The sequence below is a fragment of the Streptomyces sp. NPDC093018 genome, assembly GCF_040684035.1.
In the GTDB taxonomy this organism is placed as follows: Bacteria; Actinomycetota; Actinomycetes; order Streptomycetales; family Streptomycetaceae; genus Streptomyces; species Streptomyces murinus.
Genome location: NZ_JBFBFF010000011.1, coordinates 115,344 through 220,443 on the forward strand (window position 1 = coordinate 115,344; position 105,100 = coordinate 220,443).

Below are 105,100 nucleotides of genomic sequence, written 5' to 3' on the forward strand. Positions count from 1 at the left end.
AGGCCCTGGTAGCCGAGTTCCTCGCGCAGCAGCTCGGTGAGGATGCGGCGGGAGAGGGTGCCGGGGCGGTCGGGGTCCAGGGCCGGGACGAGGATGTGCGCGCTCATGATGGCCCGGGTGCCGGCGGCGATCGCCGCGCGGAACGGGGGCAGTTCGCGCGCGAAGAGGGTCTCGGCGTCGACGTCGATACGGGGTACGGCGTGGTGGGAGTCGATGTTGGTGTCGCCGTGGCCCGGGAAGTGCTTGGTGCAGGCGGCGACGCCGGTGGACTGCAGGCCCTCGACCCAGGCGGCGGTGTGCCGGGCGACGAGGTCGGTGGCGGCGCCGAAGGAGCGGACGCCGATGACCGGGTTGTCGGCGTTGGCGTTGACGTCGGCGGACGGCGCCCAGTCGAAGTTGACGCCGCAGGCGGCCAGGCGGCGGCCCAGCTCGCGGGAGACGGCGCGGGTGAGATCGGGGTCGTCGACGGCGCCGAGGGCGTGGTTGCCGGGGAAGGACGAGCCGGTGCGCACATCGAGGCGGGTGACGTCGCCGCTCTCCTCGTCGATGGCGACCAGGAGGTCGTCCCGCTCGGCGTGCAACTGGGCGGTCAGGGAGGTGACTTGGTCCTCGGTGACGACGTTGCGGCCGAAGAGGGCGACGGAGGCGAGGCCCTCACCGAGGCGGCGGCGCACCCAGTCGGGGGCGGTGGTGCCGTCGAAGCCGGGTTGCAGCACCGTGAGGGCGTCGCGGGTCAGGGTGTCTGGGCCGGTGGCGAGTGTGGTCATCGGACGTCATCCCTTCACGGCGCCGTCGGTCAGACCGCTGACAGCCTTGCGTTGCAGGAAGATGAAGAGGATCAGGATGGGCAGCGCGAACAGGGACGAGGCGGCCATGGTGGCGCCCCAGTCGTCGCCGAACGCGGTCTGGAACTGCGACAGCCACAGCGGCAGGGTCTGCTTCTCGATGTCCTTGTTGAGGATCAGGACCAGCGGGAACTCGTTCCAGGCGGTGATGAACCCGAACAGCGAGGTGGCCATGAGGCCGGGCGCGAGCAGCGGGAAGATCACCTTGCGGAAGGCCTGGAGGCGGGTGCAGCCGTCGACCATCGCCGACTCCTCCAGCTCCTTCGGCACGGCGGCGATGTAGCCGCGCAGCGTCAGGACGGTGAGGGGCAGCACCATCATCGCGTAGAAGACGGTGAGCGGGACCAGGCTGTTCAGCATGTCGCCGTCGCGCACGATCATGTAGATGGCGATGATCATGACCTCCCAGGGGGCCATCTGCGCCAGCATGAAGGTGACGATGAACCCGCGCCGCCCCTTGAACCGCATCCGGGCGAGCGCGAAGGCGGCGAACAGGGCGATGAGCAGCGACAGCAGCACCGAACAGAGGGTCACGGTCACGGAGTTGGCGACCAGGGTCCAGAAGTGGTCGGCGTGCACCGCGCGGTCGAAGTGGCTGAAGGTGAAGTGCCTCGGGAACCACACCGGGTTGTCGGTGATGATGTCGCCGGTCGGCTTGAAGGCCGTGGCGAACATCCAGTAGACGGGGAACACGAAGCCGACGAAGAGGACGACGGCGGTCGCGTTGGGCCAGATACGGCCGAAGACCGAGCGCTTCACAGCTCGTCCTCCTCTTGCTTGAGCACCATGCGCAGGTAGTACGAGGTGATGACGAGCAGGACCAGGATGGTGAGGAAGGAGATCGCCGCGCCGACCCCGAAGTGCTGGTTTCCGACGCCCTCGACGTAGGCGTAGATCGGCAGGGTCTCGGTGAGGCGGTCGGGGCCGCCCTCGTTCATGGCGAAGACCTGCGGGAACGCCTTGAAGACCCAGATGACTTCGAGGAAGGTCGTGGAGTAGAGGAAGGGCCGCAGGAAGGGCAGGGTCACGGAGGTGAAGCTCTGCCAGGCGCCGGCGCCGTCCAGGGAGGCGGCCTCGTACAGCTCCTTGGGGATGGTGGTCGTCGCGGCGTAGAGGTTGATCGCGACGAACGGGATCGACTGCCACACGATGAGCAGGACGATCACCGAGAAGGTGGAGAACTGGCTGCCCATCCAGTTGTAGTCGGCCATCGAGTGCCAGCCCAGCTTGTCCAGGACCCAGTTGACGACGCCGAAGCGCTGGGCGAACAGCCACTGGTAGACGGTGGTGGCGGCGATGACGGGCATGGCCCAGGCGAGGACGAGGCCCACCAGCAGGGTGAGGCGCATCTTCTTGCCGAGGCGGGCCAGCAGCAGTCCGATCAGGGTGCCGATCAGCATGATCAGGACGACGTTGACGGCGGTGAACAGGACCGAGCGTTCGACGACCTTCCAGAAGTCCGAACCGGTCAGGACCTGCTGGTAGTTGTGGAAGCCGTTCCACTCGGTGAGGTGCTGGATGAGCTGCCGCGGGTTGAGGTTCTGGAACGACAGCATGCCGTTCTTGACCAGCGGCCAGCCCAGCAGGACCAGTGTGGCCACCAGCGCGGGCAGCAGGAGGAGATAGGGGGCGGCGGCAAGGCGGGCCGCCGGGGACCGGGAGGCCCGGTCCGCACCGCGCGGCGGCGCCGGCGCCCGGCCCTTGCGGACAGCGGGCCCCCCGGCCGTGTCCGTGCCTTCGGTCTGCACTGACATGAGTCGTCGTCTCTTCCGTGGCCGTACGAAATCGTGTGCCCCGCCGGCGCCGAGGGGCGCGGGCGGCGCAGGTGTGCCGGGGGCGTCACCGGGACGCCCCCGGCGCGGGTCAGTTCTGCTGGGCCAGACGCTGGTTGATCTCGCCCTCGACGTCCTTGGCGGCGGCGGCCGGAGCCTTGCCGTTCAGCACGGCGGTCATGTACGACTTGATGGGGTTCGGGGTGTTCTCCACCGCGGCCCACTCGGGGATCAGCGGGGTGGTGCCGCCCACCGCGGCGCCCGGCGCCGCGGCCTCGGCGGCGGCGTTGCCCTTGAGGTTGCTCTCCAGGGACGTCTTGTTCGGGATGACGCCGCTGAGCTTGGCCAGTTCGCCCTCGTACTGGTCGGACAGGGCGATCTTCAGGAACTCCTTGGCCAGGGACTGCTTCTTGCTGTTCTGGGCGACCGCGAGGTTGGAGCCGCCGAGGAAGACGCCCTCGGGCTTGTCGGCGGTGGCACCGGGGATGGTGAAGTAGCCGAGGTCCTTCTCGATGGACTTGTTGGCCGCGATGGCGGTGGCCGCCTCCCAGCCCATGCCGATGAAGGCGCCGGTCTTGCCCTTGGCGAAGACGGTGGCCTGCTGCGGGGTGGCCTCGTCCTTGTCCTTGGGGGCCTTGGAGTAGGCGGCGTACTTCTTGTAGATCTCCATGGCCGCGGCGACCTTCGGGTCACCGAGGTTGGAGACGTACTTGTCGCCCTGCTTCTTCACCAGGTCGCCGCCCTGGCCGACGATCAGGCCGTCCAGGAAGTACCAGTTCTGGCCGGGCAGGTAGATCGGCTCGGCGTCCGTCTTCTTGCCGATGGTGTCGAGGTCCTTGAGGAACTCGTCACGGGTCTTCGGCGTGGAGGTGATGCCGGCCTTCGCCCAGATCTTCTTGTTGTAGATGACGACGCGGTTGGCGAAGTACCAGGGGGCCGCGTACTGCTTGCCGTCGTAGACCGACGACTTGGAGACCGAGGCGGTCCAGTCGCTGCCGATGGACTGCTTGAGGTCGCCGAGGTCCGCGAGGCCGCCGGTGGACGCGTAGGCCGGGGTCTGGGTGTTGCCGACCTCCAGGACGTCCGGCGGGGTGTCCTCCGAGAGAGCGGTGGTGATCTTCTGCTGGATCCCGTCCCACTTCTGGGTCTCGAACTTCAGCTTGGCGCCGGTCTTCTTCTCGAAGGCGGCCTGCACGTCCTTGGACCACTGCGGCGGCGCGGAGCCGTCCATGGTCCACACCGTCAGGGTCTGGCCCTTCCAGCTGCTGGGACCCGCGTCCTTGCTGTCATTGCCGTCGTTTCCGCCACACGCCGCAACGGAGACCATCATGCCCGCGATCACGATCGCGGAAGCGAGCTTGCGCTTCACGCCACCCTCCTCAGGGATGCCACTCAACCCCCCACGCCCTCGGCGGTGACCTGCGTACGACGCTGTTGCACGTAGGGCTCGGGACCTGGCCACTAATGGTGTAGACCAGTACGGTGGAGCTTGGCCTAGACCTTTCGGGGTGTCAAGGGTGGTCCGGGAGCCGGGTTGAGGCCGTTACGAGAAAGTCACCGGAGCGCTTTCGTCCGCTTCGGGTCCGCGCCCGCGACCGGGTCCGTCCCTTTCGCCCGGTCCGTTCAGTTGGACTAGACCATAGGGCACTTGGTCGCTATAACGGGAGCCCATCGACACAGCCGGAAGGCAGGCATGACCACCGACGTCAGCGGCGCGCGCGTGCCGAAGTACTACCGCATCAAGCAGCGGCTGCTCGCCATGACCGAGGCGCTCCAGCCCGGTGCGGCGGTGCCGGCGGAACGGTTGCTCGCCGAGCAGTTCGACACGTCGCGGACCACCGTGCGGCAGGCGCTCCAGGAACTGGTCGGGGAGGGGCGGCTGGACCGGATCCAGGGCAAGGGCACGTTCGTCGCGCAGCCCAAGCTGTACCGGACGCTGCAACTCACCTCGCACACCGAGGACATGCGGGCGCAGGGGCTGTCGCCGGCCTCGCAGGTGCTCGATGTCGGGGAGGTTCCGGCGGACGAGCGGCTGGCCGCGCTGCTGGGGGTCGCCGCGGGGGAAAAGGTGCTGCGGATCGAGCGGCTGCGGCTCGCCAGCGGGGAGCCGATGGCGATCGAGACCACGCATCTGTCGGCACGGCGGTTCCCGGGGCTGCGGGGGGTGCTGGCGTCGTGTCCTTCGCTGTACACCGCGCTGGCGGAGGTGTACGGGGTGCGGCTGTCGTCGGCGGACGAGACGATCGAGACATCGCTGTCGACACCGCGGGAGGCCGCGCTGCTGGCGACGGACGTGGGCCTGCCGATGCTGCTGATGTCCCGGCACTCGCGGGACGCGCAGGGGGCGCCGGTGGAGTGGGTGCGGTCCGTGTACCGGGGGTCGCGGTACAAGTTCGTGGCGACGCTGCGGCGGCCGGCGGTCTGGGGGGCGTAGGGGGGCCGGGGTCGGCGGCGCCCTCAGTCCAGGAACGCCGTCTCTATCCAGCGGCGGACCGCCGAAGGGCGCATCCGGTGGAGGCGGTCCACCGTGTCGGCGACCTCGTGGGGGCCGCCCACCGAGAGGAACTTCTCGCGGACCAGGTCGGCGTGGGAGTGGCGGGTCTCGGGGCCCGCGGCGCCGATGGGGATCAGGCGGGTGCGGGAGATCGTACGGCCGTCGGTCAGGCGGACGGTGACGCGGGCGCCGGTCGCCTTGGTGGAGCGGGAGAAGTCGCGGTCGTCGGCACGGACCGCGCCGACCAGGTCCACGAGTTCCTCGCCGCCGAAGCCGCGCAGCCAGGGCACCGCCAGCTCCCCCGCCTCCCGTACCGCCTCGCCGAACGGGGCGTCGGACAGGAAGAGTTCGCGGGTCATCTCGGTGTCGTGCTCAAGGCGGATCCGCTTGGCCAGCGCCCAGCGGTCGAGGTCGTCGACGGCGGGCGAGGAGAAGTCGTCGACGGAGAACTCGCCGGTGAGGAGCGTGGTCGCGACGGGGTAGGGCACGTCAAGGACCAGCGCGCCGAGCGGGGAGCCGGGGCCGGTGACGTAAGCGGCGGCGCGCTGTCCCGCGAACAGGGTGTACAGGGACGCCTCCACGACGACCTCGGCCACGTCCTGCGGTCGCAGCGGGCCCAGTTCGCGGTGGATCTCCTGCGCGCAGTCCACGGCCGCGTCGATGCCGGGTCCGCCGGGATGCATCTTGAAGGAGAGCGTGTCGGTGTGCCAGCGCCGGCCGAGGCCCTTGGCCACCGCCTGCGGCAGCGGCACCGTCGCGAAGCGGGCGAGGAAGCCGTCGCTGTGCTCCATGATGTCGGGCGCGCCGCGCAGTCCGGCGTACGCGGCGTCGCACGCGTCCATCGCGGTGCGCACCGGGGTGAAGGTGTTGAACAGCCGGGCGTCGCTGGCCAGGAAGGCGCGCATCAGGGGCCAGTTGGGCATGGCGAAGGCCAGTCCGAAGGCGTTCTCGTACAGGCTCGCGGAGGCCCGGTCGGCGTGCAGCCGCCCGGCGACCGCGCCGGCCAGATGGGTGTGCACGGCGCTCTGGCCGCGCAGCGGTCCGAGGGTCGCGGAGGCGGTGATGCGGGCCGCGCACTCGTTGGCCACGACCACCGAGGTGAGCAGGGAGAGGCCGTCCAGGCGGCGGGCGTAGGCGAAGGCGAGGGGGACGGCGACCGTGGAGTTCGACAGATGGCCGGCGTACGCGGTGTCGTCCAGGTTGAGCCAGGAGCCGAGGGCCGCGAAGACTCCGGCGGCCTGGCGGGGGTCGCGCTGCATGGGGTGTCCGAAGGCGGCCACCAGCTTGCGGCCCAGGGGGTGCTGGAGCCCGGCCCGGATGGAGGCGATCTGCGAGAGCACCTGGCTCGCGGCGAGTTTGAGCACCCGGCACGGCACGGCCTGCGGGCGCAGGGTGGCGGCCCAGTGCGAGAGTTCGCGCAGCGGGGTGTCCGTGCCGGCGGGGTGGCGGGCGGCCGACGGCGACGAGGCCTCGGCCTGCTCGGCCCAGTCGTCGCACAGCGCCCGGGCGACGCTCTCCGCGAGGACGGCGGTCATGGCGGGTACCTTCCGTGCGTGCGTCGAGGGGGAGGACATCGGTCCTCAACACGGGTGCGGGAGCACCGGATGGACCCGGTGCTCCCGCGACACGTGCCGGTGTTACGCGGCCGGGACCTTGTCCAGGAAGCCGTAGACGGCCTTGATCTTGCCGGCCTCGTCGGCGACGAGGACGTCGAAGCCGATGGCGATCGGCTCGGCGCCGGCCTCGGTCACCAGGCCCCACTGGAAGCGGGCCTGGTTGTGGTGGGCGTCGACGGTGCCGTGCAGCTCGAAGGAGAGACCCTTGAACTGGTCGCGGGCGCCGGCCACCACAGCCGCGAAGCCCTCGCGACCCTCGACCGCGGCCAGCGGGTCGATGTACGGGGCGTCGGCGGTGAACAGCTCGGCAATGGCCGCGGCACGCTTGTCGGCGTCCGCCTCGTTCCAGATGTCGAGGTAGCGGGTGACGGTGGTGGTCAGGTCGCTCATGCGGGCGATCTCCTTTTTGGTGGTGCTTCTTCGGTTCTTCGGACGGTTGGTTCAGGGGGTGGCAGGCGCCCACACGGGGAGGGCTCCGGGGAGCACCTCGAAGGTGGCCGCGGCGCCGATGCCGTGTTGGTACTCACCGTCGTGCTCCAGCGGGAGGCGGCGGCCGTCGGTGCGTTCCACGGTGATCCGGCGGCCTCGTGCGTAGACGGTCGCCGGATGGGTCATATGGGCGGCGTTCAGGGTCAGTTCGGGGACCTGGGCCGCGGTGATGTCGCCGCCGATGACGCAGACGTCGAGCAGTCCGTCGTCGAGCAGCGAGTCGGGCAGTACATGGAAGCGGCCGCCGCGGTAGGGGCCGCCGCCGACGTTGGCGAGGACGGTGGGGCCCTCGTGCACGATCCGGCCGTCGACCGTGACCCGGCCGGGGTACGGCTCGTACCCGTCGGCGGTGTCGGCGAAGGCGCGGACGTAGCGTTCGCGGCCGCTCAGCGGTACCTGCTTCGCGGTGATCAGGGCGTCCGCGATGACGCCCGAACAGGCGCCCAGGTACACGTAGTTGCGGGTCTCGGTGAGGCGGGCCAGGTCGAGCCTGCGCAGCCGGGCGCTGCCGCCGATGCCGTGGTCGGAGAGGACCGCCTTGAGCGCCTCGCTCCAGGGCCGCTCGCCCCACAGCATCTTGTAGCCGGAGTTGCCGGTGCCACCGGGGATCACCGCGAGGCTCGCCCCGTGGTCGGCCGGCACCAGGCCCTGGACGGCCTCGCGGACGGTGCCGTCGCCGCCGATGGCGACGATCAGGTCGGGGGCGTCGTCGGTGCGCTCCAGGGCGCGGCGTACGGCGACGGTCGCGTCCCCCGGTCCGCTGGTCCGGTGGACCTCGGCCCGCTCCAGGTAGGAGGCGCACAGATCCCGTACCTGGGCCACGAGTTCGGGACTGTGGCTACCGGAGGCCGGGTTGGCCAGGATCAGGGCCCGGGTGGGTCCGGGGGCTGCGGTGTCTGCCATGACGGGCGCTCTCCTCACATCGGACGCACCGGCGGTGGACGGAACACGGATGACTCTGCCAAGCGGTCCTGACCTGGCACTGACGCGCTGCTGACGTTTCGTCATGAACCTGCCGGGCTGCCCCTCGACAGCAGGTCCCGCGCCCGACGATCACCCCCGGGCGCGGGAACCGAACCGGACGACCGCCCCGGGGGCGGGACCCGCACCGGGCCCCGCCCCCGACGCACTCCGGCATCACCAGGTGACCGGCAACTCCTGGAGCCCGTACACGATCGTGTTCTCCCGGAAGCGGACGTCCTCCGGCGCCACCGCCAGGCGCAGGCCCGGGAAGCGGGCGAACAGGGCCTTGAGGCAGACCTCCAGCTCCATCCGGGCCAGGGAGGCGCCCGGGCACAGATGGGCGCCGAAGCCGAAGGCGAGGTGTCCGGCGGCGTTGCGGTGGATGTCGACCGTGTCGGCGCCGGGGTAGACGGACTCGTCGTGGTTGGCCGCGGGAATGGCGACGATCACGCCGTCCCCCTTGCGGATGGTCGCGCCGCCCAGTTCGACCTCGGCCACGGCGGCCCGTACCTGGTTGTCCTGGGAGATGGACCAGTACCGCAGCAGCTCCTCCACGGCGGGCTTGAACAGGCTCTCGTCCGCGCGGAGTTCGGCGAGCTGGGCGGGGTCGCGCAGCAGGCTGAGGACGCTGAGGCTGATCTGGTGGGCCGTGGTCTCGTGCCCGGCGACGAGGATGAACCGGGCCATGGCCACCAGTTCCTCGTGGGTCAGCTCGCCCGCGCTCACGTACCGGGTGGCGAGCCGGCTGATCAGATCGTCCCGGGGCTCGGCGGTGCGCTGGGCGACGAGTTTGTCGAGGAACCTGGTCATCGCGACGAACGCCGCGTACGTCTCCTCGGGGCCGGCCTCCTGGGAGAGGATGACCTGGCTCTGCTCGGTGAAGTCCGCCTCGTCCTGCTCGGGCACCCCGAGCATGCGGGCGATGACCAGCGAGGGCAGCCGGATGGCGAAGTTCGCCACCAGGTCCACCGGCTTCGGTCCGGCCTCCAGCTCGTCCAGCAGCTGCCCGACGAGGAGTTCCACCTCGGGGCGCAGGGCGCGGGTGCGGCGGGCGGTGAACTCGGTCAGGGCCATCCGGCGCAGCCGGCCGTGCTCCGGGTCGTCCATGCGGCTGAAGGACATCACGCCCGGCTCCGGCGGCAGCTGGATGCGGATCGGGAAGCCCGGCTGCTGGTCGTCGGCGCTGAACCGGTTGTCGTTGAGCACCTGGCGTACGTCCGCGTGCCGGGTGACCAGCCAGGCCTCGCCGCCTCTTATGCGCACTCTGGACGGCGCTTCGTCGCGGAGCGGTGCGTAGGCGTCCGGCGGCCCGTAGGGGCACGACCGGGGCATGGGCCAATCTGGCAGTCTTCGCTGCTCACAGGCGGACATGGGGTTCCCTCCGTTGGCTGAATCTCAGCGTTGGAGCACATCCTGGTGAGCTGCACTGACGGAAATCTGACGGGTTACTGACTCGTTATATACTGGTAAACATATACTTTTATGACGGTAAAGAGGGTGGCGGACGGATAGTTCGGGCCCCGGTGGAGAGCAACGAGAAGGGGGCCGGCGCGGTCGGCGCCGGCCCCCTTCGGGGCGAAGGTGCGGGGCGGGTCAGGCGGTCGCGGCCGCCGCGCCCGGGTCCGCCGCCTTCGGTCGCGGCAGCAGCTGCACCAGGCAGGCCACCAGGACGCAGATCCCCGCCTGGACCAGCAGTCCGACGCTGAAGGCGTGGGCGTAGGAGTGCGCGGTGACCTGCGATCCCGCGACGCCGAAGAAGACCACGCCGAGCACGGCGATGCCGATCGCGTTGCCCATCTCCTGGGCCGTGGAGAACACACCGGACGCGGCGGCCGCGTGCTGCGGGGCGACCCCGGCCAGGACCAGCGAGGCCAGCGGGGCGATCACGAAGCCCATGCCGAGGCCGGCGACGACCATGGCCGGGATGCACCAGGCCACGTTCCCGGTGCTGTCCAGGTGCCATGCGGTTTCGGCCAGGCCCAGGTTGCCGACCGCCTGGAGCACCGCGCCGAGCGCGAGCACCTGCTTGCCCAGCTTGGCGGCGACCTTCGGCGACTGCGCGGAGCCGAGGAAGAAGCCGAGGCCGAGCGGCATGAACAGCAGACCCGACTTGAGCGCGGAGACGCCGCGGCCCTCCTGGAGGTACAGCGCGAGGACCAGGAAGAAGGAGGCCATCGCGGCGAAGAACACCAGCAGGGAGACGACGCCGATGCCGAACGAGCGGTCCGCGAAGAGGCTCGGGTGGACCAGCGGAGAGCCGTCACGGGCCGCCTTGCGGCGCTGCGTCCACCAGAACGCGGCCAGCAGCGGCACGGCCGCCACCAGGCACTCCCAGGTCCAGGTCGGCCAGCCCTGCTCGCGGCCCTGGACCAGCGGCAGCACGATGGCCGTGAGACCGGCGGTCACCAGCACCACACCGGTCCAGTCGAGTCCCGTACGGCCCTCCGCGCGGGACTCGGGGACCAGCTTCGGGGTGAGCAGCAGCACGACGGCGCCGATCGGGGCGTTGATCAGGAAGATGGTCCGCCAGTCCCAGCCGAAGAGGTCGGCCTTGATCAGCAGACCGCCGATCAGCTGGCCGAACACGGCGGAGGCGCCCATCGTGATGCCGTACGCGTTGAACGCGGCGACCCTGGCCTTGCCCGTGTAGGCGGTGGTCAGGATGCCGAGGACCTGCGGGATGACCAGCGCGGCCGCGGCGCCCTGCACGGCGCGTGCCGCGATCAGTTCGGGCATGTTCGGCGCGATGCCGCAGGCCAGCGAGGCCACCGCGAACAGGGCCAGGCCGATCGCGAACACCTTGCGGCGGCCGTACAGGTCGCCGAGCCGGCCGCCGGTGATCAGCATGGCGGACAGGCCGATGTTGAAGGTCGCCGCCACCAGCTGGATCTCGGCGCTGGTGGCGTGCATGTCCCGCTGGAGCGAGGGGATGGCCACATTGACGATGAAGAAGTCGATGTTGGCGATGAACAGGCCGAGCAACACCACGAGGAGAGCGCCCCAGGCGGGCTTGCCGCCGGTTTCCCCGTGGTCCGTTGCCGGCACGGACTCGGCATCTGTGCCGGTCAGTTCCGCTTCGGTGGTCATGGACGAGACTCCTCTGTGGTGCGCTGACGGCGTGTCCGTCGGCGGACACGCGGATCGGGGCCGTGCGGCGGACCCGTGAACGGGTCCGCCGCTCGGCTCAGGACGTGGGCGCCTTCTTGGGCGGGCGCGGGAACAGCTGGACCAGGGCGGCCACGCCGAGCGCGAACGGCACCAGCAGATAGACGCTGGCCCGGAAGGCGTCGGCGTAGGCGTCGGGTCCGGTGCCATGGCCGAGGACGTGGTAGAAGACCACGCCCACCAGCGCGACGCCGATCGCGCCGCCGACCTGGTTGGCGGTGGACAGCACACCGGAGGCCGCGCCCGCGTAGCGCGGGTCGGTGCCCGCGAGGGCCACGGTCGCCAGCGGTGCCATCACCATGGCCATGCCGGCGCCGCCGACCAGCAGTCCGGGCACCAGCCAGGCGACCTCGCCGTGGGTGCCGATGTGCTCCACGGCGGCGTACAGCCCGATCAGACTGGCCGTCAGCACCAGCGCGCCGACGGCGAGGGTCTGCCGGCCGAGCACCGCGGCGATCTGCTTGGCGGTCAGCGAGACCCCGAGGAAGCCCACGCCCAGCGGCAGGAAGACCAGGCCGGAGTCGAGCGCGCTGAGGCCGCAGCCCTGCTGGAGGTAGAGGGCGAGCACCAGGAAGAAGGACGCCATGCCGGAGTAGTAGACGAGGGCCGTGCTCACCCCGACGGTGAAGGAACGCTGGCGGAACAGCGCCGGGTTGACGAGCGGGCCGCGGTCGGCCGCCGCCAGCCGCCGCTGGTAGAGCGCGAACAGGGCGAGCAGCACCGGGGAGACGGCCAGGCACACCCAGGTCCACTCCGGCCAGCCCTTCTGCTGGCCCTCGGCGAGCGGCAGTACGACGGCGACCAGACCCGCGGAGACCAGCAGCATGCCGAGCGGGTCGAGGCGGGACTTGCCCTGCGCCTTGGACTCGGGGACCACCCGCGGGGCGAAGACCAGCGCGGCGATGCCGATCGGCACATTGACCAGGAAGCAGGTGCGCCAGCTGAGCCCGGCGATGTCCAGGTGGATCAGCACACCGCCGATGAGCTGGCCGAACACACCGGCGAGCCCCATCGTCAGACCGAACGCGTTGAAGGCGCGGATGCGGGCGGGCCCGCTGTAGACGGTGCCGATGATGGCGAGGACCTGGGGGCCCATCAGGGCGGAGGCGAGGCCCTGGGCGACGCGGGCCGCGACCAGCTGCCCGGCGGTGGGCGCGCTGCCGGCCCAGGCCGAGGAGAGGGTGAACAGGGCCACGCCGATCAGGAACATCCGGCGGCGGCCGTAGAGGTCGCCGAGCCGGCCGCCGGTGATCAGTCCGGCCGCGTACGCGAGCGCGTACCCGGCGACGATGAACTCCACGGCGGACGAACCGGCGTGCAGATCACGCTGGGTGGCGGGGATCGCCACATTGACGATGAACACGTCGAGGGTGATGACGAAGGTGCCGATCAGGATGATCGGCAGCATCGCCCAGTGCGGGGCCGGGGGCTCCTGCGGCGGGGCGGTGGCCACCGGGGTGTTCGATCCGGTGGTGCCGGGCTGGTTCCCGTTCTGGCCCGGGGCGGCTTCCCGGGGTTCTTGTAGGGCCATGACGGCCGTTCCTCTCATCGTTCGGTGGGGGTGGACTGGGGAGCCGCCCCTCCCGTCACCAGGACGGGGTGTGCAGGATCTCCAGTACGGCTGCGGAGAAGCTGAAGCCCGCGCCGGCCGCGACGACGAGGACGAGGTCGCCCGGTCCGACGGCGCGTTCCAGGACGAGGTGTTCGATGCCGAGGAACTGGTCGCCGGGGCCGACATGCCCGTACCTGCGGCCGACCTCCCAGGTGCTCTGCTTCTCCGTGAAGCCCAGCAGGTCGAAGTTCTCGGGGGTCTTGTTGCGGTGGACGTGCGGGGTGACGACGCGGGCGATGTCCTCGGTCGACACACCCGCCTCGGCCATCACACGCCCGGTGGTGGACATCAGGGCGGCCTCGTAGCGCTCCCAGGAGCCCTCGGCCTCCGGGGTGGCCGCGTGCTGGCGGCCGCGTTCGATCAGCCGTACCTCGGCGCCGGGCTGGAGGGCGAAGGGTTCGAGGCCGCGGTTCCAGCGCTCCAGCGAGTTGTCGGCGCCCAGGGTGGCGGCGACCACCCGGGCGAAGCCGGTACGCCCGGACACCAGCAGGGCGCTGCCGCCGTCCGCGAAGATGAGGTTCATCTGGATGTTCCAGCGGTCCACCCAGGGCGCGGCGAACCGGTCGCCGGTGGTGAGCAGCACCTCGGTGGCGAGGCCGGAGTTGATGTATCCGGCGGCCAGGCTCAGCGAGCCGACGGCCGCGTTGCAGCGCTGCTGGAGGTCGAATCCGGGGACGCCGGAGCCGACGGTCTCGTTGGCGACGTAGGCCGCGGTGGGCCACATGTCGTGGCCCTGGTAGCTGCCGGAGGAGTGCAGGACGAGGCCGACGTCCGCGGGCGCGATGCCGGAGCGTTCGACGGCGAGGCGGCCCGCGCGTACGGCCATCTCGGGGCCGGAGAGTTCGTCGGAGACGGCGATGTTCTCGAAGCCGAGGTCGCGGTGCTCCTCGTCGACCAGGCCCTCGGCGGTGGCCTGTGCCACGGTGATCGTGTCCGGTATCCATGACCCGGCCGACGCGATGAAGAGGTCTTTGTCGAATCTCATGCTGCTGCTTCTCTCTCGGATGGGTGGCCTCGGCAGTACGTCGGGGAGAGACCGACGAGCGCCGTGTCGGCGGGCCGTCTGTCACCTTCTCGCGACCCGCTGACACGGCGCTGACGCGCGCCGTTTCCCCCGGTCAGCTCACGGCGGTGGCCACGGTCCGCTGGAGCCGGTGTGCGAAGTGGGCGGTGACGGCCTGGGCGTGGGTGTCGATGTAGAAGTGGCCGCCCTCGTACTCGTTGTGTCCCAGGTACGACGGGGTGCGCCCGGCCCAGTGGGTCATGGCGTCCGGGGCCTCCTGGAGCGGGTCGCTGCGGCCGCCGTAGGAGGCGAGCGGGCAGCTGACGCCGGCGCCGTCGTCGTCGTAGTCCCCGGCGACCCGCAGGTCGGAGCGCAGGGCGGGCACGACCAGGGCGAGCATCTCGGGGTTGTCGTAGACCTCGGCCGGGAAGGAGCCCAACTTCTTGATCCACTCGACCAGTTCGGGCTCCGGCATCCGGCTCTGCTCCTCGGTCGGCTTGAAGAAGCCGACCGGTGACCAGCCGGACATGCCGACCATCGCGGGGAGCGGGCCGCCCTCCTCCTCCATGCGGATGGCGAGGCGGAAGGCCAGCTGGGCGCCGAGGCAGTGGCCGAAGAAGGCGAACGGACGGTCGTCCAGGTCGTTCAGCACGGCCTCGTGCAGGGCTTCGAGCAGCGGCCAGAAGTTCTCGTACGTCTCCTCCTCGCGGCGGTTGTGCCGGCCGGGGAGGGTGACGGCCTGCGGGGAGATGTCCGGCGGCAGCAGGCGTTCCCAGTCGCGGTAGATGATGGCGCCGCTGCCCGCGTGGGGCAGCAGGAACAGCCGGATGGAGGCGTCGGGCGAGGGCTCCACGGGGTGGAACCAGTGTCCCTCGCTGGACATCTGGCTGCCGATGGTGCCGATGGCGGTGGTCACGACTGCGTACTCCCTACGGTGGGTGCGAAACCGAGGGCGCGTACCGCGGGCAGCAGCACCTCGGCGATCTCCTTCAACTGGGGTTCCGGGTCCAGGGATCCGATGCGGATCACCAGGTGCCGGGCGCCGGCGCGGACGTATCCGCCGAGCCATTCGGCGCACTTCTCGGCGCTGCCCCAGGCGTATGCCTGGATGGTGCTCATCTGCTCCAGGGAGCGGCCGTAGTAGTGGCTGATGTAGTGCTCCAACTCGGCCTCGGCGGCGGCCTCGTCGCGGTTCACGGTGACCGTGGCGTACAGCCCGGGGACCACCGTGCGCCCCGCCTCGGTGGCGAGTTCGCCGAGCCGGGCGGCGGCGCGGCCGTACGCGTCGACGTCGGGGAGGAAGGGGAGCCAGCCGTCGTAGCGGGTGGCGGCGCGGGCGAGCACCTTGGGGGTGTCGCTGCCGGCCAGCCACAGCGGCGGGCCGCCGGGCACGGCGGGCGAGGGCAGCCGGTCCAGGTTCTCCGCCTGCCAGAACCTGCCCTCGAACTCGCTGGGTTCGCCGTCCTCCCCGGCGCGCCAGGCGGTGCGCCACAGCGCGGCGATCTCGTCCAGGCGGCCGACGCGGCCCTGGAAGGAGGCGCCGACGGACTCGAACTCCGCCTCGGTCTCGGGCATCGGGAAGCCCGAACCCAGGCCCAGGATCAGCCGGTCGGCGGCCACATGGCTGAGGCTCGCGATCATGTTGGCGCCGATGAGGGGGTGGCGCAGGGCGGGGGTGAGGGCTGCGGTGCCGACGGTGATGCGCCGGGTCGCGGCGGCGGCGGCCGACAGTACGACCAGGGGGTCGAGGCGGGGGCGGGCGGTGAGGGAGTCGCCGGCCCACAGCGAGTCGAAGCCGAGCGCTTCCGCGTTCCGGGCGAAGTCCAGCAACGGGGCCGCGGCGTAGGTGCCGTTGATGGCCTGCTCGCGGGTGGGCAGGAGGATGCCGATCCGCAGCGGTTCGGTACTCATGGGCGTGTCACTCTCCGCGGAGACGTCGGGGAACGTGGTCATACGGCACTCCCGGCGGCGGCCCTGGTCTGCGCCGTCAGCTGCTCGCGCACCGCGCGGCGCAGGATCTTGCCCGAGGGGTTGCGGGGCAGGGAGTCGGCGAAGTGGTAGGTGCCGGGGATCTTGTAGTCGGCGATCCGGCCGCGCAGCGACAGCAGGAGTTCACGGGGGGTCGCCCTGGCGCCGGGGCGCAGGACCACCACCGCGTGCACGCTCTCGCCCCAGCGGTCGTCGTGCAGTCCGACCACGGCCGCGTCGGCGACCGCCGGATGCGCGGCGAGGGCCTTCTCGACCTCGGCCGGGTAGATGTTCTGCCCGGCCACGATGATCGTGTCGTTGATGCGGTCGCACAGATGGAGATAGCCGTCCTCGTCGAGGAATCCGGCGTCGCCCATGTGCAGCCACTCCCCCACCAGGGTGCGGGCGGTGGCCTCGGGCAGGTTCCAGTAGCCGAGCATCCGGGAGGGGGCCCGCACACAGACCTGGCCGATGGCGCCGGGCGGCAGGATCGCGCCGTCGGGGCCGACCACCTTGATCTCGTTGCCGGGGCAGGGCAGGCCCACCGAGATGAGCCGGGTGCTGCCCGCGTGGTGGTCGCCGGGCGGCAGGCAGACCGCGACGCTGCCGGTCTCGGTGCTGGCGTAGATCTGCGCGAACTCGCAGCGGTAGGTCTCCAGGCACTGCTTGAGCAGCGTCTCGGACATGGGCGCCGCGCCATAGGCGATCTTGCGCAGAGAGGTGAACGCCTCGGGTCCCGCGCCGCGTTCGGCGGCCATCGCCTGGAGCATCGCGGGTGCGGCGAAGGTGGTGGTGACGCCGTGCTCGCGGATGAGGCGGACCGCTTCCTGCGGGTCGAACTGCGGCATGATCACATTGGTGCCGCCGGCGTTGAAGGTGTGCAGGAACCAGCCGATGCCGGCGACGCCGAAGCCCGGCAGGGAGATCAGGGCGACGTCCTCGGGCAGCCAGTCGATCCAGTCCACGCCCCGCTCGCGGCTGGCGTGCGGCAGGGTGAAGAAGCTGCGGTGGGCGAGGATGGCGCCCTTGGGCAGCCCGGTGGTGCCGCTGGTGTAGATCTGGATGACGGCGTCGTCGGGTCCGGTGCCGGGCGCCGGGTCGGTCTCGGGCTGGTCCGCGGCCCAGGCGAGCAGCCCGGCGCCGCGGGCGGGTTCGCCGTCGGCGTCGGTGCCGTCGACCCGGATCACCCGGCGCAGTCCGCGCAGTTGGGGCCGTACGGCGGCGACGGTGTCCCAGAACTCGTCGTCCACGAAGATCAGCGTGGCGCCGGAGTCGCGCAGGATGTGGTCGACCTCGTTCGGGGTGAGCCGCCAGTTGACCGGCACCAGGACGGCACCCGCCTTGGCGCAGGCGATCATCACGAGGTAGTAGTTCGCGGACTCGCGGCCGAGGTAGGCGACCCGGTCGCCGTGCCGTACCCCGCTGGTGTGCAGGGCGTGCGCGGCGCGGTTGCTGTCGCGGTGCAGCTTGTCGTAGGTGGTGACGTGCCCCTCGCAGATGATCGCCGGGTGGTCGGGGCGGGTGCCGGCGTGGGCACGGGCGGAGTGGTGGAGCGTCCAGCGCTCCCTCGGTATGTCGCTCATGGTGATGTGCCGTCTCTGTCGAACTGTCCGACCGTCACGCCGTCGGCGCCGGGGCGAGCTGCCCGTCGACGAACTGGGCCAGCGCGCGGACCGTGGGGTGGTCGTGGGTGAGGGAGGCCGGCAGGGGCAGCCGGAACGACTGCTCCAGTGCGGCCTTGACCTGCTGGGCCATCAGGGAGTCCAGGCCCAGCGACACGAACTCGCTGTTCAGGTCCAGCTCGTCGCCCTCCTCCAGGTGCAGGACGGCGCCGACCTTCTCGCTCACCACCCCGGTGACGGCGGCGAGCCGTTCGGCGGCGGGGAGCGCGGTGAGGGCGGTGAGGTCGAGACCGGTGCCCTCCTCGCCGCCCTGGCGGGCGAGCCGGTCGTAGAAGAGGTCGCCGTTGACGCTGCCGGAGACGTAGCGGTCCCAGTCGAACTCGCCGACGATCCGCTGGGTGCGGGGCCGGCCCCAGAGCCGGGCCAGGGTGTCCAGGGCGCGGGTCGGGGAGAAGAAGCGGACGCCGCTGCGTTCGATCTCCTGGCTGAGGTGCTCCTCCAGGCGGGCGGACATGCCGACCCGGGCCCAGGCGCCCCAGTTGACCGACAGGCCCGGCACCCCGCGCCGGCCGCGCCATTCGGCGAGCGCGTCGAGCCCGGCGCTGGCGGCGGCGTAGTGGCCCTGGGTGGCGCCGCCGAGGACGGAGGCGATGGAGGAGTAGGTGACGAAGAACTCCAGCTCGGGGAAGGAGTCCTCGGCGGCCTCGTGCAGCAGCCAGCCGCCGTACGCCTTCGCGGCGAGCTGGGCGTCGATGGACTCCCAGGTCAGCTCGGAGATCAGCTTCTTGTCGTAGGAACCGGCGGCGTGCACGATCCCGCCGAGCGGGCGCGAGCCCGACCGGAGGTGCCGGACCAGCCGCTCGACGTCCCCGGGCCGGGAGATGTCGGCGCGTACGACGTCGATCTCGGTGTCGGCCGCGAGGTCGGCGAGGACCGGTGCGGCCTCCTCGGTGGCCTTGCCGCTGCGGCTGACCAGGGTGAGGTGGCGGGCGCCGAGCGCGGCCAGCTTGCGGGCGGTGACCAGACCGAGGCCGCCGAGACCGCCGGTGACCAGGTAGGTGCGGTCGGCGCGCAGCCCCGCGGGCATCTCGTCGGCCGGCTCGGGCCGCTCCTGGAGGTCCTCGGGGAGGGTCACCCAGGCGGGTCCGGCCGGGTCGGACAGGGCGGTGCGCAGGGCCTCGCCGGTCTCGTCCAGGGCGAAGCGCAGATCCGAGCCGTCGTCGCCGGTGGCGGCCACGGCGGCGACCGCGGGCACGGTGAGCGTGGCGCGGAAGGTCCCGTCATGGCGTACGAGGACCTCGTCGCCCGGCGCGAAGCCGGTGCCCTCGGCCGCCGCGAGGACCGAGCCCCGGGCCAACTGGCCGAGCAGCGGCGGAAGTTCGACCTCCCCCGTCTCCTCGGCGCGTTCGGCGCGCCCGGTGTCCAGGGCGGCGCGGGCGTCCTCGGCGGTCAGGCCGACGGCGCTCACCCGGACCTGGATCTCGTCCGTCCCCGGGGCCCGGTCGGCGACCGGTGCGAGCACCAGGTCGGACAGGTCGCCGGAGTCGGGGGCGCGCAGCTCGAAGCCGCCGGTCCAGGTGAGGCTGGTGTCACCGGCGAGCAGCCGGCGCACATAGCGGCGCCCTGGACGGTGGGCGACCTGGTACTCACCGGCCGGTTCGGTCCGCCATTCCTCGGCCAGCGGGGCGAGGCCGCTGCCGGGGGCGAGGTCGACCAGGGTGGCCCGGTACTGGGCGTACTCGGTGAGCAGCACCCGGCCGAAGCCCCACAGGGTGGCGGCCGCCAGATGGCCGCCGTCTCCGGCCGGGTCGCCGGGCAGCCACTGGGCGCCCTCGGTGACCAGCCACAGCCTGGGCGGCCGGTTCGCGGTCTCCAACGCGCTGATGAGGGTGAGGAGTTCGCGGTAGTTGTCCTCGCACTCGGCGCGCAGCCGCTCGGTGGACATCGGTCCGGAGCGCTGGTGCCACAGCCGGCAGATGTCGGTGACGGTGGGGTCCTCCAGGGCGGCCTTGAGATCGGTGAGATCGGGCAGCCAGGTGACCTTGAGGCCGGGTTCGGCGGCCAGTTCGGCGGCGCGGGCGGCCGAGGGGTCGAGGAGGACGACATGCCGGGCGGCGGGGGCGCCGCCGCGGGCGGGCAGGGCGCGCCGCACCCACTCGGGGCGGTGCAGGAACTGACGGCGGCCGCCGCGGCCCTCGGGCCGGGCCATGCGCACCCCGAGGAGTTCGGCGACCGGATCGCCGTTCTCCAGCAGCAGCACATCCGCCAGGCGCCGGTCCTGTTCGCCGCGGACCCGGGCGAGGACACGCAGCTGCTCGCCGCGCGGCTTGCGGAAGTGCCGTACGGAGGCGATCTCGCGGGGCACGAACACCGGGCCCTCGGGGTCGAGGACGACCAGCGCCTGTACGGCGGCCTCCAGCAGCTCGGCCGGGACGTGCTCGACGGCGCTGGCGTCGCGGCCGGTGAGCTCGCCGGTCACCAGTCCATCGCCGTGCCGGGCGGCCTTGACCAGCAGGCGCATGCGGGGGCCTTGAGGGCGGCCGACGGAGGCGAGGTCGGTGTAGATGTCCTCGTCGTCGATGTGCTGGGCGGCCGGGGCGAGCCCCGCGTCCAGCTCGGCCAACTCCGAGACGGGGACGAGGGGTTCGGGGTCAGCGGCGACCGTGGCGGTGGCGTGCAGGTTCTCCTCGCCGCCGACCAGCGTGTACACCTCGATCTCGGCGCCGCCGCCGGGGCGGGGCCGCCAGCGGGTGGTCAGCGCGGTGACCGTCTCGGCGGACAGCTCAAGCGGGGCGAGCAGCTTGAGGTCGCGGACGGCGTGGCGGGCGTGGCCCTGCACCGCGTCCTGCACCGCGAGCAGCAGGTCGACGTAGGCTCCGGCGGGCAGCACGGTGCGGTCGTCGGCGGCCAGGTCGGCGAGCGCGCCCAGCTCCTCGGGCATGAACTCGGCGGTGAACTCCCGTACCCCGCTCGCGAATCGCTCCTCGGTGCCGAGCAGCGGGTGGCGGGCGGTGCCGTTCGCGGCGGAGCGGCGGGGGGTGACGGAGGGCAGCCAGTAGCGCTTGCGCTGGAAGGCGTACGTCGGCAGGTCCACCCGGGCGGGGGCGGGGTGCCCGGCGTGGTAGCCGTCCCAGGCGACGGTGAGCCCGGCCGCGTAGTAGTCGGCGAGGGCGGTCAGCGTGGTCGCGGTGGTGGTGTCGCGGCGGCGCAGGCTGGCCAGCCAGACATGGTCCTCGACGGTGACCGAGCGGCGGGCGAGCGCGGTGAGCCCGGCCTGCGGGCCGACCTCGATCAGGGCGTGCCGGCCGCGCTTGGCGACGGCGCGGATGCCGTCGAGGAAGCGCACGGGCTCGCCGATGTGCCGCACCCAGTAGCCGGGGTTGCCGATCTCCCGGAAGCGGGCGAGCCGTCCGGTGACGTTGGAGATGAGGCTGATCTTCGGCTCGTGGAACTCGATGCCGTCGAGGGCGGTGCGGAAGTCGTCGTAGACCTCGGCCATCAGCGGGGAGTGGAAGGCGTGCGAGACCTTGAGCCGCTCGACGCGCACGCCCCGCTCGGCGAGGGCGGCGCTCACCTCGTCCAGGGCCGCGGTGGCGCCCGAGATCACCGTCTGGTCGGGGGCGTTGACCCCGGCGACGGCCAGGTCCTCGTGGCCCTCCAGGAGCGGGGCGACGTCCTCCAGCGGCGCGGAGACGGCGGCCATGCCGCCCTCGGCGGTGACGGCCTGCATCAGCCGGGCGCGGGCGGCGACCAGCTTGACGGCGTCCGGGAGGCTGAACAGCCCGGCCACGGCGGCGGCGACGACCTCGCCGATGCTGTGCCCGATGAGCACGTTGGGCTTCACGCCCCAGGCCATCCACTGCTGGGCGAGCGCGTACTCCAGGGTGAACAGGGCGGGCTGGGTGTACTCGGTGCGGTCGATGGCCTCGGGGTCGGCGGCGGTGCCGAGCAGCAGCTCGCGCATCGAGCGGCCGAGGTGGGCGGCGAACAGCTCGTCGCAGGCGTCGACCTGGGCGCGGAAGACGGGCAGCGCCTCATAGAGGGCGGCGCCCATACCGGCGTACTGGGAGCCCTGGCCGGTGAACATGAACGCGGTCTTGCGGATGCCGGTCGGGCCCTCGTGCTCGTGCTCGGCGGCCTTGTCGAGGAGCTTGACGAGGGCGGCGCGGTCGGCGACAGGGGCGGCGACCCGGTAGGGGTGGTGGGCGCGGGTGGTGTTGGCGCTGTGGCTGAGCACGGCCACGGAGATCTCGGGCCGCTCCTCCAGCAACGCCCGGTAGTCCGCGGCGAGTTCGCGCAGGGCGGTCGCGTTCTTCGCGGAGAGGGTGAACAGCGGGGCGGCGCCCGCCTGTTCGGTCTCCTCGGCGGGCTGCTCCGGCGCCTCTTCCAGGACCACCGCGCCGATGGTCCCGGCGAAGCCGAAGCTGTTGACGACGGCGCGCTTGACCTCGGCCTTCCAGGGCTCTGGGGCGGTGGGCACGCGCAGCGGGTACAGGTCCCAGGGGATGCGCCCGGAGGGGTTGTCGAGGTTGATGTGCGGGTAGATGGTGCCCGCGCGCAGCATGAGCACCGTCTTGATGACGCCGACGATGCCCGAGGCCGGTTCCATGTGCCCCAGGTTCGTCTTCACCGAACCGACCACCACCGGGTGGTCCTTGGTGTGCGAGTCCACGAACACATCGCCGATGGCGCCGAATTCGATGGGGTCGCCGAGCGGGGTGCCGGTGCCGTGCGCCTCGACATAGCTGATGTCCTCGGGCGCGAGGTGGGCCGCGCTCAGCGCGCTGCGGATGACCTTCTCCTGGGCGGGCCCGTTGGGCACGGTCAGGCCGGCGCTGTCGCCGTCCTGGCCGACGGCGGTGCCGCGCACCAGGGCGAGGACGCGGTCGCCGTCGCGCTCGGCGTCGGAGAGCCGCTTGAGGACGATGATGCCGCAGCCCTCGGCGCGCGCGTACCCGTCGGCCGACTCGTCGAAGGTCTTGCACTGGCCGTCCGGGGACAGCATCTGCGCGTTGGAGAACATCACCGGGATGCGCGGGTGGTGCAGGGCGTTGACGCCGCCGCACAGCGCGATGTCCGTCTCGCCGCCGCGCAGCGCCTGCACGGCCAGGTGCAGGGCGACCAGCGAGGAGGAGCAGGCGGTGTCCACGCTCATGCTCGGGCCGCGCCAGCCCAGGAAGTAGGAGAGCCGCCCGGACAGCGGGAACATGGTGATGCCGGAGGCGAGATGGCCGTCCAGCTCCTCGTACGGCAGCGAGTCCAGCTCCAGCGCGTAGTCGATGGAGCTGGCGCCGATGTACACACCGCCGTTGCCGCGGCGCAGCGGCGCCGGGTCGATGCCGGCGTGCTCCAGCGCCTGCCAGGCCGTCTCCAGCAGCAGCCGCTGCTGGGGGTCCATGTAACGGGCTTCCTTCGGCGAGATGTTGAAGAAGCCCGCGTCGAACAGGTCGATGCGGTCGAGGAACCCGCCCGCCGAGGCGCGGATCTTGCCCTTGTCGTCGGGCCCCTCGGGGGTGAACGCCTCGACGTCCCAGCGGTCGGTGGGGATGGGGCGGATTCCACTGCGGCCCTCGCGCAGAAAGGCGTCGAACTCGTCGGGCGAGCCGCTGCCGCCGGGGAACCGCAGACCGATTCCGACGATCGCTACCGGCTCGGGCGCCTGCGCTGATTCCGTACGCGGCATGGAACGACTCCTCAAGCTTCCTGGACGGCCTGGGTCAGGTGGTCGACGAGGTGGGTGATGGTCGGCTCGTTGAAGAGCACATTGACGTTGATCGACAGATCCAGGAGCTGTTCCAGGCTCTGGCGTATCTCGGTCAGGCGCAGCGAGGTGAGCCCGAGGTCGAAGTAGGAGACGTCGACGGGGAGGTCCTCGGAATCGTCCATGAGAAGAACGACCTTGAATTTCTTGAGGACGATTGTCTCGATTTCCTCGGTCAGTTCACTGCGCGGCAGATCACGTAGCCGCTGGATGGTGCTGTCGACGGGTGACATGCGCCTCATGCAAGCAGCGGCGGCTGACGCCCCACTGACGGCCGGGGTGGGGCGGGTTGGCTGGATCAGTCGGGTGTCAGCGCCGGATCAGATTCCGCTGTCACGCTCGCATTGCTTCAAGAAATCCACACGCCATATCCGAAAGGCTGAAGATGCTTCGCGAAGCCGCGCAGGAGGAGAGTGCTGAGGCACCTTCCGGATTGAAGAGTTACGACCTCTACATCGCGGGCAAGGACGTCGCCGGCGACGGCTGGGTGTACACCGTCAGCGGGCGTTCGCTGCTGGAAGACGTGTTCACCAGCGTGAGCCTGAAGCGCTCCCTCGAACAGGACCCGGAGTCCGAGGCGGCCAAGCACCCCTATGTCGTGGGGCGTTGTGCGATCGCGGACGACGCCTCCATTGACCTCGCCACCCAGGCCGCCGCGGCGGCCGCCGCCGAGTGGCAAGCCGTTCCGCTGGAGCGGCGGATGAAGCTCGGCACCCGGTTCCGCGAGGAACTGATCAAGCACGAGGACGAGTTCCTGCGGATGCTGGTCGCCGAGTCCCACCCCGTCAAGCTCGCTCGCTGGGAGCTGAGCTGCCTGCTCCAGATCTACGCGCCCGGTTCGCTGCGCTGGTACGACAAGCAGATGCGGGTCGAGAAGGAGTACAACGGCCGCCGGCTGATCCTCCACCGCCAGCCCGACGGAGTGGTCGCCTTCAACCCGCCGCAGAACGCCCCGCTGCCCAGTGCCGCGCTGTGCGTGCTGGCGCTGATGGCCGGCAACGCGGTGGTCGTGCGGGCCCCCCGCAGCATCGCGCTCTCCACCATGTGGCTGCTGCGCGACATCGTCGCCCCGCTGCTGGAGGAGTTCGACGCCCCGCCCGGCGTGCTCAACGCGGTCTGCTCCAACCCGAAGCAGACCATGGACCGCTGGATCGCGGACCCGCTGATCAACGACATCTTCTACATCGGCGGCAGCCAGGAGGGCCTGCGCTTCGAGCAGCAGTGCGTCGCCCACGGCAAGAAGCCGATCCTCGAACTCGCCGGCAACGACGGCATCGTGGTGTGGAAGGACGCCGACGTGAAGTGGGCGGCCGAGGCGATCACGGAGGCCTTCTACGGCTCCGGGCAGATCTGCATGGTCCCCAACTACGTGCTGGCCCATCCGGATGTCGCCGAGGCGCTGATCGCCGAGGTCAAGGAGCAGGTCAAGGGCATCAAGCCGGGCCTGCCCGAGGAGGAGGACGTGCTGCTGTCGCCGGTGCGGCGCAGCGAGCGCTTCTTCCGGCTGCTGCGGCAGGCGCTGGACAACGGTGCCGAGCTGGTCACCGGCGGCCATCGCACCGAGGTGGACGGCACGGTCTCGGAGACGGGCGTGTTCCTCCAGCCGACGGTGGTGCGGGTGGACGGCCTGGACCGGGCACGGACGTACGACGTGGTCCGCGAGGAGACCTTCTTCCCGCTGGTCCCGATCGTGGTCGCCGAGCGCGATCATGACGACGCCCTGCTCGAATCGTTCCTTCAGTTCGTCAACAGCAATGACTACGGGCTGCGCAACTCGCTGTGGTCGCGCTCCGACCACGTGGTCGAGACGTTCGTGCGCCGCACCGTCAACGGCGGTCTGCTGAAGGTCAACGACTCGCACATCGGCTTCCTGCCCTATCTGCCGAGCCACGGCGGCACCGGCCGCACCGGCGGAGCGTTCGGCGAGGCCAACTACCCGATGCTCAAGACCTCCCACGTCCAGGGGGTCAGCATCGCCCGCGACGTCAGCCCGTACGACGCGGTCTTCGGCGCCTGAACCCACCCCGTCCTCGGAGGTCTTCCCGTGCGTTCCCTCGATGTCGCCCGGACCGTGTGCGAGCGGTTCCACCCCGGACTGCTCAAGGAACTGGAGCAACTCCCTTACGAGCAGCGGGAGAAACCCGGCAGTCCGGTGATCGACCTGTTCCGCATCCACGGCGGTGTGGGCCTGCTGATACCCGAGTCGTACGGCGGCCACGGCGCGGCCCCGCTGGAGGCGCTGCGGGTGCAGCTGGCCCTCGGCGCGGTCTCGCCCTCGCTGGTCGCGGCCGTCTCCATGCACCACTTCACCGCCGCGATGCTGTACTCGCTCGCCGTCAAGTCGGGCCGGCTCACCCCCGCCCAGACCCAGCTGCTGCACCAGATCGTGCCCGACCAGCAGGTGCTGGGCTCCGGCTGGTCGGAGGGCCGTACCGCCGCGAACATCCTCAAGCCGGCCGTGACCGCGCGCCCGGTGGAGGGCGGCTTCCTGCTCTCCGGCTCCAAGAAGCCGTGCAGCCTGTCGCGTTCGATGAGCCTGCTCACGGCGTCCACGGCGATCCACGGCGAGGACGGCGGCGAGCCCGAGCTGGCGCTCGCGCTGGTCCCGTCCGACGCGCCCGGCCTCACCGTGCACCGGTTCTGGGGCAACGACCTGCTGGCCGGCGCCGAGAGCGACGAGGTGCGCCTGGAGGACGTGTTCGTGCCCAGCGAGATGGTGGTGCGGGCCGGCGCGGACGATCCCACGCGCCTGGACGACCTCCAGTCCGCCGGGTTCGTCTGGTTCGAGATGCTGATCTCCGCGGGGTACGCGGGCGCCGCGGCGGCGCTGGTCGAGCAGGTGCTGACCCGCAAGCGGGGCAGCGCGGACGAGCGGGCCGCGCTCGCCGTCGACATGGAGGCCGCGCTGGCCCTCCTCGAAGGCGTGGCCCGGGGCACCGGGCGCGAGCCGGGCGACGAGGAGTCGGTGGCGCGGGTGCTGGTCGCCCGGTACGCGGTGCAGAACGCGTTGCCGGGGATCGTGGCGCGGGCGCTGGAGCTGCTGGGCGGGATGGACTTCATCACGAACTCCGCCTCCGCGCAGGCCGCTGCCGCGACGAGGGCGCTGGCCTTCCATCCGCCGTCGCGGATCGCCGCGTCGGAGCCGCTGCTGACGTACTTCGACGGAGGGCCGCTGGTTCTCGCGTAGTCGGTCGGCTGCGGGTCCGTTGTGGCTTGTCGCGCCCACGCGGCGGAGCCGCACATCGAACACAGCCCCGCGCCCCTGAAGAGGCGCTCTCATCAACGGCATTGAAAAGTCCCCTCTCATGGAGTGAGTGACACGTGACCGTCTTGCACGATTCCCCCCACGCGCCCGTCGTCGACGACGAGGCCGAGATCCTCAACCTCTACCGGGCCCATCTGAGCAAGGGCCGCGCCACGCTCGCCGAGCTGTTCGGCAGTCATATGGAGGTGGCGTCCGAGGGCGCCTGGCTCACCACCAGTGACGGTGAGCGCTTCCTGAACGCGGGCGGCTACGGCGTGTTCATCATGGGCGCCCGGCACCCGATCGTCATGGAGGAGGTGGAGCGCCAGCTGCGCACCCACCCCACCGCGACCCGCATCCTGCTGGAGCCGACGGTGGCCCGCGCCGCCGAGTCCCTGGTGTCGGTGCTGCCCACCGGCCTGGACCGGGTGCACTTCGCGCTGTCCGGCGCCGAGGCGGTGGAGACCGGTCTGAAGCTGGCCCGCGCGGGTGGCTTCAAGCGGACCGTCTCGATGCGCGGCGGCTACCACGGCAAGACGCTGGGCGCCCTGTCGGCGACCGCGAAGGAGGTCTACCAGGCGCCGTTCCGGCCGCTGATCCCCGACTTCCAGCACCTGCCGTTCGGTGACGCGGACGCCCTGGAGGCCGAGCTGAAGGCCCACCCGGGCGAGGTCTGCGTGATCCTGGAGCCGGTCCAGGGCGAGGGCGGCGTGATCATCCCGCCCAAGGGCTACCTCAAGCGGGTCGAGGAACTGGTCCGCGAGTACGAGGGCTTCCTCATCCTCGACGAGGTGCAGTCCGGGTTCGGGCGGCTCGGCGAGTGGTGGGGCGCCGACCTCGAAGGCGTCGTACCGGACGTGCTGCTGGCCGGCAAGGCACTGGGCGGCGGTGTGATGCCGGTGTCCGCGGCCATCGCCACCCGCAAGGCGTTCCGCCCCTTCGACAAGGACCCCTACGTCCACACCGCCACCTTCTCCGGGCAGCCGGTGCTGATGGCCGCGGTGATGGGCGCGGTCCGCGCCGTCAAGGAGGAGCGCCTGGTCACCCGCTCCATGGACCTCGGTGCCCGGCTGCTGCCGCGGATCGCGGAGGTCGCCCACCGCAACATCCCCGAGCTGGTCGTGGACGTCCGCGGCCAGGGTCTGCTCATCGGCGTGGAGCTGGTCGAGGCGGGCCTCGCCGGCGAGCTGCTGATCGAGCTGTTCAACCACGGCGTCGTCGCCAACCACTCCATGAACGGCAGCTCGGTGGTCCGGTTCACCCCGCCCGCCGTGCTCAGCGACACCGACCTCGACTACCTCGTCAACTCCTTCGACCTGGCCACCCGGGACCTCATCAAGGGCGCGGCCACTATGCCGGAAGGCGGTAACTGATCGTGCGGCACGTCGAACTCGAATCCCTGATTCCCGCGGAGCAGGCCGAGGAGGTCCTGCACGCCGTACGGCGCTTTGAGAAGTACCCGGATCTCGCGCCGCACGTGAACGCGACCACCGTGCACTCCGCGTACCCCGAGCCCAAGCCCTCCTCCAGCTGGGAGCTGCACTTCCGCAGCGGCCTGCTGCGCTGGACCGAGGACGACACGGTGCTGCCGGAGGCGGGCGAGATCCGCTTCGAGCAGTCCGACGGCGACTTCGACTCCTTCACCGGGGTCTGGTCGGTCAAGCAGAACGGCGCGGACGTCGTCGTCCGCTTCGACGCCGACTTCGACTTCGGCATCCCGAGCCTGGAGGGCATCCTCGACCCGATCGCCGAGCGGGTCATCAAGGAGACGGTCGCCTGGGCCCTGACCGGTCTGTACCCGGCCGTGCGCATCCAGGGCGGCATCGAGCTGAACACGCCCGCCACGGTCGGCGCCTGACACAGGCCGAAGGAGCTGACCATGGACCAGGCGAACCCCTTCGAGACCCCACGCACCTACTCGCTGCACCGCGCCGAGTACCTGGTGGGTCTCGCCGTCACCACCGGGATGATCATCTACCACTTCGGTGACATCCGCTGGCTGCCGGCGCTCGGACTGTTCCTGTACATCGACCTGATCGGCTACATCCCCGGCGCCATCGCCTTCCGCAAGAGCGGCGGGCAGCCGATCCACAAGGCGTACTACGTCCTCTACAACGTCATGCACAGCCTCATCACCCAGGGCGCGGTCGCCGCGCTGTGGTGCCTGCTGGTCAAGCCGGAGTGGGCGCTGCTGGTGCTGCCGTTCCATCTCTTCGGCGACCGGGGCCTGTTCGGCAACTTCATGAAGTCCTTCGCGCTGCCCTTCGAGCCGGTGCGCCAGGAGGGATACCTCCACCTCCTGGACGACCTGGGGCTGCCGCACCCCAAGCCGGTCGGGCACGAGATGGACCCGGTGCCGGTCGGGCACGTCCCCGCGCGTCCCGTCGTCCGCGAGACGGAGGCCGTACGATGACCACCGCCGCGACCCCGGTGCGCCGGGCGGTGCGCCAGGACCCGGCCGAGCGCCGGCGGGCCCTGTACCACCTGGCCTCCGCGGTGTCCGTGCTCACCACGGGCCCCGAGGAACGGATGCACGGCACCACCGCGAGCACCGTCACCCTGGTCTCGCGCTCGCCCCTGCTGGTCGGGGTGGTGCTGCGGGCGGGCTCGTCCTTCGCCCGGCTCGCCGCCGCCGAGGGCCGGTTCGCGATCAATGTGCTCGGCGGCGAACAGGCCGACGTGGCACGGCGGTTCGCGGACAGCTCGCGGCCCGACGGCAGCGCGTCCTTCGCCGGTCTCGCCTGGACCGCCGACCGCTACGCCCAGGCCCCGCTGATCGCGGGCGCCCTCGCCCACTATGTCTGCCGGTTCCACTCCGCGCACGCCGCGGGCGACAGCGAGCTGCTGCTCGGCCATGTCGTCCGGGCCACCGCGGACGAGGGCCTGCCGCTGCTGAGCTACACCGGCGGGCTGTTCGCCGGTTCCCTGCGTCCGGCGAAGGAGACCGCCGCATCATGACCGCACCCGTAGCCCCCGAGGCCGACTGGGAGAAGGCCCCCGGCCTGCTGGACGGCGCGAAGGAACTCACCCTCGGCCCCGAGGAGTGCGACCTCGCCTACTGGTTCACCTCCGTCGCCCAGGGCACCCTGCGCGACCGGGGTGCCACCGGCCACCACGCGAACGCCCTGACCCCCGACTTCCTGAAGGCGCCCGGCCCGCTGCGCGAGGCGCTGATCCTGGAGTTCGGCTTCCGGGCCCTCTCTGAGGAGCTGGCCACCCGGCTGCTCGGCCACTACGTGACCATCGCGCCCGCCATCCCCGAGATGGAGTTCTACGCCACCCAGCTGATCGACGAGGCCCGGCACGCCCGCGTCTTCCGTCAGCACCTGGTGGACCTCGGCGTCCCGCAGAGCACCCTGCTGCAGGAGATCGAGGACATGACCCAGGACTACCGCAAGCGGGTCCTGAACCCGGTGGTGGACTTCACCCTGGACATCGTCCGCGACAAGGCCGACTTCCCCGGCGGCGTCGGTGTGTTCGCCATCATCATCGAGGGTGTCCTCGCCCCCGCCGCCGAGCTCAGCGAGCGCAAGTGGACCCCGCTGTCCCCGGCGACCGGCGAGATCTCCCGCGGCACCGCCATCGACGAGATCCGCCACCTCACCGTGGCCAGCACCATCCTGCGCGACCACCTCATCGAGCACCCCGAGTACACCCCCCGGCTCCTGGAGATCCTGCGCTCGGGCGTCAAGCTGTGGGACGAGCTGCCGGACCGGGAGTTCGTGATCCACCGCGAAGAGCTGTTCCAGGAAGGCATGTTCAAGCATGCCGACCTGATCGGCGACTACGAGGTCTGGCCGGGCGTCCGGCTTCTCGACACCACCGCCGACCAGCGCTACGACATGGCCGAGCAGTGGACCGACGAGATGGCCGACGTCCGTATGAAGTACATGGGCCTGCCCGTCGAGGTCCTCGCCTCGGAGGCCGGCGCATGAGTACCGGGCGGGCGGCGGTCGTCACCGGGATCGGCTCGTACGTCCCGCCCAACATCGTCACCAACGAGGACCTCTCGCAGCGCCTCGACACCTCCGACGAGTGGATCCGCACCCGTACCGGCATCGCCGAGCGGTTCTACATCACCCCCGGCACCTCCACCGGCGACCTCGCGGTGGAGGCGGGCCTGAGGGCCCTGAAGTCGGCGGGCGACGAGCAGGTCGGCGCGGTGGTGCTCGCCACCACCACCCCGGACCAGCCCTGCCCCGCGACCGCCCCCCAGGTGGCCGCGCGGCTCGGGCTCGGCCAGGTGCCCGCCTTCGACGTGGCGGCCGTCTGCTCCGGCTTCCTGTACGGCCTCGCGTCCGCCGCCGGGCTGATCGCCTCCGGGGTCGCCGACAGCGTGCTGCTGATCGCCGCCGACGCCTTCACCACGATCATCAACCCGGAGGACCGCACCACCGCCGTGATCTTCGCGGACGGCGCGGGCGCGGTGGTGCTGCGGGCCGGCTCGCCGGACGAACCCGGCGCGCTCGGGCCGCTGGTGCTCGGCAGCGACGGGGAACTGAGCCATCTGATCGAGGTCCCGGCGGGCGGCTCCAAGCAGCGCTCCGCGGGCCGCCCGGCCGCCCCGGAGGACCACTACTTCCGGATGCTCGGGCGGGAGACCTACCGGCACGCGGTGGAGCGGATGACCAGCGCGTCCACCGAGGCCGTCGAGCGGGCCGGCTGGCGTCTGGACGACGTCGACCGGTTCGCGGCGCACCAGGCCAACGCCCGGATCCTGGCGGCCGTCTCGGACCGGCTCGACATTCCCGGGGAGCGGCGGCTCAGCAATATCGCCCGGGTCGGCAACACCGGTGCCGCCTCGATCCCGCTGCTGCTCGCGGAGGCCACCGCCGACGGGCGGCTGACCGCGGGGAACCGGGTGCTGCTCACCGCGTTCGGCGGCGGGCTCTCCTGGGGCGCGGCCACGGTCGTCTGGCCCGAACTCCAGACCATCTGACCGATCGTCAGAGAAGACCTTCGAAAGGAATCGTCATGCTGGAGCAGCTCAAGGAAATCCTGTCCAACAAGCTCAAGGTGTCCCCCGAGGCCATCACCCCCGAGGCCACCCGGGAGGACATCGAGCTGGACTCGCTGGCCGTCGTGGAGCTGTCGCTGCTGCTGAAGTCCGAGCTGGACCTGGACGTCAGCGACGACGACCTCCTGGAAGCCGAGACCGTGGCCGACATGGTCCGGCTGATGGAGGAGCGGAGCGCGAAGGTCTGATGGCCGCGATGGACATCGCCGTCACCGGGCTCGGTCTGATCACCCCCGGAGGGATCGGGGTCGGACCGAGCTGGGCGGCGGTCTGCGACGGCAGGCCGGCCGCGGCCCTCGATCCGGTGCTGGCCGACAATCCCGTACAACTCTCCTGCCGGGTGCCCGGCTTCGATCCCGAGAGTCTGCTGAGCGCGCGCCGGGCCCACCGGCTCGACAGGTTCGTGCAGTTCGCGCTTGTCGCCGCGCACGAGGCGGTGGCCGACGCGGGCCTGGACCCGCAGACCTGGGACGGCGCCCGGGTGGGCGTGGTCCTCGGCTGCGCCGACGGCGGCCCGGGCACGGTCGAGGAACAGCACCATGTGCTGCGCGAGCAGGGCGCGGACCGGGTGTCGCCGCTGCTGCTGCCGATGCAGCTGCCGAACATGCTGGCCGGTCAGACGGCCATCGAGTTCGGGGCGACCGGTCCCAACCTGGTGGTGGCCACCGCGTGCGCGTCCGGCGCGACGGCCATCGGCACCGCCCGGGACCTGCTGGCGCTCGGCCGCTGCGACATCGTGCTGGCCGGCGGCAGCGAGGCCATGATCACCCCGCTGGTCATGGCCGGGTTCGCCCAGATGGGCGCGCTGTCCAAGCGGCACGACGACCCGTCGTCCGCGTCCCGCCCCTTCGACGCCGACCGCGACGGGTTCGTGGCCGGTGAGGGGGCCGGGATCCTGGTGATGGAGCGCGTCGCCGACGCGCGGGCCCGTGGTGCGCACATCCACGGGCGGATCATCGGGTACGGCGCCACGGCCGACGCCCACCACATGACGTCGCCGCATCCCGACGGCGCCGGCATCGAGGCGGCGGTCCGCGCGGCGCTCGCCGACGCGGGGGCCGACCCCGACGACGTCCAGCACGTCAACGCGCACGGTACGTCGACGCCGCTGAACGACCTGTCCGAGGCACGGATGATCCAGCGGACGCTGCGCGGCGATCCGGTGGTGACGTCCACGAAGGGTGTCACCGGGCATCTGCTGGGTGCGGCGGGAGCGGTCGAGGCCGCGTTCACCGTGCTCAGTGTCGAGCACGAAATCATCCCGCCCACGGCCAACTTGGTCATGCCGGACGCCCGGATGGAGATCAAGCTGGCGCAGACCCTGACCGAGATGCCGATCGATCTGGCGCTGAGCAATTCCCTCGGGTTCGGCGGGCAGAACACCGCTCTGGCGATCGCGCCCGCCTGAGCGTCCGCCCCGAGTCACAACAGCCGTCCGCTGAGCACGTTCCGCGGGCGGCTGTTGGCCTTGACGTCACCCCCCACGTCCCCACCCCACTCCCCATATCTGGAGCACCCATGTCCACCACCAGTGGTTCGCCGCCCGCGTCGGGGCGGCTCGGTACCGCGCACATCCTGTTTCTCATCGTCGCCGCCGCGGCCCCGCTCTCCGCGATGGTCGGCACCGTCCCGCTCGCGTTCGCGTTCGGCGACGGGGCCGGGGTACCGGCGGCGTTCCTGTTCGCCGGGGTGACGCTGCTCTGCTTCTCGGCCGGGTACGCGGTCAGCGCGCGGCGCACCGGCGGGTCCGGCGGGTTCTACGCCTCCGTCGCCGACGGGCTCGGCCGGCCCCCGGCGGTCGCGGCCGGATACATGGCGCTGCTGGCGTACAACTGCGCGACCATCGGACTGGCCGGAGCCCTCGGCTATTTCACCCAACTGGTGCTGGCCGCCCATGGGTTGACGGTGTCCTGGGAGTGGTGCGCGGCGGTCGGGCTGGTGCTGACCGCGGTGCTCGGCTACCGGGAGATCGCGCTGAGCGCCCGGGTGCTGGCCCTGCTGATGCTGGGCGAGATCGGGGTGCTGGCGGCGCTGGACGTGGCGATCCTGGTCCGGCACGGGGTGCACGCGCTGCCCGCCGCCTCCTTCTCCCCGCACACCGCCGCGGGCCCCGGCGTCGGTGTCTCGCTGATGTTCGCGTTCGTGTCCTTCATCGGGTTCGAGTCGGCGGCGCTGTACGGCAAGGAGGCGCGCGACCCGGCGCGCAGCGTGCCCCGGGCGACGTACGCGGCCGCCGCGCTGATCGCCGGGTTCTACGCGCTGACCAGCTGGCTGGCGGTGGGCGCGATCGGCCCGGACCGGGTGCGCGAGGTCGCGGGCAAGCAGATGGGTGATCTGTTCTTCGGGCTCGGCGACGACTTCCTCGGCACGACGGGCAGCACCATGCTCCAAGTGCTGCTGTGCACCAGCCTGTTCGCGGCGACGCTGGCCCTGCACAGCGCCGCCAACCGCTACGCCCAGGTCCTCGCCCAGGACGGGCTGCTCCCCCGCACGCTGGCCGCCGAGCACAAGCGGCACGGCTCCCCGCACCGGGCGAGCGTCTGGCAGAGCGTGGTGACCGCGGTGGTGCTGGCCGGGTTCGCGGTGGCGGGCCTGGACCCGTACGCCGACCTGACCACCAGCATGCTCGGCCTCGGCACCCTCGGCATCGTCACCCTCCAGGCGCTGGCCGCGCTGTCGGTGCTCGGGCTGCGGCTGCGCGCCGGGCACGGGCACTGGTGGAAGGAGACCCTCGCCCCGCTGCTGGGCTTCGCCGGGCTCGCCACCTCCGTATGGCTGGTGGTCGGCAACTTCGACATGCTCACCGGCTCGCCCTCGAAGGTGATCGCCGCGCTGCCCTGGCTGCTGCCGCTGGTCGCGCTCGGCGGGCTCCTCTACGCGGCCCGGCTGCGCAGCGCCCATCCGCTGCGCTACCGGCGGCTCGGCACCCGGCACACCGCCGCCCCCGCGACCCCCGACCTCTCCCCCACCCCGTCAGGAGACCGCCATGCACGATCCCAATGAGCTGATCGAGGCCGGCGAGGACGCCAAGCGCCGCCTGGCCCGCCGCCGTTACGACCTCGATCTGGAGGCCGTGGGCGGTGCGCTGCGCGCCCGTTCGGCCGCCAACGCCGAGGTGACCCGGCTGCGCACCGAGCTGAACAGGACGGCCAAGGCGCGCCGTTCGGGTCCGCCGAGCGAGGCCGAGAAGGAGGCCGCGCGGGCGCTGCGCGCCGAGGTGCAGCAGGCGGAGGGCCTCGCCCGGGTGGCCGCGGGGGACCTGACCGAGCTGCTGCTCGGCATCCCCAACCTGCCGCTGGACAGCGTCCCGGACGGCGACTCCGAGAAGGAGGCCGTGGAGGTGCGGCGGGGCGGCCCCGCGCCGCGTCCGGCGGAGGGTGCCCGGCACCACGCGGAGATCGGCGAGACCCTCGGCATCCTCGACCCGCCGGCCGCGGCCAAGCTGTCCGGTGCCCGGTTCAGCGTGGCGCACGGCGCCGGGGCCCGCCTGGAGCGGGCCCTCGCCGACTTCTTCCTCGATCTGCACACCCGCGAGCACGGCTACACCGAGCAGTCGGTGCCGTTCCTGGTCTCCCGGGACACCATGACCGGTACCGGGCAGCTCCCCAAGTTCGAGGAGGACCTGTTCCGCACCCAGGTCGGCGAGCGGGAGCTGTTCCTGATCCCGACCGCGGAGGTGCCGCTGACCAATCTGGTCTCCGGCGAGCTGCTGGACGCGCGGGCGCTGCCGTACGCCTACACCGCCCGCACCCCCTGCTTCCGCGCGGAGGCGGGCGCGTACGGCCGGGACACCCGCGGGGTGCTGCGGCTGCACCAGTTCGAGAAGGTGGAGCTGGTGCGGATCTGCGCGCCGGAAGAAGCCCAGGAGCAGCTGGAGTTGATGGTCGGGCACGCCGAGGAGTGTCTGCGCCGACTCGAACTGTCCTTCCGTACCGTGCTGTTGCCCGCGGGCGACATGGGCTTCTCGGCGCGGATGACGTACGACATCGAGGTGTGGCTGCCGGGCGGTGACGCCTTCCGGGAGATCTCCTCGGTGTCCGACTGCGGCACCTTCCAGGCGCGACGCGCGGACATCCGGGTCAAGCGGGCCGACGGCCGCAAGTCGCCGGCCGCCACGCTGAACGGCTCGGCGCTGCCGATCGGCCGGACGGTGGCCGCGCTGCTCGAACAGGGCGTGCAGGACGACGGTTCGGTGCTGCTGCCCAAGGCGCTGCGGCCGTACACCGGGTTCCGGCGGATCCTGCCGGGCGGCACGACCGAGTGACACCACGGGAAGGGGGCGGGTGCCGGTTCCGGCACCCGCCCCCTTCCCGTGTCCGCGCCGTCAGGCGCCCATCATGTGCACCCCGCCGTCCACATGGACGATCTCGCCGGTGGTGCGCGGGAAGAAGTCCGAGAGCAGGGCGACGACGCCGCGCGCGGCCGGCTCCGGGTCGGTGAGGTCCCAGCCGGCCGGGGCCCGCCCGGTGGTCCAGACGTCGGCCAGTTCGCCGAAGCCCGGGATGGACTTGGCGGCCATGGAGCGCAGCGGGCCCGCCGCCACCAGGTTGCTGCGGATGCCGAACTCGCCCAGGTCGCGGGCGAGATAGCGGCTGGTGGACTCCAGGGCGGCCTTGGCGACGCCCATCCAGTCGTAGTGCGGCCAGGCCACGGCCGCGTCGAAGGTGAGCCCGACGACCGAGCCGCCGCGCTGCTTGAGCAGCGGAAGGCAGGCGGTGGTCAGGGACTTGAGGGAGTACGCCGAGACGTGCACGGCGGTCGAGACGTCGTCCCAGGTGCCGTCGAGGAAGTTGAAGGCGCCCTGGGGGCCGAAGGCGATGGAGTGCACCACGCCGTCGAGGCCGTCGGTGTGCGCGCCGAGCCGCTCGGCCAGGGTGTCCAGGTGGTCCTGGTCGGTGACGTCCAGCTCGATGACGGGGGCGGGCTTCGGCAGCTTCGCCGCGAACCGCTCGATGAGGGAGAGCCGCCCGAACCCGGTGAGCAGCACCTCGGCGCCCTCCTCCTGGGCGATCCTGGCCACATGGAAGGCGATGGAGGCGTCCGTGACCACGCCGGTCACCAGGATGCGCTTGCCCGCGAGGATGCCGCTCATGCCGACACCTTCTTCGGCAGGGCGCTCACCAGCGGGGAGTCATGGTCCTGGGGGCCGACCGCGCTGCCGCCGCCGGGCGAGCCGAGGGCGGTGAAGAAGTCGGCGTTGGAGGCGGCGTGGTCGTCGCCCCACTCCTCGGGCAGGTCGTCCGCGAAGTAGATGGCGTCGACCGGGCACACCGGTTCGCAGGCTCCGCAGTCCACGCATTCCTCCGGATGGATGTACAGGGCGCGGCGGCCCTCGTAGATGCAGTCCACGGGGCATTCGTCGATGCAGGAGCGGTCCTTGATGTCGACGCAGGGCAGTCCTATGACGTAGGCCATGCTCAACTCCTTGATCAATAGGGGTTGTTCACTTCAGGGACACACCGGTGGTGCGCTCGCCGAGAGACAGCACGGTGACGGCGAGGACGGCCATGGCGGCGGCGATGACGGCGAACAGCGCGCCGGGACCGTGCGCGTCGAGGACCGGCAGCAGCGCGAACGGCAGGGCGCCGGCGCTGAGTTTGGACAGCGAGTACGCGGCGCCCGCGGCGGTGGCCCGGATCTCGGTCGGGTACTGCTCGGAGAGATAGACGTGCGAGACGCTGGAGAAGACGTTGCTGAACAGGGTGTAGGCGAAGCCGCACAGCACGATGAGTTCCGCGGACCCGGCGTAGGCGAAGCCGAGTCCTGCGACCACCATCGCACCGGCCGACAGGGCGACGAGAGTGCGGCGCTCCATGCGGTCCACGATCGGCAGGACGAGCGCGGAGCCCACCGGGTAGCCGAGGAAGGACAGCGCGGTGAAGCCGAGCCCGGCGACGACGCCGTAGCCCTTGGCGGCGACGATCTGCGGGGCGAGGGTGCCGAAGCCGTAGTAGCCGACGACGGACAGGACGCAGAACACCCACAGCACGAGGGTGCGGCGCAGCAGTCCGGGCCGGAAGATGTCGCGCAGCCGGGTCTCCCGCGCGGGGGCCTCGGTGTCCTGCTGCGGGGCGGGCGGCTCCAGGGGCAGGCCCGCTCCGGCCGCCTCGGCCTCCAGGCGGGCGACCAGCCGGTCGGCCTCCTCGGTGCGGCCGGCGGCGGCGAGCCAGCGCGGGGACTCGATCAGCTGCCTGCGCAGCACCCAGACGGCGGCGGAGCCGAGGGCGCCGAGCACGAACAGCCAGCGCCAGCCGGCCACCCCGAGCGGGGACAGCGGCACCAGCCACAGGGCGGCGAAGCCGACCGCGGGCACCCCGCAGAAGGCGAGGGTGTAGGCCCAGGCGATGAACCGGCCGCGCTTGGAGGCGGGCAGCACATCCGCCAGATAGCAGTCGGACAGGGCCTGTTCGGCGCCGATGCCGAGACCGGCGAGGAAGCGGGTGACGATCAGCCAGGCCGCGTTGGGCGCGAAGGCGCCGAGCAGCGAACAGGCCGAGTAGATCGCCAGGTTGATCAGGAAGGCCCGACGCCGGCCGAACCGGTCCGCGATCCGACCGAGCGTCAGGGATCCGATGAACTGGCCGACGAACGCGGAGGCCAGGACGAGTTTGAGCGAGGTCGTGCCGAAGCCGAAGTCGCTCTGCAGCACCTTGCCGATGGTGCCGGAGAGATTGTTCTCGAAGGTGTCGAAGAACAGTCCGACACCGATGACCGCGGTGAGTCTTCGATGCAGGGGAGTGATCGGCATGCGGTCCAGGCGGGCGCCGATCGGGACGGGAGCGGTGCGACCGCCGGCCGCGGCGGTGGTCTGGGACATGGGGCTGGCTCCTTGAAAACTGCTGTCGCACGCTTTCGCTGTGCTTCTGGGGAAGGAACCGCCCGGGTCACCGGCGGACCCGGGCGTGCGGCCCGGGGGCCAGGTGTGGGGGTAAGTCGGGGATGGTCAAGGAGGGTTGGACGATCAGGCCGCTTCCACGGCCTGGCGGCGGATCTGCTCGTCGACGTCACCGCGCCGCACCGGCGCGCTGACCTTGTGGAGGAAGGAGGCGACCTCGCGGTACGAGCGCCAGAAGCCGACCTCGTGGTACGGCACGCCGCGTTCGGCGCAGTACTCCATGGTCAGTTCGCGGGCGCGGGGCAGGCTCTTCTGCGGCATGGCCGGGAACAGATGGTGCTCGACCTGGTAGTTGAGGCCGCCGTACAGGAAGTCGATGAACAGGCTGGGGCGGATGTTGCGGGAGGTGAGCACCTGGCGCTGCAGCCAGTCCAGGGTCTCCTCCTCGCCGTCGCGGACCTGCATGCCCTTGTGGTTCGGGGCGAAGATCATGCCGAAGTACACGCCCAGGGCGGCGTGCTGGACGACGATGAAGGCGACCGCGAGGCCCGGGGACAGGAAGGTGAAGACGCAGGTGAGGTAGACGGCGGCGCGCAGCAGGATGAGGGAGGTCTCCAGCAGGGGGCGCTTGGTCTTGCCACCGGTGATGGACACCACCGCGGTCTTCAGCATCTTGAAGCCCTCAAGGACCAGCAGCACGAAGAACATCACGCTCTGATAGCGCACCACGAGCTTCTGGGTGCCCTTGCGGGTGGGGTACTGCTTGATGTCGAAGATGGCGGTACGCCGGCCGATGTCCGGGTCCATGTCGAGGTGGTTCGGGTTGGAGTGGTGCCGGTTGTGGTGGTTGACCCACCAGCCGTAGCTGACTCCGTTGACCAGGTTGGCGTGCACGTAACCGACGGCGGAGGCGGCCTTCTTGCTGCGGAACATGGCCTTGTGGCCGGCGTCGTGCCACATGAACGCCGACTGGCCGCCGCACAGGCCCATCCACACCGCGGTGAGCAACTGCCACCAGGTGTTGCCCAGTTCGAAGAACGCGACGAACCCGACGGCCAGCAGGGCGGTGTTGAGGGCGAGCTTGCCCACGTAGTAGCGCGGGTCCAGATCGAGGAGACCCTCGGCCTTGACCCGCTTGAGCAGTTCGGCGAAGGTGGCCGACGCGCCGGTGCGTTCGCCGCCCGGTGCGGCCGCGGCCACGGCTTCCTGTATGTGCGGACGCTGCATGCGTTGCTCTCCTTGGGAGAAAGTGCCCGATAGCGGGCGGCGGCGCCGGGGCCCCGCGGACCTGCGGACCTACGGGCGCCGCGAGTCGACTTCAGCTCCCGCGTGGCGTCACCGCCGCGGGCTGTGGCCCGCCCGGCGGACCCGGGCGACGGGAGTGCAGTGCGGCACTCCCGGACCCGGACCACCGGGCGAACGTACGTCCAGCGTTCCGTGCACCACTGATGTGGCACTGATACCGGTCTGATCGGGCCAAGGTCGCCCCGACGGCCGGTACCCGGGCCGCCCGTGCGGCCACTCAGGCGGTCGCCTCGGCGCGCAGGCGGTCGTCCAGGGCGCGCACCGCGGCGTCCGCGGTCTCGGCGACCTGGGCGTCGTCGGGGGCGCCGATGACGGCCATCAGCTGCTCGACCACGGCATGCGAGAGGTCCTCGGTGGACTGGCTCATTTCATCGTCTCCTGTCGCTGCGGGATGGGGCGGGGCGGGTGTCAGAACGCCTTGCAGGCGCGGAAGATGTGCGCGAAGCCGGGCAGCGAGGCCTGGGGTCCGTCGAAGGCGACGTACTCGGGGATCAGCAGGTCGGGCGCCCACTTCTGCTTGTACGACAGCTGGGTCTGCGCCGGGTACAGCGCCGCGCCCTCGGCCCACAGGGCGTGCATCAGCCACTGGAACCCCGGGCTGTGGCCCTCCAGTTCGTTTCCGGCGTCGAGCCCGGTGAACGGCGTGAAGCCGAAGTGCAGCCACTCGACGCCCTCGGCGCGGAAGATCTCGATGGCGTGCGCGTTGATGGCCTCCATCAGGCCGGGCGAGCCCTCGGGGATGCGCCGGCTGAGGTCGTGCATCCAGCCGGCCCGGCTGCCGTAGACCGGCGAGTACGAGATGTAGGCGACCGGCTCGCCGTCGATGGTGCCGCTGAACAGCCGGCGCTGGGCCTGGGCGGGCCCGCCGATCTGGCCGACCAGGAACTCCAGCTGCTGCGCGCCGCCCTTGGAGCCGAGCCACGCCTTGTCGATCACGGCGATGTGGTCGGCGACCTCGGCCGCGTCGACCTCCTGGATCTGGAGGCCGTTGCGCAGCGCGCGGGAGATCTTGTTGCGCAGCTGCATGAACTTGGTGCCGCGCAGCGTGAAGTCCGCCAGGCTGACCGCCCAGGAGGCGCCGATCTGGTTGACGACGCAGCCGCGCGCCGCGTACCGCTCGGCGTCGGCCCGCTGGAGCTGCACCCCGACCAGGCTCAGACCCTCGTCCCGGACGTAGGTCCGGAAGGCGTCCAGCAGCGTGTCGTAGTCGCCCTCGGCCGCGAACGGCCCGCCGAACTGCACGGCCCAGCGGCCGGTGCGGCGGTAGACGACGACACCGTCCACGCCCGGGACGGTGAAGACACTGTTTCCGCTGTTGAGCGCGAGGAAGGAACTCGGGTTCTCGCTCGTGGTGTGGGCTCGTATCGCGTCGAGAATCAGACTGTCTGTACCGGTCTCGGTGGTGATCGCGGTCATTCCCTTACCCCTTTCGGGAGCGTTTTCCGTCAAAGGGAGTACAGCACCGTAACGTTGCCCTGGAAAAGAGCAGTTGGGCATTCATTTACCTGTGTCAGAACCGCGTCAGCATTCCGTCAGCCGTTACTGCCAATGTGGTTGACGTGAACGGCGCCGGAATCCGGAGCCGCAAGTTCGCATCCTGGCCTCTACGCCACGGCCGGAACCATGGCTGGACGCGCTTCCCGCCCCGGGCGGCGGGAAATATCAGGCGTCTGCCCATGCATTCGGCACCACCCAGAAGCCGCCGGCCGCCCCCCGTCCCGGCGGAAATAATGCCCCGGCGGGCCGCGGTACAGGTCGAGGCCCGCCGGGGCATGGCGCGTTCGGCCATTCTTTCTTTCACGGCAGCACCACTCCGGAAACACCGTCGGCGAGGAATTGTCATCTAGGGGGAAAGATATGCTGAGGTTCTCCGTTCTCGGAGCGCTGGAGATACGCACCGCCGCCGGTGAGGCGGATGTGTGCGGCGATCTCCAGCGCACTCTGGTGCAGACCCTGCTGGTCAGCGAGGGCCGGCCGGTGTCCGGGGAGAGCCTGGCGGAGGAGATGTGGGGCGAGAGCCTGCCCGACCACCGGGCCAACGCCCTCCAGGCGCACATCAGCCGACTGCGGCGCAGGCTGCGCGCGTTGGAGCCGGACCGCCCCGCCTCCCGGGTGACCATCCATCCGGCCGGCTACCGACTCGGCGTCGGTGAGGGCGAGTTGGACGCGGCGGAGTTCGTACGGGCCGTACGGCAGGCCGAGTCGGCCGGGCCCAAGGACCCGGAGCGCACCGCCCGGATGCTCGGCGAGGCCCTCGCGCTGTGGCGGGGCCCGGTGTTCGGCGGCTTCCCCGGCGGCACCATGTGCCAGCTCGCGGGGGCGCGGTACGAGGAGTACCGGATGCGCGCGATGGAACTGCGCTTCGACGCCGAACTGCGGCTGGGCAGGCATGCGTCGGTGCTCGCGGAGCTGGCCGAGGCACACACCAACCATTCGCTGCGCGAGCGCTTCTGCGAGCAGCTGATGGTCGCCCTGTACTGCTCGGGCCGGCAGGCCGACGCGCTCGATGTGTTCCGCCGGATGCGCCGCAGGCTGGACGAGGAACTGGGGATCCAGCCGTCGCCCGCGCTGCGCAAGGTGGAGCTGGCGATCCTCTCGCACGATCCGGCGCTCACCGGCGACCACCTGGCCCCGACGGCGCTGCAGCCGGTGTGACCGCGGTGGGCGGTCCAGGTGCGGCGGGCCGGATCGTAAGCGGCCCGTCAGCGCCCGGTCAGACCGCGTTGCCACGATCGTGTCCGGATCGCACCGGCGGTGGCCCGGCGCGGGCAGCGTCCGATGTCACGTCACCTCACCGCAGAGGCAGGCAGAGATGAAGTCCCATATCGCGGAACTGGCCGGCATACGCGAGAGCGTGCTCGCCGGCCCGAGCGAGAAGGCGACCGCGGCGCAGCACGCCAAGGGCAAGCTGACGGCACGGGAGCGGATCGAACTGCTCCTGGACCCCGGTTCCTTCCAGGAGGTCGAGCCGCTGCGCCGGCACCGGGCCACCGGTTTCGGCCTGGAGGCGAAGAAGCCGTACACCGACGGTGTCATCACCGGCTGGGGCACGGTCGAGGACCGTACGGTCTTCGTCTACGCGCACGACTTCCGGATCTTCGGCGGCGCGCTGGGCGAGGCCCACGCCACCAAGATCCACAAGATCATGGACATGGCCATCGCGGCCGGCGCGCCGCTCGTGTCGCTGAACGACGGCGCGGGCGCCCGCATCCAGGAGGGCGTGACCGCGCTCGCCGGCTATGGCGGCATCTTCCGCCGGAACACGGCCGCCTCCGGAGTGATCCCGCAGATCTCCGTGATGCTCGGCCCGTGCGCGGGCGGCGCCGCCTACTCCCCCGCGCTGACCGACTTCGTCTTCATGGTCCGCGAGACCTCGCAGATGTTCATCACGGGACCCGACGTGGTCAAGGCGGTGACGGGCGAGGAGATCACCCAGAACGGGCTGGGCGGCGCGGACGTGCACGCCGAGACGAGCGGTGTCTGCCACTTCGCGTACGACGACGAGGAGACCTGCCTGGAGGAGGTCCGCTACCTCCTCTCGCTGCTCCCGGGCAACAACCGGGAGAACCCGCCGCGCACGGAGTGCTCCGACCCGGCCGACCGGCGCTGCGAGGCGCTGGCCGATCTGGTGCCGGAGGACGGCAACCGGCCGTACGACATGACGAAGGTGATCGAGGAGATCGTCGACGACGGCGAGTATCTGGAGGTCCACCAGCGCTGGGCCCGCAACATCATCTGCGCGCTCGCCCGCCTCGACGGCCAGGTCGTCGGCATCATCGCCAACCAGCCGCAGACCCTCGCCGGTGTGCTCGACATCGAGGCGTCCGAAAAGGCCGCGCGCTTCGTGCAGATGTGCGACGCCTTCAGCATCCCGCTGGTCACCCTGCTGGACGTGCCGGGCTTCCTGCCGGGCGTCGGCCAGGAGCACGGCGGCATCATCCGCCGCGGCGCGAAGCTGCTGTACGCCTACTGCAACGCGACCGTGCCGCGCATCTCGCTGATCCTGCGCAAGGCGTACGGCGGCGCGTACATCGTCATGGACTCCCAGTCGATCGGCGCGGACCTGACGTTCGCGTGGCCGACGAACGAGATCGCGGTGATGGGCGCGGAGGGCGCGGCCAATGTCATCTTCCGCCGCCAGATCGCCGAGGCCGAGGACCCCGAGGCCATGCGCGCACGGCTGGTCAAGGAGTACAAGTCCGAGCTGATGCACCCCTATTACGCCGCCGAGCGCGGTCTCGTCGACGACGTCATCGACCCCGCCGAGACCCGCGAGGTCCTGGTGCGGTCGCTGGCGATGCTCCGCACGAAGCACGCGGAGAGCCCCGCCCGCAAGCACGGCAACCCCCCTCAATGACGGAGGTCCCCATGTCCGTGTCCACCCCCTCCCCCACTCCTCCGATCCGGGTCGAGAGGGGCGAAGCCACCGACGAGGAACTGGCCGCCCTGACCGTCCTCCTGCTCAGCCGCAGCGCCCTCCCGGGCCCCGGCACCGACACCTGCTCCCCGGGCACGACGTCCTGGCGCCCGCACTCCTTCCACGCCCCGCACAGCTGGCAGCGGGCCTGAGCCGCCCGGACGGCCCGGGGCAGGCGCACCACCGGTACGGGTGCGCCTGCCCCGGGCTCCGGCTCCCGGGCGGCCGCCCCGGATCACCCCTGGACCAGGGTGACGTCCTGGTCGGCGGTGGCGTGGAAGACCGGCAGCGGCACCAGCCCCACCGGGCGCAGTTCCATCACCGTGGCCTGGACATGGGCCGTGCCGGGCATGAGGGTCTCGCCGCTGACCTGACCGGAGTTGGACCAGGTGTGCGTCGTGCCGTCGCAGCGCGCGACGGTGCCGCCGATGCCGTGCTTCACCCGGGGGTCGCGCTGGCTCAGGGCGGACGTCACGAAGACCGGGCCGGTGTTGCCGGTGCAGCGGTAGGTGCCGGTCAGGGTGACGGTGCCGTCGGCGGCGAGGCGGCCGACCGTGTCGACGGTGACGGACTCGCCGGGCGCGGCGTGGACGGGTACGGCGTGGACGGGTACGGCGATGCGGGCCGGTCCTGCGGCGTGGACCGGTGCCGCGGCGTGAGCCGGTGCCGCGGCGAGGGTCAGCAGGGCGGCGCCACCGAGGACCGCGGCGAGGGCGGGACGGACGGGCATGGATACCTCCAGGTTTGCACCGTTTCGGGGGCCTCCAGGGGTACCCGTCGCCCACCCCGCCGGGCGTGACCGTCACCCGGGCGGTGGCGCGTCACGGCAGTACGGCGAACCCGTCCAGCTCCACCAGCGCCGTTTCGTCCCACAGTCGTACGACCTGAACGACGGCCATCGCCGGATAGTCCCGGCCCGCCGCGGTACGCCACAGCCGCCCCAGTTCCCGTGCCTGCGCGCGGTACGCGGCGACGTCCGTGGCGTACACCGTGACCCGGGCCAGATCCGCGGGGGTGCCGCCGGCCGCGCGCAGGGCGGTGAGCAGATTGCCCAGCGCCCGCTCGAACTGCTCGGCCAGTGTGTCGCCGGTGATCTTCCCGTCGGCGTCGAGCGCGGTCTGCCCGGCGAGGAACACCACCTTGGAGCCGGTCGCGACGACGGCGTGCGAGAACCCCGTGGCCGGGGCCAGCTCGGGCGGGTTGACACGTTCGGTGCTCACCGGTCCTCCTGGTCCTGAGCGGCGTACAACTCCTTGGCGATGATGCCCCGTTGGACCTCGCTCGCGCCCTCGTAGATGCGTGGCGCCCGCACCTCGCGGTAGAGGTGCTCCAGCAGATGGCCGTGCTCCAGGGCGCGCGCGCCGTGCAACTGCACGGCGGTGTCGACGACATACTGCGCGGTCTCCGTCGCGAGCAGCTTGGCCATCGCGGAGCGCCGGGGCACATCGGGCGCGCCCTCGTCGTACGCGCTCGCCGCCGCGTACACCATCAGCCGGGCCGCCTCGGTGCGCAGCGCCATCTCCGCGACCTGGTGCGATACCGCCTGGAGATCCATCAACCGGCCCTTGAACGCCTGCCGTTGACGTGTGTGCGCCACGGTCGCGTCGAGCGCCGCCTGCGCCATGCCCACCGCGAACGCCCCGACGCTGGGCCGGAAGAGATTGAGCGTCCCCATCGCGACGGCGAAGCCCCGGTCGACCTCGCCGAGCACATCGTCCGAGGTGACGGGCACCGCGTCGAAGTCGAGCGCGCCGATGGGGTGGGGGGAGATCATCTCCAGTGCGCGGCCGGTGAGTCCGGGCCGGTCGGCGGGGACCAGGAACGCCGTCACACCCCGGGCACCGGCGCGGGGCGCGGTGCGCGCGAAGACGGTGTAGAAGTCGGCCTCGGGCGCGTTGGAGATCCAGCACTTCTCCCCCGTCAGACGCCACTCCCCGACCCCGCGCTTCTCGGCCGCGAGCGCCAGCGCGGCCGCGTCCGAGCCGGCGCCCGGCTCGCTGAGCGCGAAGGCCGCGACCGCGTCGCCGCCCGCGACCCGGGGCAGCCAGCGCTCCCGCTGGGCCGGGCTGCCGTGCGCGTGCACGGGGTGGGCGCCGAGCCCCTGGAGGGCGAGCGCGGTCTCCGCCTCCGTACAGCCCTGCGCCAACGACTCCCGCATCAGGCACAGATCGAGCGCGCCGGATGTGAACAGCCTGCCCAGCAGGCCGAGTTGACCCAGCTCGGCCAGCAGGGGCCGGTTGACACGGCCAGGGGCGCCCTTGTCGGCGAGCGGACGCAGCCGTTCGGCGGCGAGCGCCCGCAGTTGCGCGCACCAGGCCAGCCGTTCCGGTTCGAGTGAGAATGCGGGCACTGCCGGTCCTCCCTCCGGGACGGACCACGGCGACCGTCCACCCGTACGACGTTATCGCGCACAGTTGACTGCCGTCACCAACACGATACGCTCGAACCGCGAGCCCGCCAGCAATGCCCGTCCGGACGTCCGTCACGGCAAGGGGGCAAGGCCATGCATCTCTCGGCGCATGTGGACACCTTCGCGCGCGACCACCTGCCGCCGCCGGAGGACTGGCCCGAGCTGCGCTTCGACCTGCCGGAGCTGCGCTATCCCGCCCGGCTGAACTGCGCGGTGGAGCTCCTCGACCACGCCGACGGCGCCCGCCCCGCCTTCCGCACCCCGGACGGGCCCCCATGGACGTACGACGAGTTGCGCGCCCGCGTGGACCGGATCGCCCATCTGCTCACCGGCGAGCTGGGCGTCGTACCCGGCAACCGGGTGCTGCTGCGCGGCCCCACCACCCCCTGGCTCGCGGCCTGCTGGCTCGCGGTGCTGAAGGCGGGCGCGGTCGCGGTCACCGTGCTGGCCCAGCAGCGCCCGCACGAACTGGCGACCATCTGCGAGATCGCCCGGGTGGGCCACGCGCTGTGCGACATCCGCGCGGTGGACGACCTGGCGAAGGCCGAGATCCCGGGCCTGCGCATCACGACGTTCGGCGGTGACACCCCCGACGACCTGCTCCACCGCGCCGCGCCCACGACTCCCTACCCCGCCATCGACACCGCCTGTGACGACGTCGCCCTGATCGCCTTCACCTCGGGCACCACGGGGCGCCCGAAAGGGTGCATGCACTTCCACCGGGACGTGCTGGCGATCGCCGACACCTTCTCCCGGCACGTCCTGCGCCCCCGCGCCGACGACGTCTTCGCGGGCAGCCCCCCGCTCGGCTTCACCTTCGGCCTCGGCGGTCTGGTGATCTTCCCCCTGCGGGCCGGCGCGAGCACCCTCCTGCTGGAACAGTCCGGCCCCCGCCGCCTGCTCCCCGCGATAGCCGAGCACCGCGTCTCGGTCCTGTTCACCGCCCCGACCGCCTACCGCGCCATGCTGGACGACCTGGACGGCCATGACACCTCCTCGCTACGGCGCTGTGTGTCGGCCGGGGAGAACCTGCCCGCGGCGACCTGGCGGGCGTGGCACGAGCGCACCGGGGTGCGGATCATCAACGGCATCGGCGCGACCGAACTGCTGCACATCTTCGTCTCCGCGGCGGACGAGGGGATACGACCGGGTGCCACGGGGGTGCCGGTGCCGGGCTGGCAGGCGCGGGTGCAGCAGCCGGACGGCACTCCGCTGCCGGACGGCGAACCCGGACTGCTGGCCGTGCGCGGCCCGGTCGGCTGCCGCTATCTGGCGGACCCCCGCCAGCGCCAGTACGTGCGCGGCGGCTGGAACATCACCGGCGACACGTACGTCCGCGAGCCCGACGGCTACTTCCGCTATGTGGCCCGCGCCGACGACATGATCATCTCGGCCGGGTACAACATCGCGGGGCCCGAGGTGGAGGACGCCCTGCTGCGCCATCCGGACGTGGTGGAGACGGCGGTGGTCGGCCGCCCGGACGAGGTGCGCGGCCAGGTGGCGGTCGCCTACACGGTGCTGCGGGAGGGCGCGCCCCGCGACCCGGAGGCGCTGCGCGCGTTCCTGACCGCCGAACTGGCGCCGTACAAATGCCCCCGCGAGTTCGTCTTCCTTACGTCCCTCCCCCGCACCGCCACCGGCAAGTTGCAGCGGTTCCGCCTGCGCACCCCAGGTGACCAGCAGTGATGCCGACGACCTAAGATGATCATCGTGTCCGAGCAGCACGCCCCCAGATCACTCATCGTCACGCTCTACGGCGCGTACGGCCGCTCCATGCCCGGCCCGGTGCCCGTCGCCGAGCTGATCCGGCTGCTGGCCGCGGTCGGCGTGGACGCGCCCTCCGTACGCTCCTCGGTGTCCCGCCTCAAGCGCCGCGGCCTGCTGTTGCCCGCCCGCACGGAGTCCGGCGCCGCCGGCTACGAACTCTCGCCCGAGGCCCTCCAGTTGATGGAGGACGGCGACCGGCGCATCTACGCCGCCGCGCCGCCCGAGGACGCGGGCTGGGTGCTCGCGGTCTTCTCGGTGCCGGAGACGGAACGCCAGAAGCGCCATGTGCTGCGCTCCCGCCTGTCCGCCCTGGGCTTCGGCACGGCGGCCCCCGGCGTCTGGATCGCCCCGGCCCGCCTCCACGAGGAGACCGAACACACCCTGCGCCGCCTGCACCTGGACCCGTACGTCGACTTCTTCCGCGGCGACCACCTGGGCTTCGCCCCCACCTCCGAGGCGGTCGCCCGCTGGTGGGACCTCGCCTCGATCGCCAAGGAACACCACCGCTTCCTCGACACCCACGCCCCGCTCCTCCATGCCTGGGAGCACCGCGCGGGCACCCCGCCGGAGGACGCCTACCGCGACTACCTCCGCACCCTCGACTCCTGGCGCCACCTCCCCTACACCGACCCCGGCCTCCCCACCGACCTGCTCCCCGCCGACTGGCCGGGCGTCCGCTCCGCGGAGGTCTTCCGGGCGCTGCACGAGCGACTGCGGGAGGCGGGGGCGGAGTTCGCCCGGCCGACACCCTGAACGGGCGTTCGCCGACGCCCGCTCAGATCCGCCCGCCGGTGAGCCGGGTGATCGGCCCGTGCGTCCGCCGCCCGGCCCGACGCCCCGCGAGGTACGACACCGCGCCCAACGCCGACAGTCCCACTCCCGCCCCGGCGGCGATGGCCTTGCGCCGGGCGACGACGGTCCACGCCGTCCTGGCGGCTCCTACGGCGTGCCCCGACGCGGCGACGACCGCCCGCCGACCGGCCTGCACCCCTCCGGCCGCACCACGCACGACCGCCGCACCGGCCCCCGCCGCACGCTCCGCCGCCCCCGCGGCCTCCGCCGCCACATCATCCGACTTCTCCGCCGCCTTCCCGGCCGCCTTCGCCGCCGGCGCGGTCACCTTGGCGGTCGCCCGCCGGGCCTTGTTCACGGATTCCTGATTGGTGCCACTGTTCGTCTGAGTCATGAACTCCGCGTTGCCGCTGGCGCGAAGGGCAAACACGTCGCGGCGTACTGTCCTGCTCGTGAGATGCGGGCACATGGCTCACTCGAATCCGTGCGGCAGGCATCGGTGAGGCACTGGCCCCGGGAGGCGAGCCGCCGTCTCCGGACTCGGCTTGTACGGCGAACCGAGGGGCTCTGGGACACCTTCGGTGGAGCGGCACGGCTTGACGAGCGCGAACGACCAATGCCGTCAAGGCATTCCGGGCCCGTGGCCACGGTGTGCCTGTGGCTCGGCCGGCTCACGGCCGGCAACAGGCCCGGAAGCGGCGCCTCGCTCTGTCACCAGGGCAGTAGCCAAGTAGCCACTGGTCAGTCGGCAGCCGTCAGTACCTCCAGGGCTGCGGACGCGGCTTCGACGACGGACGGCCATACGTCGGAGGCCAGATACCGTTCGTCCGGCTGATCGCGGCCCACCTCGTCCAGTGCGCGGGTCAGTGCGGACGCCAGGCCGCTCATGGCCGCCACCTCCGCCCGGCTGGACAGGGTCCGGCCGAGCGCGGCCTGCGGGTCGGCGAGGACGGTGGTGTCGTCGTAGAGGATGTTGACGGTGAGGGTCAGATCGTCGTAGTAGTCCGGCGTCGGGTACCGGTGCTCGATCCACACGCGCCGTTGGTACTCGGGGTCCGCGAGGGCGCGTACGGATCCGAGGATCTCGGAACGCATCTCGGGCAGCGTGATGTCATGTCGTGCTGTCACGGCTTGTTCCATTCCTTCCACTTCAGCCATTCGTCCAAGGGAATGTGGGCGGCCCGCGCGTTCTCCTTGATGGAGCCGCTGATCGGCTTTCCATCGCGACCGATCACCTTGCCGCCCGAATTGATGACGACATGGTCGACCTGCTGGTAGACCTGCGAGTTGTTCTTGTCACCCTGGTCGATACGGACGCCGTTACCCTTTCCATCGTTCCAGCGGTAGCCGATTCCCTTGTTGTTGACCGCCTCGAATTCCTTCAGTGACGGTGGAACCTTGTCGTAAGCCGTGCGCGAGAGCCAGCCGTCGATCTTACCGGTGGCCTTCTCCGCCTTCATGGCCTTGCTGAGCTCGTCGGCCTTGATGATCCCCTTGCCCGCCTTCATCCAGCGCAGCAGGATCACCGAGCCGAGCAGGCGGTCGGTCACGCCCAGCTTCTCGCCGGTGACGGTGCCCTTACCGGTGATCGCCTCGATGATGCCCTTGCCGTCACCGATGCCCGGCAGCAGGTCGAGCAGGGCGGAGGTGACGGCCTGCGAGACCGGATCGTCGAGCGGAGAGCCGCCCTTGCCGAAGTCCTTCAACGCCTTGGAGAAGTCGAACTTGCCGAGCACAGGAAGCTCGCGGAGCTTCTGGGCGGCCTCCGCGATCTGCGGAACCGCCTTGTTGAGCTCCGTCATTCCCCGGTTCGCCTCGGCGATCCCCTCGTTCGCCTTCTTCATGCCGGCATTGGCCTTGTCGATGCCCGCGTTCATCTCGTCCAGGGCTTTGTTGACCTCCGTCACGCCGGAGTTCATCGTCTTGAGGCCGCGGTTCATCCGATCGAAACCCTTGTTGATGTCATCAAGGGATTTCTTCAGTTCCGGATCCGTGATGAAGTCCGCGATGGCGTTGACCGCCAGAGTGCCGTAATAGACGGCACGGCCGAGAGCGACCGTCGTCTCGACGCCGTGACCGAGGTCCAGGCTGATCTCGCGCAGCTTCTTCTCGGCTTGGCCCTCCAGGTCCTTGATCTTGGCCTTGGCCTCCGGTGACAGCTTGTCGCTCTTCAGGAGGAGTGCCTTGGCCTCCATGAGGTTCACGTACTGGTTGATGTGCTTTTCGACGTCCGCCTTCAAAAACGTGTCGTCCCGGTGCTCGTCCACGACAGCGTGCGTGCCGTGGGCGACGATGAGCAGTACCGGGATTCCGTAGATGGAGACGCGGCCGAGTTCCGCGAGGCAGGTCAGTCGTTTGTCCAACGGCGTGTTGTCGCAGGTGGTCTTCGGACTCTTCGCGGCTGCCGTGCTGGCCGCAGTCGCCGCGGAGGCGGTGGTCGCTCCGGCGGTCAGGAGGACCGTGAGAGCGGTGGTCAGGGCGGCCAGTCTGAGAATGAGGCGGTGCTTCATTGCTCCCCGTGGTGGTTCGGTCGGTGTGACACCACGGGGAGGGCAGCTTGGACAGGCCCGCCGTCGAGGATTCCCACACCTCGGGCACACCCCGAGGCGCACTAAATGATCATATGACATATCAACGCATGGGCCTGTCATGCCTAGTTGTCCGAGTTAGCTGGTATGCGCCACGCACGGAGCCTCTGGCCCGTCGAACAAGCCCTACGGCATGCCGCCCCGGGGAGCCAAAGCCTCGACACAGAGCGGACAGCGCCGCGGAGCAGATCCGGAATCGTCGCCACCGCGCAGGAAGGGCACGATCGTTTCGCTCCCCTTTCAACTCCCCTCAAGGAGGACCTGGTGGCTGCTTCAAACGCAGCGATGACAGCGTGGCAAGACGTCACCCCACGATCGAGAGCGGTGCCTCGTGGCGCGCAGGCGGTCGCCAACGTCCGCCGTGCCGCCCACACACACTCGTTCAGCGTGGACGGCACGGACTGGGCAGTACTGGCACGTGTTTACCAACGCGCAGTGGGTGCCACCCCGTGGTGGCGGCTCATGACCGCCCTCACTGTTCTCCTGGCGGGTTGGACCGTCTGGCTGACAGCCCTCCAGGGACTTTCCGGCTATACAGCGAGGCACCCGATACTGACTGGATGCGTCTGTCCGCAGTTTGCGCCCGGAATCCTCGGCGTGGTGGAGGCCGTGGTCTTTGTGATCGCCCTTGCCGTGGTGTGGGCTGCGTGCATGTTCGGGCCCGCAGCCCTTCTTTGTGCATGTACGAAAAGGGTCGCCCGTAAGACGCCCGCATGGACCGCTCGCCCGGTCCCGCCCGCCCTTGCCGTCGCAGAGACGTGCGGGGCGTTTCTGGCTGCGCCGGGAGACGAGCAGGAGTCCCTCTTGGAGCGCCTGGACCAGCAACTTGAGATGCTTCTCTCAACCCTCTTGCGTGCAGCCGTCCCTGACCATCGCCACTCGTCTTGCCACGTCGCGTGTCACACAACTACTTGACGAGCAGGACCTTCCGTCCGAAGTCGGCCAGGACCAGCGGGAGGGGAGGCGACTTGCAGCCATCACCGCGCTAGGACTCGCGGCAGGTTCGGCCATTGTCTACGCACTACTCCAACTACACATCCTGCCCGATGATTTGACGCCATGGGTCTTCATCATGGCCTTTGTCAGCGTCTTCCTCGGCGTATTCGGAAAACGTTCCTCTGCCCGGCCCCTGGCAGTGCTGCGCCAGCGGATGGCCGAGCTTGGCACATCGATCGACTCGCCCTCTTCAGACATGTCTGAAGCCGGAGCGGAGAGCGATACCCCCGAGCAGCTCTTGAGGCAGTCCCGCGCCCCGTCGGACACGGCCTAACCGATGCATGTGGGACCGCCGTCTCGGGGCGGCGGCAGGATCTGGTCGGGAGGCGCAGGCACGTCGCACGCTGTACGAGGGCTACCTTGGAACCTTTCCGAAGCCCGTCACGTCTGCGGCGACGTGGCCCCGGGAAGCCTTCGGCCCGTATATCGGGCTGAGGTACCAGATGACCATCAGTCCGCCCGATCACGTCGTGGCCGCCTCGGAGGGCACCTTCCGCCGCTTACGCAACCTGCGTGATCGCGTGATGGAGAGCGTCCCGGCCACTGAGCCTGCGTATCCGAAAGGACACCACGGTGATGACACTGCCCTTGCCATACTCCGCGTCCGCATGCGAGAAGACCTGCACACCAGTCGGGACGGCAGCAGGCGCTGAGCCGCGATACCGACAGCGCCGGCTGCTGTCGCTCGGTCAGGTCCGCGACCGTCAGGTGGAGGCTGCCGGACTCCCCGGCTGACGAAGCTCGCTCGCCAGAGTCATCCCGCCCCGGTACACCCGGCGCACGACGACCGATGCGGTGTGCGACCGCCAGATTTGGTCGATTGTTCAACCTCATCTGTGCAGGCAGCGCATACACAGCTCGGGTGTTGCGGGGTGGGCCGACCCTGCGTTCACCACCGTGCTCGGCGGTCACTCCTGCTGGACGACGGCGTCTGGTCATCGGCGACGTCGAGAGCGTCATCCGCTTCGTGCACCTGGAGGGAGACCGGGGGCCTGGAACGTTCGGGTAGCCATGGACAACCCGGGGCGGGATGCCCGTGCCGTCGACGTGACCGTCGGCCGGGGGCCTCCCGCCGCCCGCCCCCTCCGCGCCACTGCTCGGATCAGTTCATGGGTTCTGTCGGCGCGTCGGGCGAGGCACACCGCGATGGATGTCGGTACCGATCTCCTTCGGCGCGCTGCCGTTCGCCCTCATCGGGCTGGTGCGGGCCTGGGTCGAGTACCGGGCGTCGAGAGCAGGGCGGGCGAGCGGGCGGCGCGCCCTGGTGGGCGGGGGGGTTGTCTCTGCTGGGGGCGACGGCGGCGATCGCCTACCTGGTGTTCCTGGCCCGCCACCCGGAGCTTCCCGTCCAGGGCTAGGGGCCGCCGGTGTACGCGAGGCTAGGCCGCCCTGGAGCGTGGTCCACGGGTGTTCGAGGTGGGCGGCTGGACGTCGTCCGGCGAGAAGGTGTCGGCCTCGCCGAAGTCGGGGGCCTGGAAGGGGTTGGTCGCCGGAGGCGGCGAGGCCGCGGCGGGGCAGCGGGGCTGCCCTTCCGGAGCGGAGAACAGCGAGGAGGAATCGATGGGAGGGCTCTCTTTCGTGACAGGTCCCCGGGGTGGGGTCCTGGGGTGCCGTGACCGGGCACCGTGGTGCTACAGCTTGGTCATCTTGCTGTACGGGCTCAAGATCCGCATCTGCGAGGAGCCGAAGTCCACGAGGGCCGCGACACCCTCCTCGATACCGATCACTCGGCCGAGACCGTACATGTCATGCGTGACCTGATCACCCAGGGCGAAGTGCTTGGGAACCGGTGCGACCGGGGCCTTGAAGGGGCTCGTCGGCAGGTGGCGCTTCGGCGCAGGAGGCTTTGTCATGGCTCATTATGCGCCTTCGCGCAACCCGTTCGCTGTGGCCGTCGGCACAATTCCGGACCGCCGCCCCCGCTTCACGCCACTGACCTGCGGTTTCGCGTGGGAGCGAGGCGAAAATGGACCGTAGATCCAAGCTCAGGAGTTACGAGCGGCCGGGCTGTCGGCCGCAGGGGGCGTGCGTTCCTCTTCGTGGCGGTGGCCCCGTACGGGTCCGGTCCGCTCGCCGTCCTGCGGCCGGGACTGATCGCCGTGGTGGGCAGCCTGGCGGCAGGCGTACTGCTCGGCGTGGTGACGGGAGCGGCGCTTGCGGTCGCGCCGGAGTGGCTGGTGTCCCGCAGCCCGCTGCGGGGGCTGCTGGCGGCGGGGCTGGCGGGAGTGCTGTTCCAGGCCGAGGTGGTGGTCGTGGCCGTGGTCACCGATGGCGGGTACGGGCCCACCCTGTTGGCCTTCCTGGCGACGCCGGCCGTGGCCGCCCTGGCGGCGGCGTACAGCGGCGACATCGCGGGGCGAAGCCGCCGTCATCCCTGGCTGTGGTCTCCCGGCGCGGTCCGGGAGCTGGTCGATCTCTGTTCCTCGCCCGATAGTTGGGGGAGCAAGGGGCGGCGGCTGCTTCGCATGATGTGGTAGCCGGGAGCGGCCCGTAGGCGGGGTACCGGCGCCCTCAATCGCTCAGCGACAGGCGGGGTTTGGGAGTGTCCGTGCGGCCCGTCTGCGGGCGGCGGCTGCCCGCGCGGTACGGGGTGGGCCAGTGGACGCCGGGGCCGTCGTAGGACTGCTCGGCGGCGGCGTGCAGGGTCCAGTGGGGGTCGTAGAGGTGCGGGCGGGCCAGGGCGCACAGGTCGGTACGGCCCGCCAGGATCAGGGAGTTGACGTCGTCCCAGGAGGAGATCGCGCCCACGGCGATCACCGGGATACGCACCTCGTGGCGGATGCGGTCGGCGTACGGGGTCTGGTACGAGCGGCCGAAGTCCGGCTGCTCCTCGGAGACGACCTGGCCGGTGGAGACGTCGATCGCGTCGGCGCCATGGGCGGCGAAGGCGCGGGCGATCCCGACCGCGTCCTCGGCGGTCGTACCGCCCTCGGCCCAGTCGGTGGCGGAGATGCGGACCGTCATGGGGCGTTCGGCGGGCCATACCGAGCGTACGGCGTCGAAGACCTCCAGCGGGAAGCGCAGCCGCTTCTCCAGTGTGCCGCCGTATGCGTCGGTGCGGCGGTTGGTGAGGGGCGAGAGGAAGCCGGAGAGCAGATAGCCGTGGGCGCAGTGGAGTTCGAGGAGGTCGAAGCCGGCGCGGGCGGCGCGCCAGGCGGCCGAGGTGAACTGCTCGCGGATGTCGGTGAGTTGGGCGCGGGAGAGTTCGCGTGGGGTCTGGCTGCCCGGCCGGTACGGCAGCGGGGAGGGGGCCACGATCGGCCAGTTGCCGGTGGGCAGCGGCTCGTCGATCCCCTCCCACATCAGCTTGGTCGAGCCCTTGCGGCCCGAGTGGCCGAGCTGGACGCCGATCGCCGTGCCCGGCGCCTGCCGGTGCACGAAGTCGGTGACGCGCCGCCATGCCTCCGCCTGGCGGCCGGTGTAGAGGCCGGCGCAGCCGGGGGTGATGCGGCCCTGCTCGCTCACGCACACCATCTCGGTCATGACCAGGGCCGCGCCGCCGAGCGCGCGGGCGCCGAGGTGTACGAGGTGGAAGTCGCCGGGCACGCCCTCGGTGGCCGAGTACATGTCCATCGGGGAGACGACGACCCGGTTGCGCAGGGTCAGGCCGCGCAGCCGGAACGGGGTGAACATCGGGGGCGTGCCGGGCGGGCAGCCGAACTCGCGCTCCACGGACTCGGTGAAGCGGGCGTCGCGCAGCCGGAGATTGTCATGGGTGACACGGCGGCTGCGGGTGAGCAGGTTGAAGGCGAACTGGCGGGACGGCTGGTCCCGGTACCGGTCCAGGTCCTCGAACCATTCCAGGCTCGCCCGCGCGGCCCGCTGGGTGGAGGCGACGACGGGCTTGCGCTCCGCCTCGTACGCCGTCAACGCGGCCGGTACGTCCGGCTGTTCGCGCAGGCACGCGGCCAGGGCGAGCGCGTCCTCGACGGCCAGTTTGGTGCCGGAGCCGATGGAGAAGTGGGCGGTGTGGGCGGCGTCGCCGAGGAGGACGAGGTTGCCGTGCGACCAGCGGTCGTTGACCACCGTACGGAAGGTCGTCCAGGCGGAGTTGTTGGAGCGCAGGGGGCGGCCGCGCAGCGCCTCCGCGAAGATCTTGGCGCAGCGGTCGGTCGATTCGCGCGGGTCCATCTCGTCGAATCCCGCCGCCCGCCAGACCTCTTCGCGCATCTCGATGATGACGGTGGAGGCGTCGGCCGAGAACGGGTAGCCGTGCAGTTGCAGCACGCCGTGCTCGGTCTCGGCGATCTCGAAGCGGAAGGCGTCGAAGGCGAAGTCGGCGGCGAGCCAGATGTAGCGGCAGCGGTGGCCGGTGATCCTGGGCCGGAAGACGTCGGCGCGGCTCTCGCGGGTGGCGCTGTGGACCCCGTCGGCGGCGACGACCAGGTCGTACTCGGCGATGAGCCGGTCGACGGGCGGGGCCTCGGTGCGGAACTCGATCCGGACGCCCAGGTCCTGGCAGCGGGTGTGCAGGATCTCCAGGAGGCGGTGCCGGCCGAGGGCCGCGAAGCCATGTCCGCCGGAGGTGTGCCGGGTGCCGCGGTGCACGATGTCGATGTCGTCCCAGCGCACGAAGTGCCGTTGCAGTGCCTCGTGGACGACCGGGTCGGCGTGTTCGATGCCGCCCAGGGTCTCGTCGGAGAGGACCACGCCGAAGCCGAAGGTCTGGTCCGGGGCGTTGCGCTCCCAGACGGTCACCTCACGGGCGGGGTCGAGGCGTTTGAGGAGGGCGGCGGCGTAAAGGCCGCCGGGGCCGCCGCCGATGATCGCGATGCGTGCGGGGTTGTTGCTCGCCGCCTGCATGAAAGCTCACCTTCCCTGCCACTTGGGGGGCCGCTTCTCCATGAAGGAGGCGTGGAACTCGCGGTAGTCCTCGCCGTTCATCAGCAGTGCCTGGGTCGCCGCGTCCAGTTCGACCGAGGCGGCCAGGGGCATGTCCAGCTCCGCCGTCAGCAGGGCCTTCGTCTGGGCGTGGGCCAGGGCCGGGCCGTCGGCCAGGCGGCGGGCCAGCGCGCCCGCGGCCTCGTCGGCGTGTCCCTCCTCGGTCAGTTCGCTGATCAGGCCGATCCGCTCGGCCTCGGGCGCGCGGACCGGCTCGCCCAGCATCAGCAGGCGGGTGGCATGGCCGAGGCCGACGACCCGGGGCAGCAGATAGGCCGCGCCCATGTCGCCGCCGGACAGGCCGACCCGGGTGAAGAGGAAGGCGAAGCGGGCGCTCGGGTCGGCGATCCGGAAGTCCGAGGCGAGGGCGAGGACGGCCCCGGCGCCCGCGGCGACCCCGTGGACGGCGGCGATCACCGGGAAGGGGCATTCGCGGATCGCCCTTACCACCTGGCCGGTCATCCGGTTGAAGTCGAGCAGCTGGGCGGTGTCCAGGGCGAGGGTGGCGCCGATGATCTCGTCCACATCGCCGCCGGAGCAGAACCCGCGCCCCTCCCCGGCCAGCACCAGGGCGCGCACCGCGCGCTCCCGGGACAGCTCGGCCAGCAGATCGCGCAGGTCGGCGTAGGCGCCGAAGGTGAGGGCGTTGAGCTTGTCGGGGCGGGCGAGGGTGACCGTGGCGACCCCGTCGGCGATCTGGAGGCGCAGATGCTCCCAGTCGGCGGTGCGGCGGGCGGAGCCGGTGAAGGGACTCATGACGTGCGGCCTCCTTGGGCGGCGGTGCCGTACGTTGCGCGGTCCTCCGAAGTTATCACTCGTTTGTGACTGTCGTCACGGGCACGCGACAAGCCGGGGCGTCGAAGGTGTTTTTTCGGCCGGATCGGCTCGGCTGTCATCCGGCCGGATCGCCTCGGCCGTCATGGGGTCGGCCGTCGACTGTCACCGGTCGGCTGCAGCGCCGTAACAGAGGGCCTCGGCGCGCGAGGCGGGGTGCCGGGCGGGGTAGGGCGTCCGGTACCGGGGGGAGGATCCCGGGCGAAGCCCGCCGACCATTTCGGACGACCGGGCCCGTACCATTCCTACAGTCGAAAGCAGGACAGCCTGCTCCATGAACGGACTCGCCTTGCACGAACGCCCCGCCGAATCGGCCTCCTGGCGCATGGCGCTGCCGCACACCGCCGCAGCGGTGCCGGTGGCTCGCGCCATGGTGCGTACGGCCCTTTCCGAGGTGGAGCACGCGGCCGACTGCGACACAGCGGAGCTGCTCACGGCCGAGCTGGTGGCCAACGCGGTGGAGCACACCGCGGGCCGCGGCCCGATAGAGCTGGTGGTGGAGCTGCTGCCGACCGGCTGCCAGGTCGAGGTGCACGACCCCGATCCCGCGCCGCCCGGCCAGCTGACCCGGCCGGTCATGGAAGAGCCCGACCTGTGGCAGGAGGGCGGGCGCGGGCTGCTGCTGATCCGCGCCCTGAGCGCCGCCTGCGGACACCGCCCCACCCCGAGGGGCAAGGCGGTGTGGTTCACGCTTCCTGCGGTTCCCGCTCCGCGCCGGCCGCTGTGACACCGGCCCGGTCCGCCTCGGCGGCCAGGTCGCGGCCCAGCGTGGAGTGCCGGCGCCCGTAGGCGACGTAGACGAGGAAGCCCACCGCGAGGAACAGCGCGAACTGCAGCCAGGTCCGCCAGCCGGTCTCGAACATCAGATACAGGCAGAAGGCGATGCCGAGCAGCGGGACCACGGGGTAGAGCGGCACCCGGAAGCTGCGGGTCAGGCCCGGCTCGCGGCGGCGCAGGGTCATCACCGCGAGGTTCACCACGGCCATGATCGCGAGCGTGCCGATGGTGCACAGGTTCATCACCGCGTCGAGCGAGGCGAAGGCCGCCGGGACCGCGAAGACGACCGCGACGATCAGGGTGCCGGCGACCGGCGTCGAGGTCTTCGGGGAGACCTTCTCGAAGACGCGCGGGATCAGGCCGTCGCGGGACATCGACATCAGGATGCGCGTCTGGCCGTACATCACCGCGAGCACCACGGAGGCGATGGCGACGACCGCGCCGAAGGCGATCACACCGCCGCCGATGGTGGAGCCGGTGACCTCGTTGACGACGTAGGACAGGGCGGCGGGGCGGCCCGCGACCTGCTTGCCGCCGATGGCGCCGATGGCCGCGAGCGCGACGGCGCAGTACAGCAGCGTCACGATGCCCATGCAGACCATGATCGCCACGGGGATGTCACGGCGGGGGTTCTTGGCCTCCTCGCCCGCGGTGGTGATCGCGTCGAAGCCGATGTACGAGAAGAACGCGGCGGTGGTGCCCGCGCCGATGCCGCCGAGGCCGGCCGGGGAGAACGGGGTCAGGTTTCCGTGCTTGAACGCGCTGTAGCCGATCGCGCAGAAGGCGATCAGGATGACCAGCTTGACGGCGGCCATGGCGGCGGTCGCGCCGGCGCTCTCGCGCACACCGCGCACCAGCAGCACCGAGGCCATGGCGATCACCAGCACCGCCGGGAGGTTGACGATGCCGCCGTCGCCGGGACCCGCCGACAGCACGGCGGGCAGCTGCCAGCCGATGAGGCTGTGCAGCAGCTCGTTGACGTACTGGCTCCAGCCGACCGCGACGGCCGAGATGGAGATGCCGTACTCCAGCAGCAGGCACCAGCCGACCAGGAAGGCGGTGGACTCGCCGAGACCGGCGTAGGCGAAGGAGTACGAGGAGCCGGAGACCGGGATCGCGCCGCCCAGCTCCGCGAAGGAGAAGGCGGTGAACACGCAGGTGATCGCGGCGAGGACGAAGGAGATGACGACGGCGGGGCCGGCCTGGGCGACGGAGTCGGAGAGGCCGACGAAGATGCCGGTGCCGACGATGGCACCGACGCCGAAGCAGATGAGCTGGAAGAGCCCCATCGTGCGCTTCAGGCCGTGTCCCTCGCGGTCGGCGCCGGATTCGGCGACGAGCAGGTGGGGGGACTTGATGCGAGGAGCGGGCATTGCGGGTGGTGCTCGTTTCTGGTGGTGCGGGCGGCCGGGTGACGGTCGCCGGTGCGAGCGGCGGGTGCGACGGATGGCGTCGCGGGTGCGAGCGACGGGATGACGGTCGCGCCGACGGACTCGGAATGGGTGGTTCCGAGGCCGCCGATCAGGATAATCCCTGGTCGGGGACGGGAACCAGGCTCAGCGGCCGAGTGTGGCGACCAGCACGGCCTTGATGGTGTGCAGCCGGTTCTCGGCCTGGTCGAAGACGACGGAGTACGCCGATTCGAACACCTCGTCGGTGACCTCAAGGGAGGTCAGGCCGTACGCCTCGTGGATCTCCTGTCCGACCTTGGTGCCGAGGTCGTGGAAGGCGGGCAGGCAGTGCAGGAATCTGACGTCCGGGTTGCCGGTGGCGCGCAGGACGTCCATGGTCACGGCGTACGGCGCGAGCGCCTTGATCCGCTCGGCCCAGACCTCCTTGGGCTCGCCCATGGAGACCCAGACATCGGTGGCGACGAAGTCGGCGCCGCGGACGCCCTCGGCGATGTCCTCGGTCAGGGTGATCACCGCGCCGCTCGTCTTCGCCAGCTCGCGGGCGCGGGCCACGATCCCGGGGGCGGGCCAGTACTGCTCGGGCGCCACGATCCGTACGTCCATGCCGAGCAGGGCGCCGGTGATCAGATAGGAGTTGCCCATGTTGAAGCGGGCGTCGCCGAGGTAGGCGAAGGCGATCTCCGGCAGCGGCTTGGCGCTGTGCTCGGTCATGGTGAGCACATCGGCCAGCATCTGGGTGGGGTGCCAGTCGTCGGTGAGCCCGTTGTAGACGGGCACCCCGGCCCGGTCGGCCAGCTCCTCGACCTTGGCCTGGCTGTCGCCGCGGTACTCGATGCCGTCGAACATCCGGCCGAGCACCCGGGCGGTGTCCCCCACGGACTCCTTGTGCCCGATCTGCGAGCCGGACGGGTCGAGGTAGGTCGTGTGGGCGCCCTGGTCGGCGGCCGCGACCTCGAACGCGCAGCGGGTGCGCGTCGAGGTCTTCTCGAAGATCAGTGCGATATTACGACCCCGGAGGTGCTGGATCTCGGTCCCGGCCTTCTTGGCGGCCTTCAGCTCCGCGGCCAGCTCGATCAGGCCGCGGAACTCCTCCTCGGTGAAGTCCAGCTCCTTGAGGAAGTGGCGGCCGGCGAGGGCGGTCGGGACTGTCGCCATGGGGGCGCTCCAGGGATACGGGGGTACGGCTCTAGGGACTCCGAAATTCTATACGACCATCGGTAAGTTTATGCAGACCCCTGACGTGCAGGTTCTCACACAGGATCCCGTTCCACCGGACAGCTCATGCACCGGGGTCCGCCCCGGCCCCGCCCCAGCTCGCTGCCCGGGATCTCGATGACCTCGATGCCCTGCTTGCGCAGATGGGTGTTGGTGGTGGAGTTCCGTTCATAGGCGACGACGACACCGGGTTCGACGGCGAGCACATTGCAGCCGTCGTCCCACTGCTCGCGCTCGGCCGCGTGCACGTCCTGGGTGGCGGTCAGCACCCGGATCTCGCCGAGCCCGAGGGCGGCGGCGATCGCGCGGTGCATGTGCTCCGGCGGATGGTCGGTGACCTTCAGCTCCTTCTCGCCCACACCCGGTTCGATGCTGTACGAGCGCAGCATGCCGAGCCCGGCGTACTGGGTGAAGGTGTCGCCGTCGACCATCGTCATCACCGTGTCGAGGTGCATGAAGGCGCGCCGCTTGGGCATGTCGAGCGCGACGATCGTACGGGCGGAGCCGGCCGCGAACAGTTTGTGCGCGAGCATCTCCACGGCCTGCGGGGTGGTGCGCTCGCTCATGCCGACGAGGACCGCGCCGTTGCCGATCACCAGGACGTCGCCGCCCTCGATGGTGGAGGGGTAGTCGGCCTGCCCCTGGGACCAGATGTGGAACGGCTCGTCGCGGAAGAGCGGATGGTGCCGGTAGATCGCCTCGAAGTGGACGGTCTCGCGCTGCCGGGCGGGCAGCCGCATGGCGTTGATGGAGACCCCGTCGTAGATCCAGGCAGAGGTGTCGCGGGTGAAGAGGTGGTTGGGCAGCGGGGCGAGCAGGAAGTCGTCCAGGTCCATCACATGGAAGCGGACGGAGGTCGGCTCCGCGTGCGCCGCCAGGAACTCCCGCTTGGTCATGCCGCCGACGAGGGCCTCGGCCAGTTCGCGGGCGGGCAGGTTCTCGAACGCGGCGCGCAGATGGGCGGTGGCGAGGGGGCCGTACTCCCGCTCGTCGAAGACGCGGTCGAGGACCAGGGTGCGGGCCGCGGGCAGCTCCAGGGCCTCGACCAGCAGATCGCCGAAGAGATGGACGGCGACGCCCCGGTCGCGCAGCACGTCGGCGAACCCGTCGTGTTCGGCGCGGGCCCGGCGTACCCACAGGACGTCGTCGAAGAGAAGGGCGTCCTTGTTGCTGGGGGTGAGCCTTTTGAGCTCGAGATCGGGCCGGTGGAGGATGACGCGGCGCAGCCGCCCGGCCTCGGAGTCGACGTGGAATCCCATGTGACCATCCTGACCATCGAGGACCGGATTCACCCTCCTGTCGGCCATTTCAGCGCGCTCTTGTTGCGACTTCAGTTCGATCACCCGACCTCCCGCCGTACGACGCGACGATTTTCGTCTACTTGACGACAATCGGCCGCTCGGCTTATCGTCTTAGCGACGAGAAGAAGCGAGGGGAACCCATGGCCGACATCACCCGGCGTCTCGGCTGGCGCCATCTGCGGGGCACACCGACGGCGCACATCCGCCACCACCGCTCCGGGCAGTTGGTGCACGACGGTCCCGGACTCAGCTTCTGGTTCCGCTCGTTGACGGCGGCGCTGTCCGAAATACCGGTGGACGACCGTGAGCTGGCGATGACCTTCCACGCCCGTACGGCCGACTTCCAGGACGTGACGGTGCAGGCGACGGTCACCTACCGCATCGGCGACCCGGCGCTCGCCGCCGCCCGGCTCGACTTCTCGGTCGACCCGGACACCGGCGCCTGGCGGGGCACGCCACTGGAGCAACTGGCCACCCTGCTCACGGAGACGGCGCAGGAGCACGCCCTGGACGTGCTGGCCCGCACCCCGCTGTCGGCCGCGCTGACCGACGGGGTGAGCACGGTGCGCGAGCGGCTCGCGGCCGGGCTCGCCGCGCAGCCCCGGCTGCCGGACACCGGGATCGAGGTGGTCGCGGTACGCGTGGTGGCGGTGCGCCCGGAACCCGAGGTCGAACGGGCGCTGCGCACCCCCGCGCGGGAGCAGATCCAGCAGGAAGCCGACCGGGCGACGTACGAGCGGCGGGCGGTGGCCGTCGAGCGGGAGCGCGCCATCGCCGAGAACGAGCTGGCCAGCCGCATCGAACTCGCCCGGCGCGAGGAGCAGTTGGTGGAGCAGCGCGGCACCAACGCACGGCGCGAGGCGGAGGAGCAGGCGGCCGCGGACGCGGTACGGGCGGACGCCGAGGCGGCGCGCACGGTACGGCTCGCGCAGGCGGAGGCGGACAAGGTGGTACGGCTGGCGCGCGCCGCGGCGGAGCAGGAGCGCGAGGTGGGCGAGGCGCGGGCGCAGGCGCGGGCGGCCTGGCTGCGGGTGCACGCCGAGGCGGACGTGGCGACGCTGCACGCGCTGGCGGCGATGCGGGTGGCGGAGAACCTGCCGGACATCGGGAGCGTGACGATCTCGCCGGATGTGCTGACGGGACTGCTGGCGAAGCTCGGCGGGGCGGGCTCCGGGGCTGAGGCGTGAGTCTCGCGCCGCGGGCCGTGCTGGTCCATCGCACCACGGAGTACGAGGAGTTGGTGGCCCGGTACGGCACCCATGGCCAGGCCGCGTTCGTGCTCGCCTCCCGGGGCCGGGACATCGAGGAGATCGCGGCCCGGCACCAGGGGACGCGGCGGGCGCTGGCGGAGGTGGCGGCGGCCGTGCCGCTGACCTGGCGGCAGGCCCGGGTGGAACGCGCCGATCTGGAGCGGTTCCTGTTCGCGCCCGAGGACGTCGTCGTGGTGGTCGGCCAGGACGGGCTGGTCGCCAACGTGGCCAAGTACCTGACCGGGCAGCCGGTGATCGGCATCGACACCGACCCGGGGCGCAACCCGGGGGTGCTGGTGCGGCACCGCCCGCGGGACGCGGCGAAGCTGCTCGCGGCGCCGGGCGGCGGGTGCGAGGAGCTGACGATGGTGGCGGCGGTGGCCGACGACACGCAGCGGCTGGTCGCGCTCAACGAGATCTATCTCGGCGCCGCGGGCCACCAGACCGCCCGATACCGCCTGGGTCTCGACGGCGACAGGGGTGCCGTCGAGGCCCAGGCCTCCTCCGGGGTCCTGGTGGGCACGGGCACGGGTGCCACGGGCTGGCTGCGCTCCCTCTGGCAGGAGCGGGGCGGCCGGCTCCCGCTCCCCTCCCCGACCGAGCCCCGCCTCCTCTGGTACGTCCGCGAGGCCTGGCCCTCACCGGCCACCGGCACGACCCTGGTCTCCGGCCGGCTGGAGGCCTCCGACGCCCTGACCCTCACCGTGGAGTCCGACCACCTCATCGCCTTCGGCGACGGCATCGAGACGGACGCCCTCCAGCTGACGTGGGGGCAGCGGGTGCGGGTGGGGGTGTGGGGGGAGCGGTTGCGTCTGGTGGGGTGAGGGTTCCGCGAAGTGGCCGGCGGCTCGGGCGACGTTCTGTCGGTCATCCCGACCGACCCCTAATGGCAGCGCGAGCGGGCGGGCGCGCTCGCCTCGGATCTGGCTTCCGGGCTCCCCGACGGGGTGGCGGCCGAGACCGAGGTGACCTGGTACGACACTCCCACCCCCGTCGACTGCGGGGAGAACCTGGAGCGGATCGGCTGTCCCCGCTGCGGTGACTCGATCGACACCGAGTGGTGGGCGGATCTGCTCGAAGCCCATGACGAGGGCGGATTCGCCACCTTGGACGTGGCGGCGCCCTGTTGCGGCGCCGCCACGTCGTTGGACGCGCTGGACTACGACTGGCCGTGCGGCTTCGCACGGTTCGAGACAGCGGTCTGGAACCCCGGGCGCCCCCTACAGCCGGGGGTCCACCGGTTCGGATTCCAGGGCCAGGACGCCGAAGACCGCCTCGTGGACGCGCCACAGGGGCTCGCCGTCGGCCAGGCGGGAGAGGGATTCCAGGCCGAGGGCGTACTCGCGCAGGGCGAGGGAGCGCTTGTGGTTGAGGAAGCGGCGGCGCAGCCGGGCGAGGTTGTCGGGGCGGGTGTACTCCGGACCGTAGATGATCCGGAGGTACTCGCGGCCCCGGCACTTGATGCCGGGCTGGACCAGGCGGCCGTCCGGGCGGTGGGCCAGGGCGGTGAGGGGCTTGACGACCATGCCCTCGCCGCCGCGGCCGGTCATCTCCAGCCACCAGTCGACGCCCGCGGCGACCGACTCCGCATCGCCCGTGTCGACGTAGAGGCGGCGGGTGGTCGCCAGGAGGCCGGTGCCGTCGTGTTCCACCAGGCGGTCCAGCAGGGCCAGTTGCTCGTCGTGCGGGAGCGCGGCGAGGCTCCGGCCCTCGGTGGCGAGGATCTGGAAGGGGGCCAGCCGGACGCCGGTCAGACCCTCGGTGGTCCAGCAGTAGCGCCGGTACGCGGCGGTGAACGCGGCCGCGTCCGAGGCGCGTTCACGCTGCCGGTCGAGCAGGTCGCCCACCTCCGCGCCCCGGGACGCCGCCGCCTCCAGCGCGGCCAGCGCGCCCGGGAACACCGCCCCGGCCGCCGCGCCGACGGCCGCGTACTGGCTGCGCAGCAGACCCGCGGCCTTCAGCGACCATGGCATCAGCTCTGCGTCCAACAGCAGCCAGTCCGTGTCCAGTTCGGACCACAGACCGGCGTCCGACACCGCCGTGCGCAGGCGGGCGAGGATCTCCTCGGTCATCGCCCCGTCGTCGAAGAAGGGGCGACCGGTACGGGTGTACAGCGCGCCCGTGGGCCCGTCCACGCCGAACCGCTCCGTCGCCGCCGCCGCGTCCCGGCACACCAGGACCACGGCCCGCGAGCCCATGTGCTTCTCCTCGCACACCACCCGCGCGACCCCGTCCGCCGCGTACTGCGCGAACGCCTCGCGCGGGTGCTCCAGATAGCCGTCCGCCTCGGAGGTGGCCGTCGGCGCCATGGTGGGCGGCAGATACGGCAGCAGGCGCGGGTCGATCGCGAAGCGGCTCATGACCTCCAGGGCCGCCGCCGCGTTCTCCTCGCGGACCGCGACCATGCCGGCGTGCCGGGTCTCGACCGCGCGGCGCCCCCGCACATCGGCGAGGTCCAGCGGTCGCCCGTCCGACCCGCCGGGCGCCTCGCTGCGCAGCGGGCGCGTCGGCTCGTACCAGACCCGCTCGGCCGGTACGTCGACCAGTTCCCGCTCCGGCCAGCGCAGCGCGGTCAGCTTGCCGCCGAAGACGGCGCCGGTGTCCAGGCAGATGGTGTTGTTGAGCCAGGTGGCGTCCGGTACCGGGGTGTGGCCGTAGACGACCGCAGCCCGGCCCCGGTAGTCCTCCGCCCACGGATAGCGCACCGGCAGGCCGAACTCGTCGGTCTCGCCGGTGGTGTCGCCGTACAGGGCGTGCGAGCGGACCCGGCCGGAGGTGCGGCCGTGGTACTTCTCGGGCAGTCCGGCGTGGCAGACGACGAGCCTCCCACCGTCCAGGACGTAGTGGCTGACCAGTCCGTCGAGGAACGTCCGCACCCGTGCCCGGAACTCCTCGCTCTCGCCCTCCATCTGGGCGATGGTCTCGGCGAGGCCGTGGGTGTGCTGGACATTGCGGCCCTTGAGGTAACGGCCGTACTTGTTCTCGTGGTTGCCCGGCACGCACAGGGCGTGGCCCGACTCGACCATCGACATCACCCGGCGCAGCACGCCCGGGGAGTCCGGGCCGCGGTCGACCAGGTCGCCGACGAAGACGGCCGTACGGCCCTCGGGGTGGACGCCGTCCGCATAGCCCAACTTCCCGAGCAGGGACTCCAGTTCGGCGGAGCAGCCGTGGATGTCGCCGATGATGTCGAAGGGGCCGGTGAGGTGGGTGAGGTCGTTGTAGCGCTTCTCGGTGACGACGGTGGCGCTCTCGGCCTCCTCGACCCCGCGCAGCACATGCACCTTGCGGAAGCCCTCGCGCTCCAGGTGCCGCAGGGAGCGGCGCAGTTCGCGGATGTGCCGCTGGATGACCCGGCGCGGCATGTCGGCGCGGTCGGTGCGGGCCGCGTTGCGCTCGGCGCACACCTCCTCCGGCACGTCCAGGACGATGGCGATGGGCAGCACGTCGTACTTCTTGGCCAGTTCGATCAGCTGGCGGCGGCTGTCCTGCTGCACGCTGGTGGCGTCCACGACGGTGCGGCGCCCGGCGGCGAGCCGCTTGCCGGCGATGTAGCGCAGGACGTCGAAGGCGTCGCGGGTGGCGCCCTGGTCGTTCTCGTCGTCGCAGACCAGGCCCCGGCAGAAGTCGGAGGAGATCACCTCGGTGGGCTTGAAGTGCCGGCGGGCGAAGGTGGACTTGCCGGAGCCGGAGGCGCCGACGAGGACCACGAGGGAGAGGTCGGTGACGGGCAGGGCCCGTCCCTTGCGTGTCTCGGTCATGCCGCCTTCGCCTCCTTCTCGGCGCGGATGGTGAACAGGGCCAGCTGGGTGGGCGGTCCCACCTCGGGGTCGTCGGGGCCGACGGGCGTGAACTCGACGTCGTAGCCGTGCCGTTCGGCCACGTCGGTGGCCCAGGCGCGGAACTCGGCGCGGGTCCACTCGAAGCGGTGGTCGCCGTGCCGGACATGTCCCGCGGGCAGGGTCTCCCAGCGGACGTTGTACTCGACGTTCGGGGTGGTCACGATGACCGTGCGGGGGCGGGCGTGCCCGAACACGGCGTATTCCAGGGCGGGCAGCCGGGGCAGGTCGAGGTGTTCGATGACCTCGCTGAGCACGGCGGCGTCGTAGCCCTTGAGCCGCTTGTCGGTGTAGGCGAGCGAGCCCTGCGTCAACTGGACGCGGGACGCCTGCCGTTCGCCCATGCGGTCGAGCTTGAGCCGCCGGGCGGCGATGGTGAGCGCCCGCACCGACACATCGACCCCGACGATCTCGGTGAACCGGATGTCCTTGAGGAGCTCCTGCACCAACTGACCCTGCCCACACCCGAGATCGAGCACCCGGGCGGCACCGGCGGCACGCAGCGCGCCGATGATCGCCTCCCGGCGCCGCACCGCGAGCGGGGTCGGCTTCTCCTCCGCCTCGGTCTCCTCGCCGACCGCGTTGTCGATCGCCTCGACCTCGCTGTCGTCGGCCTCGGCGAGCCGCACCAGCTCCAGCGCCTCGCGCGCCTGCCGGGTCAGCGACCAGCGGCGGGAGAGATAGCGGCTGGTGATCAGCTGCTGCTCCGGGTGGCCGGGCAGCCAGCCCTCGCCGGCCCGCAGCAGCTTGTCGACCTCGTCGGCGGAGACCCAGTAGTGCTTGGCGTCGTCGAGGACCGGCAGCAGGACGTACAGGTGGCGCAGCGCCTCGGCGAGGGTCAGCGTCTCGGATGCGAGCACGAGCCGGACGTACCGGGAGTCGCCCCACTGCGGGAACTCCGTGTCCAGCGGCACCGGTTCGGCCTCCACGCTCCAGCCCAGCGGCTCGAACAGCCCGCGGACGAGCGCGGCGCCACCGCGGGCGGGCAGGGCCGGGACCTCGATGCGCAGCGGCAGCGGCGCGGCGGCCCGCTCGGGGCGGGCGGCGCACACCCCGCGCATGGCGCTGGAGAAGACACCGCTCAGCGCGACGGCGAGCAGCGAGGAGGCGGCGTAGGGGCGGTCGTTGACGTACTGCGCGAGCGCCGCGTCGGGGGCGCCGCCGCGGCCCTTGCCCTTGCCGCGCCGCACCAGCGCCGCGGGATCGGTCTCCAGCAGCAGGGCGGCCGTGCAGCGGGTGTCGTCCGCCTCCGGGTAGAAGACGTGCGCGGTGCCGTAGGACGTGGAGAAGCGCTGTGCCTTGCCCGGGTGCTTGTGCAACAGGTACCCGAGGTCCGTGGCCGGGTTGGCGGCGTCGCCGCTGAGAGAGATCGTCAGGAACACATGTCCGAGTCTGATGGCCCGAGCACCCCGCTGACCACCGGTTTTCACGCCTCCGGGCGGCCTTGTGCATGGTTGCGCGCGCAACGGCATGCATGATGGGCGTATGGATCTTCGAGTCTTCACCGAACCCCAGCAGGGCGCGACCTACGACACGCTGCTGCGTGTCGCCAAGACCGCCGAGGAGCTTGAGTACGGCGCCTTTTTCCGCTCCGATCATTACCTCCACATGGGCAACGTGGACGGTCTGCCCGGCCCCACCGACGCCTGGATCACCCTCGCCGGCATCGCCCGGGAGACCAGCCGCATCCGGCTCGGCACCCTGATGACGGCCGGCACCTTCCGCCTTCCCGGCGTGCTGGCCATCCAGGTGGCGCAGGTCGACCAGATGTCCGGCGGCCGGGTGGAGCTGGGCCTGGGCTCGGGGTGGTACGAGCAGGAGCACAAGGCGTACGGCATTCCGTTCCCGAAGGAGAAGTTCGGGCGGCTGGAGGAGCAGCTGGCGATCGTCACGGGGCTGTGGGAGACGCCGGTCGGCGAGCGGTTCAGCTACGACGGCTCGTACTACCGGTTGCAGGACTCCCCCGCGCTGCCGAAGCCGGCGCAGAGCCGGGTGCCGGTGCTCATCGGCGGTCACGGTGCCAAGCGGACGCCGGCGCTGGCGGCGAAGTACGCCACCGAGTTCAACATCCCCTTCGCCTCCGTGGCGGACAGCGAGCGGCAGTTCGGCCGGGTGCGGGCGGCGGCCGAGGAGCGCGGGCGCAAGGGTGACGACCTCGTGTACTCCAACGCGCTGGTGGCCTGTGTCGGCAAGGACGACGCCGAGGTCAAGCGGCGGGCGGCGGCCATCGGCCGCGAGGTGGACGAGCTGAAGGCCAACGGTCTCGCGGGCTCTCCCGCGGAGGTCGTGGAGCGGCTGGGGCGCTATGCCGCGGTGGGTTCGGGGCGGGTCTATCTGCAGATGCTGGACCTGGACGACCTGGACCACCTGGAGCTGATCGCGTCCGAGGTCATGCCGCACGTCGTCTGACGAAGCGGCCGGCACCGGCACCGTCTCCCGCGGGCGGTGCCGCGCGCCGATGCGGACTCACGGCGCGAACCGTCGTACCCACTCCCCGCGCGGCGGCTACGCGCAGGGGGCGCCCCCGAAGGGGCTTCTCTGATTGTCGTCCGCCGATAACACCTCCTCCCGCGCGGCCAGCTTGCGCAGCATCTCGCGGACCCGGTCACGGGACTCGTCGGCCGCGTCGATGGCCTCCATGCACTGCCAGTACGTCGTCTCGTCCGCCGCGGCGCTGGCCATGCCGACCAGGGCCATGCCGACCTCGCCGAGCAGCCCGCCGAGGCAGAGCAGGGTCTCGCGGGCGTCGTCCAGCCGGGTGAGCTGGGCGGCGCGCAGATCGCCGAGGTCCAGTTCGGGCGGGTCGAGGGCTCCGCAGCCCCGGCCCGCCAGCTCCGTCAGCCCGAGCGCCTCGCCGCGCAGCTCCGGCGGTCCGGAGACCGCGAGCCTGCTGCCGATCGCCTGGGCGAGTGCCTGTGCCTGCCACACCTCCGCCATCAACTCGCGTGTGTCCGCGCCGCTCGCCAGGGCTCGCCTGCCGGTGAGGATGAGTCGTACCGCGTCCATCCGTCGCCCCCGTCCCTCCACGCACTCGCTCGTACGTTCACTGACTCTCCTGTCCACTACCCAGAGTGAGGGTCGTTGGTGCGAAAAGCCAGAGGAAGCCCGAAATCTGTGGACAACAATTCGGATTCGGCAGGTGAATTGACTGCGAAGAGTAATAACGGAACCAGGGAGTCCGCCTGTTGCCGCTCCCGGACGCCTTGTCGTCAGTCCTCGGGCACCGGAAAGCGGTGTTCGTTGCGGTCGATCTTCTCGGACAGGGCGGTCAGCGGGTCGATGTCCAGGACCTCGCAGAACTGGAGGAGATAGGCGAGGACATCGGCGACCTCGTCGCGGACGCGGTGCGCGGCGGCGGGGTCGGACATCACCCGGGCCGACTCCTCGGGGGTCAGCCACTGGAAGATCTCGACCAGTTCGGAGCTCTCCACGCTCAGCGCGGAGGCGAGGTTCTTGGGGGTGTGGTATTGCCCCCAGTTCCGGGCGGCGGCGAACTCGGCGAGTCTGCGCTGGAGTCGGGGGAGGTCAGAGTGTTCCGTCACGGTTCAGGTGTACCACTGCGACGCCCTCGGCCCCCACGCACCAGGAGGCGTCGTGCACCGCGGCGACGAGCCGGATGTGCCCGAACTCGCCCATGGCGGCGGCGAGGCGCAGCAGCGAGCGGCGCTGGCCCGGGTCGAGGGAGCGGTCGAAGCCGTCGGCGAGGACGGTGAGGGAGCGCAGGGCGTCGGGGACCTCGCCCGGCGGGTCCATGGCCAGCACGCCGGGGCCGGTCAGCAGCACCAAGGTGTGGGCGAGGTAGCGCAGTTCGCCCTCGCCGAGGCGGGCCAGTTCCGTGCGGTGGCCGTCGCCGCGGTCGAGGAGGGCGCGCACGGTGCCGTCGAAGAGGAGCTCGGCGATCAGGTCGTACACCGGTCCCGCGCAGCCAGCGCGCAGCGCCTCGACCAGCCGGCCGTGCCTGCGGGCGCACTCGGCGCGGGTGCGCCACAGCACATCGGCGAGGTTGTCGCAGCCGGGCAGCAGCCGGCCGGAGCCGGTGGGCACGGGGGTGCGCATGCAGTCGGGGCGGGGATCGCAGACGAAGACCGAGCGCAGGGCGACGACCATCTGCTCGGCCGCGGCCAGCACCCTGCGCTGCCCGTCGGTCTTGCCGGCCACCCGCAGCGGGAGCAGGGCGGTGCCGAGGCGGTCGTCGGGCAGCGGCGCGCGGGTCACCGGCGCGGTGCCCGCGGTGTGCCAGGCGGCCTGCACGGCGCGGCGCCCCGGGTCCCGTAACGCGGTCTGGAGCAGCACGACATCGCCCGCGCTCAGCCGCTCGCCGACGATCCGCAGCTGCGGTTCGGCCTGTACGGCGATGTCGAGCCGTACCGGTCCCTCGGCGCCGTCGGCCGTGCAGCCGATCCGGAAGCCGCGCCGCCCCTCGCCGTCCGGCCGGGCCCGGTCGGGCACACACGCGACCGGATCGGGGAACGCCTCCACGAGCGGCGCGCCGCCGGCGAGCCGGGCCAGCGCCTCGTAGGCCGCCAGCGCGGTCGTCTTCCCCGACCCGCTGGGCCCGGCGAACACCGTGACCGCGCCCAGCGGGAATCCCGCGCCGCGGTGTCCGGCGAACGCCGACAACCGCAGTTCGGTGATGCGGGGCCGCACATCGAGGGGCGCGCGGGGTTCCGGCGGGACGGTCCCGCCGAACCCCTCGGCCACCGGCGGCTCAGCGGATGCGAAAGGCATGGCCATGCCCGGAACGTAGGGCTCCGCCGCGGGGGTGAACCGTTTACCCGGCGGAGGTTCCCACGATCGGGGACCCGCACGGCAACAACGGGGACCGGGCCTCACCCGGGGGAGCTACGGGGTCGCCCGCGCTCACCCCGCCCCCTCCAGCAGCCCGCTGACCTCCGTACCCGGTGGGGTCAGCAGGAAGACGTTGCGGTCCACCCGGTGCATACCGCTGCCCAGGCCGAAGACCACACCCGTGCTGAAGTCGAGCACCCGCTTGGCCACATCCCCCTCGGCGCCGGAGAGGTCGAGGAGGACGGGCGCGCCCGCCATCACCGTCTCGGCGACATCCCGGGCGTCGGCGAAGACGTTGACGCGAAGGACGACGAAGCGGCGCCGGGTCTCGGTCTCGTCGTCCGGTAGGGAGCGGTGGTTGACCGCCGAGGGCCACGCGTCGCGCCCCCGTAGTGGCACGACCTGGGCGAGCCCTTCCCACTGTTCATCGGTGACGTCGTAACGGCTCACCGGCTCCCCCCGACCTGACTCGCTTTCCATGCCTGCACCAGCCAATTCTTACGCCAAGTCACCCGTTCGGCCCAACAACGACACACAACGACACGGAAGCGATCGGTCCGGTGGCGCCAACCCCGCCCCTTCTCTGGGCAGATGTGCGAATATGCCCGCTTCTTACCGCCCTCATACCGGACTCTTCACCGCTGGTCGCGCGCCGGTCACGCACCGCCGCTAGCGTCCCCTCCCGTGCACTTGGCAGAAACACAGCAGGTGACGCCCGGCCGGCGGACGCAGTCGGCGGTGTCCGCCGTACCCGGACCGCGCGCGCAGGCGCCCGGCGGGCCCGCGCAGTGGCATCGCGTCCTCACCCTCCTGGCCGACGTGAGCCTCTTCATCGGCACCCGTTCCCTCTGGACCCAGGCGGCCACGCACCGCCTGGTCCTCGCCGCGGTCATCTCCCTGTGCTACGCGGCGATCCTGGCGACCGGCGTCCTCGCGCTGACGGTCCGCCGGGCCCGCTCGCTGGCCCGCCTGGACCTGGTGGTGCTGGTGACCGCGGTCGTCCTCGCCCTGTGCGCGTGGGCGCTGAACCACGGCGGCGGCGACGAGGCGCTCCTGACCACCCAGGCCGCCAGGGAACTCGTCCACGGGCACCACGTCTACGAACACCCCTGGCCATGGCTGTTCCGCATCAAGGGCGTCGCCCTGACCGCGACGACGACCGGCGGATACGACTACACCTACGGCTATCCGCCGCTCGCGCCGCTGCTCACCGTCCCGTTCCTGTGGCTGGGCCACGGCGGCGCCCCGGCGACGGCGGTGGCCACCCTCGCCCTGATCGCGGGCGCGATCGCGCTGTGGCGGCTGGTCCCGGCCCAGTGGCGGTCGGCGACCACGATGGTCTTCCTCGGCTTCGGCCTGCTGCCCAGCTACGCCCGCCAGGGCTACCCCGCGATCGTCGCCCTCGCGCTGCTGATCCCGGTGGTGGTCCGCTGGCCCCGGCTCGGCGCGCGCGGCCGGCTCGGCGCGGTCGGCGTCGCCCGCGCCGCCTGTCTCGGCGCGGCCTGCGCCGCCCAGCAACTCCCCTGGTTCGTCGTGCCGTTCCTGCTCGCCGGTGTCTACGCGGTGCGCCGCGGCGAACTGGGCGGCCGGGCAGCCGCGCGCGTGGTGCTGCGGATCACCGGAATCGCCGTCCTCGCCTTCCTGCTGATCGACGCGTATCTGATCGTGACCGAGCCGGGACCGTGGCTGCGCGGCATCGTGCTGCCGCTGACCCAGGGCGCGGTGCTGCACGGACAGGGCATCGTCGGCATCTCGCTGTACTTCACCCACGGCAGCGACCGCCTCGACTGGTACGGGCACGCGAGCATGCTGCTGGCCGCCGCGCTGCTGGCCCTGTTCGTGCTGTTCGTGCGGCGCCTCGGACCGGCCGCGACCGTGCTGCCGTGGTGCGCGTTCTTCCTGGCGACGCGCTCGCAGGACGGCTACTACCTGATGATGACCCCGCTGTGGCTGGCGGCGGCGGTCACCGCTCCGCTGCCGGAGTTCGCGGGCGCCTGGCAGCCCCGGCCGCGCTTTCTGGCCGGGGCGCGGCGCAGGCCCGCCCGGCTCGCGGCCGTCCCGCTGCTGCTCGCGCCCGCGCTGGTCAGCGCGGTCCTCGCGGCCACCGGGAGCCCGCCGCTGCGGATGGACATCACGGCGGTACGGCCGCTGGCGCCCGACGCGATCTCCGGGGTGACCCTGAAGGTGGCCAACACCGGCGACGACCCGCTCACCCCGCACTACATGCTCACCACCGGGCAGGGCATGTCCCGCTACTGGCCGCTCGCCCACGGCCCCGCCACCGTCCCCGCGCACGGCACGGCGACCGTCGAACTCCGCGCCCCCACCGGCAGCTTCACGCTCCCGGGGAAGCGGAGCACCCGGCTGCGGCTGCGCGCCTTCACCGGCGGCCCCCAGACCCTCTCCACCCGGGACGTACGCCGGTCGGAGCTGCGCGTCAAGGGCTGAACGCCCCCGCCCCTCCGGTGCGGTCCGGCCGTCTTCACGGCCGGACCGCACCGTCGTACCAGGGTGATCACCTACGGGAGCGGTGCCGGTCACAGCCGCAAGGGGAGAAAACTCACAAGCGATTGCTCTGCACTCCTTTGAGCACCCTGGCCTAGCATCCGAGCCATGACGGTCCTGCCTGACGACGGGCTCCCACTGGCCGCCGAGTTCCCTGACGCGACACACGAGCAGTGGCAACGCCTGGTCGAGGGTGTGCTGCGCAAGTCGGGCAAGGAAGTCTCGGGCGCGGCAGCTGAGGACGCTCTGTCCACGACGCTGGAGGACGGGCTGCGCACCCGTCCCCTGTACACGGCGCGCGACACCGCGCCCGACCCCGGTCTGCCCGGCTTCGCCCCGTTCGTACGGGGCGCGCGCCCCGAGGGCGGGGTCGCGGACGGCTGGGGGGTACGCCAGCGGCACACCACGCTCGCCGACGGCGCGGTCCTCGCCGATCTGGAGAACGGCGGCACCTCGCTGTGGCTGGCCCTGGGCGAGGGCGGCATCCCGCTCGCCGACCTGGGCCGGGCCCTGGAGGGCGTCTACCTGGACCTCGCGCCCGTCGTGCTGGACGCCGGGCGGGACACCGCCGAGGCGGCCGAGACGCTGCTGGCCCTGTACGCGGACAAGGGCGTCGAGCCGAGGGCCGTACGCGGCAACCTCGGCGGCGACCCGCTCGGGTACGAGGCCCGTACCGGCGCCGCGCAGGACTTCGCGCCGTACGCCGCCCTGGCCGCGCGCTGCGCCGAGACCTACCCGGGGCTGCGCGCCCTGACGGTGGACGCGCTGCCGTACCACGAGGCCGGCGGCTCGGCCGCGCAGGAGCTGGGCGCCTCGCTCGCCACCGGTGTGGCCTATCTGCGCGCCCTGACCGAGGCGGGACTCTCCGTCGAACAGGCCGCCGGACAGCTGGAGTTCCGGTACGCGGCCACCGCCGACCAGTTCCTGACCATCGCCAAGCTGCGCGCGGCGCGCCGGCTGTGGGCGCGGGTCGCGGAGGTCAGCGGGGCGCCCGGCGCCCAGACGCAGCACGTGGTGACCTCACCGGTGATGATGTCCCGCCGCGACCCGTGGGTGAACATGCTGCGCACCACGGTCGCCACCCTCGCCGCCGGGGTGGGCGGCGCCGACTCCGTGACGGTGCTGCCGTTCGACCACGCGCTCGGCCTGCCGGACGCGTTCGCCCGGCGCATCGCCCGCAACACCTCCACGATCCTCATCGAGGAGTCGTATCTCGCCCGCGTCATCGATCCGGCGGGCGGCTCCTGGTACGTGGAGCGGCTGACCGCCGAACTCGCCGAGGCGGGCTGGGAGTTCTTCCGGACCATCGAGCGCGACGGCGGCCAGGCGGCCGTGCTGCGCTCCGGGCGGCTGCGCACCGACCTCGCGACGACCTGGGCGGAGCGCTCCAAGAAGCTCGCCAAGCGGCGCGAACCCATCACCGGTGTCAGCGAGTTCCCGCTGCTGGCCGAGAAGCCGGTGGAGCGCGAGCCCGCGCCGCAGGCGCCGTCCGGCGGGCTGCCCCGGGTGCGCAGGGACGAGGCGTTCGAGGAGCTGCGGGCCCGCTCCGACGCCCATCTCGCGGCGACCGGCGCCCGGCCGCGGATCTTCCTGGCCACGCTCGGCTCGGCCGCCGAGTACACCGCGCGGGCCTCCTTCGCCGCCAATCTGTTCCAGGCCGGCGGCATCGAGCCGGTCAGCGAGGGAACCTTCGAGGACAGCGGCGCCACCGAGGCCGTGCTGTGCTCCGGCGACGCGACGTACGCCGAACGGGCCGAGGAGACCGCCGCGGCACTGCGCGCCGCGGGCGCCCGGCAGGTGTTCCTGGCGGGCCGGGGCGAGTACGCCGGCGTCGACCGCCATGTCTTCGCGGGCTGCGACGCCGTCGATGTGCTGTCCGCGACTCTCGACCGCATGGGAGTGTCCTGATGGGAATCCCCGACTTCTCCGGCATCGAGCTGGGGACCCCGGTGGCCGGCGGCAGCGCCGAGGAGTGGCAGGCGGCCGTCAAGCAGGCCACCGGCGGCGCCGAGCCGCTGTGGGAGACCCCGGAGGGCATCAGGGTCAAGCCGCTGTACACCAGGCGTGACCTGGAGGGCCTGGACTTCCTGGGCACCTACCCGGGCATTTCGCCGTATCTGCGCGGCCCCTACCCGACGATGTACGTCAACCAGCCCTGGACGATCCGCCAGTACGCGGGCTTCTCCACCGCCGAGGAGTCCAACGCCTTCTACCGGCGCAACCTCGCGGCCGGCCAGAAGGGCCTGTCGGTCGCCTTCGACCTGCCCACGCACCGCGGTTACGACAGCGACCACCCGCGGGTGACCGGCGACGTCGGCATGGCGGGCGTCGCGATCGACTCGATCTACGACATGCGGCAGCTGTTCGACGGGATTCCGCTCGACCGGATGACCGTGTCGATGACGATGAACGGCGCCGTGCTGCCGGTGCTGGCGCTGTACATCGTGGCGGCCGAGGAACAGGGCGTGCCGCCCGAGAAGTTGGCCGGGACCATCCAGAACGACATCCTCAAGGAGTTCATGGTCCGCAACACCTACATCTATCCGCCGAAGCCGTCGATGCGGATCATCTCCGACATCTTCGCGTACACCTCGCAGCGGATGCCGCGCTACAACTCCATCTCCATCTCCGGCTATCACATCCAGGAGGCGGGTGCGACGGCCGATCTGGAGCTGGCGTACACCCTCGCCGACGGTGTGGAGTACATCCGCGCGGGGCGCGAAGCCGGCCTGGACGTGGACGCGTTCGCGCCGCGCCTGTCGTTCTTCTGGGCGATCGGCATGAACTTCTTCATGGAGGTCGCCAAGCTCAGGGCGGCCCGGCTGCTGTGGTCCAAGCTGGTCGCACAGTTCGAGCCGAAGAACGCCAAGTCCCTTTCGCTGCGCACCCATTCGCAGACCTCGGGCTGGTCGCTGACCGCGCAGGACGTGTTCAACAACGTCACACGCACCTGTGTGGAGGCGATGGCCGCGACCCAGGGCCACACCCAGTCGCTGCACACCAACGCGCTGGACGAGGCGCTCGCGCTGCCCACCGACTTCTCGGCGCGCATCGCCCGCAACACCCAGCTGCTCCTCCAGCAGGAGTCGGGCACCACCCGGACCATCGACCCGTGGGGCGGCAGCGCCTATGTGGAGCGGCTGACGTACGACCTCGCCCGCCGGGCCTGGGCGCACATCCAGGAGGTGGAGCAGGCGGGCGGCATGGCGCAGGCCATCGACGCCGGCATCCCCAAGCTGCGCGTGGAGGAGGCGGCGGCCCGGGTCCAGGCCCGCATCGACTCCGGGCGCCAGCCGGTGATCGGCGTCAACAAATACCGCGTCGACAGCGACGAGCAGATCGACGTCCTCAAGGTCGACAACTCCTCCGTGCGCGCCCAGCAGATCGAGAAGCTGCGCCGGCTGCGCGCGGAGCGGGACGAGCAGGTCTGCCGGGACGCGCTGGACGCGCTCACCCGGGCCGCCGAAGGCACCGAGAACCTGCTGGAGCTGGCGGTGCGGGCGGCCCGCGCCAAGGCGACCGTCGGCGAGATCTCCGACGCCCTGGAGAAGGTGTACGGCCGGCACGCCGGCCAGATCCGTACGATCTCCGGTGTGTACCGCAACGAAGCAGGCGAGTCCCCGTCCGTGGACCGCACCCGTGCCCTGGTGGACGCCTTCGAGGAGGCGGAGGGACGCCGGCCGCGCATCCTGGTCGCGAAGATGGGCCAGGACGGCCATGACCGCGGCCAGAAGGTGATCGCGACCGCGTTCGCCGACCTCGGCTTCGATGTCGACGTCGGCCCGCTGTTCCAGACGCCGGACGAGGTCGCCCGGCAGGCGGTCGAGGCGGATGTGCATGTGGTCGGCGTGTCCTCGCTGGCCGCGGGACATCTCACCCTCGTACCGGCGCTGCGCGAGAAGCTGGCGGAGGAGGGCCGCGAGGACATCATGATCGTGGTCGGCGGGGTGATCCCGCCGCAGGACGTGCCGACGCTCCTGGAGATGGGCGCCACGGCCGTGTTCCCGCCCGGGACGGTGATCCCGGACGCGGCGTACGACCTGGTCCAGCGCCTGGCGGCCGACCTCGGCCACGAGCTGTAGGGCCGCGATGGCCCCGATCGATCTCGACACGTATGTGAAGGGTGTGCTCGACGGGAAGCGGGCCCTGGTGGCCCGCGCCATCACGCTCGTCGAGTCCACCCGGCCGCAGCACCGGGTGCTGGCGCAGGAGCTGCTGACCCGGCTGCTGCCGCACAGCGGCCGGGCCCGGCGGATCGGCATCAGCGGGGTGCCGGGGGTCGGCAAGTCGACGTTCATCGACGCGTTCGGCACCATGCTGACCTCGCTGGGCCACCGGGTCGCCGTCCTCGCCGTCGACCCCTCCTCGACCCGCACCGGCGGCTCCATCCTGGGCGACAAGACCCGGATGGAACGGCTGTCGGTCGACCCGGCGGCCTTCGTACGGCCCTCCCCCAGCGCGGGCACGCTGGGCGGGGTCACGAAGGCCACCCGGGAGTCGATGGTGGTGATGGAGGCGGCGGGCTACGACGTGGTCCTCGTGGAGACCGTCGGCGTCGGGCAGTCGGAGACCGCGGTCGCCGACATGGTCGACACGTTCCTGCTGCTCACCCTGGCCCGCACCGGCGACCAGTTGCAGGGCATCAAGAAGGGCGTCCTGGAGCTGGCCGATGTGATCGCCGTCAACAAGGCGGACGGTCCGCACGAGCGGGACGCGCGGGCGGCGGCACGGGAGCTCGCGGGCGCGCTGCGGCTGATGCACGGCAAGGACGCGTTCTGGACCCCGCCGGTGCTGCACTGCAGCGCGCGTGAAACCACGGGCCTCGGCACGGTGTGGGAACGGCTGGAGCAGCACCGCGCCCTGCTGGACTCCACCGGCCGGCTCAGCACCAAGCGGCGGGACCAGCAGGTCGACTGGACCTGGGCGATGGTCCGCGACGAACTCCTCGGCCGGCTGTACGCCGACCCGGCGGTACGGGCGGCGGCGCCGGAGCTCGAACGGCAGGTCAGGGAGGGGACGTTGACGGCGACGCTGGCGGCGGAACGGATCCTGGGGGCGTTCGAGGGCGGGGGCGCGGGGAGGTCGTGAGCGGGGGTGCGGGGACGGGAGACCGTGGGCGTCGCGCGGAGCCCCCGCGGGCCGAGCCCGAGCGGGCCGAGCCCGGACGGTGGCCGGAGCTGGAGGCCGCGCTCGCCGTGGTCAACCGGGATGTGCGGGCGACCCTGCCGGGTCAGGAGCCGCTGATCCTGATGGTCACCCCGGCTCCGGACGAGGCCGCCGGGACCTACGGGTCCTCCAGCTCTTACGGGTCCTGCGGGTCCTACGGGGGCCAGGAGGTGTACGTGGCGATGGCGGACGGCCGTTCGCACGGCAGTCCGGTGCACACGGACGACCTGGCGGAGGACGCCCCACGGGAGCCGGGCGACGCGGCGACGGTCCTGAGCGTGGTCGCGGAGGCGGCGCAGGAGACCGTCATGGAGCTGCTGTGGCAGGTCTGGCCGCTCTGCCGGGAGCACGGAACCGGAGTGCATCCGCGTCCCGCGGGCACGTCCGAGGACTGGTACCCGGGCGAGACGGCCGCGGGCGGCCCACCGGTGTGGTGGTGCCGGGGCGGCCGGACCGGGGACTGCCACGACGCCTCGCCGATCGGCGAGTTGGCGGACACGCTGCCGGGCAAGGAGCGGCGCGCGCTGCGGCGAGGCCGTCGCCGATAACGCCCCGGCAGCCTAGGTGAGCCCGCCGCGTTCGCAGATCATTCGGGCCACTTCCCGGAGTTTGACGTTCTTGTCCTGGGAGTAGCGGCGCAGCACGTCGAAGGCCTGGCCCTCGGTGAGTTCGTGGCTGCCCATGAGGATGCCCATGGCCTCGCCGATGATGTGCCGGGTGGCGACGGCCTGCTCCAGCTGGGCGTGGGTGCGGGCGCTGGAGAAGGCGACGGCGGCGTGCGAGGCGAGCAGCCAGCCGGCCGTCTCACTGGCCTCGGTGAAGGCGCCTGGGCTGCGGGAGTAGATGTTCAGCGCGCCGAGGTCCTCTTCGTCGGTGTAGAGCAGGAAGCCCATCATGCTGCCGAGGCCGAGCTTGCGGCCCTCGGTCACGTAGCGGGGCCAGCCCGCGTTGGGCTCACGGAAGTCGGCGATCCGGAACACCCGCTCGTCACTCTCGGGACGGGCGACGTCGTAGCAGGGCCCCTCCTGGAGGCGCTCCTGCAACTGGTCGCTGTCGGTCACCACCTGGTCGGTCGGCGCGAGGGTGCTGACGCCCTTGGCGTGCAGGATGAGGATGCCGGCCGCGTCACAGCCGGGCACGAGCTCGGTGGCGGACCGGGTGATCCGCTCCAGGGTGTCGGTCACCGTGTCCTGCGCCAGCAGATCCCGCGCCAGTGCTGCCATCCGTTCGGCGAACGCGCGCCAGTCCATCGTTCTCCTCCCTGCCTGCCTTCACCAGACCGACCACCTGCCCTGTTTCCACCATCGCATCCCTGCCCGACCTCGGCCGACCGGGGCAGGTGGGGGGTGGGGGCCGCTGGGTGAGGGGGGAGGTGAGGGGTGGGGCGCTGGGTGGGGAGGGGGAGCGTGCCGGGTGGGGACGAGGGGAAAGCGCCACGGAGGGCGGGAGCGGTCCGGACGGGGGCCGATCTGGCGGGCCCGGGGGCTGCGGGGGGGGCCGTGCGGGCCCGGCGACTGCGGCGGCTGTGCTGCCCCGGGGGCTGGTCCGGGAGGGCAAGGGCCGGTCCGCGCAAGCCCGGAACGAGGAGGCCCCGTCGAGATGGGAGTGCGCGGGCCCGCACAAGCCGGGAGGAGCGAGACCCCGCCGCGATGGGAGAGCCCCGGCCCACCCGAACCCGAAACAGCGAGACCCCGCCGGGCCCACGACAGCTGATCTGCGCAGGCCCGCGGAAACAAAGGCCACCGCACGCGCGCGAGCGGGCGGCACAAGCCCGGAAGGACGAGGCTCCGTCGAGCCGGCGAGAGCCGAGCCGCGCGGTCCAAAAGGACGAGGCCCCGCCGAGGTCGGCCGGCGCCGGCCGTGCAGGAAGGGCGAGGGCCCGCCGGGTAGGCGAGGACCGGGCCGCGCACACCCGGAACGACGACGCCTCGCCGGGAAGAGCGAGACCCCCCGGTCGCCGCCGGGCCGCGTAGCCCGGGAGGGAGGATCCGCCGGGCGGGGCAGGGCGTGCGGTGCGTCAGCTGTCGCGCTCCGGGAGGACCAGGCGGAACGCCGCTCCCGTCAGTGCGCGGTTGTCGGGGTCGAGGACCTCGATGTCGGCGGAGACGTCGTCCGTGGCGCGGGGCTGGAGGAAGCGGCGGACCCGGTGCAGGCCCCGGCCCCGGCCGTCGCCCCGGGTGGTCCAGGTGGGGCCGAAGATCCGTGCGGGGCGCGAGCGGGCCCGCTCCGGCAGGCCGGGGCCGCTGTCGCGCAGCACGACCAGCACCTCGGGGCTCTCGCGCTCCACCAGGATCTGGAGCACCCCGTCCTGCCCGGCGAGGGCCTCCGCGGCGTTGTCCATCACCTCGTAGAGCACCGCGCGCAGCACGGGCTCCGGCACCGCGACCCGCAGTCCCGGCGGGCAGCGCACATCGAGGCGGACATGGGGGTGCGCCTCCTCGAACTCGGGCCCCAGGGCGGCGAGTAGCACGGCCGGTTCGGAGTCGGGGGTTCCGGTCGCCGTGAAGTTCTCTTCCGCTAGCTGGAGTTGGGCCTCCTCGGTGAACTCCTCGTACGCGGAAGGGGTTTCGCGCAGACGGGCGTACACCGGCACGGTCGCGTAGCGGTTGAGGTGCCACGCCTTCGGGCCCTCGCCCCCCTCCTCCCGCTCCAGCGCGAGCCTGCCGAGCAGCACGGTGAGCTGCTGCTCGGCCTCGGCGCGCAGGGCCCGTACGACACCGCTGAGCGGCACCCGCAGCTCGCCGCCGTCCGGCACCACGGCCAGCATTCCGCGGCGCACCAGCTCGTCGACGGCGGCCAGGACGCGCTCCCTGACCCAGGGCTCCGCGCCGCACGCCTCCGCCATGTCCGCCGCCTCCTCCCGGCCGACCTGCCCGCCCACCGCGTCGCTCGCCGCCAGCGCCGCCCACCAGGCCGCCTCCGCCGCGGGCCCGCCGCAGCGTGCCGTCAGCTCCTCGCGCAGGGCGTGCGTCAGCGCCTCGTCCCGCTGCCAGCCGCCCTCGGCCGCCGCCCAGCGCCGTACCGGGTCCGCGCCGTCGACCGGGTCCTGCGCGTACCGCAGCATCACCAGCAGCAGATACGGGTCCATGCCGGTGCAGTGCTCCATGGCCTGCACGGCCGCCGGTCCGCAGCCCAGCGACAGCCGGCTGATCCAGCGCAGGGTGCGCCAGGCCACGTCGGCCTCGCCGCCCAGGATCCGGCCGAGCTCGGAGCCGCTGTGCCCGGCGAGGGCCGAGACCGGCCACTGCGGGGCGAGGACGCCGAGCAGGGCCGCGGCCCGGTCCGGTACGTCGGTGAGCACCACCAGGCGCAGCAGGTCCCGCAGGGTCAGCACCGCGGTGTGCCGCCGGTCGGTGTAGCCGGACGGTTCGACCTGGGGGCCGACCACCACACAGGGCCGTTCGTCCTCGCCGGTGTCCGGCAGGCCGACCGCGCCGGGTCCGCCGACGTACAGGTCGACGCGTCCGGTGGGGTGCAGCCGGGAGAGGGCCGGGCCGCCGAACAGGCCGTCCAGGAAGGCGAGATGGAAGGGACTGCGCGCGACCGGCGTGGCCGTCATCGGTCCGGGCGGCGCCCCGAGGAAGCGGCACAGCGCGTCGGCGAACCCGGCGGCCGCCTCGGCGGAGGGATCGTGCTCCAATCTGCCGTACGCCGCCAGCAGTTCCTGTCCCTCGCGATCGGCCGCCCGCCAGTCCACGAACGCCGGAGGCCGCAGCCGGCCGGGGTTGAGGTGGCAGTCAAGGAGCTGGCGCGGGTCCCACTCGGCCTTCCAGACCGGCGGCGCGGTCATGCCCTCGGGGATGGGGGCGCCGGGCGGCTCCCGGTTCAACAGGGCGGTGGCGGCGACGAGTTCACCGGCGTCGAGCAGGGCCCGGACGCGGGCGGCCCCCCGGCCCTCCGCCCCCGTACGCTCCATCGGGGCGAGCAGGTCCGCCAGTTCACGGGCGGCGTCCGCGATGCGCCGTTCGAGATCGTCGGCCAGCGCGTCCAGTCGGGCCACGACCCGGGGCCGTCCCGAGCGTGCCCGCTCCACCAGCGCCTCGGTCTCGGCGGGGTCGTCCCGCCATGCCACTCCCGCGCCCTGCGCGCGCCGGGCGAGGTCGGCGAGCCGCTGCCGTACCAGCTCCGCGGCCCGCACCCGCAGGCTCTCCAGGTGCCGGGCCAGCCGCTCGGCATCGTACGGCCGCAGGTCCGCGCAGCCGGCGAGCAGATACTCGGCAGCGTCGAACTCGCCCCGCTCCAGCAGCTCTTCGCAGACGACGCCCACCGGGCGGCCACCGAGCCGCGCGAGGACCGCGCGGGCCAGCTCGACGGCATCCTCGGGGCCGTACGACGACTGCCTGCGCGCCAGCAGGGCCAGCACCTCGGGGTAGCGGAACCGGCCGGGCCAGGTGCCGAGCACATGCCGGGCGCCGTCCAGATGGTTCCGCACCTGGCTGTCGTGGCTCGGCGCGCTCATGCGTTCTCCTTCCCGGCCTTCGGCAGCGCGGACAGCGCCTCCAGCAGGGCCTTGGCCGGATGGCAGGCCGGTTCGCCCAACTCGTCCGCCTCCTTGACCAGTTGATGCCAGGAATCGTCCAGGTGCAGGGCGAACCGCCGTTGGGCCGCGCTCAGTCGGAGCGCGGCCGGGCCCTGGCGCCCTTCCTCGGAGCGGGCCACGAGGGACCTGGCCTCGGCGATGAACTCGGCGAGGCGGCGGGCGTAGGCGAAGTGATTGCTCCACTCGATCTTGCGCAGGCCGAGATCCGCGGACATCCGGTCGAGCTGGGTGCGGATCTCCTGCTCGCCCTGCGGCAGCCCCTCGATCACCGGGGCCCAGCGGTCGGCGGGCCGGGGATCGTGGGCCATCTCGCGGACCTCGGCGAGGATACCGTGCGGCCGGAACAGGGCGCGGTGCAGCTTCTGGCCGTCCGTGAAGCTGAAGTGGTTCTTCGCCTGTTCGAAGTCGGCCACCTCGGCGGCGAGCCGCGCCCAGCGTTCGTCGGTGCGCGCCGAGCGCTCCTGGCCGGCCGCCCATTCGTCGACGTCCTGCAGGGGCAACGGGGCCGGTGCCGCCTCGAAGCAGGCGCGGGCGGCGCGGGCCAGCTCCAGCCAGGCCGTCGGCAGCCCCTGGGCGGGCGCCCCCTCCGTCAGATGACGGCAGGCGAGCCGGCCCGTGTCACCGCCGTGCAGCAGCATCTCGGCGACGGCGCCCGCGAGCGCGACGGTGCGCTGCTCGGGCGGGGCCGCCTCCAGCGCGAGGGCGCTGAAGAAGAGCTGCTCGCCGAACGGGCCGTGCTCCAACGGCAGTGCCACGGCGGCCAGTTCGACGGAGAGCGCGCCGGGGCCGCCGCCGAGCAGGGGGGTGAGCAGGTACGCCTCCATGAACGCCCCACGCCGCCAGGCGTCCTCCAGGAGCCAGCGCGACCATTTGTCGGAGTCGGCGCGGTGGGGATCGGGGCGGCGGGGATCCGCGCCCTGGTCCTCGGTGCCGCCCGGCCCCTCCGCCTCGCCCTGGCCCATCAGCAACGCCGCCGCATACCGCCGTAGCTCCTCCGCGCCCCGGCCCGCCCGCTCGCGTTGGGCCAGTGCCGTCCAGGGGTCGTCGTCCAGCGGGATGGCGGCGAACACCCCGGCCGTGGGGTGGTACTGCGGCCCCTCGCCCCCGGGGTCCCCCGGGGCCCCGAACCACTCCGGGATCCCCAGTTCCCGCGCGAAGTCCACCGTGAACGCGGTCCCCACGATGTGCAGCCCGACCTGCGCCACCGCGCCCTGCCCCGGATGCGTCGTCCCATGTCCCACGGGGTGATGGCTGCCCGCCACCATCTCGTGGTCGCTGAGCACCGCCCGCGCCCTGGCCTTGCCGACGCGCAGGGTGCCGTCCGTCTTGAGGGCCTTGAGCAGGGCGTCGTACGCCGTGGCGGTGCGCCGGCCGCCGCTGAGCGAGGGATGCTGGAGGTGCACGATGCCCCCGGTCTCCCGCAGTCGGCGCAGCCGCAGGGCGAGGGTCTCGTCGCAGGCCTCGTGCTCGGCGCGGTCGTCGGTGACGGCGAGCCGTGCGCCCGCGCTCGCGACGAGGCGGCCGACCACCTCGGCGTACGCGCCGTCCCATACGGCGCGCACCACCGGGTCGGCACCTCGGTACACGTCGTTCACCGCGTCCACGAGTTCGCGCAGCACCCGTCCCCAGGCGGCCGCCCAGCCGACCTGGAAGCCGACGGGGTCCTCGTGCCACCCCTCGGGCAGCTCCGGGGGTTCCCATCGCCACCAGCGCGCTGGCTCGGCCGGGAGTCCGCGTCCGGTGCGGCCGAAGTCGTCGGGGGCGATGGCGATGCTCTGCGCGGTGTCCCAGTAGGTGTAGACCCTGCGGACCCAGCTGAGCAGGTCGGCCACGCACAGCGGGGGCGTGTCGGTGTCCTCGGAGGGTTCCACGAGCACCCCGGCGCCGGTCCCGTCCGACAGGAAGCCGCGGGAGCCGACGTAGGCGGCGCGGTTGTCGCAGATCAGCAGTGATGCCGCGCTGGAGCTGCTGCGCTTCTCCAGCAGCACCTTGCCGGGGTAGCGGGCCTTCAGGTCGAACAGGGCGGTCTCGGACCGGGGTTCGAGTCTCGCCGAGGGGTGCTCGCCCCACAGCAGGACCAGGGTGACGCCCCGTCTGAGCGCCTCCTCGATGCCGGGCAGCAGCGGGTTGAGGGCGTCGTAGGCGATGGTGGGCGCGGCCAGCACCAGTTGGTGTTCGGCGCGGTCGATCAGATCGCCGACGACATAGCCGACCCCGGCCCCGGGCGCCACCCGCTGGGCCCCGCAACGGGCCCTGCGCGCCTCGGAGATCTGCTCCCGCAGCTGGTTCGCCCTGATCTCCAGGGCGTGGTGCCGGCCGGGCAGGTCCGGCAGTTCGGGTGCGCCGTCCAGCCCCTCGGCGAGCTGCTCCAGGTCGCGGATCAGCTCCTTGAGGGTGTCGGGCCGTACGACTTCCGGGACTTGGCGGTTCAGGAGTTTCTTGACGAAGGCGCTCTCGGGCCGGGTGTGCAGCAGATGGGTGATGTGCGCCTGGAAGAGCTGGGCGCCCCTGCGGCCCCAGCCGGGCGGCGCCTCGACGGGCACCGCGGCGATCTGGCTGCTGCCGGGGTCCCTCTTGACCACGACCTCGACGGTGCTCCAGCGGACCGCCTCGGGCGGGCTGAGCACGGGGTTGGTGAAGGACACGTTCAGCACCCGGCGGCGCACGCCCCGGTCGCGGCGGTCCTTGGCGACGGCCTGGCGGACGGCGCGCAGCAGTTCGGTCTGCGGCAGGTCCTCCGCGGAGACGCCCCGGGCCACCGGCATCTCCAGGGCGCCCAGCGGCGCCCGGACGCTGCCGTCCCGGTACGGCAGGATCGTCTCGGTCACCGGGTCGAACAAAAACTTGCGTGAATCGACGCTGGTGGCGACCGTCTGCGCGCCGTCGCCGTCGCCGAGGACCGCCTCGGCGGCCGGGGTGCCCTCCAGGGTGTGGGAGGTGAAGTCGACGGCGAGGAAGCCCCGGCTCCACAGGGCGTGCACCACGTCCAGCATCAACCGTCGGGGCAGCGAGAAGAGGTCGCCGAGGGAGTCGACGGTGGTACGGCCGCCGGCCACCGCCGCGAGCACCAGCTCCTCCAGCGTCGAGGCGCCCGCCTCCGAACCGAGTTCCACCCTCAGGGTGATCACCCGGCAGGGCAGGGCCACCAGGGTCGTCTCACTCACCGGCGTCCTCCGCTGCCATCGCTGCGGCGGCGCCCTCGGACGCCTCGGCCCGCTGCGGGGGCAGGACCGCCCGACGGCCGCCGATGATGTCCTCGGTGACCGCGTCCACGATCACCCCGCTGTCCCGGAAGGCCTGGATGACCGTCCCCCAGTCCGCGCCTCCGTACTGCTCGAAATGCGCCAGATCCCCTACGACGACGAGTAGTTGGCGCGCCCTGGACAGCATCACATTGACCACCTCGGGCTGCGCGGTGTGCCCGATGTTGCCTCGGATGCCCTCGCCGCGCACGGCGCTGCGCACCAGGGAGACGATCACCACCTCGGCCTCGCCGCCCTGGAAGGAGTGCACGGTGTGCACCCGCCCCCGAAGCCCCTTGGCCTCCAGGATGCCCGCCTGTTTGCGGTAGGGGGTGATCACGACGAGGCCGCCGGGGTCCGTGCGGCGGGCGAGCCCGAGCCGGGCCACGAGGTCGTCGATCAGCTCCGCCTCGCCCTCGTTGCCCCAGTAGGGGGTGTCGCGGCAGCCGTCGTGCCGCGCCGTGTCGAGCCACACCAGCGGCGCGTTCGTCACGTACGGCGGCTCGGTGCGGCCGTGGATCTGGTCGATGAAGGGGTCCGAGGTCAGGAAGGTGCCGGTCGGGCCCGCGTCGGGGTAGAAGGCCCGGGCGAAGGGGGTGGCGATGTCGGGGTGCATACGGAACTGGGTGACCAGGACGTCGACCGGGCGCCGCGCGGAGGCGGTGCGCCGCGGGTCGTGCCCCTCGAAGAAGCGCCGGAACATGTGCAGATGGTCCAGGTAGGTGTCCTGGTTGGCGTAGTGGGCCTGGATCCGGTCGTGTTCGTGGGCGGCGAGCCCCTCCAGGAAGCTCTGCATGTCCTGGGCGCGGTGCGGGCCGAGCTGCTGGTAGTCGCCGACCAGGGTCCAGCGCACTCCCCGGACCAGCGGCATGACGACCTCGGTGGGCCAGGCCTTGGCGGCCTCCTCGATGATCACCCAGTCGAACATGTCGCTGGGGTCGCTGACCTCTTCGGACAGCTTGCCCGCGATGGAGCAGGTGGCGAAGACGATGTCGGCGCCGGACTTCACCCGCTCGATCAGCTCCAGTTGGGTGTCGCCCGCGAGATCGGCCCACCGCTTCATCAGCCGTTTCTCGTCCTCGCCGCGCGCCCCCTCGCAGCCCAGTTCCACCCGGCGGACGATGTGCGCCACGAGGTCCTTGACGATGTCCGCCGCCGTCAGCTGCCGTACCGGACTGCGGACTTCCTCCCGCTCCTGGCTGAGGGAGAGTTCCCGCAGGGCGAGCAGGGAGCGGTCCTCGATACGCGGCCGCAGCTCCTTGAGGATCTTCTCGGCGAGCTGGTCGAGCGCGTCGTTCGACTGCGCGCTCACCAGGACCCGGGAGCCGTGCTCCATCTCCAGGAAGTCCCGCAGGGCCTTGGCGACGACGGTGCTCTTGCCGGTGCCGGGCGGGCCCTGGAGGGCGTAGAAGGGGTGGAAGCGCAGCATGTTGGAGACGATGGCCTGGCCCTTGCCGCGCAGCTCGCTCTGGTCCCGGCTCGTGACTCCCCTGCTGCGCAGCTCGATGGCCTCCGGCGCGTCCAGGATGCGCACCAGGCCCGGCTTGTGCGCGAGGGAGTCCAGTCCGCGCGCCTCGCGGCGCAGTTGGGTCTCGGTGCCGCGGTCCTCGTCGGGTCTGAGCCAGCCGCGCTCGGGCACCTGGCGGCCGCCGAGCGGCTGGATCTGCACCGAGTCCGCGTCCAGCCGTACCTTCAGCCGCGCCTCCACGGCCCGGCCGCCGAAGTAGGGGTCGGTGGGGTGGCCGTCCCGGCCGGTGCGGTCCTCCACCAGGGTGACCCGCGCCCATTCGTTCTCGGTGAGCAGCTGCCGGGCGAAGTCGCCGAGCGGGGGCCTGCGCCGGGGCTGGGCGTAGGAGGTGAGCAGCGGGTCGCCGTGCAGCCAGCGGCGGTCGCGCTCATGGTCCTGGGTGAGGACGATCGCGTCGCCCTCCTCCGAGCGCACCAGCACATACGGGTACTGGCGGGCACGGAGGGCGACACCCTGGTACTCCAGCATGAACCGGTACGACCGCAGCAGTCGCTGCGAGCCCTGATGGTCCACGGCGCGTTCGGTGACGACCGCCTTGGTCAGCTCCTCCCAGGAGGGCCGCGGCTCGCCGCCCTTGTCCAGGCTCTGCCCGACCCAGAAGGGCACGAGGTCGACCTTGCCGATGCTGCGCCGGGGCCAGGCGGTCAGCAGATCGTCGGCATACCGCTTGTCCAGCAGGTACTTGATGACCAGCGTGTCCTTGTGGACCTTCCGGCGGCGGCCGGAGATCGCCTCGTCGTAGTGGAACGCACAGAACCAGACCGCCTGGTTGCCGATGAGCGCCCACTCGGCCTCGGCCTGGGACTGCGGCGAGTCGCCGTGCACAAAGCCCTGGGCGCCGCTCGGGCTGTGCACCAGCTGGGCCTGGCGCAGCTCGTCCTCCAGGAAGGTCTGGAGTTCCCGGCAGCCCTCGGGGGTGTCGGGGCGGTGGTCGGTCCAGCCCCGGCTCTCGTACACCGTCTGCACGGACTTCTCCGGCATGAACGCCAACAGCCTTGGTTTCTCGTCGTGTTGTTCCAGGGGGGCGAGGCTGAGGGTGATCTCCGTCCAGTGGCGTTGCAGCGTGGCCGCCGCGTCGAAGGAGGAGATACGGCCGCTGGGGGACGGGTCGAGCATGTCCACCAGCACCTCGCGCAGCCGGCGCGGCATGCTGGTGGTCGTGGTCAGTGTCCGGCGCATCGCGGTGTGCAGCGCGGCCAGGGCCTCGGGGAGCCGTTCTTCGGGTGCCTGCTCGACCGCCGCGCACTCCTCGGGCAGCAGCTCGGTGACGGCGCCGAGGAACAACTCCCAGCCGAGCACGCCGAGTCCGAACACATCGGTGCTGCCGTGGTCGAGCCTGCGGACCAGTACCTTGCCGAGGAGGGAGGGGTGCGTCTCGGGCGCGAGGTAGGCGAGATGGCGGGCCGGCGGGACGTCTGCGGGCGGGGTGAGGAACAACTCCCGTACGTCCTGCGCGCGATGGTCGTCCGGCCCGGCGACGTGATGCAGCAAGTTCTTGAGCAGGGCGCTGAGTTCGAACCGGGTCAGGGCGAGGGCCGCGCGCTCCGGCCGGCTCGGCTCCATGGCCAGTCTGATCGCGCCCAGAGTCAGATTGCGGTGCACGATCCGGGTGCCGTGCAGCTGGCTGAGGGCGTCCACCAGCAGGCTGAACTGCTCGAACGCCACGACCGGGTAGCTGCCGACCCACTCCCGTACATCGGCCCAGTCCTGCTCCGCCAGCGGTCCCCCGATCTTGCGGGTCATGATGAACGCCACGCGGTTCGTCCTGTCGAACCGCCCGTCCACGATCTCCGGCAGCGCGGGATGCCCCAGCATCCGCAGCCGCAGCAGATTCCGGACCTCGTGGTCCCACAACTCGCCCGCGAGATCGTCCACTCCGTGGAAGAGCGACACCTCGCGGGGCGGCTCCTCGCCGTGCGGGGCGCGCAGCACGAACCGGGTCAGCCATCCGTCGATGACATGCTCGACCCCGCCGTCGAGCTCCCAGCCGCCGCCCTCCGGCGCGTAGACCGCCCGCGCGCCGGTGAAGAGGTCCTTGATCTGGAACTCCACGTCCAGCTCTGCCCACGGCTCATCCATCCTGGTCCCCCGTTTCGTCGTTCCTGGGACTGGAGCTCTCGACCGCGCCGGTGTCCCGCTCCCGGGTCCCCGCGGCCGCCACGGACAGGACGACCACGCCGTCCTTGAAGGCCACCGCGAGCCGCCCGCCGGAGAGCGCGGACAGGCCCAGGACCGGGGAGCCGAGCCGGATGCGGTGGCCGGGGGTGAGGCGGGGGGTGAGGCGGCGGGCGGGGGGCGGATCGGTGGCCCAGAGCTGGATCTCGCCGTCGTCATCGGCGCTCGCCCACATCCCTCGGTACGACCGCCCGCGCAGCGCCACCAAGCCGCTGATGTCGCCCTGGTGCGCGCGCGTCACGGCCTCGGGCCGACGGCCTTCGGCACCGTCCCACCCCGGGCCGCCCGCCCGGTCGGCTTCCCCGCCCAACTCCCGGCCGTCGGCCGCCCCCAGGACCCGTACGGTCCGCTCGGTCCACCCCGGCGTCCGCACCTCATGACACAGCGCCAACGCCTCGGCCCCCTCCTCGGTGACGTACCGGTGCATCCCGATGATCCGGCCGAACGGCACCTCGGCGCGCCGCGCCGCGCCGGTCAGATGCGCCGAGGGGTCCCAGAAGTGGATGGCCGGACCCCGCTCCGCCGCGGCCGCCACCACCCGCCGCCCGTCGGGCCCCGCCAGCACCGCGAGGCCGCGGACCCCGGCGCCCGCCCCGCCCCCGACCGATCGACGGGGCTGGTCCACCGCCATGGCCCACAGGCCACGGGGGTCTCCCCACAGCACCGTCCAGCCGGAGTCCCCCGCCTGCCATCCGACGAGCGCCGTGGAGCTTCCCGCCCTGAACGCCGGACCCAGGATGTTCAATTGCTGCACCGCCGCATGCCCTTCGGACGACGCGTCCCACCGCCACAGCGAACCGTCTTCGCAGGCCACCGCCAGCTCCGCACCCGCCAGCACGGTGAGCGCCACGAGCTGACGCCGCAGGCTCATGGTGTGCAGCAGCCGCGGCACCTCCCCGGCCACCTCCCACAGGGTGAGATCCCCGGCCCGCTCTGCCACCGCCAGCCAGGGCTCCCCCTCGGGCCCGGTGACCGACGCGAGGCCCACCACATCGCTGCCGGGCGCGCCCGGCGCGGGCGACAACCGCGCGCCTCCCCGCTCCCCGTCCGCGCCGGGGTGCAGGACCGCCACCCAGCCCGTCTCCCCGGCCACCGCGAACCGTCCATCGGGCAGTGCCACCAGCTGCCACACCGGCTCGGGCGCCTCCAGGACCCGCTCGCCCGCACGGGCATCGGTCTCGGCACCGGGGCGCCAGATCCGCAGCGTACGGTCCTCATGCGCCGATACGACCAGGGCCGGGCCCACCCCGGCAGGGGCATCGCCGGCCGTCCCCGGGACATCGCCTGCCATCCCCGATGGGCCGTCGGTCGCCCCCGCTGGGCCGTCGGCCGTCCCCGGCGCGCCGCTCGCCGCCACCGCCGTGACCGGGCTGTCGGAGCCGCGGGTCAGCAGGACCGGGGCGTGGGTGCGCCAGGGTTCCCACAGGGTCACCGAGCCGTCGCGGGCGCCGCTCACCAGCCATGACCGGTCGGGGCGCGCGGCGACGGCGGTGACCATCTGCCCGGCGTCGAGCTGGAGATGCGGCGGCGTACGACGCACCGCGCCCCAGCACACCTCCCATGCCCCGCCGTCCCCGGCCGGGTGCGGCTCACCACAGGCGCGCAGCCCGCCGAGCTGGCGCAGTCCGGGCCGGTCGGCCGCGGTGGAGCGTTCGATCAGATGCGCCGAGGTGACCGTGCCCAGGATCTCGATGGGCAGGTCGGTCGGGACCGTGCCACCGCCGCGCCGCCCCGGGGCGAGCGCGAGCCCGCACAGCGCCGCGACCCGAAGCCGGTCCAACACACCTTTCTGCGCCGCCAGTTGATGCCATCCGGAGGCGCCGCAGTCGGCCGCGTACTCGGCGAGCCGGCTCTCCAGGTGCGGGCTCGGCGGCCGGCCCTCGGCGATCTGGCCGGCGGCCAGTTCCAGCAGGGCGGTGAGCATGGCGAGCCGCTGCTCGGCGGTGACCTCGGCGGCCAGCCGCTCGGCATAGGTGCGATGGGCCAGCCGGTAGACGCTGCGCCGGTCCTCCCCGTCCAGCAGCACATAGGCGGCGGCCTTGCCGAGGAACTCGGTGAGCGTCCGTTCGTCCGACGCGCACCCGCCCGGCCCGGCCAGTGCGCTCGCCGCCCGCAGCCAGATCCCGTCCGCCCGCGGCAGCCCCCGGCCATGACCGAGCGCGAGCGCCCGCAGGAACGGCAGCGCCATCGGCATCTCCGCCCCGATCCGCGCCACGGCCGCCCCGAACAGCCCGGAACGATCCCTGTCCAGGAGCTTCAGGAGCGCCTGCCACGCCTCCGGATCCGATGACAGGACCCCCGGACTCCCCTCGATCTCCTGCACCAGCAACGCCGCCTGGAGGAACTGCCAGTCCCCCTCCCGCACATGCTGCTCGACGGCCGCCCGCACCGTCTCGGCCACCACCTCCGCCCATCCGGGGTCCGCCCCCTGCGGCAGCGCGCCGGCCTCGTCCCGCGGTGCGTCGGCGCCCTCCCGCAGCGCCCTGCGCACCCCGTCGGCGGCGTAGGCACCGGCCGCGACCGGGTCCGGCAGGAGTTCCAGCACCCGCGCCCTGCCGGTGTGCGAGCCGAGCACCGTCGGCAGATCGATCCGGGCGCCCTCGGGATCCCCGTCGTCGCCGGGTGCTCTGCGGGTGCCGATGATCAACGAGACCTGGGGGTGTTCCGTCGCCGCCAGGAGCAACTGGGCCGTCGGCACCGGGTCCCGCGCCTCGTCGAGCGCGTCGGCCACCACGAGGATCCGCTCGGCGGCCTCCGGGGAAACCGGCCCCCACTCCCCTCCGGGTGCCCGGCTCGCCCCCACCCCTTCGAGCCGGTCGCGGACCTCCGCCACGGTGCTCCCGGTCAGCCGCAGCACGGCCCCGATCCGAGCCCCCGACTCCCTCAGTCGCCGTAATGCCTGCCCCAGGAAAGCGGACTTGCCGACGCCGGGCGCCCCGGGCACGATCAGCACCCGCTCCGGCCCCGGCCCGGGCCCGGTGCCCCACCGCAGCACCTCGGCCAGCTCCGCCTCCCGCCCGGTGAAATGCGGTACGACCTCCAGATACCCGGCGCGCTCCCGCTCCTCCGGCGACTCGACTGTCGAGGCCGTGACCCCGACCGCGGGCGCGGGGACGGGCGCGGCATCGAACTCCCGCTGCCTGCGCCGCTGTTCGGCCACCGTGGTGACCCCCGGCAAGGGCACCCGGTCCCGCGCCAGCAGCTTCAGCTCGGCACAGGACTCACCGCCGAACTCGCAGTAGTGTCCCGCCTGTTTGAAGAACCGGCGCAGCTCATGGAGTTCGAAGACGTCATGGCTGGTGAGCGCGTCCAGATAGTCCTCCAGCGTCTCCCGGAACGTCCCCAGGTACGCCTGCGCCGCGTCCTTCCCCGTCGCGATCAGCAGAATGGAGTAGGGGGCGTCGTCCATCGCGGCCGAACGGTCGAACCGTTCACGCACCACTTTCGCGAAGTCCGACGACTTGCACGCCTCGATCACCACCATCGCCCAATGCCCGTCCTCCGCACGGCGGTTGCCCCACTCGGCGTAGAGATGGTGGGCGAACAGATCGGGTGTGAGCTGCGCGTGGTCCCCGCGCTCCGCCGAGCCGGGCACGAGCAGGGTCGGGCCCATGATGCCCCGGCGACCGTGCCCCAGCCAGACCAGGGCCGAGGGCCGTTCCTTCGGGTGGCGCTCGCCCGGTTCGCCGTACTCCCCCGACCAGCGGGCGAGTTCGTCGTCGGCCGCGCCGAGGGAGTCCACGGTGCCGGGCCCGGCGGAGGACCCTGCCACCGGCTGTCCCCCGATCCGCCGCAGTACGTCGAGCACGGCGGCCGCCTCCGCCGCGGTGTCCGCCTTCGGATACCCGGCGACATGCCCGACCGGCACCACCCGCACGTCGAACGCCTCCGCCACCGTCCCGTCCCGGCCCTGCCCGCCCTGCCGCGGCACGACGGGCGACACGGGCGACGCCCCCGACACGGGCGAGTCCGGCGGCGCGGGCCCGACGGTCCCGGTGTCGGTCACGGCTCCGGTCCCGTCCCCCACGGCCGTCGGCTCGCGTCCCGCCGACACCAGTTCCGCCGCCATGGCGTCAGCCGTCGTGCACCATGTCGAGGACCGGGACGAGGCGCCGTTTCGGCTCCTCGCCGCCGGTCACCTCCACCTCGTACATCCCCGGCCGACCGGGCGTGCACGAGGCCGCCAGCACGCCGGGCCTGCCCGGTACCGGCCGCAGGGCGGGGGTCAGCAGCTCGTCCAGGCCGTTGACCCCGCGCACCCTGCACTCCAGGTCGGCGCCGCGGGCGACCCCGTCGACCTCGATGGCGAAGGGCTCGCCCAGGGCGGACCACTCCGGCGCGCACAGCTCGTACCGCGCCTCGTCCCCCAGCATGGCGCCCCGCTCCTCCGGGTGCCGCAGCCCGTGCATCAGACCGGAGGCCATGTCGAGGACACTGCGGGTCCGGATGAGGTCGCCGTGCTCGTGATAGAAGTGCACCGGCCGTGCGGTGCCGGGCAGTTGGGCCGCGTACTGGTACACCGTGCCGTCCCCGGTACGTGGATCGCGCTGGGGCCTGCCCTCGGCGTCCGGGAACAGCCTTCCGTCGTTGTAGCGCTTGAAGAGGTACCGGTCGAACAGCGCGACGCCGTCGGCGAGCCGGTAACTGGTCCAGGTGCGCTGCCCCATGCCGACGACGGTCACATGCTCGGGCAGCGTGGTCTGCGCCCGGCTGGTACGCCAGTCCACGGCTGCCTTCGCCAGCTCGCGCCGCCCGCCGAGCGCCACGATGTCCTCGACACCCGGCACCTCCATGTCGCCGTCCACCTCATGGGCCCGGTAGCTGGGCAGCAGGTCGTAGAGCCCCGGCATGGTCGCGGCGACCTGGCGCAGGACCGCCGGTGGCACGGGGAACGGCAGGCCCTTGCCGGCGTTGAGCATCAGCACGGCCTTGACCGAGCCGTTGAAGGGGGTGCCGACGGTCATCACCGCCCGGATGTCGCCGCGCAGGGTGCTGTCCAGGTGCAGGGCCTCGCGGGTGAGCAGGCCGCCCATGGAGTGGGCCACGAAGACCAGCCGGGCGGGTCCCGCCCCGGGGTCGGCGTCCAGGTATTTCCGGTGCTCGGGGTGGGCGCGCCAGGCGTCCAGGTGGCGGCGGGCCGCGGCGGCGAGAAGGGCGCCGTTGTGCTCGACGGACAGCCGCCAGTCGTAGGGGAAGGGGAGGAGGGCGGCGGGGTCCACCACGCTGCGCCGCATCTCCGCGACCATCGCGGTGTAGGGGTGGGCGGAGCCGAACCCCGGCAGCAGTTCGAAGCTCTTGAGGAGCCCGGTCACCTCGACGCGTCCGGTACGGCCCGCACGTTCGTCCTCGGTCACCGCGAGCTGCCGCAGCCGCTCGGTGTGGGCCCGTGCGGTATAGGTGAGGAGCTTTCCGACCCCCCATAACTTCCGGCCGGTCCCGGCCTCCCTGAGTTCGCTGCCCATGATGCCTGGCACGATCACCACGGCGTCGTGCAGCCTTCGTCCCGGATTGTCTCTGCGCATGAGCTTCGCCTCGAACGCTCTGACGGCCCGCGTCCCCTGGGGCCGATGTCATGGACGGAATCCAAGAGGCTAGCACAGCGCAACACGCTCCGTGACTGCCTCAACTGACCTGTCTGACCTGGGAGTTACCCCTTCCGCTTGGGTCGTGTCCGGCCGCGCCCGAGTGCCCCGGACACCGGGCCGGGACGGCCGCCGAGCGCATGTTTCGAGGTCCGCCCGCGTGTCGGGGCCCTGGGCGAGCAGCGGGACGGCACACACTGCCCTATTTTTTGACAGATGACCGAAAGGCCAGTTTCGCCGTGCCCCGCCCCACCCCCTGATGACTCAGGGTCACCCCAAGAGGGCGCAATGTACCGCTCCGAGACCGGACGCCCGGCCGCGGGGAGCCCCTGATGGCCGGGCCCGAGAACGGGGCGTCGCCCAGGCAGCCGGACGACTCCGATCTGCATGTCCGCCTGCGGACCGAGCTGGGCCGCATGGACGAGCAGATGCGCAGCCTGCTGGACGCCATGGACCGGCTCCAGGGCCTGCTGGACGCGGTGGTCGCCATCACCCGCGAGAACGAGCTGCCCTCGGTCCTCTACCGCATCGTGACCACCGCCATGGACCTGGTGGGCGCCCGCTACGGAGCCCTCGGCGTGCTCGCCCCCTCCGGCGACGAGCTGGAGCAGTTCATCACCGCCGGCCTCACCGAGGAGGAACGGGGCGCCCTCGCGGGAACCGACTTCCCCCACGGCCGGGGCGTCCTCGGCGAGCTGATCCACCACCCCGAGCCGCTGCGGGTCGACGACATCGCCGCCCATCCGTCCTCCGTGGGCTTCCCGCCCAACCATCCGTACATGGGCACCCTGCTCGGCGTCGCCATCAGCGTCCGCGGCGAGATCTACGGCGACCTCTATCTCTCCGAGCGCCAGGACGGAGAGCCCTTCGACGCCGACGACGAAAGCGTGGTCATCGCCCTGGCCGGCGCCGCCGGCATCGCCATCGAGAACGTCCGTCTCTTCGAACGGGTCCGCGAGGGCGCCGAGCAGTTCCAGCGCCTGCTCCTGCCCACCCTGCCCGACCTGCGCCCCTTCACCGCCGCCGCGGTCTACCGGCCCGCCGCCGAGCCCAGCCAGCTCGGCGGCGACTGGTACGACGCCATCCCGCTGCCCGGCAACGTCGTGGCGGTCGTCATCGGGGACGTGGTCGGCCACGATCTGCCGGCCGCGGCCGCGATGGCCTCCACCCGCAATATGCTGCGCGCCCTGCTGTTCGACCGGAGCAGCGCGCCCGGCACCATCCTGTCCCAACTGGATCACACCCTTCAGGCCATCACCGAGAACCCCATCACCACCACCACGCTGGCCCGTATCGAACCGGCCGAGGGGGGCTGGCGGCTGTCCTGGAGCACCGCCGGCCATGTCCCGCACCTGTTGCTCGCGCCGGGCCGCCCGGCGGAGTACCTGTTCGCCGATCCCGGCCTGCCGCTGGGCGTCGACCCCGGGCTGCCCCGCCCGGACCACTCCTGTTTCGTACCGCCCGGCGCCACGGTGGTCTTCTTCACCGACGGCCTGGTCGAACACCCCGACCATCCGATCGACCAGAGCCTCGCCGAACTGGCCGAACTCGCCACCGAGTACGCCTCCCTCCCCCTGGACGACTTCGTCCAGGCCCTCGCCGACCGCCACCCGAGCGACGGCCACGACGACATGGCGGTCCTGGCCCTCCGCACCCCACCTGCTTGACCCGCTCCGGCCCGGCGGATCCGCCTCACGACCGATCCGGGCAACCGTCACGTCCCCGTCCCGGCCCGGCCCACCGCCGATCCCGATCCGGGCACCCGTCACGTCCCGGCAACCGCCACCTCGCCGATCCGGCCCACCACCACCGCCTCCCGATCCAGGAGCCCCCGCCACAGCTCCGACCCGGCCGACCACCGCCTCGCCGCTCCACCGACAGCCCACCCGGCCACCCGGCCACCCGGCCACCCGGCCACCCGGCCACCCGCGAGTCTGGCCGACCGCTGCCGTGCCGTCCGTCGATCGGCTTCACCCGGCCGTCCGCCGAGCCGGCCGATCGCGCCGTCCGCCCGCCTCCCTCCGGTCCGGCCGACTCCGATCCGCGCCTCCCTCCGATCCGCGTCTCTCTCCGGTCCGCCTCTCTCCGGTCCGCCTCTCTCCGCTCCGGGCGTAGGCGATCCAGTCCGCTGCTCCTCAGCAGCCCTCGGTCGCCCCGTGGGCGCGGCCTCCGCCCGACCGACGCCTCGCCGTCGTGCCTCATCGGTCCGGCCTTCCGACCCCGGCCCGTCCCACGGGTCCGGCCCACCGCCATCCCACCGGCATCCAGCCGCGGCCCCGCCGAGCAGGACCCATCCCTCGACCCGTTCTCACCCACTGGCCCCGGCCGTCCCCTGCCCTGGAGGATCCCCCGGATACGGCGGATGATGGTGGCCGGGGCGGTGTCGATGCGGAGGTCGCCCGATGACGGTCGCGCGGCATGGAGGACTCCGGCGCGGCGGTGTCGCCGCCCTGGAGATCTGTGCGGTCGCGGCGCTGTACTACGGCTCCGCCGAGCTGGGGCTGCTTCAGCAACTGGTGCGCAGCCAGGTCACCCCCTTGTGGCCGCCGACCGGTATCGCTGTGGCGGCCCTGCTGCTGCGCGGTCCGCGGATCTGGCCCGGCATCACGCTCGGCGCGCTGCTGGCCAACCTCTCGCTCGGGCCTTCGTACGCCGCGCTGTTCCTGATCGTCGTGGGCAACACGCTCGCTCCCCTGTGTTCATACGCCCTCCTCAGACGTGCGGGGTTCCGTCTCGAACTGGACCGGCTACACGACGCGCTCGCGCTGATCTTCCTCGGCGCCTTCACCGGCACGCTGGTCAGCGCGACGGCGGGCAGTGGGACGCTGGTCCTCACCAACGCCCTGAACACCGACCGGTTCTGGACGACCTGGTGGGTCTGGTGGACCGGCGACGCGATGGGTGTCCTGGTGGTGACGCCTGTCCTGCTGGTGCTGTGCCGGGCACATCTGCCCAGACAGGTGATGCCCTCCCGCTGGGCGGAGGTGCTGCTGCTCCTCGCGGCCACCGCCTGTGTCGGGTTCATCGACACCAGCTCCACCCCCTTGCTCTTCCTCGGCTTCCCGCTGCTGATCTGGGCCGCCTTCCGCTTCCGGCTGGCCGGCGCCGCACCTGTCGCCCTGGCCGTGTCGATCTTCGCGATCATCGCCGCCAACCATGGCTCGGGTCCGTTCGCCAGGCACGGCATGCTCACCGACATGGTCACCCTCCAGGCCTACAACGGCTCCTCCGCATTGACCGCGCTGCTCGTCGCGGCAACCGTCAGCGAGCGGGACAGGTCCCAGAAGGAGATCGCCCGGGCCTGCGGTCATCTCGCCGAACTGGTGTCCCGGCTCTCCATCACCGGCACCCAGCCGATACCGCCCACGGCCGACTCCCGCCCCCGCCGCGGCCCGCGTCTCGCCCCAGACGCCGACTCCAGATCGCACCCCCTCCCTGACCTCGGCTCCGTCCCCGGCACCGGCCCCGGCCCGGGCACCAGTCCCACCACCGGTCCCACCCCCGGCCCCGGCCCCAGCGAGGAACGCCACCACTCCCGCTCGACATATCGGCCAGCCCCACCCCCGCGCAGACCGGCCGACCCGCGCTGAGAGAGGGAGTGCGCGGCAGGGGCCGTACCGCCGCTTCCTCACCCGAGGGCGACGCGATCAGGCCGCCCTGAGTCTCGGGAAGAGGGCCTCCGCGCTGCCCCGGTTGATGGCGTCGAGCCCTCCCGGCTCGTAACCGTCGTAGCCGTCGAGCATCGAGTCGAAGAGCCTGCCATACTCCTCCGCGGCGAAGGGCGAGTCGCTGCCGTAGAGGACATGGCCGGGAGCCGCGAAGGCGAGCAGGGAGGGCAGGGCGGAGGGGCTGGCGGAGAGGGCGGTGTCGAAGTAGAAGCGCCGCAGGTCGGTCAGGATGCCTTCGGGTGTGGTGCCGGGGTTGAACTGGGCGCCCGCGGTGAACCGCCAGGCCGCGTAGGGCAGGAAGCCGCCCGCGTGGGAGAGGATCACCTTCATCCGGGTGTGCCGGCCCATCACTCCGTTGACCGTCATGTGCAGCGCGGTGCGGGTGGTGTCGAAGGGGAAGTCGACCACAGGGCCGGGCAGGCCGTCGAGCAGGGGCAGCGCCGAGCCGGTGGGGTGGATGAACACCACGGCGCCGCGGGCGTCCAGCTCTTCCCAGAGCGGGGCGAACTCCTTGTCGCCGAGATAGCGGCCATCGGCGTTGGACATCAGCACCACGCCGTCGGCATGCAGTTCGTCCAGCGCGTACGCGGCCTCGGCGAGCGCGCCGTCCACATCCGGCAGGGGCAGGCTCGCGAAGAGTCCGAAGCGGTCGGGGCGGTCCTTGACCAGCTCCGCGCCGTACTCATTGACACTCCGGGCCACCGCGCGAGCCTCCGCGTCGTCGCCGAAGTGAGTGCCCGGTGAGCTGACCGAGAGGACGCCGGTGGCGATCGAGCGGCGGTCCATCATCGCGATCGCGCTCTCCGCGTCCCATGCGGGCGTGGGCCAGCCCGCGGCCGTGGCGCCATGCCGCTCCATCACCTCCCGATAGGCCCCCGGGACGAGGTGCTGGTGGACATCGATACGTCGAGAAGCAGTCATACTCTCTTGCCCTCCTAACATTTAGCCTGCTAACGATTGCTTTGCTAAGGTAGCACCCGTGAGTGACAGAAGCAACAACCCTCGCGCCGTCGCCTGGGCGCAGGACCAGTCGGTGGCGCCCGGTGACATCGGCGCAGAGGAGATCTCCCAGGCCGCCGACGCCCTCTTCTTCGCGATGCGCCGGGCCCGTACGACCAGCGCGGAGCACTACGGCGGCCTCTCCCTCCCCCAGGTCGCCCTCCTCGAACCGCTGGCCACGGAGCCGGACCTGCCGGTGGGCCGGCTGGCGAGCAGCGCCGACGTCAGCGTCCCGACCGCGACGCGGATGCTCCAGCAGCTGGAGACGAAGGGGATCGTCGTACGCCGCCGCTCCCCCGAGGACGAACGGCGTGTCCTGGTCAGCCTCACCGACGACGGCGCCGAGCGGCTCGCCGTGCTCCGGGGCCATCTGCGCGAGCGCCAGGCCCGTGCCTACGAGGCGTTCACCCCGGCCGAGCGCGCCCTGCTGGTCACGCTGCTGCACCGCCTCACGGACCTGGTCGCCGACCCGGGCGCAAGCTGAGTCCCCCGGCCGGTTTGACCGACCCCCCACCCCGGTTACCCATGGCCGCATGATCCCCACCGAGGTCGCGGAGACCCTGCCGGAACTCGCCCCCTTCGCCCGCGCGGTACAGGCGCGGCGGCCCGACGACGGCACCTGGTGCGAGGCCTGGACGGTGCGGGACGTGCTGATCCACCAGGCGGGGAACGCCGAGGAACTGGCCCGTGTCCTTGAGGCGTTCCTCGCGGGCGCGCCCGTGGCGACCCGAGGTTTTGACCGCGAGGCCCCTTACCACCGGCTGTCCGACGCGGACCTCTGGTCGGCCTTCCTGCGCAACTGCGCGCGCCTGACGGACGTCGCCGCGGCCGCCGCGCGGGATCTCTCCCCGGACACGGAGATCACACGGACCGGCCGGACGGTGACGGCTCCCTTCTTCGCCGAGCACATGCGCGAGGAGCTGATCCTGCACCGCTGGGACCTGACCGGCGACGACCGTACGGCCGTACGAGCGCTCGACGAGCCCTGGATGACCCGACACAGCGTCGTCTCCGTCGGCCGCCCCCTGCCGGCCCGGGGCCGAGCCGAACTGGATCTCGCCGCCGACGAACGACTCGAAGCCCGTCTGCGCACCCCCGGCACGGACGACATCGTGCTGAGCGCCGACGCCGACACCGCCGGCATCCGTCTGGCCGCCCCGGAAGGCCCCGCCACCATCGAGAGCGACGCGGCCACCCGGATCCTCCTCCTATGGGGCCGCCGCCCCTCAGACCCCTCCCGCTGGCACAGCGCCGCGGGCCCCGAGACCCTGCGCCGGGTACGGACCCTGCTGGGCGGCTACTGATCGCCGCTCCCCGGCAACCCACGGGACCCCGCGGACCACTTCCTCGGAAGCCCGCGGACCAGCTCCCCGATAGTTCACGGCCCACTCTCCCCGGTAGTTCACGGCCCACTCCCCTCAGGAGCTCATGAACCATCCCCCCGTAGGTCATGAACCAATGGGCGTCGAAGCGGCGGGCCATCGTGTACGGGTGGTGCGGGTCGACGAGGATGCGGCAGACGAACTCGGCCAGCCGGTGATCCGTATGAGCCGTCGCACCCAGTCGACGTCCTCGCCCGGAGCGGCTGCCAAGGGCTCGGGCACCTCTCGGCGAGCGGCCATCAGCACCGGCCGCACGGGGCTCGCCGCGTCCCGGGCGGTGCCCGTGCCGATCCATCGGTCGCCGTACGCTCACGCCCGTATCGTGACGGCCCGACCCTCGAAGGGGGCGAGCAACGCGGCTCCCCTCGCCTCGTCGGCCGTCGGATCGGTGAAGCCGTCGAGGACGAGGGTGCGCGGGGCGCCGTACCTGCCGTTGAGCAGGTCGGTCAGGGCCTGCGGGTCCAGGGCGCCGGGCAGGTACAGATGGCCGGCGACCGGGCCGAGCCGGTCCAGCAGGTCGTCCACGGTCGCTTGCGTGAGCTCCATGACGGACAGTGAAGCGCACGGCACTGACAACCCAGCAGATTACTGCTCGGTAATGAGTGCGGGCAGCTTGCGCATGTCATGGAAGACGACGGTGCCGGGCCCCACGAGCCGCTCGGCGGGTGTCAGTCCCCCTGCGTACCCGAACGCCCGCATCCCCGCGGCGCGCGCGGCCCGCACACCCGGTCCGCTGTCCTCGACCACCACACAGGCGGCCGGCTCGACTCCCATGCTCCGGGCGGCGTGGAGGAACAGATCCGGCGCGGGCTTGCCGCGGGCGACCTCGGTGGCACTGTAGATCCGGCCCGCGAAACGGTCGTACAGTCCGGTACGGCCCAGGGTGTGCCGCATCTTGTCATGGGACCCGCTGGAGGCCACGCACGTCGGCAGCGTGATCGCGTCGAGGGCCTCCATCAGCCCGTCCACGGGGGCGAGTTCGGCGTCGACGGCCTCGCGGTGCAGCTCCTCGAAACGCTCCGCCCAGACGGCGGCGGTCTCCGCGCCCAGCCGATCGGCGACCTGTTCGCGGATCGCGGCGTGCGAGCGCCCGATGAACCGGCCGACGACCTCGTCCTCGCTCAACGGCCAGCCCAGTTCGGCGCCGAGGGCGACCTGGAGGCGGGCGGCGATGCGCTCGCTGTCGACCAGTACGCCGTCGCAGTCGAATATGACGAGCTCGGTCGGCCCGGTCGGCTCGGTCGGCTCGGTCGGCTCGGTCGGCTCGGTCGGCTCGGTCGGCTCGGTCGGCTCGGTCGGCTCGGTCGGCTCGGTCGGCTCGGTCGGCTCGGTCGG

Annotated in this window: 82 protein-coding genes (1 of these 82 running past the window's edge); 33 read left to right on the forward strand and 49 right to left on the reverse strand. The window is 72.0% G+C overall.

The features are described 5' to 3' along the window. From AB0N90_RS24130 to AB0N90_RS24145, 4 genes are all read right to left on the reverse strand, one after another. Positions 1-767, reverse strand: the 5' portion of a protein-coding gene (locus AB0N90_RS24130) for a glycoside hydrolase family 3 N-terminal domain-containing protein (protein WP_365199787.1). It extends 721 nt beyond the left edge of the window; 767 of the gene's 1,488 nt are visible here — the first part of the coding sequence; the start codon lies at positions 765-767; the stop codon falls past the left edge of the window. A gap of 6 nt (positions 768-773) precedes the next feature. Further along, positions 774-1,604 (reverse strand): carbohydrate ABC transporter permease, encoded by an 831-nt coding sequence (locus AB0N90_RS24135; RefSeq protein ID WP_365199790.1) that lies wholly within the window; start codon positions 1,602-1,604, stop codon positions 774-776. Further along, positions 1,601-2,599, reverse strand: a complete 999-nt coding sequence (locus tag AB0N90_RS24140; protein WP_086811701.1) for a sugar ABC transporter permease — start codon at positions 2,597-2,599, stop codon at positions 1,601-1,603. The genes AB0N90_RS24135 and AB0N90_RS24140 overlap by 4 nt, the downstream gene beginning before the upstream one ends. Before the next feature lie 109 nt (positions 2,600-2,708). Continuing rightward, complete coding sequence (locus AB0N90_RS24145) at positions 2,709-3,986, reverse strand: extracellular solute-binding protein (RefSeq protein ID WP_365199794.1); 1,278 nt, start codon at positions 3,984-3,986, stop codon at positions 2,709-2,711. Positions 3,987-4,310: 324 nt separating this feature from the next. Here AB0N90_RS24145 and AB0N90_RS24150 point away from each other — a divergent pair, with 324 nt between their 5' ends. Then, entirely contained in the window at positions 4,311-5,051 is a 741-nt protein-coding gene (locus AB0N90_RS24150; RefSeq protein ID WP_365199797.1) for a GntR family transcriptional regulator, read from the forward strand. A gap of 23 nt (positions 5,052-5,074) precedes the next feature. On the opposite strand, the gene AB0N90_RS24155 is transcribed toward AB0N90_RS24150, so the two are convergent. The 12 genes from AB0N90_RS24155 to AB0N90_RS24210 form a co-directional block, all read right to left on the reverse strand. Beyond that, positions 5,075-6,646 carry an MmgE/PrpD family protein gene (locus AB0N90_RS24155; protein WP_365199800.1) on the reverse strand — a complete coding sequence of 524 codons (1,572 nt, stop codon included), beginning with the start codon at positions 6,644-6,646 and terminating at the stop codon, positions 5,075-5,077. Between the two features lie 102 nt (positions 6,647-6,748). Further along, complete coding sequence (locus AB0N90_RS24160) at positions 6,749-7,117, reverse strand: nuclear transport factor 2 family protein (protein ID WP_037654340.1); 369 nt, start codon at positions 7,115-7,117, stop codon at positions 6,749-6,751. 51 nt (positions 7,118-7,168) lie between these two features. After that, the gene (locus tag AB0N90_RS24165) at positions 7,169-8,119 is read right to left on the reverse strand and encodes a diacylglycerol kinase family protein (RefSeq protein WP_361678091.1); all 951 of its coding nucleotides are present in this window, start codon (positions 8,117-8,119) and stop codon (positions 7,169-7,171) included. Positions 8,120-8,353: 234 nt separating this feature from the next. Continuing rightward, the gene (locus AB0N90_RS24170; protein ID WP_365199803.1) at positions 8,354-9,442 is read right to left on the reverse strand and encodes a cytochrome P450; all 1,089 of its coding nucleotides are present in this window, start codon (positions 9,440-9,442) and stop codon (positions 8,354-8,356) included. 330 nt (positions 9,443-9,772) lie between these two features. Continuing rightward, a complete protein-coding gene (locus AB0N90_RS24175; RefSeq protein WP_365199804.1) occupies positions 9,773-11,266 on the reverse strand; it encodes an MFS transporter in 1,494 nt (497 codons plus the stop codon). A gap of 97 nt (positions 11,267-11,363) precedes the next feature. Beyond that, on the reverse strand, positions 11,364-12,875 hold the full coding sequence (locus AB0N90_RS24180) for an MFS transporter (RefSeq protein WP_365199807.1): 1,512 nt from the start codon (positions 12,873-12,875) through the stop codon (positions 11,364-11,366). A 55-nt stretch (positions 12,876-12,930) separates the two neighbouring features. Beyond that, positions 12,931-13,941, reverse strand: coding sequence for a ketoacyl-ACP synthase III family protein (locus tag AB0N90_RS24185; RefSeq protein ID WP_365199809.1), 1,011 nt, complete (start codon positions 13,939-13,941; stop codon positions 12,931-12,933). Positions 13,942-14,074: 133 nt separating this feature from the next. Further along, positions 14,075-14,842 (reverse strand): thioesterase domain-containing protein, encoded by a 768-nt coding sequence (locus AB0N90_RS24190; protein ID WP_361678183.1) that lies wholly within the window; start codon positions 14,840-14,842, stop codon positions 14,075-14,077. 29 nt (positions 14,843-14,871) lie between these two features. Next, positions 14,872-15,870 carry an LLM class flavin-dependent oxidoreductase gene (locus tag AB0N90_RS24195; protein WP_361678180.1) on the reverse strand — a complete coding sequence of 333 codons (999 nt, stop codon included), beginning with the start codon at positions 15,868-15,870 and terminating at the stop codon, positions 14,872-14,874. A gap of 38 nt (positions 15,871-15,908) precedes the next feature. Further along, entirely contained in the window at positions 15,909-17,510 is a 1,602-nt protein-coding gene (locus AB0N90_RS24200; RefSeq protein ID WP_365199811.1) for a long-chain-fatty-acid--CoA ligase, read from the reverse strand. Positions 17,511-17,544: 34 nt separating this feature from the next. Further along, positions 17,545-23,232, reverse strand: a complete 5,688-nt coding sequence (locus tag AB0N90_RS24205; protein WP_365199813.1) for an SDR family oxidoreductase — start codon at positions 23,230-23,232, stop codon at positions 17,545-17,547. An 11-nt stretch (positions 23,233-23,243) separates the two neighbouring features. Beyond that, complete coding sequence (locus tag AB0N90_RS24210) at positions 23,244-23,552, reverse strand: acyl carrier protein (protein ID WP_365199814.1); 309 nt, start codon at positions 23,550-23,552, stop codon at positions 23,244-23,246. A 143-nt stretch (positions 23,553-23,695) separates the two neighbouring features. Between AB0N90_RS24210 and AB0N90_RS24215 the strand changes: the two genes are divergently transcribed. The 12 genes from AB0N90_RS24215 to serS all read left to right on the forward strand — a co-directional run bounded on the left by AB0N90_RS24215 (position 23,696) and on the right by serS (position 35,835). Next, positions 23,696-25,327, forward strand: coding sequence for an aldehyde dehydrogenase (locus tag AB0N90_RS24215; protein ID WP_161221547.1), 1,632 nt, complete (start codon positions 23,696-23,698; stop codon positions 25,325-25,327). Positions 25,328-25,354: 27 nt separating this feature from the next. Then, positions 25,355-26,497, forward strand: a complete 1,143-nt coding sequence (locus tag AB0N90_RS24220; RefSeq protein WP_085567027.1) for an acyl-CoA dehydrogenase family protein — start codon at positions 25,355-25,357, stop codon at positions 26,495-26,497. A gap of 134 nt (positions 26,498-26,631) precedes the next feature. Next, positions 26,632-27,927, forward strand: coding sequence for an aminotransferase class III-fold pyridoxal phosphate-dependent enzyme (locus tag AB0N90_RS24225; RefSeq protein WP_085567026.1), 1,296 nt, complete (start codon positions 26,632-26,634; stop codon positions 27,925-27,927). A 2-nt stretch (positions 27,928-27,929) separates the two neighbouring features. After that, positions 27,930-28,412: an SRPBCC family protein gene (locus AB0N90_RS24230; protein ID WP_136104084.1), complete on the forward strand. Its 483-nt coding sequence runs from the start codon at positions 27,930-27,932 to the stop codon at positions 28,410-28,412. Between the two features lie 21 nt (positions 28,413-28,433). Beyond that, positions 28,434-28,967: a hypothetical protein gene (locus tag AB0N90_RS24235; RefSeq protein WP_085567025.1), complete on the forward strand. Its 534-nt coding sequence runs from the start codon at positions 28,434-28,436 to the stop codon at positions 28,965-28,967. Continuing rightward, on the forward strand, positions 28,964-29,512 hold the full coding sequence (locus AB0N90_RS24240; protein ID WP_037654314.1) for a flavin reductase family protein: 549 nt from the start codon (positions 28,964-28,966) through the stop codon (positions 29,510-29,512). The genes AB0N90_RS24235 and AB0N90_RS24240 overlap by 4 nt, the downstream gene beginning before the upstream one ends. Further along, the gene (locus AB0N90_RS24245) at positions 29,509-30,489 is read left to right on the forward strand and encodes a VlmB-like protein (protein WP_365199818.1); all 981 of its coding nucleotides are present in this window, start codon (positions 29,509-29,511) and stop codon (positions 30,487-30,489) included. The genes AB0N90_RS24240 and AB0N90_RS24245 overlap by 4 nt, the downstream gene beginning before the upstream one ends. Beyond that, positions 30,486-31,493, forward strand: coding sequence for a beta-ketoacyl-ACP synthase III (locus AB0N90_RS24250; protein WP_361678063.1), 1,008 nt, complete (start codon positions 30,486-30,488; stop codon positions 31,491-31,493). The genes AB0N90_RS24245 and AB0N90_RS24250 overlap by 4 nt, the downstream gene beginning before the upstream one ends. Before the next feature lie 35 nt (positions 31,494-31,528). Then, positions 31,529-31,759, forward strand: a complete 231-nt coding sequence (locus AB0N90_RS24255) for a phosphopantetheine-binding protein (protein ID WP_010983730.1) — start codon at positions 31,529-31,531, stop codon at positions 31,757-31,759. After that, the gene (locus AB0N90_RS24260) at positions 31,759-32,979 is read left to right on the forward strand and encodes a beta-ketoacyl-[acyl-carrier-protein] synthase family protein (RefSeq protein ID WP_361678060.1); all 1,221 of its coding nucleotides are present in this window, start codon (positions 31,759-31,761) and stop codon (positions 32,977-32,979) included. The genes AB0N90_RS24255 and AB0N90_RS24260 overlap by 1 nt, the downstream gene beginning before the upstream one ends. 110 nt (positions 32,980-33,089) lie before the next feature. Beyond that, on the forward strand, positions 33,090-34,574 hold the full coding sequence (locus tag AB0N90_RS24265; protein ID WP_365199822.1) for an APC family permease: 1,485 nt from the start codon (positions 33,090-33,092) through the stop codon (positions 34,572-34,574). Continuing rightward, entirely contained in the window at positions 34,558-35,835 is a 1,278-nt protein-coding gene (gene serS, locus AB0N90_RS24270; RefSeq protein ID WP_365199824.1) for a serine--tRNA ligase, read from the forward strand. The genes AB0N90_RS24265 and serS overlap by 17 nt, the downstream gene beginning before the upstream one ends. Positions 35,836-35,895: 60 nt before the next feature. Here the strand turns inward: serS and fabI are convergent, their stop codons facing one another. The 6 genes from fabI to AB0N90_RS24300 all read right to left on the reverse strand — a co-directional run bounded on the left by fabI (position 35,896) and on the right by AB0N90_RS24300 (position 41,127). Then, positions 35,896-36,663, reverse strand: coding sequence for an enoyl-ACP reductase FabI (fabI, locus tag AB0N90_RS24275; RefSeq protein WP_037654306.1), 768 nt, complete (start codon positions 36,661-36,663; stop codon positions 35,896-35,898). Further along, a complete protein-coding gene (fdxA, locus tag AB0N90_RS24280) occupies positions 36,660-36,986 on the reverse strand; it encodes a ferredoxin (protein WP_037654305.1) in 327 nt (108 codons plus the stop codon). The genes fabI and fdxA overlap by 4 nt, the downstream gene beginning before the upstream one ends. A 28-nt stretch (positions 36,987-37,014) precedes the next feature. Then, positions 37,015-38,388, reverse strand: coding sequence for an MFS transporter (locus AB0N90_RS24285; protein ID WP_365199828.1), 1,374 nt, complete (start codon positions 38,386-38,388; stop codon positions 37,015-37,017). 144 nt (positions 38,389-38,532) lie between these two features. After that, positions 38,533-39,633 (reverse strand): acyl-CoA desaturase, encoded by a 1,101-nt coding sequence (locus AB0N90_RS24290; RefSeq protein WP_361678046.1) that lies wholly within the window; start codon positions 39,631-39,633, stop codon positions 38,533-38,535. Between the two features lie 295 nt (positions 39,634-39,928). Beyond that, entirely contained in the window at positions 39,929-40,078 is a 150-nt protein-coding gene (locus AB0N90_RS24295; RefSeq protein ID WP_164932611.1) for a hypothetical protein, read from the reverse strand. Between the two features lie 41 nt (positions 40,079-40,119). Next, entirely contained in the window at positions 40,120-41,127 is a 1,008-nt protein-coding gene (locus AB0N90_RS24300; protein ID WP_361678043.1) for a DUF2156 domain-containing protein, read from the reverse strand. A 441-nt stretch (positions 41,128-41,568) separates the two neighbouring features. On the opposite strand from AB0N90_RS24300, the gene AB0N90_RS24305 reads away from it, so the two are divergent. From AB0N90_RS24305 to AB0N90_RS24315, 3 genes are all read left to right on the forward strand, one after another. Then, a complete protein-coding gene (locus tag AB0N90_RS24305) occupies positions 41,569-42,366 on the forward strand; it encodes an AfsR/SARP family transcriptional regulator (protein ID WP_361678040.1) in 798 nt (265 codons plus the stop codon). 157 nt (positions 42,367-42,523) lie between these two features. Further along, positions 42,524-44,068, forward strand: coding sequence for an acyl-CoA carboxylase subunit beta (locus AB0N90_RS24310; protein ID WP_051850080.1), 1,545 nt, complete (start codon positions 42,524-42,526; stop codon positions 44,066-44,068). An 11-nt stretch (positions 44,069-44,079) separates the two neighbouring features. Further along, a complete protein-coding gene (locus tag AB0N90_RS24315; RefSeq protein WP_361678037.1) occupies positions 44,080-44,280 on the forward strand; it encodes an acyl-CoA carboxylase subunit epsilon in 201 nt (66 codons plus the stop codon). Positions 44,281-44,363: 83 nt separating this feature from the next. On the opposite strand, the gene AB0N90_RS24320 is transcribed toward AB0N90_RS24315, so the two are convergent. The 3 genes from AB0N90_RS24320 to AB0N90_RS24330 all read right to left on the reverse strand — a co-directional run bounded on the left by AB0N90_RS24320 (position 44,364) and on the right by AB0N90_RS24330 (position 46,478). After that, on the reverse strand, positions 44,364-44,858 hold the full coding sequence (locus AB0N90_RS24320) for a DUF6299 family protein (protein WP_365199831.1): 495 nt from the start codon (positions 44,856-44,858) through the stop codon (positions 44,364-44,366). Positions 44,859-44,949: 91 nt separating this feature from the next. Then, a complete protein-coding gene (locus AB0N90_RS24325; protein WP_361678031.1) occupies positions 44,950-45,348 on the reverse strand; it encodes a RidA family protein in 399 nt (132 codons plus the stop codon). Further along, positions 45,345-46,478 (reverse strand): acyl-CoA dehydrogenase, encoded by a 1,134-nt coding sequence (locus tag AB0N90_RS24330; protein WP_365199834.1) that lies wholly within the window; start codon positions 46,476-46,478, stop codon positions 45,345-45,347. The genes AB0N90_RS24325 and AB0N90_RS24330 overlap by 4 nt, the downstream gene beginning before the upstream one ends. A gap of 153 nt (positions 46,479-46,631) precedes the next feature. Here AB0N90_RS24330 and AB0N90_RS24335 point away from each other — a divergent pair, with 153 nt between their 5' ends. Then, positions 46,632-48,224, forward strand: coding sequence for an AMP-binding protein (locus tag AB0N90_RS24335; RefSeq protein ID WP_365199837.1), 1,593 nt, complete (start codon positions 46,632-46,634; stop codon positions 48,222-48,224). 15 nt (positions 48,225-48,239) lie between these two features. Continuing rightward, a complete protein-coding gene (locus AB0N90_RS24340; RefSeq protein WP_365199839.1) occupies positions 48,240-49,058 on the forward strand; it encodes a PaaX family transcriptional regulator C-terminal domain-containing protein in 819 nt (272 codons plus the stop codon). A gap of 22 nt (positions 49,059-49,080) precedes the next feature. Here AB0N90_RS24340 and AB0N90_RS24345 read toward each other — a convergent pair whose 3' ends face one another. The 3 genes from AB0N90_RS24345 to AB0N90_RS24355 all read right to left on the reverse strand — a co-directional run bounded on the left by AB0N90_RS24345 (position 49,081) and on the right by AB0N90_RS24355 (position 51,607). After that, complete coding sequence (locus AB0N90_RS24345) at positions 49,081-49,491, reverse strand: hypothetical protein (protein ID WP_365199842.1); 411 nt, start codon at positions 49,489-49,491, stop codon at positions 49,081-49,083. A 347-nt stretch (positions 49,492-49,838) separates the two neighbouring features. After that, positions 49,839-50,225 (reverse strand): hypothetical protein, encoded by a 387-nt coding sequence (locus tag AB0N90_RS24350; protein WP_365199845.1) that lies wholly within the window; start codon positions 50,223-50,225, stop codon positions 49,839-49,841. Further along, a complete protein-coding gene (locus tag AB0N90_RS24355) occupies positions 50,222-51,607 on the reverse strand; it encodes a pre-toxin TG domain-containing protein (protein WP_365199848.1) in 1,386 nt (461 codons plus the stop codon). Before AB0N90_RS24355 ends, AB0N90_RS24350 begins: the two co-directional genes overlap by 4 nt. A 931-nt stretch (positions 51,608-52,538) precedes the next feature. On the opposite strand from AB0N90_RS24355, the gene AB0N90_RS24360 reads away from it, so the two are divergent. Continuing rightward, positions 52,539-52,955 carry a hypothetical protein gene (locus tag AB0N90_RS24360; RefSeq protein ID WP_365199850.1) on the forward strand — a complete coding sequence of 139 codons (417 nt, stop codon included), beginning with the start codon at positions 52,539-52,541 and terminating at the stop codon, positions 52,953-52,955. A 1,357-nt stretch (positions 52,956-54,312) separates the two neighbouring features. Here the strand turns inward: AB0N90_RS24360 and AB0N90_RS24365 are convergent. Next, a complete protein-coding gene (locus AB0N90_RS24365; RefSeq protein WP_046422025.1) occupies positions 54,313-54,534 on the reverse strand; it encodes a hypothetical protein in 222 nt (73 codons plus the stop codon). 186 nt (positions 54,535-54,720) lie between these two features. On the opposite strand from AB0N90_RS24365, the gene AB0N90_RS24370 reads away from it, so the two are divergent. Beyond that, positions 54,721-55,158, forward strand: coding sequence for a hypothetical protein (locus AB0N90_RS24370; protein WP_365199853.1), 438 nt, complete (start codon positions 54,721-54,723; stop codon positions 55,156-55,158). Positions 55,159-55,192: 34 nt separating this feature from the next. Here the strand turns inward: AB0N90_RS24370 and AB0N90_RS24375 are convergent, their stop codons facing one another. Further along, a complete protein-coding gene (locus tag AB0N90_RS24375) occupies positions 55,193-57,484 on the reverse strand; it encodes a bifunctional salicylyl-CoA 5-hydroxylase/oxidoreductase (protein WP_365199856.1) in 2,292 nt (763 codons plus the stop codon). 6 nt (positions 57,485-57,490) lie between these two features. Beyond that, a complete protein-coding gene (locus AB0N90_RS24380; RefSeq protein ID WP_085567003.1) occupies positions 57,491-58,318 on the reverse strand; it encodes an enoyl-CoA hydratase family protein in 828 nt (275 codons plus the stop codon). 352 nt (positions 58,319-58,670) lie between these two features. Here AB0N90_RS24380 and AB0N90_RS24385 point away from each other — a divergent pair, with 352 nt between their 5' ends. Then, a complete protein-coding gene (locus AB0N90_RS24385) occupies positions 58,671-59,123 on the forward strand; it encodes an ATP-binding protein (RefSeq protein WP_361677999.1) in 453 nt (150 codons plus the stop codon). Here AB0N90_RS24385 and AB0N90_RS24390 read toward each other — a convergent pair. The 3 genes from AB0N90_RS24390 to AB0N90_RS24400 all read right to left on the reverse strand — a co-directional run bounded on the left by AB0N90_RS24390 (position 59,083) and on the right by AB0N90_RS24400 (position 63,059). Next, a complete protein-coding gene (locus AB0N90_RS24390) occupies positions 59,083-60,546 on the reverse strand; it encodes an amino acid permease (RefSeq protein ID WP_361677996.1) in 1,464 nt (487 codons plus the stop codon). The two genes, AB0N90_RS24385 and AB0N90_RS24390, sit on opposite strands and share 41 nt — an antisense overlap. Positions 60,547-60,729: 183 nt before the next feature. Beyond that, a complete protein-coding gene (gene argF, locus AB0N90_RS24395) occupies positions 60,730-61,740 on the reverse strand; it encodes an ornithine carbamoyltransferase (RefSeq protein WP_365199861.1) in 1,011 nt (336 codons plus the stop codon). 95 nt (positions 61,741-61,835) lie between these two features. Further along, positions 61,836-63,059 (reverse strand): arginine deiminase, encoded by a 1,224-nt coding sequence (locus AB0N90_RS24400; protein WP_365199863.1) that lies wholly within the window; start codon positions 63,057-63,059, stop codon positions 61,836-61,838. 182 nt (positions 63,060-63,241) lie between these two features. Here AB0N90_RS24400 and AB0N90_RS24405 point away from each other — a divergent pair, with 182 nt between their 5' ends. Continuing rightward, complete coding sequence (locus tag AB0N90_RS24405) at positions 63,242-64,288, forward strand: SPFH domain-containing protein (RefSeq protein ID WP_365199866.1); 1,047 nt, start codon at positions 63,242-63,244, stop codon at positions 64,286-64,288. Next, positions 64,285-65,175: a hypothetical protein gene (locus AB0N90_RS24410; protein WP_365199868.1), complete on the forward strand. Its 891-nt coding sequence runs from the start codon at positions 64,285-64,287 to the stop codon at positions 65,173-65,175. The genes AB0N90_RS24405 and AB0N90_RS24410 overlap by 4 nt, the downstream gene beginning before the upstream one ends. 396 nt (positions 65,176-65,571) lie before the next feature. Here the strand turns inward: AB0N90_RS24410 and AB0N90_RS24415 are convergent, their stop codons facing one another. After that, positions 65,572-68,112, reverse strand: coding sequence for a polynucleotide kinase-phosphatase (locus AB0N90_RS24415; protein ID WP_365199871.1), 2,541 nt, complete (start codon positions 68,110-68,112; stop codon positions 65,572-65,574). After that, entirely contained in the window at positions 68,109-69,572 is a 1,464-nt protein-coding gene (locus tag AB0N90_RS24420; RefSeq protein ID WP_365199873.1) for a 3' terminal RNA ribose 2'-O-methyltransferase Hen1, read from the reverse strand. Before AB0N90_RS24420 ends, AB0N90_RS24415 begins: the two co-directional genes overlap by 4 nt. A gap of 103 nt (positions 69,573-69,675) precedes the next feature. On the opposite strand from AB0N90_RS24420, the gene AB0N90_RS24425 reads away from it, so the two are divergent. Beyond that, positions 69,676-70,599: an LLM class F420-dependent oxidoreductase gene (locus tag AB0N90_RS24425; protein ID WP_365199876.1), complete on the forward strand. Its 924-nt coding sequence runs from the start codon at positions 69,676-69,678 to the stop codon at positions 70,597-70,599. A 96-nt stretch (positions 70,600-70,695) separates the two neighbouring features. On the opposite strand, the gene AB0N90_RS24430 is transcribed toward AB0N90_RS24425, so the two are convergent. From AB0N90_RS24430 to AB0N90_RS24445, 4 genes are all read right to left on the reverse strand, one after another. Beyond that, a complete protein-coding gene (locus AB0N90_RS24430) occupies positions 70,696-71,196 on the reverse strand; it encodes a DUF6099 family protein (protein ID WP_172427665.1) in 501 nt (166 codons plus the stop codon). Between the two features lie 203 nt (positions 71,197-71,399). After that, positions 71,400-71,732: a nucleotide pyrophosphohydrolase gene (locus AB0N90_RS24435; RefSeq protein WP_365199879.1), complete on the reverse strand. Its 333-nt coding sequence runs from the start codon at positions 71,730-71,732 to the stop codon at positions 71,400-71,402. Beyond that, positions 71,716-72,918 carry an ATP-binding protein gene (locus tag AB0N90_RS24440; protein ID WP_365200025.1) on the reverse strand — a complete coding sequence of 401 codons (1,203 nt, stop codon included), beginning with the start codon at positions 72,916-72,918 and terminating at the stop codon, positions 71,716-71,718. Before AB0N90_RS24440 ends, AB0N90_RS24435 begins: the two co-directional genes overlap by 17 nt. Positions 72,919-73,050: 132 nt before the next feature. Beyond that, positions 73,051-73,458: a cell division protein SepF gene (locus AB0N90_RS24445; RefSeq protein WP_085566991.1), complete on the reverse strand. Its 408-nt coding sequence runs from the start codon at positions 73,456-73,458 to the stop codon at positions 73,051-73,053. Between the two features lie 258 nt (positions 73,459-73,716). On the opposite strand from AB0N90_RS24445, the gene AB0N90_RS24450 reads away from it, so the two are divergent. From AB0N90_RS24450 to AB0N90_RS24470, 5 genes are all read left to right on the forward strand, one after another. Then, on the forward strand, positions 73,717-75,426 hold the full coding sequence (locus AB0N90_RS24450; RefSeq protein WP_365200027.1) for a hypothetical protein: 1,710 nt from the start codon (positions 73,717-73,719) through the stop codon (positions 75,424-75,426). 165 nt (positions 75,427-75,591) lie between these two features. Next, the gene (locus AB0N90_RS24455) at positions 75,592-77,391 is read left to right on the forward strand and encodes a methylmalonyl-CoA mutase subunit beta (protein ID WP_365199882.1); all 1,800 of its coding nucleotides are present in this window, start codon (positions 75,592-75,594) and stop codon (positions 77,389-77,391) included. Then, on the forward strand, positions 77,391-79,565 hold the full coding sequence (gene scpA / locus AB0N90_RS24460; protein WP_365199885.1) for a methylmalonyl-CoA mutase: 2,175 nt from the start codon (positions 77,391-77,393) through the stop codon (positions 79,563-79,565). Before AB0N90_RS24455 ends, scpA begins: the two co-directional genes overlap by 1 nt. 7 nt (positions 79,566-79,572) lie before the next feature. Then, the gene (gene meaB / locus AB0N90_RS24465) at positions 79,573-80,571 is read left to right on the forward strand and encodes a methylmalonyl Co-A mutase-associated GTPase MeaB (protein ID WP_365199888.1); all 999 of its coding nucleotides are present in this window, start codon (positions 79,573-79,575) and stop codon (positions 80,569-80,571) included. Beyond that, entirely contained in the window at positions 80,568-81,197 is a 630-nt protein-coding gene (locus tag AB0N90_RS24470) for a hypothetical protein (RefSeq protein ID WP_365199890.1), read from the forward strand. Before meaB ends, AB0N90_RS24470 begins: the two co-directional genes overlap by 4 nt. A 12-nt stretch (positions 81,198-81,209) precedes the next feature. Here the strand turns inward: AB0N90_RS24470 and AB0N90_RS24475 are convergent, their stop codons facing one another. The 6 genes from AB0N90_RS24475 to AB0N90_RS24500 all read right to left on the reverse strand — a co-directional run bounded on the left by AB0N90_RS24475 (position 81,210) and on the right by AB0N90_RS24500 (position 97,656). Next, the gene (locus tag AB0N90_RS24475; RefSeq protein WP_365199893.1) at positions 81,210-81,899 is read right to left on the reverse strand and encodes a GAF and ANTAR domain-containing protein; all 690 of its coding nucleotides are present in this window, start codon (positions 81,897-81,899) and stop codon (positions 81,210-81,212) included. Between the two features lie 767 nt (positions 81,900-82,666). Next, positions 82,667-85,108, reverse strand: coding sequence for an ATP-binding protein (locus AB0N90_RS24480; protein ID WP_365199895.1), 2,442 nt, complete (start codon positions 85,106-85,108; stop codon positions 82,667-82,669). Beyond that, a complete protein-coding gene (locus tag AB0N90_RS24485; RefSeq protein ID WP_365199898.1) occupies positions 85,105-88,353 on the reverse strand; it encodes a hypothetical protein in 3,249 nt (1,082 codons plus the stop codon). The genes AB0N90_RS24480 and AB0N90_RS24485 overlap by 4 nt, the downstream gene beginning before the upstream one ends. Further along, a complete protein-coding gene (locus AB0N90_RS24490; RefSeq protein WP_365199901.1) occupies positions 88,346-92,038 on the reverse strand; it encodes an AAA domain-containing protein in 3,693 nt (1,230 codons plus the stop codon). Before AB0N90_RS24490 ends, AB0N90_RS24485 begins: the two co-directional genes overlap by 8 nt. Further along, positions 92,031-96,140, reverse strand: coding sequence for an AAA family ATPase (locus tag AB0N90_RS24495; protein ID WP_365199902.1), 4,110 nt, complete (start codon positions 96,138-96,140; stop codon positions 92,031-92,033). Before AB0N90_RS24495 ends, AB0N90_RS24490 begins: the two co-directional genes overlap by 8 nt. A gap of 67 nt (positions 96,141-96,207) precedes the next feature. After that, complete coding sequence (locus tag AB0N90_RS24500; protein WP_365199905.1) at positions 96,208-97,656, reverse strand: hypothetical protein; 1,449 nt, start codon at positions 97,654-97,656, stop codon at positions 96,208-96,210. A gap of 476 nt (positions 97,657-98,132) precedes the next feature. On the opposite strand from AB0N90_RS24500, the gene AB0N90_RS24505 reads away from it, so the two are divergent. Together AB0N90_RS24505 and AB0N90_RS24510 are read left to right on the forward strand one after the other, a co-directional pair. Next, the gene (locus AB0N90_RS24505; protein WP_365200029.1) at positions 98,133-99,383 is read left to right on the forward strand and encodes a GAF domain-containing SpoIIE family protein phosphatase; all 1,251 of its coding nucleotides are present in this window, start codon (positions 98,133-98,135) and stop codon (positions 99,381-99,383) included. A gap of 735 nt (positions 99,384-100,118) precedes the next feature. Further along, complete coding sequence (locus tag AB0N90_RS24510; protein ID WP_365199907.1) at positions 100,119-101,306, forward strand: MASE1 domain-containing protein; 1,188 nt, start codon at positions 100,119-100,121, stop codon at positions 101,304-101,306. A 57-nt stretch (positions 101,307-101,363) separates the two neighbouring features. Here AB0N90_RS24510 and AB0N90_RS24515 read toward each other — a convergent pair whose 3' ends face one another. Then, the gene (locus tag AB0N90_RS24515; RefSeq protein ID WP_365199909.1) at positions 101,364-102,305 is read right to left on the reverse strand and encodes an amidohydrolase family protein; all 942 of its coding nucleotides are present in this window, start codon (positions 102,303-102,305) and stop codon (positions 101,364-101,366) included. Between the two features lie 58 nt (positions 102,306-102,363). On the opposite strand from AB0N90_RS24515, the gene AB0N90_RS24520 reads away from it, so the two are divergent. Both AB0N90_RS24520 and AB0N90_RS24525 read left to right on the forward strand, forming a co-directional pair. Further along, on the forward strand, positions 102,364-102,867 hold the full coding sequence (locus tag AB0N90_RS24520) for a MarR family transcriptional regulator (RefSeq protein ID WP_365199911.1): 504 nt from the start codon (positions 102,364-102,366) through the stop codon (positions 102,865-102,867). A 49-nt stretch (positions 102,868-102,916) separates the two neighbouring features. Then, a complete protein-coding gene (locus AB0N90_RS24525; RefSeq protein WP_365199913.1) occupies positions 102,917-103,687 on the forward strand; it encodes a maleylpyruvate isomerase N-terminal domain-containing protein in 771 nt (256 codons plus the stop codon). 387 nt (positions 103,688-104,074) lie between these two features. Here AB0N90_RS24525 and AB0N90_RS24530 read toward each other — a convergent pair whose 3' ends face one another. Beyond that, on the reverse strand, positions 104,075-104,311 hold the full coding sequence (locus AB0N90_RS24530; protein ID WP_365199916.1) for a hypothetical protein: 237 nt from the start codon (positions 104,309-104,311) through the stop codon (positions 104,075-104,077). 39 nt (positions 104,312-104,350) lie between these two features. Next, a complete protein-coding gene (locus AB0N90_RS24535) occupies positions 104,351-104,977 on the reverse strand; it encodes an HAD family hydrolase (protein WP_365200032.1) in 627 nt (208 codons plus the stop codon). Positions 104,978-105,100: the final 123 nt, after the last annotated feature.

Excerpts from the sequence above, each read along its gene's own strand:
- AB0N90_RS24335 (WP_365199837.1), top strand. The coding sequence starts at position 46,632 with ATGCATCTCTCGGCGCATGTGGACACCTTCGCGCGCGACCACCTGCCG.
- AB0N90_RS24185 (WP_365199809.1), bottom strand. The coding sequence starts at position 13,941 with ATGAGATTCGACAAAGACCTCTTCATCGCGTCGGCCGGGTCATGGATA.
- AB0N90_RS24155 (WP_365199800.1), bottom strand. The coding sequence starts at position 6,646 with ATGACCGCCGTCCTCGCGGAGAGCGTCGCCCGGGCGCTGTGCGACGAC.
- AB0N90_RS24355 (WP_365199848.1), bottom strand. The coding sequence starts at position 51,607 with ATGAAGCACCGCCTCATTCTCAGACTGGCCGCCCTGACCACCGCTCTC.
- AB0N90_RS24440 (WP_365200025.1), bottom strand. The coding sequence starts at position 72,918 with ATGCCTTTCGCATCCGCTGAGCCGCCGGTGGCCGAGGGGTTCGGCGGG.
- AB0N90_RS24300 (WP_361678043.1), bottom strand. The coding sequence starts at position 41,127 with ATGACCGCGATCACCACCGAGACCGGTACAGACAGTCTGATTCTCGAC.
- serS (WP_365199824.1), top strand. The coding sequence starts at position 34,558 with ATGCACGATCCCAATGAGCTGATCGAGGCCGGCGAGGACGCCAAGCGC.
- AB0N90_RS24265 (WP_365199822.1), top strand. The coding sequence starts at position 33,090 with ATGTCCACCACCAGTGGTTCGCCGCCCGCGTCGGGGCGGCTCGGTACC.
- AB0N90_RS24175 (WP_365199804.1), bottom strand. The coding sequence starts at position 11,266 with ATGACCACCGAAGCGGAACTGACCGGCACAGATGCCGAGTCCGTGCCG.
- AB0N90_RS24215 (WP_161221547.1), top strand. The coding sequence starts at position 23,696 with ATGCTTCGCGAAGCCGCGCAGGAGGAGAGTGCTGAGGCACCTTCCGGA.
- AB0N90_RS24140 (WP_086811701.1), bottom strand. The coding sequence starts at position 2,599 with ATGTCAGTGCAGACCGAAGGCACGGACACGGCCGGGGGGCCCGCTGTC.
- AB0N90_RS24210 (WP_365199814.1), bottom strand. The coding sequence starts at position 23,552 with ATGAGGCGCATGTCACCCGTCGACAGCACCATCCAGCGGCTACGTGAT.
- AB0N90_RS24455 (WP_365199882.1), top strand. The coding sequence starts at position 75,592 with ATGACGGTCCTGCCTGACGACGGGCTCCCACTGGCCGCCGAGTTCCCT.
- AB0N90_RS24260 (WP_361678060.1), top strand. The coding sequence starts at position 31,759 with ATGGCCGCGATGGACATCGCCGTCACCGGGCTCGGTCTGATCACCCCC.
- AB0N90_RS24385 (WP_361677999.1), top strand. The coding sequence starts at position 58,671 with ATGAACGGACTCGCCTTGCACGAACGCCCCGCCGAATCGGCCTCCTGG.
- AB0N90_RS24400 (WP_365199863.1), bottom strand. The coding sequence starts at position 63,059 with ATGGGATTCCACGTCGACTCCGAGGCCGGGCGGCTGCGCCGCGTCATC.
- AB0N90_RS24405 (WP_365199866.1), top strand. The coding sequence starts at position 63,242 with ATGGCCGACATCACCCGGCGTCTCGGCTGGCGCCATCTGCGGGGCACA.
- AB0N90_RS24340 (WP_365199839.1), top strand. The coding sequence starts at position 48,240 with ATGATCATCGTGTCCGAGCAGCACGCCCCCAGATCACTCATCGTCACG.
- AB0N90_RS24150 (WP_365199797.1), top strand. The coding sequence starts at position 4,311 with ATGACCACCGACGTCAGCGGCGCGCGCGTGCCGAAGTACTACCGCATC.
- AB0N90_RS24250 (WP_361678063.1), top strand. The coding sequence starts at position 30,486 with ATGAGTACCGGGCGGGCGGCGGTCGTCACCGGGATCGGCTCGTACGTC.
- AB0N90_RS24165 (WP_361678091.1), bottom strand. The coding sequence starts at position 8,119 with ATGGCAGACACCGCAGCCCCCGGACCCACCCGGGCCCTGATCCTGGCC.
- AB0N90_RS24310 (WP_051850080.1), top strand. The coding sequence starts at position 42,524 with ATGAAGTCCCATATCGCGGAACTGGCCGGCATACGCGAGAGCGTGCTC.
- AB0N90_RS24445 (WP_085566991.1), bottom strand. The coding sequence starts at position 73,458 with ATGGAAAGCGAGTCAGGTCGGGGGGAGCCGGTGAGCCGTTACGACGTC.
- argF (WP_365199861.1), bottom strand. The coding sequence starts at position 61,740 with ATGGCGACAGTCCCGACCGCCCTCGCCGGCCGCCACTTCCTCAAGGAG.
- scpA (WP_365199885.1), top strand. The coding sequence starts at position 77,391 with ATGGGAATCCCCGACTTCTCCGGCATCGAGCTGGGGACCCCGGTGGCC.
- AB0N90_RS24415 (WP_365199871.1), bottom strand. The coding sequence starts at position 68,112 with ATGACCGAGACACGCAAGGGACGGGCCCTGCCCGTCACCGACCTCTCC.
- AB0N90_RS24195 (WP_361678180.1), bottom strand. The coding sequence starts at position 15,870 with ATGAGTACCGAACCGCTGCGGATCGGCATCCTCCTGCCCACCCGCGAG.
- AB0N90_RS24205 (WP_365199813.1), bottom strand. The coding sequence starts at position 23,232 with ATGCCGCGTACGGAATCAGCGCAGGCGCCCGAGCCGGTAGCGATCGTC.
- AB0N90_RS24430 (WP_172427665.1), bottom strand. The coding sequence starts at position 71,196 with ATGGACGCGGTACGACTCATCCTCACCGGCAGGCGAGCCCTGGCGAGC.
- AB0N90_RS24510 (WP_365199907.1), top strand. The coding sequence starts at position 100,119 with ATGACGGTCGCGCGGCATGGAGGACTCCGGCGCGGCGGTGTCGCCGCC.
- AB0N90_RS24245 (WP_365199818.1), top strand. The coding sequence starts at position 29,509 with ATGACCGCACCCGTAGCCCCCGAGGCCGACTGGGAGAAGGCCCCCGGC.
- AB0N90_RS24285 (WP_365199828.1), bottom strand. The coding sequence starts at position 38,388 with ATGTCCCAGACCACCGCCGCGGCCGGCGGTCGCACCGCTCCCGTCCCG.
- AB0N90_RS24320 (WP_365199831.1), bottom strand. The coding sequence starts at position 44,858 with ATGCCCGTCCGTCCCGCCCTCGCCGCGGTCCTCGGTGGCGCCGCCCTG.
- AB0N90_RS24490 (WP_365199901.1), bottom strand. The coding sequence starts at position 92,038 with ATGGATGAGCCGTGGGCAGAGCTGGACGTGGAGTTCCAGATCAAGGAC.
- fdxA (WP_037654305.1), bottom strand. The coding sequence starts at position 36,986 with ATGGCCTACGTCATAGGACTGCCCTGCGTCGACATCAAGGACCGCTCC.
- meaB (WP_365199888.1), top strand. The coding sequence starts at position 79,573 with ATGGCCCCGATCGATCTCGACACGTATGTGAAGGGTGTGCTCGACGGG.
- AB0N90_RS24505 (WP_365200029.1), top strand. The coding sequence starts at position 98,133 with ATGGACGAGCAGATGCGCAGCCTGCTGGACGCCATGGACCGGCTCCAG.
- AB0N90_RS24390 (WP_361677996.1), bottom strand. The coding sequence starts at position 60,546 with ATGCCCGCTCCTCGCATCAAGTCCCCCCACCTGCTCGTCGCCGAATCC.
- AB0N90_RS24240 (WP_037654314.1), top strand. The coding sequence starts at position 28,964 with ATGACCACCGCCGCGACCCCGGTGCGCCGGGCGGTGCGCCAGGACCCG.
- AB0N90_RS24375 (WP_365199856.1), bottom strand. The coding sequence starts at position 57,484 with ATGCAGGCGGCGAGCAACAACCCCGCACGCATCGCGATCATCGGCGGC.
- AB0N90_RS24530 (WP_365199916.1), bottom strand. The coding sequence starts at position 104,311 with ATGGAGCTCACGCAAGCGACCGTGGACGACCTGCTGGACCGGCTCGGC.
- AB0N90_RS24480 (WP_365199895.1), bottom strand. The coding sequence starts at position 85,108 with ATGAGCGCGCCGAGCCACGACAGCCAGGTGCGGAACCATCTGGACGGC.
- AB0N90_RS24180 (WP_365199807.1), bottom strand. The coding sequence starts at position 12,875 with ATGGCCCTACAAGAACCCCGGGAAGCCGCCCCGGGCCAGAACGGGAAC.
- AB0N90_RS24500 (WP_365199905.1), bottom strand. The coding sequence starts at position 97,656 with ATGCGCAGAGACAATCCGGGACGAAGGCTGCACGACGCCGTGGTGATC.
- AB0N90_RS24190 (WP_361678183.1), bottom strand. The coding sequence starts at position 14,842 with ATGTCCAGCGAGGGACACTGGTTCCACCCCGTGGAGCCCTCGCCCGAC.
- AB0N90_RS24365 (WP_046422025.1), bottom strand. The coding sequence starts at position 54,534 with ATGACAAAGCCTCCTGCGCCGAAGCGCCACCTGCCGACGAGCCCCTTC.
- AB0N90_RS24515 (WP_365199909.1), bottom strand. The coding sequence starts at position 102,305 with ATGACTGCTTCTCGACGTATCGATGTCCACCAGCACCTCGTCCCGGGG.
- AB0N90_RS24315 (WP_361678037.1), top strand. The coding sequence starts at position 44,080 with ATGTCCGTGTCCACCCCCTCCCCCACTCCTCCGATCCGGGTCGAGAGG.
- AB0N90_RS24475 (WP_365199893.1), bottom strand. The coding sequence starts at position 81,899 with ATGGACTGGCGCGCGTTCGCCGAACGGATGGCAGCACTGGCGCGGGAT.
- AB0N90_RS24380 (WP_085567003.1), bottom strand. The coding sequence starts at position 58,318 with ATGAGTCCCTTCACCGGCTCCGCCCGCCGCACCGCCGACTGGGAGCAT.
- AB0N90_RS24160 (WP_037654340.1), bottom strand. The coding sequence starts at position 7,117 with ATGAGCGACCTGACCACCACCGTCACCCGCTACCTCGACATCTGGAAC.
- AB0N90_RS24200 (WP_365199811.1), bottom strand. The coding sequence starts at position 17,510 with ATGAGCGACATACCGAGGGAGCGCTGGACGCTCCACCACTCCGCCCGT.
- AB0N90_RS24525 (WP_365199913.1), top strand. The coding sequence starts at position 102,917 with ATGATCCCCACCGAGGTCGCGGAGACCCTGCCGGAACTCGCCCCCTTC.
- AB0N90_RS24425 (WP_365199876.1), top strand. The coding sequence starts at position 69,676 with ATGGATCTTCGAGTCTTCACCGAACCCCAGCAGGGCGCGACCTACGAC.
- fabI (WP_037654306.1), bottom strand. The coding sequence starts at position 36,663 with ATGAGCGGCATCCTCGCGGGCAAGCGCATCCTGGTGACCGGCGTGGTC.
- AB0N90_RS24295 (WP_164932611.1), bottom strand. The coding sequence starts at position 40,078 with ATGAGCCAGTCCACCGAGGACCTCTCGCATGCCGTGGTCGAGCAGCTG.
- AB0N90_RS24290 (WP_361678046.1), bottom strand. The coding sequence starts at position 39,633 with ATGCAGCGTCCGCACATACAGGAAGCCGTGGCCGCGGCCGCACCGGGC.
- AB0N90_RS24305 (WP_361678040.1), top strand. The coding sequence starts at position 41,569 with ATGCTGAGGTTCTCCGTTCTCGGAGCGCTGGAGATACGCACCGCCGCC.
- AB0N90_RS24235 (WP_085567025.1), top strand. The coding sequence starts at position 28,434 with ATGGACCAGGCGAACCCCTTCGAGACCCCACGCACCTACTCGCTGCAC.
- AB0N90_RS24345 (WP_365199842.1), bottom strand. The coding sequence starts at position 49,491 with ATGACTCAGACGAACAGTGGCACCAATCAGGAATCCGTGAACAAGGCC.
- AB0N90_RS24255 (WP_010983730.1), top strand. The coding sequence starts at position 31,529 with ATGCTGGAGCAGCTCAAGGAAATCCTGTCCAACAAGCTCAAGGTGTCC.